The 115,343-nt window shown below is 31.6% G+C and carries 114 protein-coding genes and 1 other RNA gene (1 of these 115 running past the window's edge); 85 read left to right on the top strand and 30 right to left on the bottom strand.

Annotated elements, in window-relative coordinates; genetic code table 11:
- Window positions 1–215: the 5' end (the start) of a hypothetical protein gene (locus B4H69_RS03705; RefSeq protein ID WP_286474944.1), read on the bottom strand. Its footprint begins 307 nt before the window's first position; 215 of the gene's 522 nt are visible here — the first part of the coding sequence; it begins with the start codon at window positions 213–215; its stop codon lies off the left edge, out of view.
- A gap of 180 nt (window positions 216–395) precedes the next feature.
- On the bottom strand, window positions 396–1,589 hold the full coding sequence (gene sucC, locus B4H69_RS03700) for an ADP-forming succinate--CoA ligase subunit beta (RefSeq protein WP_180905863.1): 1,194 nt from the start codon (window positions 1,587–1,589) through the stop codon (window positions 396–398).
- Window positions 1,590–1,873: 284 nt separating this feature from the next.
- On the opposite strand from sucC, the gene B4H69_RS03695 reads away from it, so the two are divergent.
- The 3 genes from B4H69_RS03695 (at window position 1,874) to B4H69_RS03685 (ending at window position 4,025) form a co-directional block, all read left to right on the top strand.
- Window positions 1,874–2,548 carry an ABC transporter ATP-binding protein gene (locus B4H69_RS03695; RefSeq protein ID WP_180905864.1) on the top strand — a complete coding sequence of 225 codons (675 nt, stop codon included), beginning with the start codon at window positions 1,874–1,876 and terminating at the stop codon, window positions 2,546–2,548.
- Window positions 2,549–3,313: a TIGR02757 family protein gene (locus B4H69_RS03690; protein ID WP_180905865.1), complete on the top strand. Its 765-nt coding sequence runs from the start codon at window positions 2,549–2,551 to the stop codon at window positions 3,311–3,313. It abuts the gene before it with no gap.
- 61 nt (window positions 3,314–3,374) lie between these two features.
- Complete coding sequence (locus B4H69_RS03685; RefSeq protein ID WP_180905866.1) at window positions 3,375–4,025, top strand: alpha/beta hydrolase; 651 nt, start codon at window positions 3,375–3,377, stop codon at window positions 4,023–4,025.
- A gap of 43 nt (window positions 4,026–4,068) precedes the next feature.
- On the opposite strand, the gene B4H69_RS03680 is transcribed toward B4H69_RS03685, so the two are convergent.
- Window positions 4,069–4,584: a Smr/MutS family protein gene (locus tag B4H69_RS03680; RefSeq protein ID WP_114998950.1), complete on the bottom strand. Its 516-nt coding sequence runs from the start codon at window positions 4,582–4,584 to the stop codon at window positions 4,069–4,071.
- A gap of 104 nt (window positions 4,585–4,688) precedes the next feature.
- Here B4H69_RS03680 and B4H69_RS03675 point away from each other — a divergent pair, with 104 nt between their 5' ends.
- The 10 genes from B4H69_RS03675 to B4H69_RS03630 all read left to right on the top strand — a co-directional run bounded on the left by B4H69_RS03675 (window position 4,689) and on the right by B4H69_RS03630 (window position 14,594).
- Window positions 4,689–5,873 carry a glycosyltransferase gene (locus tag B4H69_RS03675; protein WP_180905867.1) on the top strand — a complete coding sequence of 395 codons (1,185 nt, stop codon included), beginning with the start codon at window positions 4,689–4,691 and terminating at the stop codon, window positions 5,871–5,873.
- Window positions 5,860–6,771 carry a glycosyltransferase family A protein gene (locus tag B4H69_RS03670; protein WP_180905868.1) on the top strand — a complete coding sequence of 304 codons (912 nt, stop codon included), beginning with the start codon at window positions 5,860–5,862 and terminating at the stop codon, window positions 6,769–6,771. The genes B4H69_RS03675 and B4H69_RS03670 overlap by 14 nt, the downstream gene beginning before the upstream one ends.
- Window positions 6,772–6,774: 3 nt before the next feature.
- Window positions 6,775–8,217 (top strand): MBOAT family O-acyltransferase, encoded by a 1,443-nt coding sequence (locus B4H69_RS03665; RefSeq protein ID WP_180905869.1) that lies wholly within the window; start codon window positions 6,775–6,777, stop codon window positions 8,215–8,217.
- Between the two features lie 722 nt (window positions 8,218–8,939).
- A complete protein-coding gene (locus B4H69_RS03660; RefSeq protein WP_291092752.1) occupies window positions 8,940–9,104 on the top strand; it encodes a hypothetical protein in 165 nt (54 codons plus the stop codon).
- 4 nt (window positions 9,105–9,108) lie between these two features.
- Window positions 9,109–10,257: a glycosyltransferase gene (locus B4H69_RS03655; protein WP_180905871.1), complete on the top strand. Its 1,149-nt coding sequence runs from the start codon at window positions 9,109–9,111 to the stop codon at window positions 10,255–10,257.
- A gap of 9 nt (window positions 10,258–10,266) precedes the next feature.
- Window positions 10,267–11,094 carry a hypothetical protein gene (locus B4H69_RS03650; protein WP_180905872.1) on the top strand — a complete coding sequence of 276 codons (828 nt, stop codon included), beginning with the start codon at window positions 10,267–10,269 and terminating at the stop codon, window positions 11,092–11,094.
- A complete protein-coding gene (locus B4H69_RS03645) occupies window positions 11,095–11,970 on the top strand; it encodes a UbiA prenyltransferase family protein (protein WP_180905873.1) in 876 nt (291 codons plus the stop codon).
- Complete coding sequence (locus tag B4H69_RS03640; protein WP_180905874.1) at window positions 11,960–13,282, top strand: FAD-binding oxidoreductase; 1,323 nt, start codon at window positions 11,960–11,962, stop codon at window positions 13,280–13,282. The genes B4H69_RS03645 and B4H69_RS03640 overlap by 11 nt, the downstream gene beginning before the upstream one ends.
- Window positions 13,279–14,004 (top strand): SDR family NAD(P)-dependent oxidoreductase, encoded by a 726-nt coding sequence (locus B4H69_RS03635; RefSeq protein ID WP_180905875.1) that lies wholly within the window; start codon window positions 13,279–13,281, stop codon window positions 14,002–14,004. The genes B4H69_RS03640 and B4H69_RS03635 overlap by 4 nt, the downstream gene beginning before the upstream one ends.
- Complete coding sequence (locus tag B4H69_RS03630) at window positions 14,004–14,594, top strand: HAD-IB family hydrolase (RefSeq protein ID WP_180905876.1); 591 nt, start codon at window positions 14,004–14,006, stop codon at window positions 14,592–14,594. Before B4H69_RS03635 ends, B4H69_RS03630 begins: the two co-directional genes overlap by 1 nt.
- Window positions 14,595–14,598: 4 nt before the next feature.
- On the opposite strand, the gene B4H69_RS03625 is transcribed toward B4H69_RS03630, so the two are convergent.
- Window positions 14,599–15,954, bottom strand: coding sequence for a hypothetical protein (locus B4H69_RS03625; RefSeq protein WP_244958003.1), 1,356 nt, complete (start codon window positions 15,952–15,954; stop codon window positions 14,599–14,601).
- Window positions 15,955–16,025: 71 nt separating this feature from the next.
- Here B4H69_RS03625 and B4H69_RS03620 point away from each other — a divergent pair, with 71 nt between their 5' ends.
- Genes B4H69_RS03620 through B4H69_RS03575 form a run of 10 tightly spaced genes read left to right on the top strand, consistent with a single transcriptional unit; the run spans window position 16,026 to window position 26,587 of the window.
- Window positions 16,026–17,162 carry a glycosyltransferase gene (locus B4H69_RS03620; RefSeq protein ID WP_180905877.1) on the top strand — a complete coding sequence of 379 codons (1,137 nt, stop codon included), beginning with the start codon at window positions 16,026–16,028 and terminating at the stop codon, window positions 17,160–17,162.
- Window positions 17,163–17,165: 3 nt separating this feature from the next.
- On the top strand, window positions 17,166–17,714 hold the full coding sequence (locus B4H69_RS03615; RefSeq protein WP_180905878.1) for a serine O-acetyltransferase: 549 nt from the start codon (window positions 17,166–17,168) through the stop codon (window positions 17,712–17,714).
- A 6-nt stretch (window positions 17,715–17,720) separates the two neighbouring features.
- On the top strand, window positions 17,721–18,785 hold the full coding sequence (locus B4H69_RS03610; protein WP_180905879.1) for a glycosyltransferase: 1,065 nt from the start codon (window positions 17,721–17,723) through the stop codon (window positions 18,783–18,785).
- On the top strand, window positions 18,785–19,774 hold the full coding sequence (locus B4H69_RS03605) for a glycosyltransferase family 2 protein (RefSeq protein ID WP_180905880.1): 990 nt from the start codon (window positions 18,785–18,787) through the stop codon (window positions 19,772–19,774). Before B4H69_RS03610 ends, B4H69_RS03605 begins: the two co-directional genes overlap by 1 nt.
- Before the next feature lie 6 nt (window positions 19,775–19,780).
- The gene (locus B4H69_RS03600; RefSeq protein WP_291092743.1) at window positions 19,781–20,899 is read left to right on the top strand and encodes an EpsG family protein; all 1,119 of its coding nucleotides are present in this window, start codon (window positions 19,781–19,783) and stop codon (window positions 20,897–20,899) included.
- On the top strand, window positions 20,890–21,636 hold the full coding sequence (locus B4H69_RS03595; RefSeq protein ID WP_244958004.1) for a glycosyltransferase family 2 protein: 747 nt from the start codon (window positions 20,890–20,892) through the stop codon (window positions 21,634–21,636). The genes B4H69_RS03600 and B4H69_RS03595 overlap by 10 nt, the downstream gene beginning before the upstream one ends.
- Window positions 21,623–22,726, top strand: a complete 1,104-nt coding sequence (locus B4H69_RS03590) for a glycosyltransferase family 4 protein (protein ID WP_180905883.1) — start codon at window positions 21,623–21,625, stop codon at window positions 22,724–22,726. The genes B4H69_RS03595 and B4H69_RS03590 overlap by 14 nt, the downstream gene beginning before the upstream one ends.
- Before the next feature lie 2 nt (window positions 22,727–22,728).
- The gene (locus tag B4H69_RS03585) at window positions 22,729–23,514 is read left to right on the top strand and encodes a polysaccharide biosynthesis/export family protein (RefSeq protein ID WP_244958005.1); all 786 of its coding nucleotides are present in this window, start codon (window positions 22,729–22,731) and stop codon (window positions 23,512–23,514) included.
- 2 nt (window positions 23,515–23,516) lie between these two features.
- The gene (locus B4H69_RS03580) at window positions 23,517–26,006 is read left to right on the top strand and encodes an exopolysaccharide transport family protein (protein WP_291092739.1); all 2,490 of its coding nucleotides are present in this window, start codon (window positions 23,517–23,519) and stop codon (window positions 26,004–26,006) included.
- A 5-nt stretch (window positions 26,007–26,011) separates the two neighbouring features.
- Window positions 26,012–26,587, top strand: coding sequence for a sugar transferase (locus B4H69_RS03575; protein WP_291092737.1), 576 nt, complete (start codon window positions 26,012–26,014; stop codon window positions 26,585–26,587).
- Window positions 26,588–26,640: 53 nt separating this feature from the next.
- Here B4H69_RS03575 and B4H69_RS03570 read toward each other — a convergent pair whose 3' ends face one another.
- From B4H69_RS03570 to glmM, 4 genes are all read right to left on the bottom strand, one after another.
- Window positions 26,641–28,269 carry an acyl-CoA carboxylase subunit beta gene (locus tag B4H69_RS03570; protein WP_286495349.1) on the bottom strand — a complete coding sequence of 543 codons (1,629 nt, stop codon included), beginning with the start codon at window positions 28,267–28,269 and terminating at the stop codon, window positions 26,641–26,643.
- 63 nt (window positions 28,270–28,332) lie between these two features.
- Complete coding sequence (locus B4H69_RS03565; protein ID WP_291092735.1) at window positions 28,333–28,926, bottom strand: ACP phosphodiesterase; 594 nt, start codon at window positions 28,924–28,926, stop codon at window positions 28,333–28,335.
- Between the two features lie 104 nt (window positions 28,927–29,030).
- A complete protein-coding gene (locus B4H69_RS03560; protein WP_291092733.1) occupies window positions 29,031–30,410 on the bottom strand; it encodes a tetratricopeptide repeat protein in 1,380 nt (459 codons plus the stop codon).
- 92 nt (window positions 30,411–30,502) lie between these two features.
- A complete protein-coding gene (gene glmM / locus B4H69_RS03555; RefSeq protein WP_280051343.1) occupies window positions 30,503–31,885 on the bottom strand; it encodes a phosphoglucosamine mutase in 1,383 nt (460 codons plus the stop codon).
- A gap of 119 nt (window positions 31,886–32,004) precedes the next feature.
- Between glmM and B4H69_RS03550 the strand changes: the two genes are divergently transcribed.
- Window positions 32,005–32,319 (top strand): GlsB/YeaQ/YmgE family stress response membrane protein, encoded by a 315-nt coding sequence (locus B4H69_RS03550; RefSeq protein WP_180905890.1) that lies wholly within the window; start codon window positions 32,005–32,007, stop codon window positions 32,317–32,319.
- Between the two features lie 66 nt (window positions 32,320–32,385).
- On the opposite strand, the gene B4H69_RS03545 is transcribed toward B4H69_RS03550, so the two are convergent.
- From B4H69_RS03545 to B4H69_RS03515, 7 genes are all read right to left on the bottom strand, one after another.
- Window positions 32,386–32,952 carry an acetate uptake transporter gene (locus B4H69_RS03545; RefSeq protein ID WP_180905891.1) on the bottom strand — a complete coding sequence of 189 codons (567 nt, stop codon included), beginning with the start codon at window positions 32,950–32,952 and terminating at the stop codon, window positions 32,386–32,388.
- A 214-nt stretch (window positions 32,953–33,166) separates the two neighbouring features.
- Window positions 33,167–35,011 carry a membrane protein insertase YidC gene (yidC, locus tag B4H69_RS03540; protein ID WP_180905892.1) on the bottom strand — a complete coding sequence of 615 codons (1,845 nt, stop codon included), beginning with the start codon at window positions 35,009–35,011 and terminating at the stop codon, window positions 33,167–33,169.
- Window positions 34,989–36,641, bottom strand: coding sequence for a CTP synthase (locus B4H69_RS03535; RefSeq protein WP_180905893.1), 1,653 nt, complete (start codon window positions 36,639–36,641; stop codon window positions 34,989–34,991). The genes yidC and B4H69_RS03535 overlap by 23 nt, the downstream gene beginning before the upstream one ends.
- A gap of 81 nt (window positions 36,642–36,722) precedes the next feature.
- Window positions 36,723–36,821: signal recognition particle sRNA small type (gene ffs, locus B4H69_RS03530), an RNA gene on the bottom strand.
- Between the two features lie 182 nt (window positions 36,822–37,003).
- Complete coding sequence (locus B4H69_RS03525; RefSeq protein WP_180905894.1) at window positions 37,004–38,317, bottom strand: T9SS type A sorting domain-containing protein; 1,314 nt, start codon at window positions 38,315–38,317, stop codon at window positions 37,004–37,006.
- An 86-nt stretch (window positions 38,318–38,403) separates the two neighbouring features.
- Window positions 38,404–39,537: a tetratricopeptide repeat protein gene (locus B4H69_RS03520; protein ID WP_180905895.1), complete on the bottom strand. Its 1,134-nt coding sequence runs from the start codon at window positions 39,535–39,537 to the stop codon at window positions 38,404–38,406.
- 1 nt (window position 39,538) lies between these two features.
- Window positions 39,539–41,008: a helix-turn-helix domain-containing protein gene (locus B4H69_RS03515; protein WP_280045542.1), complete on the bottom strand. Its 1,470-nt coding sequence runs from the start codon at window positions 41,006–41,008 to the stop codon at window positions 39,539–39,541.
- Between the two features lie 132 nt (window positions 41,009–41,140).
- Between B4H69_RS03515 and B4H69_RS03510 the strand changes: the two genes are divergently transcribed.
- From B4H69_RS03510 to B4H69_RS03495, 4 genes are read left to right on the top strand one after another with little or no spacing between them, the layout of a single operon-like run.
- On the top strand, window positions 41,141–41,674 hold the full coding sequence (locus B4H69_RS03510) for a DUF4199 family protein (RefSeq protein WP_185655198.1): 534 nt from the start codon (window positions 41,141–41,143) through the stop codon (window positions 41,672–41,674).
- 3 nt (window positions 41,675–41,677) lie between these two features.
- Complete coding sequence (locus B4H69_RS03505; RefSeq protein ID WP_180905898.1) at window positions 41,678–42,640, top strand: glycosyltransferase family 2 protein; 963 nt, start codon at window positions 41,678–41,680, stop codon at window positions 42,638–42,640.
- A gap of 17 nt (window positions 42,641–42,657) precedes the next feature.
- Window positions 42,658–43,362 (top strand): GIN domain-containing protein, encoded by a 705-nt coding sequence (locus tag B4H69_RS03500; protein WP_180905899.1) that lies wholly within the window; start codon window positions 42,658–42,660, stop codon window positions 43,360–43,362.
- Between the two features lie 9 nt (window positions 43,363–43,371).
- A complete protein-coding gene (locus B4H69_RS03495) occupies window positions 43,372–45,087 on the top strand; it encodes a phospho-sugar mutase (protein ID WP_280045543.1) in 1,716 nt (571 codons plus the stop codon).
- Between the two features lie 81 nt (window positions 45,088–45,168).
- On the opposite strand, the gene B4H69_RS03490 is transcribed toward B4H69_RS03495, so the two are convergent.
- From B4H69_RS03490 to B4H69_RS03480, 3 genes are all read right to left on the bottom strand, one after another.
- Entirely contained in the window at window positions 45,169–46,266 is a 1,098-nt protein-coding gene (locus B4H69_RS03490; RefSeq protein WP_114999000.1) for an inorganic phosphate transporter, read from the bottom strand.
- A gap of 114 nt (window positions 46,267–46,380) precedes the next feature.
- Window positions 46,381–47,487 (bottom strand): inorganic phosphate transporter, encoded by a 1,107-nt coding sequence (locus tag B4H69_RS03485; RefSeq protein WP_244958006.1) that lies wholly within the window; start codon window positions 47,485–47,487, stop codon window positions 46,381–46,383.
- Between the two features lie 22 nt (window positions 47,488–47,509).
- On the bottom strand, window positions 47,510–48,154 hold the full coding sequence (locus B4H69_RS03480; protein WP_019974212.1) for a DUF47 domain-containing protein: 645 nt from the start codon (window positions 48,152–48,154) through the stop codon (window positions 47,510–47,512).
- A gap of 438 nt (window positions 48,155–48,592) precedes the next feature.
- Between B4H69_RS03480 and B4H69_RS03475 the strand changes: the two genes are divergently transcribed.
- From B4H69_RS03475 to B4H69_RS03275, 41 genes are all read left to right on the top strand, one after another.
- The gene (locus B4H69_RS03475; RefSeq protein ID WP_291092726.1) at window positions 48,593–50,608 is read left to right on the top strand and encodes a PAS domain-containing sensor histidine kinase; all 2,016 of its coding nucleotides are present in this window, start codon (window positions 48,593–48,595) and stop codon (window positions 50,606–50,608) included.
- A 239-nt stretch (window positions 50,609–50,847) separates the two neighbouring features.
- The gene (rpsL, locus tag B4H69_RS03470; protein ID WP_019974211.1) at window positions 50,848–51,231 is read left to right on the top strand and encodes a 30S ribosomal protein S12; all 384 of its coding nucleotides are present in this window, start codon (window positions 50,848–50,850) and stop codon (window positions 51,229–51,231) included.
- Window positions 51,232–51,243: 12 nt separating this feature from the next.
- A complete protein-coding gene (rpsG, locus tag B4H69_RS03465) occupies window positions 51,244–51,720 on the top strand; it encodes a 30S ribosomal protein S7 (protein WP_019974210.1) in 477 nt (158 codons plus the stop codon).
- A gap of 6 nt (window positions 51,721–51,726) precedes the next feature.
- Window positions 51,727–53,850 carry an elongation factor G gene (gene fusA / locus B4H69_RS03460; protein ID WP_180905902.1) on the top strand — a complete coding sequence of 708 codons (2,124 nt, stop codon included), beginning with the start codon at window positions 51,727–51,729 and terminating at the stop codon, window positions 53,848–53,850.
- Between the two features lie 10 nt (window positions 53,851–53,860).
- Window positions 53,861–54,166, top strand: a complete 306-nt coding sequence (rpsJ, locus tag B4H69_RS03455) for a 30S ribosomal protein S10 (protein ID WP_019974208.1) — start codon at window positions 53,861–53,863, stop codon at window positions 54,164–54,166.
- A 713-nt stretch (window positions 54,167–54,879) separates the two neighbouring features.
- Window positions 54,880–56,442, top strand: a complete 1,563-nt coding sequence (locus tag B4H69_RS03450) for a hypothetical protein (protein ID WP_180905903.1) — start codon at window positions 54,880–54,882, stop codon at window positions 56,440–56,442.
- Between the two features lie 8 nt (window positions 56,443–56,450).
- Complete coding sequence (locus tag B4H69_RS03445) at window positions 56,451–58,649, top strand: M60 family metallopeptidase (RefSeq protein WP_180905904.1); 2,199 nt, start codon at window positions 56,451–56,453, stop codon at window positions 58,647–58,649.
- Window positions 58,650–58,843: 194 nt separating this feature from the next.
- Window positions 58,844–59,473 (top strand): 50S ribosomal protein L3, encoded by a 630-nt coding sequence (rplC, locus tag B4H69_RS03440; RefSeq protein ID WP_038335606.1) that lies wholly within the window; start codon window positions 58,844–58,846, stop codon window positions 59,471–59,473.
- Window positions 59,464–60,093, top strand: coding sequence for a 50S ribosomal protein L4 (rplD, locus tag B4H69_RS03435; RefSeq protein WP_038335460.1), 630 nt, complete (start codon window positions 59,464–59,466; stop codon window positions 60,091–60,093). Before rplC ends, rplD begins: the two co-directional genes overlap by 10 nt.
- 10 nt (window positions 60,094–60,103) lie before the next feature.
- The gene (gene rplW / locus B4H69_RS03430; RefSeq protein WP_038335466.1) at window positions 60,104–60,388 is read left to right on the top strand and encodes a 50S ribosomal protein L23; all 285 of its coding nucleotides are present in this window, start codon (window positions 60,104–60,106) and stop codon (window positions 60,386–60,388) included.
- Window positions 60,389–60,403: 15 nt separating this feature from the next.
- A complete protein-coding gene (gene rplB, locus B4H69_RS03425) occupies window positions 60,404–61,228 on the top strand; it encodes a 50S ribosomal protein L2 (RefSeq protein ID WP_038335472.1) in 825 nt (274 codons plus the stop codon).
- Between the two features lie 3 nt (window positions 61,229–61,231).
- Window positions 61,232–61,510: a 30S ribosomal protein S19 gene (gene rpsS, locus B4H69_RS03420; RefSeq protein ID WP_019974202.1), complete on the top strand. Its 279-nt coding sequence runs from the start codon at window positions 61,232–61,234 to the stop codon at window positions 61,508–61,510.
- Window positions 61,511–61,519: 9 nt separating this feature from the next.
- Window positions 61,520–61,936 carry a 50S ribosomal protein L22 gene (gene rplV, locus B4H69_RS03415; RefSeq protein WP_125349696.1) on the top strand — a complete coding sequence of 139 codons (417 nt, stop codon included), beginning with the start codon at window positions 61,520–61,522 and terminating at the stop codon, window positions 61,934–61,936.
- Window positions 61,937–61,940: 4 nt separating this feature from the next.
- Entirely contained in the window at window positions 61,941–62,663 is a 723-nt protein-coding gene (rpsC, locus tag B4H69_RS03410) for a 30S ribosomal protein S3 (protein ID WP_135835269.1), read from the top strand.
- Window positions 62,664–62,699: 36 nt separating this feature from the next.
- Window positions 62,700–63,119 carry a 50S ribosomal protein L16 gene (gene rplP, locus B4H69_RS03405; RefSeq protein ID WP_038335490.1) on the top strand — a complete coding sequence of 140 codons (420 nt, stop codon included), beginning with the start codon at window positions 62,700–62,702 and terminating at the stop codon, window positions 63,117–63,119.
- Between the two features lie 22 nt (window positions 63,120–63,141).
- Window positions 63,142–63,330 (top strand): 50S ribosomal protein L29, encoded by a 189-nt coding sequence (gene rpmC, locus B4H69_RS03400; protein ID WP_038335494.1) that lies wholly within the window; start codon window positions 63,142–63,144, stop codon window positions 63,328–63,330.
- Between the two features lie 16 nt (window positions 63,331–63,346).
- Window positions 63,347–63,601 (top strand): 30S ribosomal protein S17, encoded by a 255-nt coding sequence (rpsQ, locus tag B4H69_RS03395; RefSeq protein WP_019974197.1) that lies wholly within the window; start codon window positions 63,347–63,349, stop codon window positions 63,599–63,601.
- Between the two features lie 8 nt (window positions 63,602–63,609).
- Complete coding sequence (gene rplN, locus B4H69_RS03390) at window positions 63,610–63,978, top strand: 50S ribosomal protein L14 (protein ID WP_019974196.1); 369 nt, start codon at window positions 63,610–63,612, stop codon at window positions 63,976–63,978.
- Between the two features lie 9 nt (window positions 63,979–63,987).
- Window positions 63,988–64,302, top strand: a complete 315-nt coding sequence (gene rplX, locus B4H69_RS03385; RefSeq protein ID WP_038335509.1) for a 50S ribosomal protein L24 — start codon at window positions 63,988–63,990, stop codon at window positions 64,300–64,302.
- 1 nt (window position 64,303) lies between these two features.
- Window positions 64,304–64,867, top strand: coding sequence for a 50S ribosomal protein L5 (rplE, locus tag B4H69_RS03380; RefSeq protein ID WP_038335516.1), 564 nt, complete (start codon window positions 64,304–64,306; stop codon window positions 64,865–64,867).
- 6 nt (window positions 64,868–64,873) lie between these two features.
- Window positions 64,874–65,143 (top strand): 30S ribosomal protein S14, encoded by a 270-nt coding sequence (gene rpsN, locus B4H69_RS03375; protein ID WP_019974193.1) that lies wholly within the window; start codon window positions 64,874–64,876, stop codon window positions 65,141–65,143.
- Between the two features lie 118 nt (window positions 65,144–65,261).
- Window positions 65,262–65,858, top strand: a complete 597-nt coding sequence (locus B4H69_RS03370; RefSeq protein ID WP_280045547.1) for a hypothetical protein — start codon at window positions 65,262–65,264, stop codon at window positions 65,856–65,858.
- Window positions 65,859–66,106: 248 nt separating this feature from the next.
- A complete protein-coding gene (gene rpsH / locus B4H69_RS03365) occupies window positions 66,107–66,508 on the top strand; it encodes a 30S ribosomal protein S8 (protein ID WP_019974187.1) in 402 nt (133 codons plus the stop codon).
- Window positions 66,509–66,530: 22 nt separating this feature from the next.
- Window positions 66,531–67,076 carry a 50S ribosomal protein L6 gene (rplF, locus tag B4H69_RS03360; RefSeq protein WP_180905909.1) on the top strand — a complete coding sequence of 182 codons (546 nt, stop codon included), beginning with the start codon at window positions 66,531–66,533 and terminating at the stop codon, window positions 67,074–67,076.
- 13 nt (window positions 67,077–67,089) lie between these two features.
- A complete protein-coding gene (gene rplR / locus B4H69_RS03355) occupies window positions 67,090–67,443 on the top strand; it encodes a 50S ribosomal protein L18 (protein WP_180905910.1) in 354 nt (117 codons plus the stop codon).
- Window positions 67,444–67,459: 16 nt separating this feature from the next.
- Window positions 67,460–67,981, top strand: coding sequence for a 30S ribosomal protein S5 (rpsE, locus tag B4H69_RS03350; protein ID WP_114999014.1), 522 nt, complete (start codon window positions 67,460–67,462; stop codon window positions 67,979–67,981).
- Window positions 67,982–67,992: 11 nt separating this feature from the next.
- The gene (rpmD, locus tag B4H69_RS03345; protein WP_038335538.1) at window positions 67,993–68,172 is read left to right on the top strand and encodes a 50S ribosomal protein L30; all 180 of its coding nucleotides are present in this window, start codon (window positions 67,993–67,995) and stop codon (window positions 68,170–68,172) included.
- Between the two features lie 30 nt (window positions 68,173–68,202).
- The gene (gene rplO, locus B4H69_RS03340) at window positions 68,203–68,658 is read left to right on the top strand and encodes a 50S ribosomal protein L15 (RefSeq protein ID WP_114999016.1); all 456 of its coding nucleotides are present in this window, start codon (window positions 68,203–68,205) and stop codon (window positions 68,656–68,658) included.
- A gap of 15 nt (window positions 68,659–68,673) precedes the next feature.
- Window positions 68,674–70,044 carry a preprotein translocase subunit SecY gene (gene secY, locus B4H69_RS03335; protein ID WP_038335544.1) on the top strand — a complete coding sequence of 457 codons (1,371 nt, stop codon included), beginning with the start codon at window positions 68,674–68,676 and terminating at the stop codon, window positions 70,042–70,044.
- A gap of 22 nt (window positions 70,045–70,066) precedes the next feature.
- Complete coding sequence (gene infA, locus B4H69_RS03330) at window positions 70,067–70,282, top strand: translation initiation factor IF-1 (protein WP_019974180.1); 216 nt, start codon at window positions 70,067–70,069, stop codon at window positions 70,280–70,282.
- Window positions 70,283–70,357: 75 nt separating this feature from the next.
- Window positions 70,358–70,474 carry a type B 50S ribosomal protein L36 gene (gene ykgO / locus B4H69_RS03325; RefSeq protein ID WP_013598490.1) on the top strand — a complete coding sequence of 39 codons (117 nt, stop codon included), beginning with the start codon at window positions 70,358–70,360 and terminating at the stop codon, window positions 70,472–70,474.
- Window positions 70,475–70,486: 12 nt separating this feature from the next.
- The gene (gene rpsM / locus B4H69_RS03320; RefSeq protein WP_125349692.1) at window positions 70,487–70,864 is read left to right on the top strand and encodes a 30S ribosomal protein S13; all 378 of its coding nucleotides are present in this window, start codon (window positions 70,487–70,489) and stop codon (window positions 70,862–70,864) included.
- Between the two features lie 11 nt (window positions 70,865–70,875).
- Window positions 70,876–71,265: a 30S ribosomal protein S11 gene (rpsK, locus tag B4H69_RS03315; RefSeq protein WP_019974178.1), complete on the top strand. Its 390-nt coding sequence runs from the start codon at window positions 70,876–70,878 to the stop codon at window positions 71,263–71,265.
- A gap of 47 nt (window positions 71,266–71,312) precedes the next feature.
- Window positions 71,313–71,915, top strand: a complete 603-nt coding sequence (rpsD, locus tag B4H69_RS03310) for a 30S ribosomal protein S4 (RefSeq protein ID WP_114999018.1) — start codon at window positions 71,313–71,315, stop codon at window positions 71,913–71,915.
- A 22-nt stretch (window positions 71,916–71,937) separates the two neighbouring features.
- Window positions 71,938–72,930, top strand: a complete 993-nt coding sequence (locus tag B4H69_RS03305; protein WP_038335552.1) for a DNA-directed RNA polymerase subunit alpha — start codon at window positions 71,938–71,940, stop codon at window positions 72,928–72,930.
- Window positions 72,931–72,942: 12 nt separating this feature from the next.
- Entirely contained in the window at window positions 72,943–73,416 is a 474-nt protein-coding gene (gene rplQ / locus B4H69_RS03300; protein ID WP_038335555.1) for a 50S ribosomal protein L17, read from the top strand.
- A 229-nt stretch (window positions 73,417–73,645) separates the two neighbouring features.
- On the top strand, window positions 73,646–74,716 hold the full coding sequence (locus tag B4H69_RS03295; protein ID WP_260509516.1) for a DUF6263 family protein: 1,071 nt from the start codon (window positions 73,646–73,648) through the stop codon (window positions 74,714–74,716).
- A 1-nt stretch (window position 74,717) separates the two neighbouring features.
- Window positions 74,718–74,975 carry a hypothetical protein gene (locus B4H69_RS03290; RefSeq protein WP_125349691.1) on the top strand — a complete coding sequence of 86 codons (258 nt, stop codon included), beginning with the start codon at window positions 74,718–74,720 and terminating at the stop codon, window positions 74,973–74,975.
- A complete protein-coding gene (locus tag B4H69_RS03285) occupies window positions 74,965–77,610 on the top strand; it encodes a YfhO family protein (protein WP_291092706.1) in 2,646 nt (881 codons plus the stop codon). Before B4H69_RS03290 ends, B4H69_RS03285 begins: the two co-directional genes overlap by 11 nt.
- 7 nt (window positions 77,611–77,617) lie before the next feature.
- A complete protein-coding gene (locus tag B4H69_RS03280; protein WP_280045551.1) occupies window positions 77,618–78,913 on the top strand; it encodes a glycosyltransferase in 1,296 nt (431 codons plus the stop codon).
- Window positions 78,914–78,986: 73 nt separating this feature from the next.
- Window positions 78,987–82,331: a T9SS type B sorting domain-containing protein gene (locus B4H69_RS03275; protein ID WP_280045552.1), complete on the top strand. Its 3,345-nt coding sequence runs from the start codon at window positions 78,987–78,989 to the stop codon at window positions 82,329–82,331.
- A 97-nt stretch (window positions 82,332–82,428) separates the two neighbouring features.
- Here the strand turns inward: B4H69_RS03275 and B4H69_RS03270 are convergent, their stop codons facing one another.
- Entirely contained in the window at window positions 82,429–83,073 is a 645-nt protein-coding gene (locus tag B4H69_RS03270; protein ID WP_280045553.1) for a hypothetical protein, read from the bottom strand.
- Window positions 83,074–83,279: 206 nt separating this feature from the next.
- On the opposite strand from B4H69_RS03270, the gene B4H69_RS03265 reads away from it, so the two are divergent.
- Window positions 83,280–85,544, top strand: coding sequence for an NADP-dependent malic enzyme (locus B4H69_RS03265; protein ID WP_180905914.1), 2,265 nt, complete (start codon window positions 83,280–83,282; stop codon window positions 85,542–85,544).
- Between the two features lie 58 nt (window positions 85,545–85,602).
- Here the strand turns inward: B4H69_RS03265 and B4H69_RS03260 are convergent, their stop codons facing one another.
- A complete protein-coding gene (locus tag B4H69_RS03260) occupies window positions 85,603–86,034 on the bottom strand; it encodes a hypothetical protein (RefSeq protein WP_180905915.1) in 432 nt (143 codons plus the stop codon).
- A gap of 162 nt (window positions 86,035–86,196) precedes the next feature.
- On the opposite strand from B4H69_RS03260, the gene B4H69_RS03255 reads away from it, so the two are divergent.
- Window positions 86,197–87,120, top strand: coding sequence for a T9SS type A sorting domain-containing protein (locus tag B4H69_RS03255; protein WP_180905916.1), 924 nt, complete (start codon window positions 86,197–86,199; stop codon window positions 87,118–87,120).
- 55 nt (window positions 87,121–87,175) lie between these two features.
- Here B4H69_RS03255 and dnaK read toward each other — a convergent pair whose 3' ends face one another.
- Together dnaK and B4H69_RS03245 are read right to left on the bottom strand one after the other, a co-directional pair.
- Window positions 87,176–89,077, bottom strand: coding sequence for a molecular chaperone DnaK (gene dnaK / locus B4H69_RS03250; protein WP_038337059.1), 1,902 nt, complete (start codon window positions 89,075–89,077; stop codon window positions 87,176–87,178).
- 245 nt (window positions 89,078–89,322) lie between these two features.
- Entirely contained in the window at window positions 89,323–89,649 is a 327-nt protein-coding gene (locus B4H69_RS03245; protein ID WP_280045563.1) for a tRNA-binding protein, read from the bottom strand.
- A gap of 615 nt (window positions 89,650–90,264) precedes the next feature.
- On the opposite strand from B4H69_RS03245, the gene B4H69_RS03240 reads away from it, so the two are divergent.
- From B4H69_RS03240 to ftsY, 6 genes are all read left to right on the top strand, one after another.
- Window positions 90,265–91,908: a M1 family metallopeptidase gene (locus B4H69_RS03240; protein ID WP_280045554.1), complete on the top strand. Its 1,644-nt coding sequence runs from the start codon at window positions 90,265–90,267 to the stop codon at window positions 91,906–91,908.
- A gap of 142 nt (window positions 91,909–92,050) precedes the next feature.
- A complete protein-coding gene (lnt, locus tag B4H69_RS03235; RefSeq protein WP_038337063.1) occupies window positions 92,051–93,706 on the top strand; it encodes an apolipoprotein N-acyltransferase in 1,656 nt (551 codons plus the stop codon).
- 82 nt (window positions 93,707–93,788) lie between these two features.
- On the top strand, window positions 93,789–94,025 hold the full coding sequence (rpmB, locus tag B4H69_RS03230) for a 50S ribosomal protein L28 (protein WP_038337064.1): 237 nt from the start codon (window positions 93,789–93,791) through the stop codon (window positions 94,023–94,025).
- 11 nt (window positions 94,026–94,036) lie between these two features.
- The gene (gene rpmG, locus B4H69_RS03225) at window positions 94,037–94,219 is read left to right on the top strand and encodes a 50S ribosomal protein L33 (protein WP_038337065.1); all 183 of its coding nucleotides are present in this window, start codon (window positions 94,037–94,039) and stop codon (window positions 94,217–94,219) included.
- Between the two features lie 14 nt (window positions 94,220–94,233).
- Window positions 94,234–94,383, top strand: coding sequence for a DUF4295 domain-containing protein (locus tag B4H69_RS03220; protein ID WP_084106961.1), 150 nt, complete (start codon window positions 94,234–94,236; stop codon window positions 94,381–94,383).
- A gap of 124 nt (window positions 94,384–94,507) precedes the next feature.
- Window positions 94,508–95,470 carry a signal recognition particle-docking protein FtsY gene (ftsY, locus tag B4H69_RS03215; protein WP_038337066.1) on the top strand — a complete coding sequence of 321 codons (963 nt, stop codon included), beginning with the start codon at window positions 94,508–94,510 and terminating at the stop codon, window positions 95,468–95,470.
- Window positions 95,471–95,718: 248 nt separating this feature from the next.
- Here the strand turns inward: ftsY and B4H69_RS03210 are convergent, their stop codons facing one another.
- Entirely contained in the window at window positions 95,719–96,153 is a 435-nt protein-coding gene (locus B4H69_RS03210; protein ID WP_152606180.1) for a hypothetical protein, read from the bottom strand.
- Between the two features lie 115 nt (window positions 96,154–96,268).
- Between B4H69_RS03210 and B4H69_RS03205 the strand changes: the two genes are divergently transcribed.
- The gene (locus B4H69_RS03205) at window positions 96,269–98,359 is read left to right on the top strand and encodes an outer membrane beta-barrel protein (protein ID WP_291092695.1); all 2,091 of its coding nucleotides are present in this window, start codon (window positions 96,269–96,271) and stop codon (window positions 98,357–98,359) included.
- A gap of 123 nt (window positions 98,360–98,482) precedes the next feature.
- Here B4H69_RS03205 and B4H69_RS03200 read toward each other — a convergent pair whose 3' ends face one another.
- A complete protein-coding gene (locus B4H69_RS03200; RefSeq protein WP_038337070.1) occupies window positions 98,483–99,544 on the bottom strand; it encodes an acyl-CoA reductase in 1,062 nt (353 codons plus the stop codon).
- A gap of 62 nt (window positions 99,545–99,606) precedes the next feature.
- Between B4H69_RS03200 and B4H69_RS03195 the strand changes: the two genes are divergently transcribed.
- Window positions 99,607–99,957, top strand: a complete 351-nt coding sequence (locus tag B4H69_RS03195; protein ID WP_038337081.1) for a 4Fe-4S dicluster domain-containing protein — start codon at window positions 99,607–99,609, stop codon at window positions 99,955–99,957.
- Between the two features lie 194 nt (window positions 99,958–100,151).
- On the opposite strand, the gene gldG is transcribed toward B4H69_RS03195, so the two are convergent.
- From gldG to B4H69_RS03175, 4 genes are read right to left on the bottom strand one after another with little or no spacing between them, the layout of a single operon-like run.
- The gene (gldG, locus tag B4H69_RS03190) at window positions 100,152–101,819 is read right to left on the bottom strand and encodes a gliding motility-associated ABC transporter substrate-binding protein GldG (protein WP_038337082.1); all 1,668 of its coding nucleotides are present in this window, start codon (window positions 101,817–101,819) and stop codon (window positions 100,152–100,154) included.
- A gap of 4 nt (window positions 101,820–101,823) precedes the next feature.
- Window positions 101,824–102,552 carry an ABC transporter permease subunit gene (locus tag B4H69_RS03185; protein WP_038337071.1) on the bottom strand — a complete coding sequence of 243 codons (729 nt, stop codon included), beginning with the start codon at window positions 102,550–102,552 and terminating at the stop codon, window positions 101,824–101,826.
- Window position 102,553: 1 nt separating this feature from the next.
- Window positions 102,554–103,099, bottom strand: a complete 546-nt coding sequence (locus B4H69_RS03180; RefSeq protein ID WP_038337072.1) for a CopD family protein — start codon at window positions 103,097–103,099, stop codon at window positions 102,554–102,556.
- A gap of 40 nt (window positions 103,100–103,139) precedes the next feature.
- Window positions 103,140–103,982 carry an SAM hydrolase/SAM-dependent halogenase family protein gene (locus B4H69_RS03175; protein ID WP_038337073.1) on the bottom strand — a complete coding sequence of 281 codons (843 nt, stop codon included), beginning with the start codon at window positions 103,980–103,982 and terminating at the stop codon, window positions 103,140–103,142.
- Window positions 103,983–104,058: 76 nt separating this feature from the next.
- On the opposite strand from B4H69_RS03175, the gene B4H69_RS03170 reads away from it, so the two are divergent.
- Window positions 104,059–105,033, top strand: coding sequence for a PhoH family protein (locus B4H69_RS03170; RefSeq protein ID WP_038337083.1), 975 nt, complete (start codon window positions 104,059–104,061; stop codon window positions 105,031–105,033).
- Between the two features lie 67 nt (window positions 105,034–105,100).
- Here the strand turns inward: B4H69_RS03170 and B4H69_RS03165 are convergent, their stop codons facing one another.
- Window positions 105,101–105,274 (bottom strand): hypothetical protein, encoded by a 174-nt coding sequence (locus B4H69_RS03165; protein WP_160279611.1) that lies wholly within the window; start codon window positions 105,272–105,274, stop codon window positions 105,101–105,103.
- A 461-nt stretch (window positions 105,275–105,735) separates the two neighbouring features.
- On the opposite strand from B4H69_RS03165, the gene B4H69_RS03160 reads away from it, so the two are divergent.
- Window positions 105,736–108,648 carry a VIT domain-containing protein gene (locus tag B4H69_RS03160; protein WP_052218008.1) on the top strand — a complete coding sequence of 971 codons (2,913 nt, stop codon included), beginning with the start codon at window positions 105,736–105,738 and terminating at the stop codon, window positions 108,646–108,648.
- Between the two features lie 88 nt (window positions 108,649–108,736).
- Here B4H69_RS03160 and B4H69_RS03155 read toward each other — a convergent pair whose 3' ends face one another.
- The gene (locus B4H69_RS03155; protein ID WP_038337074.1) at window positions 108,737–110,263 is read right to left on the bottom strand and encodes a YifB family Mg chelatase-like AAA ATPase; all 1,527 of its coding nucleotides are present in this window, start codon (window positions 110,261–110,263) and stop codon (window positions 108,737–108,739) included.
- A 107-nt stretch (window positions 110,264–110,370) separates the two neighbouring features.
- Here B4H69_RS03155 and B4H69_RS03150 point away from each other — a divergent pair, with 107 nt between their 5' ends.
- The 4 genes from B4H69_RS03150 to B4H69_RS03135 all read left to right on the top strand — a co-directional run bounded on the left by B4H69_RS03150 (window position 110,371) and on the right by B4H69_RS03135 (window position 114,560).
- Window positions 110,371–110,844 (top strand): cytidine deaminase, encoded by a 474-nt coding sequence (locus tag B4H69_RS03150; RefSeq protein WP_038337075.1) that lies wholly within the window; start codon window positions 110,371–110,373, stop codon window positions 110,842–110,844.
- Window positions 110,845–110,900: 56 nt separating this feature from the next.
- A complete protein-coding gene (pdhA, locus tag B4H69_RS03145; RefSeq protein WP_125349669.1) occupies window positions 110,901–111,905 on the top strand; it encodes a pyruvate dehydrogenase (acetyl-transferring) E1 component subunit alpha in 1,005 nt (334 codons plus the stop codon).
- A 5-nt stretch (window positions 111,906–111,910) separates the two neighbouring features.
- Window positions 111,911–113,515 carry a pyruvate dehydrogenase complex dihydrolipoamide acetyltransferase gene (locus B4H69_RS03140; protein WP_291092681.1) on the top strand — a complete coding sequence of 535 codons (1,605 nt, stop codon included), beginning with the start codon at window positions 111,911–111,913 and terminating at the stop codon, window positions 113,513–113,515.
- A 103-nt stretch (window positions 113,516–113,618) separates the two neighbouring features.
- Window positions 113,619–114,560, top strand: a complete 942-nt coding sequence (locus B4H69_RS03135) for a YihY/virulence factor BrkB family protein (protein ID WP_291061908.1) — start codon at window positions 113,619–113,621, stop codon at window positions 114,558–114,560.
- Window positions 114,561–115,343: the final 783 nt, after the last annotated feature.

Below are 115,343 nucleotides of genomic sequence, written 5' to 3'. Positions count from 1 at the left end.
ATTTTTGAATTATATTTTTTGATTTTAGTCTGAATAGAATCATTGATAAATAATTCAAAAGAATCAACTAATTTGTCTTCATTTTTATCAATTAAACGTGAATTAATTTTAAGATTAGAAAATTCAGAATTTGCATTTGGTAAAACTGAACTCGATTTACAATTGAATGATATAGTAATTATTAATAATTGTAGAGTGGCATATATGTATTTCATTTTTGAATATGTTAATTGCTTCAAAAATAATCAATATTAGTAAAATTATTTAATTACAAAATGTCGAGCTGAATTTAATCTTGTGGGATTCTGAAATAAGTTTAGAATGACAATAAATCACAAAAAAAACTCTCAAAGAAATCCTTTGAGAGGTTTGATATATTGTAAATAAGTTAAATCTTAACCTACTAATTCTTCTACTTTATCAGCAGCATCTTTTAATGTGATAGCAGAGTGAACAGCGAAACCTGATTCATCAATCATTTTCTTAGCGATTTCTGCATTTGTTCCTTGTAAACGAACAATAATTGGCACATTAATTTCGTCACCCATATTGTTGTAAGCATCTAAGATACCTTGAGCAACACGATCACAACGTACAATACCACCAAAAATGTTGATTAAGATAGCTTTTACGTTTTTATCTTTTAAGATAATACGGAAACCTTTTTCTACACGTTCAGCATCAGCAGTACCACCAACGTCTAAGAAGTTTGCAGGATTACCACCAGATAATTTGATGATATCCATAGTTGCCATTGCCAAACCAGCTCCGTTAACCATACATCCTACGTTTCCGTCTAATTTTACGAAGTTTAATCCAGCTTCACCAGCTTCAACTTCTGTTGGATCTTCTTCTCTTGTATCACGTAAAGCAGCGATATCTGCATGACGGAATAATGAGTTATCATCGATAGATACTTTAGCATCTACAGCGATAATTTGATCGTCAGATGTTTTAAGAACTGGGTTAATCTCGAACATAGAAGCGTCAATCGCAACGTATGCATTATATAAAGCAGTGATAAATTTAACACCATCTTTGAAAGCGTTTCCTGATAAACCTAAGTTGAAAGCAACTTTACGCGCTTGGAAACCTTGGATTCCTACAGCTGGATCAATTTCTTCTGTAAAGATTTTGTCTGGCGTGTGCTCAGCAACTTCCTCGATATCCATTCCACCTTCAGTAGAATACATAATCATGTTTTTACCAGTAGCACGATCTAATAATACAGAAACATAGTATTCTTCAGTTTCAGATTCACCTGGATAATAAACATCCTCAGCAATTAAAACTTGATGAACTTTTTTACCTTCAGCCGAAGTTTGAGGTGTTACTAACTGCATTCCGATGATTTCGTTTGCTTTCTCTTTAACTTCGTCCAAGTTTTTAGCAAGCTTTACTCCACCACCTTTTCCACGACCACCTGCGTGTACTTGTGCTTTTACGACATGCCAACCTGTACCAGTTTGTTCTGTTAATTGTTTAGCAGCTTCTACAGCTTCTTCTGGTGTAGTAGCAACGATACCACGTTGTACTTTTACACCATATTTACTAAGAATTTCTTTTCCTTGATATTCGTGAAGATTCATTTTTTTTGATTTTTCAATTACAAAAATAAAAATATTGTTGATGTATTCTAAATTTTGCCATATTAATTTTATCAGCTTATGCTAAAAAAGTGGTTAATATTGTTTATTTAGAGGTTACAAGATACGAATATTAATGATTTAAAAAGTCAAAACAATTGTTATATAATTTTTAAATCGTACCAAGTACACTAAAAACTAGTTTAATTTAGATGTCTTTATTTTGAATTAAAAAAAACTTATTACTTATGATTTAAGACTTAGTACTTAATTTATATCTTTACCTCATGATAAAAGCAGAAAATATTGTTAAGAAATTTGGTGAATTAGAAGTGCTAAAAAATGTTTCTTTATCGATTGCAGAAAAAGAAATCGTTTCTATTGTTGGTGCTTCTGGAGCAGGAAAAACAACTTTGCTTCAAATTTTAGGAACATTAGAAAAAAGTTCTGAACCAAAGAAATATAATACTTCTATACAGATTGCGGGACAAGATATCACGAAATTAAACGATCGCGATTTATCTAAATTTCGTAACGAAAACATTGGATTCATTTTTCAGTTTCATCAATTGTTGCCAGAATTTAATGCAATAGAAAATATTTGTATTCCAGCTTTTATCAAGAAAACAAAAAAAGCAGAAGCCGAAAAGCGTGCAAAAGAGTTAATGTCTTATTTAGGACTTTCGCAGCGTTTGACGCATAAACCGAATCAACTTTCTGGAGGAGAACAACAACGTGTAGCAGTTGCTCGTGCACTAATCAATCAACCAAAAGTTGTTTTTGCTGATGAACCTTCTGGTAATTTAGATTCTAAAAATGCTGAAGAATTACACGAATTATTTTTCAATCTTCGAAACGAATTTGGGCAAACTTTTGTTATTGTGACGCATAATGAAGAATTAGCAAACATGACCGATCGAAAATTGGTGATGGCTGATGGAGTTTTTCAAACAGAAATGTAAATGAATCAAAAAGAGTTAAAGGATTTTTTAGACGAAAAAGTTCTTCAATATAATACATTAGACTTTATCGATTCTGATCCAGTACAGATTCCGCATAGATTTTCTGCGAAAGAAGATATTGAAATTGCAGGGTTTTTAGCAGCAACAATTGCGTGGGGAAATCGTAAAATGATTATCAATAATGCGAATAAAATGATGCAGTTAATGGGAAATTCACCTTACGATTTTGTGATGAATTTCTCTGAAAATCATTTAGAGAATTTGGATGGATTTGTTCACAGAACATTCAATAGTGAAGATTTGAAATTTTTCATGCAATCGCTTCGTAACATTTATCAAAATCATGGAGGGTTGGAACAAGTTTTTGCAAAACATCAAACTTCAAATTCGATGCAAGCATCAATTTCGAATTTCAAACAAACTTTTTTCGAGATAGAGCATCCAACTCGAACAACTAAACATATTTCAGATCCGCTGAATAATTCAGCTGCAAAGCGTATCAATATGTACTTACGTTGGATGATTCGTGATGACAAACAAGGCGTAGATTTAGGAATTTGGAAATCCATACCAACTTCTATTCTTTCGTGTCCTTTGGATGTACATTCGGGAAATGTTGCACGAAAATTAAATATTCTGACTCGAAAACAAAATGATGCAAAAGCATTAAAAGAACTGGATACAAAATTGCGAGAAATGGATGCAAATGATCCTGTGAAATATGATTTTGCTTTATTTGGTTTGGGTGTTTTCGAAGGGTTTTAACTGAACTGAAAATAATTTTATTTAGAAAAATTAGAATTAAATTCGCTAAAAATAAGTTTGTATGAAAGATTTGAATGGAATAAAATATATCGAACGTTTACCTGTTGTTTCGACTGAAAAAACGCCTCTTTTTGTGCTGATACATGGTTATGGAAGCAACGAAGAAGATTTGTTTTCGTTTGCACAAGATTTGCCGCAGAATGCGCATATTGTAAGTGTGCGTGCGTTGCATGATATTGTGTATGGCGGATATGCGTGGTATGATATCAATTTTGTGAACAATGAAAAATGGATGGATGAAATGCAAGCAATAGAATCTCGTAATAAATTGGTTGAATTTATTGATGCAATTGTTCAGCAAGAGAATTTAGATGCAGCAAATGTAACATTGATGGGCTTTAGTCAAGGTGCAATTTTGAGTTATGCGATTTCGCTAAATAATCCTGAAAAGATTAAAAACGTGGCTATTTTAAGTGGTTATCCAGAAGCTAAAATTATTGGAGATTTTGATCAATCGAAAGATTTTTCGAATTTAAATTTCTTTGTTTCGCATGGAACAGAAGATGTTGTATTACCAATTGAATTAGGACGAATGGGTGACGAGTTTTTAAAATCCTTGAATATTAATTTTGAATACCACGAATACAGAAGTGGACACGGAATTGTTCCTCAAAATTACTATGATTTGATGGATTGGATCAAAATATTTTAACATAAAGCTGAATTTAATTCAGCTTCTCATCATTATAAGATATTTAAATAAATTTAACTTCTATGGCGTCGCCGTGATATTCCTTGAACGAGGCGTCATAGAATTCGATATTCGTATAACGAAATAATAATTCGGTAATTTCTTTTTTCAGAATTCCTTTTCCGTAACCGTGAATTAAAATCAATCGAATTTGACTTTCGAACATGGCACGTTCCACCTCATTTCGAGCAACATCTAATTGCGTTTGTATAATTTGCGCATTATCCAAATCACGCCAATTATCAACCAGATTTTCGATATGCAAATCAATTTCTCGCGTTAAATACGGATGACGATGAGATTTGCGAAAAGTCTTAAACTTTGGTTTCGAAAATTCTTTGATTTCCTCATCTCGATATTCTTCATAGTCAATCTCAATATCTTTGATGATTTCGTCTTGATGATACTCATATTCAAAACCAAACTCATCATTAAAGTAAACAAAATCACCTTTCAATTTGGTAATTGTTCCCGAAATATTATCATCTATCACTTTAACTTTTGTTCCAATTTTGAACATTTTCTACTTTTTCTGCAAAATTAAGAATTATTTTATGAGTTTTTAGATTGTTGTATTATTCAATTCAAACTCAATGTTGTATTTTTGTTTATTAAACTAACCAAATGTCAAATCAACCTAGAAAAATAAAAGTACTTTTTAGGCTTCGTTCATTAGAAATGGGTGGAGTTCCAAGAGTAGTTTTAGATTTGTTGCGAAACTTACCAAAAGATAAATTCGACTTTACTTTGATGCTTAACTTGTATCAAGGCGAATTGATTAAAGAAATTCCTACTGATGTAAAATTAATTGTTGTAGAAAAAGGAAAAGAACAGATGAGTTCTAATGGTTTTATACAGAAATTACAATTAGTTTGGCGACGATTGAAGTTAGAAGTTTATGATAAATTTCCGTCAATTTTATACAAAATAAAAGTTCCAGAAAAATATGATATCGAAGTTTCCCCTGGTTATGCGGAATTTGATATGGTGTTAAATTCTCCTGATAAAAAATCAAGAAAAATAGGCTGGTTTCATACTGATGTTGGCTATGATAAAGATCAACAGAGAGTTTTGAGTAGAATTGAAAAGATGAAACGTTTTGATTTTATGATTTTTGGTTCGAAACAAACACGTCAAGTAATCGAGGATTTGTATCAAGTTACCTATCCAAAATCGACTATTATTTATAATGTGATAAAAGTGGATGAGGTTTTGAAAAAAGCCGAGCTTTTTGAGTATTCTTATGAAACAGATTTACCGGTTTTTTCGTCTATAGGACGATTACATCATCGCAAAGGTTATCATACCTTGATGAAGGTGCATAAACGATTATTAGATGATGGTTTTGCTCATAAAATTGCGGTAATTGGAGGAGGAAACGAAATGGAAAATTTGATCAATCAACGTAAACAACTAAATGTTGAAGATTCTTTTTTATTGTTAGATTCTCAAACCAACCCTTATCCTTATATCAAAGCGTCAGATTATTTTATTTTGCCAACACAATCTGAGTCATATCCATTGGTTATAGGTGAAGTAATGTGCATGCGTAAACCAATTATTTCGACAAATGTTGGTGGTATTGCAGAAATGATTGATGATGGAGTAGATGGAATTTTAATTCAATATAATGAAGATGAAATGTACGAATCGATGAAATCTTTTATGACGAATCATGATTTGGTGCAAAAAATTATTGAAGGAACTCAAAATGCGTACAATAAATTTGATGAAAAAGAGATTTATCGTCAAGTTTCTGAAGTTTTCGAACAACAATATCAAATCAAATTAGAAAATGAGCGAGGCTAAAATTACCATTGTCACGCCTTCATATAATCGCGCGCATACGTTGACGCGTGTGTATGATTCGTTAAAAAATCAGTCGTTCGAAGATTTTAAATGGATTATTATGGATGATGGTTCTACTGATAATACTAGAGAAATTGTTGAAAAATTTCAATCAGAAGGTTTAATTGATATTGAATATTTTTGGAATGAAAATCAACATAAACTCATTACTGTTTTTGAAGGAATAAAAAAAGTGACTTCTAAATATTTTATGATTGTTGATTCGGACGATTCTTATCCTGAGAATGCTTTACAAATATTATTTGATGAGGTAGAGAAAATCAAAAACCAAGACGAATATATTTCTGTAATGGGATTGTCGCAATATACAGATGGAAAAATTGTTGGAAATCAATATCCAAATAATGGATTTGATGGGTCAATCTTCGATATGCGTTACAAGTATAAAGTGCGTGGAGATAAGTTTGGAATTTTTATAACAAAGACTTATCAACAATTGTTGAAAAACTTTGATTATTCACCTTATAAAAGCAAAGGTTACATTCCACAATCGGTGTTTTTTAATACCTATGATGCTGATGGAGTGAAGACTAGATTTGTGAATAAAGTTGTTCGTAACTATCATTTGGATGAAGAAGATGCTAATTCTGTTTCCAATACACGTTGGACGGGAAAAAATACTTTTGGTTTGATGGAGGGTTATCGTTCTTTTCTAAATTCTTATGGAACAAAACTTTTTGGATATCCAAAAGCTTTAGTTCGTAATTTGGTTGGATATCAAGTTTATTCGATAATCAACCATCGAAATTTGTCAGAAATAAACAAAGGATTGAAGTACTTCAAATTGTTGTCGATATTGCTTTATCCGTTGTCGTATTTATATTTAAAATTGAAGTAAAGTATGTTATTTAATTCTATTTCTTTTGCGATTTTTTTACCAATCGTATTTACTCTTTATTGGTTATTGAGAAAGAATCTGAAGTTTCAAAATATTTTACTTCTTGTAGCAAGTTATTATTTCTACGGATGTTGGGATTGGCGTTTCATGTTTTTGTTAGGTTTTTCAACTTTCTTAGATTATTATTCTGGAATCAAGATAGAAGAAGCAACTTCTCAAAATCTTAAAAAAATCTGGTTAACAATTAGTATTGGAATTAATCTTGGTTTTTTAGGATTCTTTAAATATTACAATTTCTTTGCAGATTCTTTTGCAGAAATGCTAAATGGCTTTGGTTTAGAAGTTCATCCTTGGACATTGCATATTATTTTACCAGTGGGAATTTCGTTTTATACTTTTCATGGCTTATCTTATATCATTGATATTTATTACGGAAGAATAAAAGCAGAACGAAATGTTGTAGATTATTCAGTTTTCGTAAGTTTCTTTCCATTGTTAGTTGCAGGACCTATAGAAAGAGCAACTCATCTTTTACCTCAAATCAAAAAGAAGAGAGTTTTTGATTATTCTCAAGCAGTGGACGGAATGCGTCAAATACTTTGGGGTTTATTTAAGAAAATGGTAATTGCAGATAATTGTGCAATTTATGCGAATGAAATTTTTTCGAATCCTGAATCGCAATCTGGATCTAATTTAGTTTTAGGAGCTATTTTCTTTACATTTCAGATATATGGAGATTTTTCTGGATATTCGGATATCGCCCTCGGCGTAGCTCGTTTGTTTGGGATTAATTTATTAAAAAACTTTAATTATCCATATTTCTCTCGTGATATAGCAGAATTCTGGCGACGTTGGCACATATCGTTATCAACGTGGTTTCGCGATTATTTGTATATTCCGTTAGGAGGAAGTAAAGGCGGAAATTGGATGCGTGTTCGCAATACATTTATCATTTTTATTGTAAGTGGTTTTTGGCACGGAGCCAATTGGACTTTTATTTTTTGGGGGTTTTTGAATGCTTTATTTATAATGCCATCAATTCTGTTGAAAACAAATCGAAATAATTTAGAAATTATTGCGCAAGATAGGATGTTGCCAAATTTTAGAGAATTATTTAATATGATTTTGACGTTTAGTTTAACCGTTTTCGCCTGGATATTTTTCCGTGCAAATTCAGTTACTCATGCTTTCGAATATATTGGAGGAATTTTTAGTCAATCACTTTTCTCATTTCCAACTTTACGTAAAAGTGCTTTAGCTACGTTAATTTTAGTTGCATTTTTATTGGTGATTGAATGGATTGGAAGAAGAAATAATTATGGAATAGAGAAGTTCTTAATTTCTAAACCAAGATGGGTAAGATGGTGTTTTTATGCTTTTGTTGTGATGTTAATCGGTTTGTTTTTACAAACAGAAGAAAGTCCATTTATTTATTTTCAATTTTAAAAGATGAAGAAATTTTTAATTAACATAGGTCTATTCTCATTATTTGCAATTGTATTTTATATTGTTATAATGCCAATTTGGAGTTCAGCTTTACCATTCTATATGTCTAAAAATGTAAGAAGTTGTATGGGATGTTATGGACATACATTTACACGAATGCAAGATGCACAGAAGACTAAAAATGTAGATGTTTTGATTGTAGGTTCTTCTCACGCGTATAGAGGAATTGATCCTAGAATTTTAGAAAGAGATGGAATTACAGCTTTCAACTTAGGTTCAAGTGCTCAAACTCCAATCAATACAAAAGTTTTATTACATCAATATTTAGAACAAATTAATCCAAAATTGGTCGTTTATGAAGCTTATGCAGGAACAATGAATATTGATGGAGTGGAATCTTCTTTGGATATTTTGAGTAATAATAAAATTGATATCAATTCAATTGAAATGGCAAATGAAGTGCATAATTTATTAGCGTATAATACTTTAATTTTTTCTGGATTTCGTCAAACTTTTGGTTTGAATAAAAGATTTAAAGAAGAAATTCATCAAGGAGAAGATACTTATATTTCGCTAACAGGATTTGTCGAAACTGATTTTAGAAAAAATATATTTAATGATGAAANNATATAGAGTTTATAAAAAGTAAAGGAATTGATGTTTATATTGTTCAAGCACCTATTACAAAAACGCTTTATAAATCAATTAATAATAATAAAGATGTGGATCGTTTTTTAAGTAATTTAGGTAATTATAAAAATTATCAAAACTTAATTGAATTGAAAGATTCTACAGATTTTTTTGACAATAACCATTTGAATCAAATTGGAGTTGAAAAATTCAATACAGTTTTGAGTAAAGATTTAAAGAATATTTTAAAGAAGTAGTAATATGACCAACCAACCAAAAAAAATACTATTTGTTTATTACAAGCTTTTCAAGGCTGGGGGAGTCGCACGCGTATTAGTTTCCTTGGCGAACGAATTAGTGGAGAAAGGTTATGATGTTTCAATTGTGATTATGATCAATGAAAAAAGTAGCTTTTTTGAATTAGACCATCGAGTTAAGATTATTGTAATTGATACTTTTTCGCATTGGGGATTTCAAAAAATTAATGTTAACTTGAATAAGTATTTTCCAAAATTGCCCTATAAAAATAACATCAAAAATTATGTGTATGATTTCGGTCAATGGGAAATGTTACATAAATGGATGAACAAGAATGGTCAAAATTATGATGTAATTATCTCAAGTTGGTATAAATTATCTGCTCAATTAGCATTGAATAAAAAAGTAAGAGGAAAGACAATTGCTTGGGAACATGCAAATTTTGAAGTAGGAGGAAAATTATGGAAAGATACTTTACGAAAACATTACAAAAATTTGAAAGGTGTTGTTTGTATTAACTCCAATTCTTTAGAACATTATAAAAATATTCATAAAAATGTTCACTTGATTCCTAATTTAATAGGAGAACCTTTTGAATCTTTTGATGAAAGTTTGATTGATCAAAAAGAAAATACGTTAATTTATGTTGGTCGATTAGATGCGGATAAAAATGTTGGTGAATTGATTGATATAGTTAATGAAATCAATTTAAAAGATTTTAAATTTAAGATTATTGGAGATGGACCATCTAAAAATGAGTTAGAAAACAAAGTGAAATCTATTGAGATTTTAAATGATAAAATTCTATTTTTAGGAAGTCAAACTATTTCAGAAATTTTTCAAGAACTTTCGAAAAGTAAAATTTTTCTTTTTACAAGTAAAACCGAATGTTTACCAACGGTTTTGATTGAAGCGAATTTAACAGCTAACGCATTAATTTCTTATAACTGCAAGTATGGACCTTCTGATATTGTGAATGAGAAAAATGGTTTTTTAATTCCTATGAATGATAAACAACTTTTTAAAGAAAAATTACAATACTTAATTGATTATGAAGAGGATTTAGAGTTACTCAATAAATTAAGTGGAGAAAATTCTGAAAAGTGGAGAAAAGATCTAATTATTAATCAATGGAATTCATTAATTGAATAATAATTTTGTATGATTAGTAAACAATTAAAAAATAAATTACGACGTTATAAATATCTGCTAAAATGGTATCTACAATATCATTTTCAAAAAGTCGAATCATATAAAAATAGAAAACCATTTGATGTATCTGAATCCCAAAATTTAGTGTTGGTTCCTCATGCCGATGACGAATGGATAGGTAATAGTCAGCTGTTATTGAAAAAAAATACAATCGTTTATTATTTTCAATTCTTAGGAAATAATTATAATGAAACAAATAAAACTGTAAGAAGAAATGAATTGATTGAATTAAAGAATAAAATTGGTTTTGAATTGGTTGTATCTAACAGTTATGAAGATTACTCAGATTTAAAAGAATTATTAAATAATAAAAGTATTTCTAATATATTTATTCCCTTTCCGATTGATTGGCATAAAGAACACATAAAAGTAAATACAATATTTCATCATATTTTATCAGGTTTACAAATTAAACCTAATTTGTTTTTTTATCATATTTCGGTTCCTTTGCCTATAGATTTTGAAATAAATTATATGCAAATGGATAAATCTGATTTACATTTTAAACAAACTATTTTTGCTGATATATATAAATCCCAGTATAATACACCAATAAAACGTCTAAATTATCAGCTAAGATTAAATGCTAAAGGTTCGGAATGTTATGCTACAGAAAACTTTGTGGAATTATCTTTTGAAGAGTGGACAGATTTATTAAATTTTGTGAACGATAATTACGACACTAAAATAAAGGAACTTATTTATTATATTGATGATTTAGGAAAAATTAGAGAAAAATCAAATCAGATTTATAGAGATTGGAAAAATAATAATTAAATGCTAAACTATTTAAAACTTATACGTGTTAACCAATGGGTAAAAAATTTATTTGTTTTTTTACCAATATTTTTTTCGGGAAATTTATTGAATATCGATTTGTTTATTGAGTCGTTTTATGGCTTTTTAATTTTTTCTTTTGTCGCGAGTAGTATTTATATTATCAATGATTACGTTGATATTGAAAAAGATAAAAAACATCCCGAAAAGAAAAATAGACCACTCGCAAGTGGTAAAATATCGAAGCAAAATGCTTTAATTCTATTTGTTATTTTAGTCATTGTAACATCAATTTTGATTTATTTTTTTGGAAATAAATATGTCGCAATTCTTGTTGGAATTTACTTTTTTATGAATTTGGCTTATTCATTCAAGTTAAAACAAATTGCAATTCTTGATGTGATGATTATTGCGTTTGGATTCTTACTAAGAGTTTTTGTTGGTGGTTATATGACCGGAATTTTAGTGACAGATTGGACGATTTTATTGGTTTTTGATTTGGCTCTTATTTTAGCTTTAGGAAAACGAAGAGGTGAATTAATTAACGCCGATTTACAAGGAATTACAAGAAAATCGTTGGATGGATATAATCTCAATTTTCTTAATTCTGCCTTAGCTATAACTTGTACTGTCGCTGTAATTTGTTACATGATGTTTATTCTTTCCCCAGAAACACAATCCAAATTTCATCATTATATTATTTATACTTTTGTCTTTGTTTTTGCGGCAGTTTTACGTTATTTACAACAGACATTTGTTTTTTCGAAAACAGAATCTCCTACAAAACTAATTTTTAAAGATCATTTTTTACAAATTCTAATTATAATGTGGGGAATTTGTTATGTATTATTGATTTATTTTAATCATGGAAAATAAAAAATTATCTCCAGTAGCAAATTGGGGACTTTATCCATCTATAAAAGCGAATGTTGTATCGCCAACTACAATTTTAGAATTTCAGGAAGCAATTCTTTCAAATGAAGAAGTTATTGCGAGAGGAAATGGTCGTTGTTATGGAGATGCATCATTACAAAATACAATTATTTCAACATCGAAATGGAATAAATTTATCGATTTTGATCGCGAACATGGCATTATAGAAGTTGAATCTGGAGTTTTATTATCAGATATTTTAGAAGTTTCAATTCCGGCAGGATATTTCATTTCAGTCACTCCTGGAACCAAATTTATTACAGTTGGCGGAGCAATTGCATCAGATGTTCATGGAAAAAATCATCACATCGATGGTTGTTTTTCTGATCATTTAATTCATTTCGATTTAATGATTGAAAATGGAGATATTTTACATTGTTCAAGAAATGAAAACACAGATTTATTTTGGGCAACAATAGGAGGAATGGGATTGACAGGAATTGTTATTTCTGCTAAATTTATGTTGAAAAAAATTGAGTCAGCATATATTCGAAATGAAGCAATTCAGGCGAAGAATTTAGATGAGATTTTTGATTTGTTCGAATCTTCTGAATCTTGGACATATAATGTTGCGTGGTTAGATTGTTTACAAAAAGGTACTTCCTTAGGAAAATCGATTATGTTGCGTGGCGAACATGCGATTTTAGACGAGTTACCTCAAAAATTCAAAAAGAATCCTTTAAAAATTAAGAAGAAATTAAACTTAAATATTCCATTTTTCTTTCCAAATTTTGCGTTAAATCCTTTATCAATTAAGATTTTCAATTGGTTATATTTTAATAAACAAGGTAAAAAGCATTTGAAAAATTATGTGGATTACGAAACATTTTTTTATCCGTTAGATGCTGTTCATAATTGGAATCGTATTTATGGGAAAAATGGATTTATTCAATATCAATTTGTGATTCCAAAGGAGACGGGAAAAGAAGGAATGCGAAAGATTTTGGAAACAATTGCTGCTAGTGGAAATGGTTCTTTTTTAGTAGTATTGAAATTGTTTGGTGATAATAATCCAAAAGCTTATAATTCGTTTCCAATGAAAGGATACACACTGGCTTTAGACTTTAAAGTAAACAATAAATTAGAGAAATTAATTGCAAGTTTAGATAAAATTGTGATGGATTATGGAGGACATATTTACCGAACAAAAGACGCGATGTCCAATCCAGCCTTGACAGATTATTTACAACATATCGATTCTCCAAAATTCGAGTCGATGCAAAACGAACGTATCAATAGATTTAAGCAAAAATGATAGTAATAGGATCAAATTCTGATGTAGCAATAGCTTTTGTAGAAAAGGTTTTGAAAGAAGGTAAACGTTTTCCGATGGTTTATTTATTTACATCAAACATCGAAAAAACAAAGAAATTAGCACTACATTTTTATGCAAAATATGAGCAAAAATGCGAGATTGTTCATTTCGATTTAACAAAAGAAAACGATTATTCTTTAATTTCTCATATCGATTCTGAATTATTGTTTTGTGCAGCTGGATATTTAGGAAAAAATTCGGAAGAAGGTTTATATGATGATTGGAACACGAAACAAATAGTAGAAGTTAATTACTCAAAATTAATTGTCTTAATTAATCATTTTGCGCAGAAATTCGAAGCAAAAGGTTCGGGAACTATCATTGGATTGTCGTCTGTAGCTGGTGAACGTGGTCGTCAAAGCAATTTTATTTATGGATCTGCAAAAGCTGGTTTCACAGCTTATTTAGCTGGTTTGAGAAATTATTTATTCCATAAAAAAGTTCATGTAATGACAGTTATTCCAGGATTTATGGATACGCAAATGACAGCTGATATTGAAACACCAAAACCATTAACTGCTCAACCAGATCAAGCGGCTAATATTATTTATAAAGCTTATGTCAAAAAGAAAAATATTGTTTATGTAACATTTTTGTGGTGGGGAATTATGATGATAATTCGTAATGTTCCTGAATTTATTTTCAAAAAAATGAAAATGTAATGAATCGCAATTTATACCTTTTTGATTTTGATGGAACATTAACTTGTAAAGATACCTTATTCGATTTTTTAAAATTCTCTTTTCCTAAAGTTTACTTTATTAATTATCTGATATTTATTCCATTATTTATCGTTTCAAAATTGAAGATAATTGATGCTGGTTTTGTAAAAGAAATGTTTATTTCTAAATTTTTGAAAGGAAAATCTTATGTTGAAATTAATCAATTAGCTCAAAATTATTTTGAACAAAATCATCAAGAATTAATTTATTCAAAAGCTGATGAATATATTAAATCGTTAAGTAATTATAATGATAAATTTATCGTTTCGGCTTCAGTCGATTTTTGGATTCAACCTTTTGCTGATTATTATGAAATGGGACTAATTTGTACCAAAGCAAAATATGATGAACAAGGCTTTTTTACAGGGAAATTTGCTTCACCAAATTGTAATTACCAAGAAAAAAAGAATAGAATCGAGAAAGAAATTGATTTGTCTTTATATGATAAAATCATAGCTTTTGGTGACACAAAAGGTGATGAAGCAATGTTTTCGATTGCTACAAAATCTAATTTTAGATATTTTAATTAATCATTTACCAAAAATAATCTCCTATTAATTGCATTACGAATGTTTGTAAAAGAGCAATATAAGCTATGTTTTTTAAAACGTTTACTTCCTTTACATTGATTAATAGTAAAAGTATATAAGGGTAAAGATAAAGGCAAGCTCTTGCTGTTTCTCCTGTTCCATAGGCACCTGTCAAAAACATTAGCATTAAAGAGAGGAACGCTATTATTGGCAAATAAAAATTAATTTCATTCTTTTTAAGATTAAATACTTTTGGGGTAAATAGGTAGGCGAAAAAACCAAAAGACAAGAAAAGTAATATTTCACTAATGTTCTCTAAACGTGTAAAAAGATAAACAATTGGTTGATGAAATCCTCTAAAACCATTAGGGTTTTCAAGTTTTGAAGCATTGAAAAAAGCTTCAATATGGTTATAATCAAGTATTAATTGAAGTAATAAAATATAGAAAAGAAATAAGATTCCTACAATTATAAAGTTAATGATTGTGTATTTATTTTTTTCAATGATTAATTGATATATTGACAATATTGCTGCAACACAGGCAAAAAAAGTTCCACTAAATGATATACTATTTGCTAAAGAAAATCCTATAAATGCTAATAATATTCCTTTAATATTTATAGAATTCGATCTTGATATGATTAACATTCCATATAAAAAAATTAAACTAAAAAATAGAAACACAGCATCTATTGATACAATACTATAAATGTTTACAGCAGGAATAAGTGCAAAAATTAAGAGAAGAATATTTCTTTTAGAGTTTTCTATTTTGAAAAAATCAATAATTTTTATCAAAGGAAAAAATGAACAAAATGAAAGAATAGACATTCCGATAGCTAAACCAAGTACTGATTCGTTAAAAATTTTGTAAATAATATATTGTATCCAAACAGCAAAAGGAGGATGTGTTTTGGCATGCATTGTTAAAGTATCTTGTATCTCATTATAACTTGAAATGAATGTATAGCCATTTTTAATTTTAACTACATCATGAAAGTATTGAAAATCAGTATCAAGAAATGATCTTAAAAAAGTTTGATGGATTGAACCTTGAGCTAGGTTTCCAAATATTATTAACAAGATGTAAGCAATAAATAATTTTAAAATACTTAGATGATGATAATTTTTTAATGCGAATAAACCTGTTAATAAAAAAAATATTGAAAATAAGACACCTTGAAAAGTGATAGTAGAAAAATATACGACACTTATTGGAAAAGTAATTCTGGAACCAGTAAAAAAATGGTTTTCGTTTAAAAAATAATTCAATCCAACCATCACAATCCATCCTATAATTAATAATCCTATAATTTTGAATGGGCTTGTTTTTAGAACTGATTTAAAATTTTCTAACATAGTTTTAGGTTATTTTAAGTAATTTATTTTTAAGGTTTCACAAAATTATTAATTTTGCACAAACCTAAACTATGAAAAAGAAAATATTAATACGTATTGGCTCACTTCGTCATGGAGGTGCTGAAAAAGTATTGGTAACTTTTCTCAAAAATCTTTCACCAGAAAAATACGAAATTGATTTGTTGTTAAATCTTTATTCGGGTAAATATCTCAAAGATGTGCCGTCTTGGATTAATATCTATTATTTGAATAAAGGTGAAATGATTACGACAAATCGTCCGCAGGATATTCCGAAAAAAGCTTTTCGAGTGATTTATCAAAAGATTTTGTCATCGTTTCCAAAGTTGCTTTACAAATTTATTTTACCGAATAAAAAATACGATATAGAGTTTGCGGCAATTCATGGAATGGCAGATGAAATCTTGAATTCTCCGATTAAATCTTCTAAAAAAATAGTTTGGATTCACAATGATTTGTCGAATATTCCTGAATATACAACAGTGCGATTGAAAAACTTTTTCAAGTTTGATCAAATTCTAGTGATTTCAGAAAAGATTAATCAATTATTTTTAGGTTTAGCAAATTCAGATGAACAAAAACAAAAAGTGGTTCGTATTTATAATCCTATTGATGTCAATGAAATTAAAAAGTCAGCTTTAGAAGCTTGTGAGATTCAGAAAAAAAATGATCAACCAACATTTGTTTCGATTGGAACAGTTTTTCCACAAAAAGGATTTGATCGTCTACTGAGAGCGCATCGCAAATTGTTAGACGAAGGTTTTCAACATCAAGTTTGGATTGTTGGTGACGGTTACGATTTTCCGAATATTAAAAAATTGGTTGAAGAATTAAAAGTTGAAGAAACTGCACATTTGATTGGTTTCAAAGAAAATCCTTATCCATATTTTGTTCAAGCCGATTATTATATTTTATCCTCTCGTTACGAAGGTTATCCAACAGTTTTGTTTGAAGCGATGGTTTTAGAAAAGCCAATTATAGCAACAGATGTTTCGGGAGTTAGAGAAATGTTGAATGATGGTGAATTAGGTTATATTATCGATAATGAAGAAGAAGCAATTTATGATGGGATGAAATATTTTATTCAAAATCCTGAAATTGCTCATAAATATCAACAAATCATTGAAGGAAAAACATTACCTTTTGAGTTGGGTAATGCAGTAAATTCAATTGAAAAATATTTAAACTAAATTATGAAAACAATTATTCAGAAAGATTTTTATCGAAACTTTGGATATTGGACAAATTCTCCTTTCTTGAAAGGTTTTATGAGCCCAGGTTTTCGTTTTATTTATTGTTTAAGAAAAGCTCAACAATATTCTGCAAAACATCCTTTAGGTTTAGTTTATCGTTTGTTGTTGCGTCGTTATTCGATTAAATATGGTTATCAAATTTCTGCAAAAACAGAAATTGGAGCAGGGTTAAATTTAGGGCATTGGGGAACTGTCGTTGTTAATCCTAAATGTAGAATTGGGAAAAATTGTAACATTGCGCATGGCGTAACCTTAGGTCAGACAAATAGAGGAAAATCGAAAGGGTTTCCAATTTTGAAAGACGATGTATGGGTTGGTACAAATGCTGTAATTGTTGGTGGAATTACAATCGGAAATAACGTATTGATTGCGCCAAACAGTTATGTAACGCAAGATGTGCCAGATAATTCGATTGTGAGAGGAAATCCAATGCAAATTATTTCGAACGAAAAAGCTACGGAAGGTTATATTAATAATAGAATTGAATAAAATTTTTTGAAAACAATACTTTTCATATTGCCAGCTCTTAATCAAGGTGGTGCGGAGCGAGTAATTACAACGCTTTGTAATGAATTGGATCGAAAGAAATTCTGTCCAAAATTGGTGCTGTTCAAAAAAGAAGGTTATTATTTAAATCATTTGAAAGATGATGTTGAAATTATTGAATTAAACGTTTCTCGTATTCGTTATTCGATTTTCAAAATTATTCCGTTGATTAAAAAGTTGAAACCAGAAATTGTTTTTACAGGTTGGGGAGAAATTTCCGCTTTTTTATCACCAATCATTTCTTTGTTTCCTAAAACGAAGTTTATCACAAGAGAAACAAATGTGGTTTCTGAACATGTAAAACGAAAAGAGATTCTATTCTTTTATCGATTTTATAACAATTTTCATCAAATTATTGCGCAAAGCGATGATATGAAAAATGATTTGATTGAGAATTTTAGAATTTCGGAAAATAAAATTATAAAAATTAATAATCCAGTTGATTTTGATTTGATTAATCGATTAAAAATAGAAAGTATTACTATCGATTTTGACACGAGCTATAAAAAAATTGTGGCAATAGGAAATCTTTCTCCACGAAAAGGTTTTGATCTTTTATTGAATGTGATGAATGAATTGAAAGGAGAAAATATACATTTAACGATTCTTGGAGATGGAGCTTTTAAAGAAGAATTAACTCAACAAAAAGATGAATTAGGTTTAAATAATGTAACATTTAAAGGAAAAGTTTCAAATCCATTTATTTACCTAAAAAATGCAGATTTGTTTGTACTTTCTTCTCGTTACGAAGGTTTTCCGAATGTTTTGCTGGAAGCTGGAGCTTGTGGAACTTATAGTTTGGCAAATAATTGTCCAGGAGGAATCAATGAAATTGTACAAAAAGGAATTAATGCAGAAATTTTTCCAATTTCAGATTCAAAAGGTTTTGCAGAAAAAATAAAAGAGGCTTTGCAAGAAAATCATTTAGAAGAACAAATAATTTCGAGTATTTATTCTCGATTTAGTAAAGAAAAAATAATTCAACAATACGAATCAATTTTTGATAAAATATAATGTCAATTCAGTCTAAAATATCAGTCATTGTGCCAGTTTATAACACCGAAAAATATCTTTCGAAATGTTTAAATTCGATATTGAATCAAACGTTGAAAGAAATTGAAGTGATTGTTGTAAATGATGGTTCTAAGGATGATTCTCAAGAAATTATTGATGAATTTGTTTCTAAAGATTCGCGCATAATTTCTATTCAGAAAGAAAATGGAGGATTAAGTGATGCGAGAAATGCTGGTATTGATAAAGCAAAAGGAGAATTTATTGCTTTTATTGATTCTGATGATTATATTGATTTAACGATGTTGGAGAAAATGTATGAATTGGCGAAAAGAGATGAATCTGAAATTGTTTTGTGTGATTTGGTAAAAGTTGATGAAAATGGTAAAGAATTTCGTGATTTACCGCAATCGCCTCAATTGCCAGAAAAAATGATTTTAGCAGAAGATTTTACCATTTTTGGTGAAATGAGTTGCTTTGCTTGTAATAAAATCTTCAAAAAATCGTTGTTTGAGAATCATCAATTTAGAAAAGGAATTCATTTTGAGGATATAGAATTGATTCCGAAATTGGTTTTAGATTCTAGTATTATCTCTAAAATAAATGAACCTTTTTATAAGTATTTCGAACGACAAGATTCTATTACAAAAACACATACGGAGAAAGGTTTGGATATGTTTGTTGCTGTAAATGAGGTGACAAATTATTTTTATCAGAGTAAATACAATACATTTGCAACTGAGTTAAAGCGTTTTCAAATTATACAAGGTTATTATTCGTATTTAGCTTATTTGGCTTATGTGAAAGATAAAAAATTGAAGCGTAAAATGTTAAATGTTTTGAATGACTTTTTAAAGGCAAATAACTTAACAAAAAAAGAACTTAAAAACTACAAGCGTTTTGATAAAAACTATTTAAATTCATTACCATTGAAAAAAAGATTTTTTTACCATTTAGCCATGATTTATCCTCAACTATTACTTAAATTTTAATCGGTAGTGAGTTTTATTTATTTATTCATATTTGCATTTCTACTTGTTGCATCTTTTTTAGAGTTTTCTAATAAAAAGGTTAGTAAACAATCATATGTATTAATTGTTGTGATAATGTGTTTAACTGCTGGATTGGGATATGCATTGAGTCCTGATTGGGTAGCATATTTTGATACTTTTAATGCATTGGCTTATGTAAATTGGTCAGAGTTTGGTCGTTTTGCCTATATGGCAGGTATGGAGAAAGGATATTTAGGCCTGAATAAAATACTTGTTGATTATGGTTTTGATTTTGGGATGCTTACTTTAATAGTTGCAACAACTTCTCTTATTCTAAAGACAACAACTTTCTATAAATACGGAGGATTTCCTTTTTTAGTATTATTTATTTATGCGATGCCGAATTTTATGTTCGAAGAGCATGTACATATTAGGCAAGGATTAGCAAATGCAATTGCACTTTATTCTATACGTTATGTAATCGATCGTAACCTAATAAAGTTTTTGATTTGTATTACAATTGGATTTCAATTTCATGAAACTATAATTGTTTTTTTACTTGCTTATTGGATTGCCCCAATGAAGTTTGATGAAAAATTTATAGGCTGGTTAGTTGTGTTTTCAATTATAGGGTTTTATACAGGTTTAAATTCAATTATAGAAATCATTATGGATTTTATGCCAATTGGTCAAGATAAATTTGAGAGTTATCAAAGTCAGTTATATGATCAAGGTAATGGTGTAGCAGTAGGTGATTTCGTGAAGATTATTTCAATTCTTTCAATTATTATTTATAATAAATATGCTGTAGAAGATAAATTATATTGTTATTTCCGTAATCTTTTTGTTTTTGGAGTTTTATTATACTTTTTTTTAGGAAAAGGAATTTTTGGTGTTAGATTACCTGGATTTTATTTAGTTTTCTTAGGGCTTGCAGTTGGTAGATTAGTATATGTATTTGATGGGGATAAATTTAAAAGAAATTTTATTTATTTGAGTTTTGTGTCTTATACTGTATTATTGATTTTTTGGTTTCAAATAAAGCAAGCACATAAATCAAATTTCTCAAATTATAGAACAGTTTTTAATAAAGAAGCGGTTTACGGGCTATGGAAATGGAATTAATATCTATAATAACGCCTTGTTATAATTCAGAAAAGTATATTTCAGAAACATATGATTCAATAAAATCTCAAAATTATAAGAACTGGGAGTGGATTATTGTAGATGATTGTTCATCAGATAAATCTGTCGAAATAATTCAATCATTTAATGATGAACGAATAAAATTAGTTATTCAATCTAAAAACCAAGGTGCTGCCTATGCTAGAAATTTAGCATTAAATAAAGCACAAGGTAGATTTATAACATTTCTCGATAGTGACGATTTATGGCTTCCTAATTTTTTAGAAACTACAATTAATTATTTAATAGAGAATAATGAAGAGTTAGTTTATTCAAGTTATAAACGGGTTGATGAAAATTTAAAACCATTGTTAGCAGATTTTATTGCTGTAGACAAAGTAGATCGAAATCGAATTTTATATAATTGTCCTATTCCGATGTTAACATCTGTATATGATTCAAAACGAATTGGAAAAATACCGGTTCCAGATGTAGAACTTCGGGAAGATCATGCAATGTGGATAGATTTGTTAGGTAAAATAAAATATGCAAGAGCAATCAATGAATCTTTAGCTATTTATAGAATTAGAAACAACTCAGTTTCTCGAAATAAATTACGAATTGTAAAAAAACAATATAATGTTTATAGATATTATTTAAAAATGAATTTTTTTAAATCGTCTTATTACACTTTTTTTTGGGCAATTAATGGAATAAAAAAATATGGAAAATTTTAAATTATTAGAGTATTTATATACATTAAATATCTCTCCCTTATATGTCAATATATTTGGAGCATTTTTTTCTGCTTTATTTATTACATTAATATCCATTCCGAAAATTATACGAATATCATATAAAAAACAATTGATGGATGTGCCTGGAGAGAGAAGTTCTCATGAAAATAAAGTACCAACTTTAGGAGGTGTGGCTTTGTTTTTTGGAATTGTTGTGTCTACTTCAATATTTGCAACCGAATTAGGTGTTAACTATTCTTTCTTTTTATCCGCAATTACAATATTATTTTTTATTGGATTAATGGATGATTTGTTAGTTGTAGCTCCTGATAAAAAATTATATGGTCAGATTATAAGTACAATATTAATTATTTTTGGTTCTGGTATAATGATTAAGTCATTTTCAGGGTTATTTGAGATCTATGAAATTCCTTACTTTATTGGAGTTATTTTAACCATTTTTGTATTTATAGTACTAATAAATGCGTTTAATTTAATTGACGGAATTGATGGTTTAGCTTCAGGAATTGGTATAGTAATTAGTTTGTGTTTTGTTTATATATTCTACAGAATATTTGATTACGGGATAGGAATATTAGCTGTTAGTACATTAGCTGTTTTACTAGGTTTTGGAAGGTATAATTTGTCTAAAAAGTTTAAAATATTCATGGGAGATACCGGTTCTATGGTTATAGGATTTATTTTAACCTTTATGGCAATTCGTTTTTTATACATTAGTGAAACGTCAAGTTTAGGATTAAAAACTGGTCCTGTTTTACTTCTTTTTATTTTTGTAATTCCAATAGTAGATACATTATCTGTTTTTACAATTCGAATTCTTAGAAAAAGAAGTCCTTTTTCGGCTGACAAAAACCATCTTCATCACCAGTTTTTAAAATTAGGGTTAACTCATATTCAAACTTCAATAATATTAGTACTTATTAACATTTTTTTTATATTCATTGGGTATTATTTTAGAAATATTGAAATTAATAAACTATTTTTGATCTTTATTGTTTTATCAATTAGTTTTGTTGTCTCTTTACGATATGCTGTAATATTAAAAAAGAATAAAAAAATATCATTATAAAAATGCTTAACTTAAAATCAACTTTAACCAAAACTTTTATTTTGTTGATAATCATGAATTTGTTTTCATGTATATCTTTAAAAGATGTTCAACTAATTCAGCCAGATCCTAATTTAAAATTAGATGCAAATGGTAAGATTTCTTTTGAAAAACCTGAATATCATATTCAAAAAAATGATCAAATTTTAATTAATATTTCGTCTGCTGCAGGAGCTTCTATGGGAATTCTTAGTGATTTTATTACTTCAGGTAATAATACTCAAGGAGGAAATGGAGTGTATGTAAGACAAGACGGAGCAATTGAGTTACCTCGTATTGGGAAAATAAAATTAGAAGGTCTTACTATTGAACAAGCTCGAAAGAAAATTCAAGATGAGTTCTATAAAATCTACGATGAAAAGGGAACTTTTATCGATGTTAATTTAGCGGGAATAGAATATACTATTGTAGGAGAAGCAAGTCAAGGAGTTTTTAGAGCGCCTAAAAAGAATATAACGTTACTAGATGCTTTTGCCCAATCAGGAACGAATAATATCTATGCTGATTTAAAAAATGTACGAATTATTAGAACAGATTTAGATGGGACAAAGCAGGTATATGTCGATTTAACAAAAGAATCTATTATGAATTCTGAGTATTATTGGATTCAGAATAATGATATTATTGTTGTTAATCCTCGTAAAGAAAAAGTATGGGGTGTAGGACTAAATCCTCTTACTGTTGTTACTACTGTAATGGGAGCAATTGCAACAATTTTAGGAGTTTATTTATTCTTTGATAAAATATAATAATGGCAGATACAACAATTAATCAAAAAGTTAAGAAAAAACAATCTGACTTTATTGATGTAGAAAGGCTTATACCAAGATTATTGAATGCTTGGCCATTATATATAATTTCGATGCTAATTGCGTTGGCGGTAGCATATTATCTTAATAATTGGAAGCTGAACAAAATTTATACAGCAAATACAACATTTAAAATTAAAGATAATAGTTCTGCTAATAATTCATTAGCCTCTAATTCTATTAACTTTATTTGGGGAGGAAATGCAAATAAAATTGATGGGTTAACGTATACATTAACTTCTCGTATTCATAATGAGAAAGTTGTAAAAAGAGCAGAATCTTATATATTCTATACAGAAGAAGGACGTTTAAAAAAATCTAATATATATAAATTAGATGCTCCTTTTCATGTTCATATTGATACATTACATCAACAAGTTGCATATGTTGATGTAAAAGTAAAACCTAAAGATCATAACTCTTTTTATTTTGAAGTTGAGAACAAAAATGGTTCTTTATATCAGTTTACTAAAGATAGTATTATAAAGTCTGACGAGTTGAATTTACCTAAGATTGGTTATTATAATCAATGGATGGTTGGTAAAAACTATAAAATCATGTTGACTCGTTCAAATGTACCATTTTCTGAAAGTTCAATATCATTTAAATTAGTCACAATCAAAGATGCAACTGGGAGAGCAGTACAGAATTTTAGTGTTACAAATCCATCTAAAATTTCAAGTATAATAGCTGTATCAAAAAATGCTGAAAGTTTGAATGAAGCGGTTGATTTGTTAAATAACTCTATTCAAGTTTTAATTGAGAACGAATTAGCAGAAAGAAATCTATCTGCTTTTCAAACTCGAAAATATTTACAAGAACGAATCGCAGCTGTTAAACTTAAATTAGATAGTGCGACAGATAATTTACAAGAGTTACAGAAGAAAACAGGAGTTTATAATTTCGATTCAAAAAAAGGTGAGCTTTTAGGTAAACTTACTGAATTAGATAAAGAACGTGTAACTGTAGAAGAGAAAATCAATGCATTACATCGTTTAATGCCTAAAAAATCGAGTAGTGTTGATAATTTAATCGCTCTTAATATTGCCGGTCTTGATGTGTCTTATTACATGACGAATGTAGATCAATTAGAAGGTCTTGAGAATCAGCGCGAGCAAATGTTAAAAGTTTATAAAGAGAACACTGATGAAATTAGAGAAATTGATCGTCGATTAGCTAAAACAAGAAATAATATTTCGAATGTAGTTAATGCACATTTACAAAAGCTGAATACAGATCTATCAATGATTAACGCTAAGTTAACGGAATCCGAATTCAAAGCAAAAGATTTACCATACGAAGAAATTGAATTTGTTGAAGCAAATCGTGGATTTGAATTAAATAGTACATTATATTCAACTTTAATTAATCAATTAAATACAACTGATTTATCTTTAGCATCTATCGTATCTGATATCACGATTATTGATCCAGCTAAAAATCAAGGTCAAGGTTCCATTTATCCAAATCCAAAACGTAATTATTTAATAGCTTTGGGAATAGGTTTGTTGATTCCTTTGATTTATGTAGTGATTAAAGAATTATTAGATTTCAAAGTTCGTGTACTAAAAGATATTACAAGTCGTACAAATATTCCAATTATTGGTTTAGTTGGTCCTTTGGGAGATAATTCACCTTTAGTTGTAATCAACAATCCAAAATCAGGAATTTCTGAATCGTTTAGATCAATTCGTTCTAATCTGAAATATTTATACAAGAATCCAGGACTTGAAGATCATAACAAAACGATTTTGGTAACCTCATTTATTGGAGGCGAAGGAAAAACTTTCAACGCGATGAATATTGCGAGTTCAATCGGTTCTATGGATAAGAAAACGGTTCTGATTGGATTAGATTTACGTAAACCAAAAATATTTGATGATTTTAATATTAATAATAAATTAGGCGTAACGGATTATGTTGCGGGTGATTTAGACTTAAATCAAATTACGCAACGTACAATTTTACCAAATTTAGATATCATTACAGCAGGTCCAATTCCTCCAAATCCTTCAGAATTGATTTTAAGTAAACGAATGGATCAATTATTTACTGAATTGAAAGAGAAATATGAATTTGTAATTATAGATTCACCACCGATTGGTTTGGTAACAGATTCGTACGATTTGATGCGTTATGCAGACTGTACATTGTATGTAACACGTTACAATTATTCGGAGAAAAACTTTATCAATGCGATTTCTAATAAATATGATGAAGGTGAGGTTTCGAATGTAGGAATTATATTCAACGATTTCCAAATTAAAACTGGTTACGGATATGGTTATGGATATGGTTACGGATATGGTTACGGATATGGTTATGGATATGGCTACGGTTACGGATATTTTGCTGGAGATGAAAACTTTGATAATTCATCATTCGGAAAAATAAAACGTTTAGCTTCTCGAATTAAAGGTAAATTCTTTTAATTGAAATGATCTTAAAGAACATATTTGATTATATACTTGCATTAATCCTACTAATATTTTTAGTGGGATTAATTGTTTTGTTAATTATCATAAGTTCTATTGATACCAACCAATTTGGTGTTTTTACACAAAAAAGAGTTGGGAAAGACGGAAGATTTTTCAATATTTATAAAATCAGAACGATGAAAGGGGTTTCTAAATCGACAATAACAACCGATCAACATCAAATTACCAAAATTGGAAAGATTCTTCGAGATTATAAATTAGATGAATTACCTCAATTATTCAATATTCTAATAGGGGAAATGAGTTTTGTTGGACCTCGTCCTGATGTCGCTGGTTATGCAGATAAATTGGTTGGAGAGGATAGATTGGTGTTGAAAGTTAAACCTGGAATTACTGGTCCTGCTCAATTGAAATATTGTAAAGAAGAAGAAATTTTATCCAATGTAAATGATCCAATCAAATATAATGATGAAATTCTTTGGCCAGATAAAGTTAAGATCAATGTAGAATATGTAAAGAATTGGAGTTTTCGACAAGATTTGATTTACATGTTTCAAACAATATTCAAAAAATAAAAAGAGAATCCTAAATTGGATTCTCTTCTATTTTTAAAAATATTTTCGTTTTTCTAAACTTGGATAACACCTAAATTAAATTGTTTTTCAATCGGAGCATGATTCGCAGCTTCAATTCCCATCGAAATCCATTTACGCGTATCCAAAGGATCAATAATTCCATCTGTCCACAAACGTGCCGCAGCATAATAAGGACTTGTTTCATCATTGTATTTTGCTGTAATTTCGTTCAAAAGTTCTTGCTTTTTCACTTCATCAACTTCTACACCTTGCGCTTTCAAAGTCGCTTCTTTTATTTGTAGCAAAACTTTCGCCGCTTGCTCACCTCCCATAACTGCCAATTGAGCCGAAGGCCAAGCCGCAATTAATCTAGGATCATAAGCTTTTCCACACATAGCATAGTTTCCTGCACCATAAGAATTACCAACTATAATCGTGAATTTTGGAACAACAGAATTCGAAACTGCATTTACCATTTTCGCACCATCTTTGATAATACCACCATGTTCAGATTTAGATCCAACCATAAAACCAGTCACATCTTGTAAGAAAACTAACGGAATTTTCTTTTGGTTACAATTCGCAATAAAACGAGTCGCTTTATCCGCAGAATCTGAATAAATCACACCACCGAACTGCATTCCGTCTTTTTTAGACTTCACGATTTTACGTTGATTAGCTACAATTCCAACCGCCCAACCATCAATTCGAGCATAAGTACAAATAATTGATTTTCCATAATCAGGCTTATATTCGTCCAATTCTGAGTTATCAACAATTCTGTTAATAATGTCATACATATCGTACTGCTCAGCACGAGATTCAGGTAAAATACCATAGATTTCTTGCTCATCTAAAGCAGGCTTTGCTGCTTCAATTCGATTAAATCCAGCTTTTTCATAATCACCAATTTTACCAACAATAGATTTTATTCTATCCAACGCATCTTTATCATCTTTTGCTTTATAATCAGTCACGCCAGAGATTTCGCAATGTGTTGTTGCTCCACCTAAAGTTTCGTTGTCAATATCTTCTCCAATTGCCGCTTTTACCAAATAACTTCCTGCCAAGAAAATAGAACCTGTTTTGTCTACAATCATTGCTTCGTCGCTCATAATTGGTAAATATGCTCCACCAGCAACACAACTTCCCATCACAGCAGAAATTTGAGTAATTCCCATTGATGACATGATTGCATTATTGCGGAAAATTCGACCAAACATTTCTTTATCAGGAAAAATCTCATCTTGCATTGGTAAATAAACACCTGCGCTGTCCACCAAATAAATAATTGGCAATTTATTTTCCATCGCAATTTCTTGCGCACGCAAATTCTTTTTACCTGTAATTGGAAACCAAGCACCAGCTTTTACTGTCGCGTCATTCGCAACAACAATACATTGTTTGCCAGAAATGTAACCAATTTTCACAACAACACCTCCCGAAGGACATCCGCCGTGTTCTTTGTACATTTCATCGCCTGTTAAAGCTCCAATCTCAATATTCGGTTTTTTTTCGTCCAAAAGATAATCAATACGTTCCCTTGCAGACATTTTTCCTTTGCTATGCAACGCATCAATTCTTTTTTGACCTCCGCCAAGGTAAACTTGTTTCAGTTTTTGACGTAGTTTAGAAAGTAATAATTTGTTATGATCCTCTCTTTTATTAAAAGTTAAATCCATTGTGGTTTTCTGTTTGTTTACAGCCCTAAACTAATGAATTTTATCGAATTCTTAAAATGAAATTTAGACTTGAGAATCAACGAATACAAAGTTCTTGCAATGCGTTTGGATTTGAGGAAAAAATGACAGAAAATCAATTTCTAGATTGGCATAATTTTTTTCAAATTCGGGAATGATTTGATGTAAATTATTCTGAAATTTAGCCCGACTTCCAATTCCTTTCAGTGTTTTTTGAACACCTTCTATGGTCGAATAATTTTCGAACCAATCATATTTTAGCAAATAAAAAATGGTTTCTTGTAGTTTTTTTGGAAGCGAATTGTATTCATCCTTAAATAATTGATAACAATCTGTTTTAAATTTTTCGAAAGGAGTTTCAGAATAATTATTCCAATATTTAATCAAAAAATAATCATAAATCACATCAATAATAATTGGTGAAAATTTGTGTTGTGTTTCGTGAAAATAACTTGAACTTTTCTTCACCGTTTCGTGAGAATCTGTAAATGTATCAATCGAACGATGCAATAAAATGCCTTTCTGAATATCTTCTGGAAAATCTAAATATTGTTTTCCCTTTACAGTTTCACCAAGCAAATTCCCAATTTGAAGCGATTGATTTCCGAAAGATAAATATTGATGTGCGATAAAGTTCATAAGGCTTGTTTAGTTTCATAAAGTTAAGTTTTTTTGTATAAACCTGTGTTATTTTACTGTGAAGAAAAAAGCCATCTAAAAAAGATGGCTTAAGAATTATATTTTTATTCGTTATTTCCAGAAATTTGATTGATTTTTTCTTCTAAAATCGGATAGTATTCAATCATTGAATCTTTTAAATTTCGATCCAAACTTAATGCATTTTGCAACGCTTCATTTCCTAATTGATCTTGCTCTGTAATATAATAAACATTGCTTAATTGATAGAAAAATTCGGCACGATTAAAATTCTTCAAAGCGCCTGTTAATAAGGCTGCAATCGCTTGTTCGTATTCGCCAACAGCAATTAAAGTTTCGACGTAAGCAAACCAAGTATTGAAAACCAAAGGTTTTAATTGAACCAATTTCGAAAGGTTTTTTATAGCTTCCTCAAACTTCATTTGTTTCAGAAAATAGTAAGTTGAATCTGTATAATATTCGTAACTATCACCATTCAATTCTATTGCACGCTGAATGTAATATTCGGCTTCTTCAATATTTTCTAATTTGTTGTAAAGCGAAGCTGCTTTTGCCCAAACTTTATCCAATTGTGGATCTTCTTTTATCGCAATATGATAAGCTTTTAATGCTTTTTGTGGTTTCTCTAACTTTTCGTACAATTCACCAATTTTCATATGCGTAACAGCTGGCGAATCATCAAATTCTAATGTTTCTTCTAGTGTTTCTATTGCTTTATTGTATTCTCCTAATTCTTCCAATGAAACTGCTTTGTTAGCATGACCAACAATAGAGTTAGGATTAATCGCGAGCACGTAATCCAACGCATTTATAGCTTCGTCATACATTTTTTTGTGATTGTACAACAGACCAAGTTGCAACCAAGAAACTTCCGAATATGGATTATCGTCAATAAAATCTTTCAGAAATTCGATGCATTCATCAGGATTATGAATTTCCTCGTAACATTGAATGATAGAATAGAAAGTATAATCGTTTTCTGGATTGAATTTCAATGCTTTTCTGAAAGCAATCAACGCAGAATGAACTTCATCTAAATTCAAATATTCATTTCCGATACAATTACAAATAAAATCAGTTTCTTCGTCGTCTATTTGCAAAGCTTCTTCATAAAAACTTATCGCTTTTCGAGGCATATTTTTCATTCCCCAAAAACGCGCTTGTACCAAAAGATAATCTAACTCGTTTGCAGCTAAATCCTTTAAATCTTTGATGAGTTTTGCAGCTTTTTTTAAATCCTCAATTGTAAGAAAATATTCAATTCTCTTGATTTTGATATCTATATTCTCGGGATGCATTTTTTCTGCAAAATCCAACGCACGTTTCGCATATTCGCTATCATTTACTTCAATATAGAATTCAAGAATTTCGACCAAATCCTCTGAATCGTAATATCTATATTCACGATTATCAAGCATTTGCTCAAAACCTTCAATTAGCTCGTTATTAAAAAAATCTTCGTCCATAGTGATAGACTAATTTACAAAATAAAATGTGCAAAAATCATAACGAATTGTTAGAGTTTTGCACATTTGTTAAACAATTAAAATAGATTGTTTTAGATAATATTTTTGATGCTTTCGATCATTTTATCAGCTAATTTATTTGCATTTTCTTCTGAAGTACTTTCAGTATAAATACGAATAATTGGCTCTGTATTTGACTTTCTTAAATGAACCCATTCTGTAGGGAAGTCGATTTTAACTCCATCAACCGTATTGATTTCTTCGTTTTTGTAAACTTCTTGAATTTTCACTAACAATTCGTCAACATTGATTTCTGGTGTTAATTCGATTTTCTTTTTCGCCATAAAATATGCTGGATAAGAAGCTCTAATTTCAGAAACTGATTTATCTTGTTCAGCTAAATATGTCAAGAATAAAGCAATTCCTACTAAAGAATCGCGTCCGTAGTGTAATTCTGGATAAATAATTCCACCGTTTCCTTCTCCACCAATTTTAGCATCAACGTTTTTCATTTCAACTACAACATTCACTTCTCCAACTGCTGATGGCGAATATTTTTGACCATATTTTTCAGAAATATCGCGTAAAGCACGAGAAGATGATAAGTTAGAAACTGTTGCTGAAGGCGTTTTTGATAATACATAATCTGCGACTGCAACTAATGTGTATTCTTCTCCAAACATTTCACCTTTTTCGTCGATAATTGCTAAACGGTCAACATCTGGATCAACTACAATCCCGAAATCAGCTTGTTCGTCGATTACTTTTTTGCAGATATCACCTAAATGTTCTTTTAAAGGCTCTGGATTATGTGGAAAATTCCCGTTTGGTTCGCAATACATATCGTAATGAATCACACCTAAACGTTGTAACAACTTAGGAATTGCAATTCCTCCAGTTGAATTTACCGCATCAATCGCAACTTTGAAATTTTTCTCTTGAATCGCTTTTGCATTCACTAATGGCAAAGCCAAAATTTTCTCGATATGTAAATCAATTGCATCATCAAAAGTTTCATAAGAACCTAAATCATCAACTTCAGCAAATGTATAATCATCTTTATCTGCGAAAGCTAAAATTTGTGCGCCATCTGCAGCAGAAACAAATTCTCCTTTTGCATTCAATAATTTCAATGCATTCCATTCTTTTGGATTGTGAGAAGCAGTTAAAATAATTCCTCCATCTGCATGCAAATGTGTCACCATAACTTCTACAGTTGGCGTTGTAGATAAACCTAAATCGACAACATTAATTCCTAATCCTTGTAAAGTTGAACAAACTAATTGAGAAACCATTTGTCCAGAAATACGAGCGTCGCGCCCTACAATTACTTTATATTCTGATTGATTTGATTGATTCTTAAGCCAAGTTCCGTAAGCAGCTGCGAATTTTACAGCGTCTATAGGAGTTAAATTATCTCCCGGTTTTCCTCCGATTGTTCCACGAAAACCTGAAATAGATTTGATTAGAGACATAAATTTTATTTTATAGTGTTACAAATTTACAAATTACAAAAACTTTTCTTATCTTTTTGGAACGATTTTAGTTAAGATTTACTTAACAATTTTTAAAACCATAAAAAATAGTATTAATTATGATGACAACTTCATTTATTATGTTAGGTATTACCGGAGTTTGGAGCTTTTTGGTATACTTAGTGTTCGGTTTAATTTGTGCTGGAATTGCTAAAGCAATAATGCCAGGTAAAGATCCGGGAGGATTTTGGGTAACTGCACTTATAGGTATTGTTGGTGCGTATTTAGGAGCTTATATGCGTACAATTTTAGGAATTTCTCATGATGGAGAAGTAAGTTTTTTCAGTCCATTGGATTGGATTTTTTCAATCTTAGGATCATTAATTTTATTATTTATCTGGAAAAAATTATTAGCTCCAATGTTTAATAAATAATTCATTACAATTATAAAAAAAATCCTTTATCAGTCTCTGATAAAGGATTTTTTTTATTCATACTATTTATAAAGGAAGAATGTTTTTTTCGTATTTCTGATTAATCATAATTGCAGAAGCTTCGTAAAACGCAATAAATCCGCAGATGATTCCTGTCCAACCAGCAAAATGTAAAATGCTTTGACTACCTGTAAAGTTACCTGCTGACAATAAAAAGAATAATAAGGTTAATGAACCAAATAATAATTTTCCTACTAAATTGCCTTTTAAGGTTTGTAAAAAGTTGATTAATGTAAATATTCCCCACATTCCTAAATAACATCCCATCGCATTTCCGTCTGGTTTTTCTACACCAAACATCGGTGCTAACCATGTAAATACAAGTGTTAACCAAAAAGCGCCATAAGACATGAATGCAATACTACCAAAGTTGTTTCCTTTTTTCCATTCCATAACGCCAGCTACAAATTGTGCTCCACCTCCAAAGAAAACACCCATTCCCATAATCATACTATTAACAGGGAAAAAACCTGCATTGTGTATGTTTAATAAAACAGTTGTCATTGCAAAACCAAATAATCCTAAAGGTCCAGGATTTGCTGTTTGATCTTTAATTGAGTAAATATTGTTCATGTTATTTATTATTTTGAGACAATAATAATCTGAAAATAATAAATAAAAAAGAATTTATTCATAAAAAGTGTATAACGTACACTATAAAAGTATTTTTAAGTGAATAAAATATTGGTATGTAATAAATTGAATACTTAAATTTTTTATTGTCTTAAATGAATAAAAAATCCGTTAATTATCATTAACGGATTTTTGAATTTGAAATATAATGTGATTATTTCTTTTTGTTCTTTTTTTGTTGCTCTTGCATTTCTTGTGCTTGTTGCATCATTTCTTGCATTTTCGAAGCAAACTTACCTGTCTTTTTAGGTTTTGTTTTATTTGTTTCGATGATTTGATGAATCTTCGCTTCGTGAATCATATATTTCTTAATATATAACACGATGAAAATATTAATCGCATTGGATACTAAATAATACCAAGATAGACCAGAAGCATAATTGTTAAGGAATACAAAGAAGAAAACTGGCATTACATACATCATGTATTTCATGAATTGCATGTTTGGCATTCCTTCTTGTTGTGGCATTTGGAAATTATCCATAGATCCAGAAACTTTAAAATAAATCATCATTGCAACAATGTATAATAAAGCGAATACACTTAAGTGACCATTAAGGAATGGAACCCATTCTGGTAATTTGATTAAATCATCGAATGCTGTTAAATCGTCTACGAACCAGAAAGGAACACCTCTCAAGTCGATTAAGTTCGGGAAGAAACGGAATAACGCATAGAAAATAGGAATTTGTAATAATGCTGGTAAACATCCTGCTAATGGATTGATTCCTGCATTACGATAAATTGCCATTGTTTCTTGTTGCTTCTTCATCGCATCTTTCGGATCCTTGTATTTTTCGTTGATTTCATTCAACTCTGGACGAACAACTTTCATCAATGCAGATTGACGGTATTGTTTGTACATAATAGGAGATAAAATCAATTTTACAACGATTGTCATCAAGAAGATTACCCATCCGTAAGTGATTCCTACAGAAGCTAACCATTTGAAAACGTTCAAGAAGAAATATTTATTCAACCAACCAAATAATCCCCAACCAAAGTCAATTAAGTTTTGGAATCCTTTGTCGTTGTAATCTTTCAACATTTTATAATCCAATGGAATAAAATCCCATGTGAATTTAGAATTGATTTCACTATTTTTCAACTCTAATTTAGAGTTTAAGTGATAGTGTTTACTATAAGTTAAATCTTCTTTATCAGAGTTTTTAGAACCACCTTTTGTTGTTTTAAACCCTTCATCATTTGATAAAACTGTTGCGAAGAATTGTTGTTTGTTGGCTACCCAAGAAATAGCTTCCTCTTCTTCCCATTCGTCAGAACCAAATAATTCGTATTCGATGTCTTTGTTTCCTTTGAACTGAAAATAAGTGTGTGACCAATATTTTTCTTGATCTTTCCCTTTCTCAGTACTGAAACCATCCATTGTCCACGCTAAATCTACATTTTTTTCAGAAGTGATGTTAGATAAACCTTGCGTTTTAACTTCGAAATCGATACCATAAGAATCTCCTAATGTATAGATGTATTGAATTTGACTATTTTGAGCATTCGCTGTAAACGTCACAATTGTATTGTTCGCATTTTTCTGTACTTGAGGCACAAATACTAAATCCGAAACATTAAGAACAGCTCCTTGTTTTGTTTTGAATGATAAGTTGAACTTACTTGATCCATCTTTTATCAAATGTAAAGGATCTTTGTGTCCATCTTTTTTGTCATTGTAAGCTGTATATCCAACGATTTGTACGTCAGAAATTTGAGCTCCTTTTGGCGAAAAAGTAACTTTTAATTTATCATTACTAACTTCAACATCTTTTGCTAATGTAGGGTCTACAGTTTGAAAAGCTTGTGTTGTAGCTGTTTTATTTAATTGTTCCTGTTTTTTCGCTTGCTCTTGCTTTTGAACTAATTCTTTTTTCTGTGCTTCGACCTCCGCTTCCGAAGGTTTGTTTAGAAAATAGAATACGCCAAAAAGAATTGCAATTAAAATAAAACCAATCGTTTGGTTAAAATCAAATTTTTTCTCTTGTTGCATTTAATAAATCATTTTGTTTATTCAATAAAGAAGCTTCGATAAAACTTATAAATAAAGGATGTGGCGAAGCAACTGTACTTTTATATTCCGGATGGAATTGTACACCTATATAATATGGGTGTTGATTATGTTCTAAAATTTCTACTAATTCTGTTTCAGGATTTTTACCAACTGGAATAAAATTGTTTTCAACAAATTCATCATAAAAATCATTATTGAATTCATATCTATGACGATGACGTTCTAAGATTTCGGTTGTGTTGTAAATTTTCTCAATTTTTGAATTTGGAGTTAATTCACATTTCCAATTTCCTAAACGCATTGTTCCTCCTTTGTCCGAAACATCTTTTTGATCTTCCATCAAACTGATAACAGGATAAGGCGTTGTTAAATCCATTTCTGCTGAATCTGCTTTCTCGTAACCTAAAACATTACGCGCAAATTCGATTGCCATAATTTGCATTCCTAAACAAATTCCTAATGTTGGAATATTATTTCTTCGTGCATAATTTGTAGCAATTATTTTACCTAAAATACCACGATCTCCAAAACCTGGCGCGATCAAAATTCCCGAAACTCCTTTCAATTGCTCTCCAACATTGTCTTCTGTAATATCGCCAGAATATACCCAACGAACTTTTACATTCGTTTCGCAAGTTGCAGCAGCATGTGTAAATGCTTCTGTAATTGATTTATAAGAATCGTGTAACGAAACGTATTTACCAACTAAAGCAATCTCGATTTCGTTTTTAGGATTTTTATGATTTGATAAGAATTTGTTCCAAACTGTAAAATCTGGTTCTTGATCAGTTGGCAAATCTAAGCCTTTTAAAACAACTTCGTCAAAATTTTGTTCATGTAATAAGAATGGAACCTCATAAATTGTGTCTGCATCCATACTTTCGATTACATTTTCTTTGCGAACATTACAGAATAAAGCCAATTTAGCTTTTACATCTTTTGGTAAATGACGCTCTGTACGTGTAACTAAAACATTGGCATGAATACCATTTTCCATTAATGTACGAACAGAATGTTGAGTAGGTTTTGTTTTTAATTCACCCGCAGCAGCTAAATAAGGGACTAATGTTAAGTGAATAACAGAAGAATTATGTTCTCCTAATTCCCAAGTTAACTGACGGATAGATTCGATATAAGGTAAAGACTCAATATCTCCAACCGTACCTCCAATTTCAGTAATGATGATATCATAATCACCTGTATTACCTAATAATTTGATACGACGTTTGATTTCGTTTGTGATATGAGGAACAACCTGAACTGTTTTTCCTAAATAATCTCCACGACGTTCTTTTTCTATAACTGTTTGATAAATACGACCTGTAGTAACTGAGTTAGCACGAGATGTTGCGCGGTTCAAGAAACGCTCATAATGTCCTAAATCTAAATCGGTCTCTGCACCGTCTTCCGTAACGTAACATTCTCCATGTTCGTAAGGATTAAGTGTTCCTGGGTCTACATTTATATAGGGATCCAATTTCTGAATTGTTACTCTATATCCTCTTGCTTCTAGTAGCATTCCTAATGATGATGCTACGATTCCTTTTCCTAACGACGATGTTACTCCTCCGGTAACGAAAATGTACTTTGGTGCTTTGTTTGTTTCCATTGAATCTTTAAATCAATGGTTGCAAATTTACGAATAAATAATGGGGTAAAAAAAAGTGGGAGTGAAATTTAGAGAAATAAAAATAGGCAAGCGATCTACATCACACCGCTACGACCGTATACCTTTGCTACGTTCCCGTCCTGGAGGATTCAACAGGAGCTGGTTGTGTAGGACTTGCCTGATGCAAAGGTAAGAAAGTTTTGTAAAAATAAAAGGGTTTAGGGAAAAAAATAAATAATTTTATCAAAAATGTAAATAATGAATTGATTTACAACAAAAAAGTGGAACTATAAAAGTTCCACCCACATTGAAAAAAATTAATTTACTTTAATAAAAGTAATTGATAAAATGAATTTACTTTATTATTGTTTAATAAATTTTACAGATTTGGTAGTATGATTTGAATTGATTGTAATAATGTAAATTCCTTTTGATAATGATGATACTTCAATCTTTTCTTTTATATTATTGAGATTTGATTTTTTAACTACTTTCCCGTCAATAGTTGTAATTGTATATTGATTGATAATATAATCAGATGAAATGTTAAGAGTTGATGAAACTAAAGTAGGATATACATTTATATTGTTTGTAGATTTGATATTTTCGTCTGTGTTTAATAGTTTTTCATCTAGCTTGACAACCCATCCTCTTCCAAAGTTAAAAGCAGAATTATCATAACCACCAATATATTTTCCGTTATTAGAGATTGTTAAAGCTGTTCCCATCATACCATCATAAGTATCAATAGAGAAACCAGCTTTTTTAACATAATCGCTTAAAAGTTGTACTTGATCGCCAAAAGATTCGTGCCAAATTACAGCCTCTCTAACTAGTTGATTAGCACTATTTATAGTGGTCATATATCCTACAGCAATTCCATTATCAGAAATATCTTCAAAAGCTCCTGCATAAAAACCATCATAGATTTTTATAGATTTTCTTTCACCTGTTTTATGATTATAGACCATAGGAAGTCCTTCCCATTCTCCTGCCATTAGCCCATTTACATTAATTTTCATGATATCTGAAACTGCGGATTTTGGAAGAGTTTCATCTATGTATGTAATCTTTAAATCTTGATCGATTAAACAAGGAATTCGTCTTGTTCCTCCATTATTTCCTTCATCATCAACCCATCCAGCCATTAACCCTTCGTCATTAATAGTGTAAACAGCTAATGCTAAATATTTTTCATTAAATATAGGTCTTAGTTCGCCTGTTTCTGTATAATAGATAAAAGATCCATATATATCTTTATCATTAATTCTTTTTGACATTTGGCCAACGATATACTTTCCATTTTCGGAATAATCAAAAACAGTAAAGGTACTTTTGCCGAAAACAAAATCTTGAAAAACGCCAATTTGTTTCCAATCATTAGTTTTTGTTTTAAAAGCAGGTACTTTATTACTTGTTCCAGAAATTTTCATTTCTCCAGTAATATCACCATTGTCATTTATTGTATTTAATTGACTTATTCCTAAAGCTGTTTCAGCAATGGTGTAAACTTTGGTGTTGTAATCGAAATATTTTACAGCAGATAAACCTAATCCGTTGTTATTAATACTCCTAATTGATGTACCTAAAGCTTGAGAAAAATAAGCTTCTGTTTGTGCATTTATTTGTAAACTACATAAAGTAACAAATAGGGATAAAAAGTAATGTTTTTTCATATAAATATTAATTTCTTGAATTCAAAATTAATATTCATTTTCAGAAATCACTTCTGTTTACTATTTGAAATTCGTGAATTATTAATTCATTGTTCTTTATTTAAGATAGCCGTTAATTCTTGGTGTAAAATTATGTTTTTTGAAGTTATTTTTTTCTTTTTTCTAAAATATAAAACACTGATTGTTAATACAATAAAACTTGATGTTATGACTATGAAAATAGTAGTGAAAAAAGAGTTTTTTAGATTGTAATTTTCTTCATCTTCAACAGCTTGAATAGCTTTATATACAGATTTTGTTTCTGATGATACGACATGCTTATTATAAATTGCTGATAAGCTATCTGCTTTTTCAAAAAGTCGCCAATTTTGTTTTGCAATTGCATTTAGGCTAATTAAATTATAGATATTTCTTTTTAATGTAGAGTCTTCTGTTTTGTTTAATGATTGTAATGATTTATTAAGATAATCAAGAGAGGTTTCATAATTATTTGTTTTAAAATAATATTCACCAAGCCCTTTTAGTGAATAGGCAATCAATATATTGGTTCCAGATTTTTTGGCTAACTCATACGATTTATGATAAGCGTCTTCAGAAGCTTTCGGATCAGACTTAAAATAACAAAAACCTAAGTTGTAATAAATAACACTTTTGTTAGATGAAGCAATAAACTTATTGTTTATTTTATCATAATTTTTTATAGCCTTATTAAAATAATCAATGGCAGTTTCACAATTGTTTAAATCTTTGAAAATTAATCCTCTTACTGTGTAGTTGTAACTAATTGTTTCAAATTTTTTATCCTCGTCTTTTATTTGGTTGATTATCTTTTCAGCTTCATTTAAATAAGTTAAAGATTTATCATATAATTTTAAATTCTGATAAATAGCTGCAATACGATGAATAACATCTATTTTTTGAGAATCATTTTTTAAGTTCTTAACAATATCATATGTCTTATTTAAATAAAATAATGCTTTTTCGTTGTCTCTTAAGTTAGCAAATGCATTGGCTTTTATAAAATAACTATCAACCAATATTTTTATGTTGCCATTGCTATTTTTTATTAAAATATCAGCTTGATTTATAGCTTTTTTAGGGTTGTTATATATGTTCTCTTTTGCAGTTTGGTATATGTTTTTTAGTTTAGTAGAGTCGCTTTGTCCAAAACACATCACACCGCTTAGAATAAAAATCGTAAAATAAATATTATACTTCATATTATTTTTGAGTCAGATTAATGGTTTTTATAAAAATAGTTGGAGTCGTTCCTGTATACGATTTGAAAGCAGAAACAAAACTGCTATGAGAAGAAAAGCCACTTTCTTCAGCTAAATAAGAAATTTTGTAATTTAAATAATTGGAATCAGAAGTTAGCTTATTTAATATATACTTTATCCGAAGTTCATTTATATAGGTATTGAAATTTTTTTCTTTGTGTCTGTTAATGATATCAGATAAATATTTTGTGTTCGTATCCAATTGAGAAGCAATTAATCCAAGCGAAACATTTTTTGATAAAAATTTATTAGTTTGTTCAAAAGAGTTTAATTTTTGTAGAATAGCCATTTCTTTTTCTTTAGAGATTAAATCTGTTTTGATTTGATTTTTTACTTCATCTTTAGAATATTGATTTTCTTTCTGCGATTCTTTTAGTGAATTAATAATAGCTTTTACAACACGAGTATTTTCCTTTTTTTTGTTTAGTAAAATTGTATAAACAAGTAAGATTAATATTAATAAAGCAATAGAAATTCCAGAAATAATGTGATAGATTTTTTCTTTTTTTAATTGTTTGGTTTCAATAATTTTTGATTGATGATGAAAAATAGAATTATTTATTTTTTGACTAATTTGAAGGTTTAGGGTAGAAATAGAATCGAACTTTTCATTATAAAAATTAAATTCATTCACATTGTGATTAGCTAAATATAAACTAGCCAAATTATAATATGCATCTTTTATTAGGTCAGAATGGTTAATTTTTTTAGCATAAACTAATCCTTTCTGATAATATGAAACAGCTTCTGTATTAGATCTTTTATCAAAATAATACTCGCCTAACAATAGATTTATTCTCGCTTTGAAATAATTGCCTATTTCCTTTTTTTCTTCTAATTGAGATAATAATTGAAATGCTTTGTTATACTGATGACTTTTTAAATATAATTTAGATAGGGTTAATTCTTCTTCTGTGTTTAGAGATTTTTTCTCTAATAGTGTTTTTAATGCATTAGAATAATCACCTTTATAAAAATATTGATTTGCTTGTAAAATTGAATTTTCGTCAGATGAATTGTTTAGTAAATATTTTTCTGAAAAATCGAGTAAGTGATAACGTTGATAAATTCTATTTAAAACAAGTTCTGATTCATGTATTAACTCTGTATTATTGTCCAAAATAGCTTCAGTATTTGCCTTTGCAGCATTGTCAAGAGCTTCATCATATTTTCCTCCAAAATAATTTGCATTGGCTAGTAAAATATAAGATTCTATTAATTCTGTTTTATCATTAGAATTTCGGATAAGATATTCTGCAATGGTTTTTGTTTCTTCAGGATTATTATATAAGATAGAATTATAATCTTTCAAATATTTTTGTAATATTAATCCTTGCGCATTTGTAACTTGGCATACAAAGCATAAAAAAACTAAGGCGAATGGGTAAAATCGATTAAAAAATAAATTCATTTCCTAACAAAAATAAATTTTTTATCAATACAAATTCCTTTTTAAATCATATAAAATAATGTATCATAGAATAAAGGATATAATTATCTTTGCAGAATGGTTAGTTTTAATAAAATTTTCAAAAACTCTTTGGTGCTTACGGCAATTACATTAGCATTGTTTTTCGCACTTTACTTTTATTTTTCGTTAAATGGAACAGTTTCTGTAAAAGATTATTACACTTACAGCTTCATGATTTGCTGTTTTATTGTATTACCTTTATATGCATTATATTGTTTCTTAACAATTTTCAATTTATCGAAAAATAAAGCAAAAAATCATCAAACTTCAGAAGAATTAATGACTTTCAAAGAAGGTTTCAAAGTTGGTTTCTACACAATTTTCTTCGCAGGAATCATGAGTTTGATTGTTATTTTTGTATTCTTCAATACTTATGGAGAATGGGCACAAGATAGTTTGAAACAAGGATTGTTAGACACTTTTACGTCTAATATGTCTGATCCAAAAGTCGCAAAAGATATCGAAACATTCAGAAATTCGGATGATTATAAAACACTTAATTTATTTACTGTGAAAAACTTCTTCGGATTATTCTCAATTTTCTTATCTTTCTACATCGCAATTGCAGCGATGTTTTCACAATTCTTAAAAAAACGTGTTTTTTAACATATGGATATTTCAGTTGTTGTTCCTTTATTGAATGAACAAGATTCCTTAGAGGAATTATTCTACAGAATCAAAAAAGTCTGTGAACAGAATGATTTTACATTCGAAGTTATTTTCGTTGATGACGGAAGTACAGATGATTCGTGGCAAATTATCGAATATATTGCCAACTTCAATACAGAAGTGAAAGGAATTAAATTCCGTAAAAATTATGGTAAATCTCCAGCACTTAGCGCTGCTTTTAAAGAAGTAAAAGGTGATGTTGTGATTACTATGGATGCAGATTTACAAGATTTTCCTGAGGAAATTCCGTCGTTATACAAAATGCTGAAAAACCAAAAAGCAGATATTGTTTCGGGTTGGAAAGAAAATCGTCAAGATAATAAGTTGACAAAAAATCTTCCTTCCAAATTATTCAATGGTGTTGCACGTAAAACGTCTGGTGTAAAATTGCACGATTTTAATTGTGGTTTGAAAGCTTATCGTTGGGAAGTGACGCAAAATATTGAATTGTATGGAGATATGCACCGCTATATTCCTGTTTTAGCGAAAAATGCTGGATATTCGAGAATTATTGAGAAAAAAGTAAAACATCAAGCGCGTAAATATGGTGTGTCAAAATTTGGAGCAAATCGTTTTGTAAATGGTTTCTTGGATTTGATTACACTTTTCTTTGCATCAAGATTCGGGAATAAACCAATGCATATTTTCGGTTTATTGGGAACATTGATGTTTATTTTAGGATTTTTCGCTTCATTTTATTTAGGTATTGAGAAATTATACAAAGTTTATATTTCGCATACACCAGCCAGATTAATTACAGATAGTCCTTATTTTTATATCTCGTTAGTTTTTATGATTTTGGGAACGCAATTATTTTTGGCGGGATTTTTGGGCGAGTTAATTGTTCGTAATAATCGCGATAAACAATTGTATTTAGTTCAAAAAGAATTGAATTTAAACTAATTAAATAACCAACTACTATGAAAAAAATAATTTTATTAGGATTTTTAGGTTTAGTTGCAACTTCGTGTTCATCATCAATTGATGGAGAAGGTGCTGCAACGGCTCAAAAAGAATATACTGCTGACAATATCAAAGATTTGAGCGTTTCGTGTAATTGTAATGTTATTTTGGTTCCGGGAAATAAATCTGGAGTTAAAGTAGAATCGCATCAAAATATTATTGACAATTTAGAAGTTGAAGCAAAAAATAATGCGGTTACAATCAAAGAAAAATCAAATGTAGACCATTATAGTGCCTATGATTTGTATGTTTATGTGACGCGTGATTTAGAAAAAATCGATGTGAATAAACAAACTTCTTTGACAACTTCTGGAACATTGAATGTCGATAAATTGACAATGAATGCGAAGGATCAAGCAAGAATTAATCAAACTTTTTTGATTACAAACAACTTTGATTTAAAAGCGGAAGATCAATCTAATATCATGTTAGAAGGAACTGCTGGAACTATGAAAGTGAAAGCTTATGGCGAAGCACAATTGAATTTGTTCAAATACGAAGTCAACGAAGCTAATTTCACAACTGATGATAATGCTTTGTTAGATATCAATGCGCGCCAAACGCTTTATGGTTCTGCAAAAGGAAACTCAATCGTTAATTTTATGGGCGATCCAAATAAGGATACAAAAATTGCCGACCGTGCCCAAGTATTAAAAAAATAAAAAATAAGAATGACTTCAAGTTTAGATAATGCTAAATTATGGCTTTCTGACGCTTATGATGCGGAAACAAGAAAGGCTGTTCAAGATTTAATTGATAATAATCCAACCGAATTAGACGATTCTTTTTATAAAAACCTTGAGTTTGGAACAGGAGGAATGCGTGGTATAATGGGAGTTGGAACAAATCGTTTAAACAAATATACACTTGGTGCAGCGACGCAAGGTTTAGCAAATTATATCAATCAACAATTTCCGAATAAAGAGAAAAAAGTTGCGATTGCTTACGATGTTCGCCATAATTCGGATACGTTCGCAAAAATGGTTGCAGATGTTTTGACTGCGAATGGAATCAATGTTTATTTGTTCGAATCTTTTCGTCCAACGCCAGAATTGTCTTTCACAGTTCGTCATTTAGGTTGTGATGCTGGAATTGTGTTGACAGCTTCTCATAATCCTCCAATTTACAATGGTTACAAGGTTTATTGGAATGATGGAGCGCAAATTGTTCCGCCACAAGATGGAGAAATTATCAACGAAGTAAATAATGTAAAAGTTGAAGAAATCAAATTTCAAGGGAACGATGCATTGTTGACATATATCGGAAAAGAAATTGATGAAGCTTTTATTGATGCTTGTGTAGCAAATGGAAGTTTTACGCAAGAAGGTAAAGAAGATATAAAAATTGTTTTCACTTCTATTCACGGAACTGCAGTTGCAATTACGCCAAAAGCTTTTGAAAAAGCTGGTTTTACTCAAGTTCATCAAGTTGCTGAGCAAGCAATTCCAAGTGGAGATTTCCCGACAGTAAAATCGCCAAATCCAGAAGAACCAGAAGCATTAACTATGGCAGTTGCTTTAGCAAATGAAATTGATGCTGATGTTGTGATTGGAACAGATCCTGATGCGGATCGTGTAGGTGTTGCAACGCGTAACAATGAAGGTGAAATTGTTTTATTAAATGGTAACCAAATGAACACTGTGTTGGCTTACTATTTATTAGAAAAATGGCAAGAAGCAGGTAAATTAGTTGGAAAAGAATTTATCGGTTCGACAATTGTAACGTCTGATATTTTCTATGATATTGCTGCTAAATTCAATGTTGATTGTAAAGTTGGATTAACAGGTTTTAAATGGATTGCTGATATGATTCGCAAATTCGAAGGCAAAGAAAGTTTTGTTGGAGGAGGAGAAGAATCGTTCGGATTTATGGTTGGAGATTTTATCCGCGATAAAGATTCTGTTACAACAGCTTTATTAGTTTCTGAAATTGCTGCTGTACAAAAAGCGAAAGGAAGTTCATTGTACAATAAATTAATGGAAATCTATCTTGAAATCGGAAAAGCATATCAAGAAGATTTAATTAGTATTGTAAAACCTGGAAAAGAAGGTGCAGAGTTAATTGCTAAAATGATGGTGGAATTTAGATCAAATCCTCCAAAAGAATTAGCAGGTTCTAAAGTTGTTCGTGTAAAAGATTTTCAATCTTCTATCGACAAAGATTTGACTTCTGGTGAAGAAAAAGCGATTGAAATACCTAAGTCAAATGTATTGATTTTCTATACAGAGGATGGAAGTAAAGTAGCTTGTCGACCTTCTGGAACAGAACCAAAGATTAAATATTATTTCTCTGTAAATGCTCCACTTTCTAACAAAGAAGATTATCCAGCTGTTCAAAAAGCGTTGTTAGCGAAAATCGATTTGTTGAAAGAAGATTTTAGCAAATAATTATTTAGAATAAATATTAATATAAATAGAAAATGGCTGTCAATTTTGACAGCCATTTTTTTATATGATTAAATTTTAATGTTAGAAAAACATTGAAAATAGATAATAAAATCCTGTTGCAATAAGTGCAGAAACTGGAATTGTCAAAATCCAAGCCCATAATAAACTAATTGTAACTCCCCAACGAACAGCAGAAACTCTTTTTACCATTCCAACACCAATAATAGAACCCGTAATCACGTGAGTTGTAGAAACTGGCATTTTGATATGTTCAGTAAAAAATAATGTAATAGCTGAAGCTGTTTGCGCTGTGAAACCTTCGATAGGAGTAATTTTTGTAATTTTATTTCCCATCGTTTTTAAGATTTTCATTCCGCCACCTAAAGTTCCTAAAGCAATTGCCGAGAAACACATAATCGGAACCCAATCATGAATATCAGTACTACTTGTTGTGATGAACCAATGTTTCCAATTGAAAACATCATTCAAAATCCAATCATTCATATCAGTATTAACAATCGCAGTTTGATTGGCAAGTAAAGCAAATGTGATTACTCCCATTACTTTTTGAGAATCATTCAAACCATGACCAATACTCAACATGGCAGATGAAACCAATTGCAATTTCTTGAACCAAGCATCTGCTTTATGCGGTTTTGCATTTCGACAAAGATTCAGCGTGATGATGTAAATAACATTACCAGCGACTAAACCAATAATTGGCGCGACCAAAATGAAAGCGATAATCGTTAAGATAATTGTACTATTAATCGCAGAAAAATCATAACCTGTCGCAGCTAATGCACCTCCAGCTAATCCTCCAATCAATGTGTGAGATGAGGAAGAAGGGATTCCTAATTTCCAAGTTAAAATATTCCAAGTAATAGCGGCAGAAAGTGCTGCCATAACAACTACAGATGGATTAGAGCCAAATGCGACAACAACATCTTCTTTGATAATTTTAGCGATTGTGTCTGCAACTCCGAATTCTCCAATGATAAATTTGGCAATGAAAAAAGCAACAAAATTGAAAAATGCAGCCCAAATAACAGCCTGAATTGGAGTTAAAACCTTTGTAGTAACAACGGTTGCAATAGAGTTTGCGGCATCGTGAAAACCATTTAAGAAATCAAATAAAATGGCTAAACCGATAATGATAAATAATACAGTTAATTGCATGGCGCAAATTTAAAACTTTCTTAAACTTATCATTTATCAATTTCGAAAATTATTTCAAAAATAAAAAAGGAGCTTATAAAAGCTCCTAAATATTAATGATATTGATTGTTATTTTTAAACAAATAATGTTACGATGTAGTAAATCAATGCAGCTAATAATGCTGAGACTGGAATGGTAAGAACCCAAGCCCAAAGTAAACTAATTGTTACTCCCCAACGAACTGCAGATACACGTTTCGTTAAACCTACACCAATAATAGAACCTGTAATTGTATGCGTTGTAGAAACTGGAATTCCGAAATGCTCAGAAATATAAAGCGTCATTGCTCCTGAAGTTTCAGCTACTACACCTTCTAATGGTGTTACTTTTGTAATTTTAGACCCCATTGTTTTGATGATTTTCCATCCACCACCCATTGTACCTAATGCGATAACAACAAACGATGTAATAGGAACCCACATCCAATGCGCTACGAAATATTGGAATTTATCTTCTGCTTGTACATAAGCTGGGTCAAAATCGACATTCATGTGATAGAAGATAACCGCTGCTCCAATAATACCCATTACCTTTTGCGCATCATTCATACCGTGTCCTAAAGAGAAAAGGGCAGAAGAAACCAATTGCAATTTCTTGAACCACCATTCTGCTTTTGCAGGTTTGGCTCTTTTACAAATATGAAGCGTGATTATGGTTAATATTGAGGCGATAATCATACCAATTAATGGTGCTAATACAATAAAGCATACAATAGGAATTACTTTTTTGTAAACAATTACATCTTCTCCACCAGCAGAAAAACCACCAGCATGAGCTAATGCAGCTCCAATAAAACCACCAATTAATGTATGAGAAGAAGAAGAAGGAATACCAAACTTCCATGTTAATAAGTTCCAAGAAATGGCAGCGATAATTCCAGCTAAAATAACTTCTAGTGTAATAAAATGCTCGTTAACCGATTTTGCAATCGTATTACCAATCTTAAATTCTCCAATCCAATAGACCGAAATAAAATAAGCTGCAAAGTTGAATGCTGCTGCCCAAAGTACAGCCTGAAAAGGTGTTAAAACCTTAGTAGCGACAATGGTAGCAATAGAATTTGCTGCGTCGTGAAAACCATTTATATAATCAAAAACAAAAGCTAAGACGATAATAGTAATCAATAACATTCCTGGCGTTGACGTAAGCATGCTCGAAAACGCTGAAAAAAATTCTGTCATAATCTTTTAGATTAAGTTATGGTTATGAGTGTTTTACCGCTACTGCTTCCAATACATTTGCAACACTTTTACACTTATCTGTTGCAGATTCTAATGAAGATAAAACTTCCTTGTATTTGATGATGTTTTTGGCATCAGTTTCGTTCTCAAAAATTTCTTGAACCGCTTTATCAAAAATACGATCCGATTTATTTTCTAATTTATTGATTCGTTCACATATTTCGTAAATACGATTTACGTTTCTCAAATCTTTCAATTGCTCAATTCCTTCACCGATTAATTGACAAGCCTCTAAGTTAACAGCTGTAATTTTGCGGATAGATTTTGTAATTTTATCTACTTGATAAATATTGATACGATTCGCTGCACCATTTAAATTATCTGCAACATAATCGATAGATTTTACTAATTGATAAATATCTTCTCTGTCAAAAGGCGTGATAAAGTTTTTACTTAACTCTAAATTTGTTTTTTGAGTAAGATATTCAATTTTACTTTCGATTTTAGAAATTTGTGCGATGTAATCTTCGCGTTCCTCAACTGGAGCGTTTACACATTCGTGTAACAATTCAGCTAATTTGATTAAACTTTTTGAAGCCTCCTCGAACAAAGGATAGAAAACTTTATCCTTTGGAGTAAATAATTTAAAAAATGAGTTTACCGACATTTAATAATGTTTTGAAGTGCAAAATTAATTTTTCTAATGTAAAATTAACATTAAATAAATGTTTACACGAAATAAACTTGATAATCTTTTCAATTTTAATTGCTTAAAATTAATTAAAATTGAAAAATGATTTAGTAACTAGTTTTTTAACTTTTATTCATTATAAATTGATAAATTTATGATAGACAAAAAACGAATACTTTAAAATTAATGTAATACTATAAAATGAAACCTCTACAATCTGAAAATCATCATCAATTTTTATCAACGCATTTTCTTGATCAAAACCCTCTTGGGTTTGCTTACTTCTCTGGTAACGAATTGTTGTTGTCTTATGCTAATTCCAATTTTTATAAATTTTAAGGTTTACAAAATAGTGTTATTGGAAACGTTGCAAAATCAATTTTTGAAAAGACTCAGCTTCTCGAAATTTATTCGATGATTACGAAAGTTTATCATTGCAATAATAGTTCGAAAGAAATGAAAGTTGTTGGTTTAAAAAATGAAGATAAAGGACAAACTGATTTTTTAGAGATAATTGTTTCATCTGTTATTAGTCCAGATAATAATTCTGTAGAAGGGGTTTCTGTTGTTATAAAGGAGATTGTTGAGCAAGATTACAATGAAAACACTTTAGAAAATTCTATCACTAATTTTGATTACATAGTTTCAAATTCATTGGCTTCTACAATTGTTCTAACTGGAATTGATCCAATAATTGAAGTAGCTAATCAAAAAATGGTTGAATTTTTAGGGAAAGGAAATTCACTTTCTGGTAATAGACTTTTTACTGTTTTTCCTGAATTAGAAACAGAAAATTTCCTGAAATTATACAAGAAAGTATATGTTGATAAAGTAGAGCAGGAGGAAAAGGAGTTTAAAGTAGATTACTTTTATAATAATATTCTTTGTAGTAAGTTTTTGCATTTGTTACTACGACCAAAATTAAATAATAATCGAGAAGTAGTCGCCATCATCATCTCGTTAATTGATATTACTGATTTAATCGAAACACGTGAAAAGCTTAGAAAAAATGAGAATCTGTTAAAAGCTTTTTTAGAACATGTTCCAGTTTCAATAAATGTTTTAGAAGGAGAAAATTTTGAGTATAAATTATCTAATAGTCTAACAGATCAGATTTGGGGGCATCATGTCGAAATAGGTTCTACTGTAAAAGATACAGTTTCATATATAAAAGATCGACCTATTTATAAAGATTTGCAATCGGTTTTTAAGACAGGTGAGCAAATCGAAAGAAAAGAACATCAGTTTTTAGATAATAATGGAAATATAAAATATGTCAATTATATTTTGCAGCCAATCAAAGATGAAGAAAATAAGGTTGAATATATTTTGACTTTAGGTTATGATGTGTCGAATGAAATTGAATATAAAAACAAATTAGAAGCTAACGAGAAGCGATTTAAAATTTTAGCAGATTTTATGCCTCAATTTGTTTGGACTTCAGACAAAGATGGTGTTGTGACTTATTTTAATAGAAATTGGTACGAAATATTTGGATTGGATGATAATATTGATCTGGATAAGAATTTTTGGAGTTTATTACATCCAGAATCTCTTGATAAAGTGCGAAATAGTTGGATGGATGCAGTCCGTCAAAATTCTACTTATGAAGTAGAATATCAATTAGTGAATCCAATTACCAATATCAGCAAATGGTATTTAGCACGTGGAAAAAGAGTTTGTAATGATAATGACGAAATTGAACTTTGGATTGGTACTTGTACAGATATTGATGATTTCAAACAATTACAGAAACAAAAAGACGATTTTATTGGAATAGCTAGTCATGAACTGAAAACGCCTTTGACAAGTTTAAAATTGTATGCACAATCTGTAGAAATAAATCTTCGAAAACAAGGAGATGAAAAAAATGCTGAAGTTGTTAAGAAAATGGAAACACAAATCAATAAACTGAATAAGTTGATTTCAGATTTGTTAGATGTTACCAAAATCCAAAGTGGACGAATGGTTTTACAAGATTCTATTTTTTTGATGGAAGATTTGGTTGCTGAAATTGTAGAAGAGCAGCAGATGTCTACAAAAACACACACAATTATTTTGAATAAAGAAAGTGTTGGATATATACGTGGTGATAGAGATAGAATAGGGCAAGTTTTGAGTAATCTTATTAACAATGCAGTGAAATATTCGCCAAATGCAAAAGAAGTAGAAGTAAATTTAGAGTTGATTGATGGTTTTGCAAAAGTTTCAATAAAAGATAACGGTTTTGGAATTCCTCAAAATAAAATTCACCAAGTTTTTGATCAATATTTCAGAGTAGGTAGCGAATATGAACAAGGAATTAATGGTTTGGGATTAGGATTGTTTATTTGTGCTGAAATCATAAATAAAAGTAGTGGTCAAATCTATGTCAAATCAGAATTACATAAAGGTTCTACTTTCTGTTTTGAGTTGCCAATTCTCAAATAATTTTTTCAATTATTCGCGATTATTATCATTTTTGAAATAAAAGATTTTACTATTATTGATTTTCTTGGTGAAATCTTTCTTCCACGTTAAAATACTGTAAAAAAATACTTAGCGAATTATAAAATTTTATAAATCAATGCAAAATAAATGTCTAAATATTTTTTTTTGCTAGAATATTTTGTAGTTTTGCATGCCCAAAAAATGGGTTTAATCCAAATTTAAAAGGAAATTTAATTAGTATGCCAACAATTCAACAATTAGTTAGAAAAGGTAGAAAAAAACTAACCAAGAAGAGTAAATCGGCTGCATTGGAATCATGTCCACAACGCCGCGGTGTTTGTACACGTGTTTACACTACAACTCCTAAGAAACCTAACTCAGCAATGCGTAAAGTTGCTCGTGTTAGATTAACAAACGGGAAAGAAGTTAACGCGTACATCGGTGGTGAAGGTCATAATCTTCAAGAGCACTCGATAGTATTGGTTAGAGGAGGTAGAGTTAAAGATTTACCAGGTGTGCGTTACCACATTGTACGTGGAGCGTTAGATACTGCGGGAGTAAACGGACGTACTCAACGTAGAAGTAAGTATGGAGCGAAACGTCCTAAAGATGCTAAAAAATAAATTTAAGGTAAGATGAGAAAGACAAGAGCTAAAAAAAGACCTTTACTTCCAGATCCTAAATTTAATGATCAGTTAGTAACTCGTTTCGTAAACAACTTAATGTACGACGGAAAAAAATCTGTAGCATTCAAAATTTTCTATGATGCGTTAGAAATCGTAGATTCTCGTAAAGAAGATGCAGAAAAAACTTCATTAGACATTTGGAAAGAAGCATTATCTAATGTAATGCCTCACGTAGAAGTACGTTCTCGCCGTGTTGGTGGAGCTACATTCCAAATTCCAATGGAAATTCGTCCAGACCGTAAAATTTCAACAGCAATGAAATGGTTAATCAAATATTCTCGTAACAGAAACGAGAAATCGATGGCTCAAAAATTAGCTGGAGAAATTATTGCAGCTGCTAAAGAAGAAGGATCTGCCGTTAAAAAACGTCAAGATACTCACAAAATGGCAGAAGCTAACAAAGCATTCTCTCACTTTAGATTCTAATACACGATGGCAAGAGATTTAAAATACACAAGAAACATTGGTATTGCTGCTCACATCGATGCAGGAAAAACTACAACGACAGAGCGTATCTTATTCTATTCAGGTAAGAATCATAAAATTGGAGAAACTCACGAAGGATCAGCTACAACTGACTGGATGGAGCAAGAGGCTGAAAGAGGTATTACAATTACTTCTGCAGCTGTAACAGTAGATTGGACATTCCCAACAGAACAAGGTAAACCATTACCAGACGCTAAAGGATACCACTTTAATATTATCGACACTCCTGGTCACGTTGACTTTACAGTAGAGGTAAACCGTTCTTTACGTGTTTTAGATGGTTTAGTTTTCTTATTCTCAGCAGTAGATGGAGTTGAACCTCAGTCTGAAACAAACTGGCGTTTAGCAGACAACTATAAAGTTCCTCGTTTAGGTTTCGTTAACAAAATGGACCGTCAAGGAGCTGACTTCTTAAATGTATGTCGTCAAGTACGTGAAATGTTAGGATCAAACGCTGTTCCTATCGTATTACCAATCGGTGACGAAGCAGACTTTAAAGGAGTTGTAGATTTAATTAAAAACCGTGCAATTGTATGGCATGATGAGAATCATGGTTCTACATTTGATGTTGTTGAAATCCCAGCTGATATGGTTGACGATGTAAGACAATTCCGTGGTCAATTAATTGAAGAAGTAGCTGCGTACGACGAGAACTTATTAGAGAAGTACATGGAGGACGAAAACTCTATTACTGAAGAAGAAGTTCACGCTGCATTACGTGCTGCAACATTAGATATGTCTATCATCCCAATGACTTGTGGATCTTCGTTCAAAAACAAAGGTGTACAATTCATGTTAGATGCTGTATGTCGTTACTTACCATCACCAAGTGATAAAGAAGCGATCCCAGGAACTGACCCAAAAACTGATGAGCCTATCACAAGAAAGCCTTCAGTTGATGAGCCATTCGCAGCATTAGCATTCAAAATTGCTACTGACCCATTCGTAGGTCGTTTAGCATTCTTCCGTGCTTATTCAGGTGGATTAGACGCTGGATCTTACGTGTTAAATACTCGTTCTGGTAACAAAGAACGTATTTCTCGTATCTTCCAAATGCACGCGAACAAACAAGAACCTATCGAGAGAATCGAAGCAGGTGATATTGGAGCTGCAGTAGGTTTCAAAGATATCAAAACAGGAGATACTTTATGTGACGAAAAAGCACCTATCGTATTAGAGTCTATGGACTTCCCAGATCCAGTAATTGGTATCGCAGTTGAGCCTAAAACGAAAGCTGACGTTGATAAATTAGGTATGGCTTTAGCTAAATTAGCTGAAGAAGATCCAACATTCCAAGTAAAAACTGATGAGGCTTCTGGTCAAACAGTTATTTCTGGTATGGGTGAGTTACACTTAGATATCATCGTTGACCGTTTAAAACGTGAATTTAAAGTAGAGGTTAACCAAGGAGAGCCTCAAGTAGAGTACAAAGAATCATTCTCTCGTCCAGCTAATCACCGTGAGGTTTACAAAAAACAATCAGGTGGTCGTGGTAAATTTGCTGATATCGTTTTCGAAATGGGACCAGCAGATGAAGGAAAAGTAGGTTTAGAATTCGTTTCTGAAATTAAAGGTGGTAACGTTCCAAAAGAATTTATCCCTTCTATTGAGAAAGGTTTCAAAGCTGCAATGAAGAATGGACCTTTAGCAGGATTCGAAATGGATTCGTTAAAAGTTACTTTAAAAGATGGATCTTTCCACCCTGTGGATTCTGACCAATTATCTTTCGAGTTAGCTGCTCAAATGGGTTATAAAGCCGCTGCAAAAGCTGCTGGTGCTCAAATCTTAGAGCCTATCATGAAGTTAGAGGTTTTAACTCCAGAAGAAAACATGGGTGACATTGTAGGTGACTTAAACCGTCGTCGTGGTCAAGTATCAGGAATGGATGATAGAAATAACGCTAAAGTTATTAAAGCTATGGTTCCATTAGCAGAAATGTTCGGATATGTAACTTCATTACGTACATTATCTTCTGGTCGTGCTACATCTACAATGGAATTCGATCACTACGCTCCAGCACCAACAAACGTGTCTGAAGCTGTAATCGCTAAAGCAAAAGGTAACGCTTAATTCAAGAAAAATGAGTCAAAAAATTAGAATAAAATTAAAATCTTACGATTATTCTTTAGTTGATAAATCAGCTGAAAAAATCGTAAAAACTGTAAAAGCTACAGGAGCTGTTGTTAATGGACCAATTCCATTACCAACTCACAAAAGAATCTTTACAGTTTTAAGATCTCCACACGTTAACAAAAAATCTCGTGAGCAATTTCAATTATCAGCTCACAAAAGATTATTAGACATTTATTCTTCTTCATCTAAAACAGTTGATGCTTTAATGAAGTTAGAATTACCTAGTGGTGTTGAAGTAGAAATTAAAGTATAGTTAGCTGTATTTTAAATAAATATAAACCCTGAGACGTGCACATCTCAGGGTTTTTTTTATTAATAGATATTGAAATAAGATAAAAGTTAAATGAATTTTAATAATTTCTTATCTATTATTAGTTGTGCTAAGAACTAAGTTAAATTTTATTTAGTAATAGTTTTATAGCTCATAATTTGACCTCTCAAGGACTTTTGAAAAAGAAGTTCGTGTTTATAGTTTATCTTCGATCACTTCAATACAAGAAAAAGTACGTTCATAATTTATCTTTTGTGTATAGGTTTAAAGTTTTTTTTCTAGTATCATATCGCATGATTACTTAAATAGTATTTAAACCTTTATTTACTTTCTCTTTTTCTCATAATTTAGATAATAATAATTCAAAATTATCCAAATTTGACATTTGCTATAGTAATAAAATCCTAATTTCTTCTGTAGAATCATTAGATAACATTTGTTATTGACGACTCTTTTATAAAAAAAATTATTGCTTCCTAAATAATATTTTCTCTTTCCTGTGTCGAAGTCTAAGTTGTTTTTAATAAAAATCTTATTTAATTAATAAGCATTTATAAACAAGTTTTAATGAGTTGTATTTCATAAGAATTGAATAATTAACTCGCTGAATAAATTGATATTCAATAAATTATGTTGTGAAATATTTTGAAAAATCCTTTTTTCATTTTTTCTTTGCGTTAACTAATTTTAAAACTATGAAGAAAAATTTATTCAGTTTTGTCTTAGTCGTAATGTTATCTTCAATTTCTTACGGACAAATAGGCATAAACACAGATAAACCTACATCAACATTGGATGTTTCTACTAAAAAAAATGGCTCGATTCTAGAACCACAACCTTATGGAATTCAAGCTCCACGTCTAACAAAACAAGAGTTGTCAAATTTACCTGCGAATACATATGGTACCAATCAAGAAGGGGTAATTATATATATAAATAATGTGACAGGAAACAACTTTGTCGACTCAACTAAAAAAATCACAAAAGAAGGTTATTATTATTACAATGGTAAAGAATGGATAACAATGGAAGGAAGTTCTTCTGCTTTTGGAGGTTGGAATATTGTAGGGACAGAAGCTAACGGTACTACTAGTTCACAAAATATTTATCAAATGGGAAGAGTAGGAATCAATACTGACAATCCAATTCATCAGTTAGATGTCAACGGAACAATGAAAATTAAGAATCTTACAAATGGAGATGCTTCAGTAGTTAATGATGATTTCGGCTTATATAATCAAAATGCTAACTCTTGGATGAGATTTGCTGTAAAAGGAAGTGATAACAATGAAAATGGTAAATCTGCAATAGCTTTCTATACAACAGCTACAGAGGCTAAACCAAATGGAGGTTCGGGAACAGCAGCTATGATGATAGCTGGAGGGCGTGTAGGTATAGGAACAAATAATCCCGATACTAATTATAAACTTAATGTTATAGGGAATTCACGCTTTAATGATAAAATAGTAACTGGTAAAAATTTATCGATTGAGGGAGATACAGGAGTAGACAGTAAATATCTTTTAAGTTTACAAGTAGCTAAATCTGGAACAACTTACGGAAGAATGGATACAGATAGAGGAATGAGATTTCATGAAAATGGCAATAACGTAGCGGAAATCACAGCAGGTTTGGTAGGTGCTTCAAATTTAAATATACCTAATGATGATTCGAACAGATACCTATCATTTAAAGTGAGGAATACAGATAATATTAATTCATCTACAATGATTATTAGAAGTTATGGTGATAAATCTCAAGACAGTAGAGTTGGAGTGGGAACGGTTAATCCAGGAAACAAATTGGAAGTAACAAGTGGGACAGAGGGTAATTCTGGATTACGCTTAACAAATATTAAAAACGCAGAAAGTTTAGCAACGAATGAAAATGGTGATATTGTAGCGATATCTTCTAATAAAATGAATGTTACTCTAGCCGCAAATCAATCAACAAATTCAATTAACTTAAAATCAGGAGGAGAGTCAAGTGCGGTCGTTAGAATATTAGATAGTTGTGGTCAAAGAATTTCTTTCAAACTTTTTGTAACAGGAGAAGGAAGCAATTGGGGCTTTGACTATGATAGTGGTACAGTGGCGTCGAAAGGTACTGCAATTACAACTATTACTTCTCAAAAAATATCTAATAAAGAGATGAAAATAACAACAACAGGGTTGTTATGTAGCTCAGGAGGATATAATGGAACAGTTAATTTTACCGCTAAAGTAGAAGATGGTAAATTAGTAATAACAAATAGTTAATGTTAAATATGAAAATATATCTAAAGTTTATAACATTAATTAATTGTTTGTTCTTTATAAATTTTTCTTACGCAAAAATAACTGAAGTAAACAAAAATAAAGAATTGGCTAATGTCATTACAGATCCTGTAATTGTGGAAGTAAAACAATTATTGAGTACATGGACTGATCGCGAAAGATTAGGAACTCAATTTCCTCAAGCTGATTTTACAATATCAGGAATATATTTACCCGCAGGAAATTCGTTGACTGTAAAAGTTGAAACTCTGATCAATCCAACTGATGGTGCGAAACCTATGATTGTATTAGGAACGCCAGGAAGAGATGGCGAAGAATGGAATCTCCCTAAATTTACGTTAAACGAAGGTGTGAATACGATCAAGCCACAGCTAACAGGGAAGATGGTTTATATAAGATACGTTTCAGAAAATAAAACTCCGAGTGGTAAAGTAAGAATTAGTTTCGAAAATACAACAGAATATATCAAACATCCTTTATATATACAAGGAACAACTACGGTAAACGATTTTATTAATCAGATGAAAGAAGCACCAGCAGAAGTTGATGCTATAATGACAGATAATAAATATTCTATACTTGTTTTTCCTTCGGTATCTATTTTGAAATTTCTTTTACCTGGAGATAAACAATACAGTCCTAATAATATTGATTTTTTATTAAAATTATACGAACGAATAATGAAAATATCTTGGGATGGAATGGGGCTTAGCGATAGTGACCCTAATCCATTGCATCATCTTCCAAGTACTGACAATAGGCTTTTTGTAACAGAGAGTAGAGTATCTTTAGGAGATGCTGTAATGAATGCGGTAAATTATCGCATAATGGTATCTAATTCAGATTCTCAGATAATAAAAATGCTGAGTCCTACAGAATTGTATGGGAACCCTTGGGGTGTTGCTCACGAATATGGACACTTAATGCAACAAAACAATGTGAAACCAAATAGTATGGGGGAGGTTAGTGTAAATTATTATGTAGTTAATGTAAAAGAAGTTTTTGATAAAGAATTAGGTTTACCACCATTTATTAGAAAGAATAAATCTTACTGGGATAATATGATAGATAAACTTTCTCATCCAAAAGAAGAACCTAATTATTGGAGAAGTAGTGGTGATGATATGTTTTCTTTTTTTGATCAACTGAGAGTTATTTTTGGAAATGATATTTTTAGAGTACTTTCTAGAATTGTTAGAGAACAAGGAAATCAAAGTTTAGATTTAAGCGATGACGATGAAAAAAAATATAATTTATTGAGTAAACTAATAGAAATAACTGGATACGATTTAAGATATACTTTTGAAAAATGGGGAATGTTAAAAAGCTTAAATCCATATTATAAAGAAAGTATTAATAGATTAATTGAAGAAAGAAATATTCAACCATCTTCATATGACGAAGTTTTTTATCTTGTTACTCCATATAGCACTCCTAATCCATTACCTGTACTACCTCTACCTTTGCAAGGTATAAAAACATATACAAACACTGATTTGCAACCAACAAATGAGTTAGATTCAAAAAACAAATATTGTAATTACGAAAGTAAAACAGGGGATTTTAAAGATACAAGAGATGGAAAAATCTATCCGTACAAAACATATGGAAACAAAGATTGGTTTATGACAAATTTGAACTACGCAGATTCAGAATCAATAGCCGTTCCTACAGATCTTACAGGGCAAGTTTATGGCAAATATTATTTTATTGCTTCGAGTAAAAATGTATGTCCTTCTGGATGGAGTTTGTCTTCTTATTCTGATTGGCAAGATTTAATTTTTTTTGTAAAACAAAATTATGAACTGAACGATTCTCAAACAATAGCTTCATTAAAATGTGGAGGAGATAGAGATAAAGTTACAGACGGTTTGTGGGGAAAAGGGCCGGGAAGCTATTCAGAACAAGAATTAATAAACAAAGTAGGTTTTAATATGTTGCCAGCAGGATTGTACGATTCCAACATAGCTGGTTACGAAACAAAAAAAGATGAACTTGGGTCTGGAGCCCGATTTAAGACAGAAAATTGGTTTGTCCAGAATTTTGATAAATATACTGATGTGACAAGTAGAAATAATCGAAATAGTAGACATTCTAGCTCTGTAAGATGTGTAAGAACATCTGTAAATGCAAACAATGTTCAGTCAAAAGCAAATTTCGAAATTGAAATAATAAATGAGAATAATTAGAATATGAAATTTATTTATTCAAAAATTTTAATTAAAATGAAGTTGAAATAACTTGATATAAAAATAATTAGAACTAATTTTGTTGTTTACAAATTAATTCATACATTTGCATGCTAATTTTAGAGAAGATCTCTAGTGGTCGAAAGTCCACATTCTCTGAAATATTAAACAAATTATTAACATATTTTAATCAAATGTCAGGTATCATTGGTAAAAAAATCGCGATGACTAGCTTATTTGATGAGAACGGGAAAAATATTCCTGTGACAATCGTAGAGGCTGGGCCATGTGTGGTTACTCAAGTCAGAACCGTAGAGAAAGATGGGTACGTTGCTGCTCAACTTGGTTTCGATGACGCAAAAGAAAAAAACACGACTAATGCTTTAAAAGGTCACTTTAAAAAAGCAGGAACGACTCCAAAGAGAAAGTTAGTTGAGTTTTACGGTGAAGAATTCGTGAACTCTTTAACTCTAGGAGGAGAAGTTAACGTTGAATTATTCAACGAAGGAGAATTTGTAAGTATTACAGGTACTTCAAAAGGAAAAGGTTTCCAAGGTGTTGTTAAACGTCATGGTTTCGGTGGGGTAGGTCAAGCTACACACGGTCAACATAACCGTTTAAGAGCTCCAGGTTCTATCGGTGCTGGTTCAGATCCATCTCGTGTATTCAAAGGAATGCGTATGGCTGGAAGAATGGGTGGTAAACAAGTTACTGTTCAGAACTTAAAAGTACTTAAAGTGGATACTGAGAAAAATCTTTTAATTGTTAAAGGTGCTATCCCAGGTCCTAAAAATTCATACGTAATCGTTAGAAGATGGAAGTAGTAGTATTAAACATCAAAGGTCAAGAAACTGGAAGAACAGTATCTTTAGACGAGGCAGTTTTCGGAATTGAGCCTTCTACACACACAGTGTACTTAGAAGTTAAACAATATTTAGCAGCTCAACGCCAAGGAACGCACAAAGCAAAAGAAAGAGCTGAGATTGCGGGATCAACTCGTAAAATCAAAAAGCAAAAAGGAACAGGTACAGCTCGTGCTGGTTCTATCAAATCTCCAGTGTTTAGAGGAGGAGGTAGAGTTTTCGGACCACGTCCAAGAAACTACTCTTTCAAATTAAACAAAGCACAAAAGAGATTAGCTAAAAAATCAGTTTTATCACAAAAGTTAGCTGAGAATGAAATCAAAGTTGTTGAAAACTTTTCTTTCGAAGCACCAAGAACTAAAGAGTTCAAAACTGTTTTAACTGATTTAGGATTAGAGAACACAAAATCATTATTCGTATTAGGTGAATCTAATAGCAATGTATATTTATCTTCTCGTAACTTACAAAAAGTTAAAGTTGTTACAACTGAGGAATTAAATGTATTTGATTTAATCAATGCTTCTCAAATCGTATTTTTAGAAGGTTCTTTAGCAACAGTTCAAGAAAATTTAACAAAATAAGACGAAGAAAATGGGAATCATAATTAAACCAGTAATTTCAGAAAAAGCAACTAATAACAGTGAGTTGTTAGGGCAATATTCGTTTTATGTAGACACAAAAGCTAACAAAATTCAAATTAAAGAAGCTGTAGAAAAAACTTACGGTGTATCTGTAGTTTCTGTTAGCACTTTAGTATCTGCTCCAAAAGTAAAAACTCGTTACACAAAAACAGGTTTTCAAACTGGAAAAACAAATAAGTTGAAAAAAGCGATCGTTAGCTTAGCTGAAGGTCAAGAAATAGAGTTGTTCGGATAATTTAAGAATTAAAAAATGTCAGTAAGAAAATTAAAACCTATCACCCCGGGACAACGTTTTAGAGTGGTTAATGAATTTGCGGCAGTAGATAAAAATGCTAAGCCAGAGAAGACATTAGTTGAAGGAAAATCTAAATCGGGTGGACGTAACAACACTGGTAAAATGACAATGCGTTATATCGGTGGTGGACACAAACAAAAATATCGTATCATCGACTTCAAACGTGATAAAGAAGGTGCTGCAACTGTAGAATCTGTACAATATGATCCAAACAGAACTGCATTCATCGCTTTATTATCTTACGAAGATGGTGAAAAACGTTACATTATTGCTCAAAATGGTTTGAAAGCTGGACAAGTAATTGTTTCAGGTGAAAACGTAGAACCAGAAGTAGGTAATGCTATGAAGCTTAAAAACATGCCATTAGGTACAGTAATCTCTTGTATTGAGTTACGTCCAGGGCAAGGAGCGGTTATGGCAAGAAGTGCAGGTACTTATGCTCAATTAGTTGCGCGTGATGGTAAATATGCTATCGTTAAGTTACCAAGTGGTGAATCAAGAATGATTTTAGTGGAGTGTAAAGCAACAGTAGGTGTTGTTTCTAACACAGACCATCAGTTAGAAGTTTCTGGTAAAGCTGGTCGTTCTAGATGGCAAGGTCGTCGTCCAAGAACTCGTCCAATGGTTATGAACCCTGTAGATCACCCAATGGGTGGTGGTGAAGGTCGTGCGACAGGAGGTATCCCTCGTTCTCGTAACGGTATTCCAGCGAAAGGTTACAAAACTCGTGACAAGAAGAAAGCGTCTAACAAATATATTGTTGAAAGAAGAAAAAAATAATTTATGGCACGTTCATTAAAAAAAGGACCATTCATCCACTATAAATTAGAAAAGAAAGTTCTTGCTAACGTAGAAAGCGGTAGCAAAAACGTGATCAAAACATGGTCAAGAGCATCAATGATTTCTCCTGATTTTGTTGGTCAAACAATCGCAGTACACAACGGAAAGCAATTTATTCCTGTTTATGTTACTGAGAACATGGTAGGTCATAAATTAGGTGAGTTCGCTCCTACACGTACTTTTAGAGGTCATGCCGGAGCTAAAAACAAAGGAAAAAAATAGTAAAGGGCCATGGGATCTAGAAAAAGATTAAGTAACGAAAGAATCAAAGAAGCTAACAAGCAGATAGCTTTTGCGAAATTAAATAATGTTCCTACTTCTCCTCGTAAGATGAGATTAGTAGTAGATATTATCCGTGGAGTTGAAATTCAAAAAGCTTTAGGTATTTTAAAATATACTAAAAACCACGCTTCAATCCGTTTAGAAAAATTGTTATTAAGCGCTATCGCTAACTGGCAAATCAAAAATGAAGGAGCTGATGTTGAAGAAGCTGGATTATATGTAAAAGAAATCTCTGTTGATAGTGCACGTCAATTAAAAAGAATTCGTACTGCACCTCAAGGAAGAGCACATAGAATCAGAAAACGTTCAAACCATGTAACTTTGGTTTTAGGAACTAAAGAAGATAAACAAAAAGTACAAGATTAAGAATATGGGACAAAAAACTAATCCAATCGGAAATCGTTTAGGAATCATCAGAGGATGGGATTCTAACTGGTACGGTGGAAATGATTACGGTGATAAAATTGCAGAAGATGCAAAAATTCGTACTTATTTAAGAGCACGTTTGTCTAAAGCCGGAGTTTCTCGTATTTACATCGATCGTACTTTAAAATTGGTTACAGTTACTGTAACTACTGCTCGTCCAGGTATCATTATTGGTAAAGGTGGACAAGAAGTTGACAAATTAAAAGAAGAGTTAAAGAAAATCACTGGTAAAGAGGTTCAAATTAACATCTTCGAAATTAAGAGACCAGAATTAGATGCAATCTTAGTAGGGGATAGTATCGCTCGTCAAATTGAGAATCGTATTTCTTACCGTCGTGCTATTAAAATGGCAATTCAATCAGCAATGAGAATGAACGCAGAAGGAATCAAAGTTCAAATCTCTGGTCGTTTAAACGGTGCAGAGATGGCACGTTCTGAAACTTATAAAGAAGGACGTATTCCTTTGTCTACATTCCGTGCAGACATTGATTACCACATTTCAGAAGCTCATACAACTTACGGTCGTTTAGGGATCAAAGTATGGATCATGAAAGGTGAGGTATATGGTAAGAGAGAATTATCTCCATTAGTTGGATTACAGAAAAAACAGAAAAAATCTGAAAACAACAGAAAAGGAGGTGAAAGATCTAATAATAGAAAGCGATAATTTAGTTTAACAACTAACATAAAGAATTAAGTAGATATGTTATCACCGAGAAGAGTAAAGTTTAGAAAAACCCAAAAAGGTAAGATGAAAGGTGTTTCTCACAGAGGAACTCAATTAGCTTACGGGACTTTCGGGATCAAATCTTTAGACGAAGCGTTTATTACAGCACGTCAAATCGAGGCAGCTCGTATTGCTGCAACTCGTTTCATGAAGAGAGAGGGTCAATTATGGATTAAAATATTTCCAGATAAACCAATTACTAAGAAACCAGCAGAGGTACGTATGGGTAAAGGTAAAGGTGCACCAGAATATTGGGTAGCTCCTGTACAACCAGGTCGTATCTTATTCGAAGTAGGAGGTGTGCCAGTAGAGGTTGCAACTGAAGCATTGCGTTTAGCAGCTCAGAAGTTACCTGTTAAGACTAAGTTTATCGTTGCACGTGATTTCCAAAATTAATAATTTCAAAAATTAAGAAAAAATGAAAGCAGCAGATATTAGAAATCTAAGTGTTGAGGAGTTACAAGCTAAAATAGCTGAAGAACAAGCGAACTACGATCAATTAAAATTGACAAACGCTGTTTCTCCTGTAGCAAATCCAATCGGTATTAGAGACTTACGTAGAACAATTGCTCGTTTGAATACCGTGTTAAACGAAAAACAATCATAACAGTAATCTGTAACTGATGGAAAGAAAATTAAGAAAAGAAAGAGTAGGTTTAGTTACATCAAACAAAATGGAAAAAACCATTGTTGTAGCTGAAACTAAGAAGCAAAAGCACCCATTCTATGGGAAATTCGTTTTAAAAACGAAGAAATATACAGCGCACGACGAAAATAACGAGTGTAACGAAGGTGACACAGTGCGTATCATGGAGACTCGTCCTTTGTCTAAAAACAAAAGATGGAGATTAGTAGAAATCATTGAAAGAGCTAAATAAGATAAGTTATGTTACAACAAGAATCTAGATTAAAAGTTGCAGATAACACAGGAGCTCGTGAAGCATTAGTAATCCGCGTTTTAGGTGGTACTAAAAGAAGATACGCATCAGTAGGTGACAAAATCGTAGTTGCGATCAAAGAAGCTACACCTTCAGGAAACGTTAAAAAAGGTGCTGTATCAAAAGCTGTTGTAGTTAGAACTAAAAAAGAAGTTCGTAGAAAAGACGGTTCATATATCCGTTTCGACGATAATGCATGTGTATTATTGAACACTCAAGGAGAAATGCGTGGTACTCGTGTATTCGGTCCAGTTGCTCGTGAGTTACGTGATAAAGAATATATGAAAATTGTATCATTAGCCCCAGAGGTATTATAATAGAACAACATGGCAAAGTTAAAAATTAAAAAAGGAGACAAAGTAGTCGTTTTATCAGGATCTAACAAAGGTCAAACTGGTACTGTGTTACGCGTATTCCCTGACAAAGCTAAAGCTATCGTTGAAGGGGTTAATATTGCAAAAAAACGTGTAAAGCCAAGCGCACAAAATCCACAAGGTGGAGTTGTTGAAAAAGAAGCTCAAATCTATTTATGTAAATTGGCTTTAGTAGATCCAGAAACTGGGAAAGCAACGAAAGTAGCGATCAAAGAAGAAGGAGGGAAAAAAGTAAGAATTGCTAAAAAATCAGGAAAAGCTATCTAAGATGAGTACAACAACATACACACCTCGTCCGCAGGTTAAATATAAAGAAGAGATTGTAGCTGCTCTTAAAGAAGAGTTCGGATACAAATCTATTATGCAAGTTCCTAAATTAGAGAAAATTGTTTTATCTCAAGGTTTAGGTGCGGCTACAGCTGACAAAAAAATCGTTGATTACGCTATCGAAGAGTTAGAATTAATCACTGGTCAAAAAGCAGTAGGAACAATTTCTAAGAAAGATGAAGCAGCTTTCAAATTACGTAAAGGAATGCCAATTGGGGCTAAAGTAACTTTACGTGGTGAGAAAATGTACGAATTCTTAGACCGTTTAGTATCTGCAGCTTTACCACGTGTACGTGATTTTAGCGGTATTTCTTCTACAGGTTTCGACGGTAGAGGTAACTATAACTTAGGTATCAAAGAGCAAATTATCTTCCCAGAAATTAATATTGATAAAATCAAGAAAATTCAAGGTTTAGATATTACCTTTGTAACTTCAGCGAACACAGATAAAGAAGCAAAAGCTTTATTATCTAAATTCGGATTACCATTTACTAAAGAAAAATAAGAAGTCATGGCTAAAGAATCAATGAAAGCGCGTGAGCGCAAAAGAGAAGCATTAGTTGCTAAATATGCTGCGAAACGTCAAGCTTTATTAGAAGCTGGTGACTACGAAGCATTACAAAAATTACCTAAAAACGCTTCTCCTGTACGTTTACACAACCGTTGTAAATTAACAGGTCGTCCAAGAGGATACATGAGAACTTTCGGGATCTCTCGTGTAACTTTCCGCGAAATGGCGAATGAAGGGTTAATCCCAGGTGTTAAAAAAGCGTCTTGGTAATTTACCAATAGCTTTAGAAATATTAAATCCTTACTCTTTATTGAGTAAGGATTTTTTTTGTGTATTAATGCATGCTTTAGCTATATTTACACAACATATTATCAGACAAAATATATTTATGGGACCTCTATTTGTTATCCTATTTCATTTGATTTTCATCTTTATTGTAGCAAGTATTTTAGCTTTTGTATTTACAACATTTAGTGCATTCTCTAAGAATCGTAAGAAACGAAAAATTGTATTTGCTCTTTTATCGCCTTTTGTATTTTGTTACAGTTTTTATTTTTTTGCACTTATTGGTAGCGGAATTGTTTCGTCAATCAAAGATGTTGATATGGGAATTGGAGATTATTGGTATGTTCCGCTGAATGACAATGTAAAATTAAGTTTTATAGATTCTTCTGACAATTGTTTCTTAGAAACTGATCAGGAACAATTACCAAATGTTAAAGAAATTCAGCAAATCAAAAATGACTATTATATCAAAACAAGCGATAATAGTTATTTACTCAAAAATGATTCGGATGATTTTATTGAAACAATTATTCCCTCAGAAGTTAAACTATTGGATAGTTGGGATTTCTATTTTAAAAAGAAGTTTGAAGTTGCCGGAAGCTTATTAATATTCTTTGGAATCATTTCCTTGGCTTTATCTTGTTTTGTCATCTATTTATTAAAAATGATTGTGATTGGACGTAACGTTTCCAAATCATAATTTTAGATGATTATTTCTAAATTGATTTTAAAAATGAGTTTTGAATAAATTTTTTATCAAATGAATTTCAATAATAACTCATCAAACAAGCTTTTTGACTACGGCTTAGCGCTTTAAAAATAAATTATTTAGATTAATAGTTTGTAATTAAAAAATATGCAATATATTTGCAACCCAAATGCATAGTGCATTTTGGTAAAAGTTTAATTTTAAAAGTAGTGCTTACGCGCTATACTATAGAATTATTTATGTATACAGATCCAATTTCAGATTTTCTAACTCGTGTTAGAAATGCAATGATGGCAGGACACAAAGTAGTGGAAATCCCTGCATCTAAAATTAAAAAAGAGATCACTAAGATCTTATTTGAACAAGGTTACATCTTGAACTACAAATTCGAAGGACAAGATCAACCTCAAGGAACAATCAAAATCGCTTTAAAGTACGACAAAGTTACTAAAGAGCCAGCTATCCGTAAAATCAAGAGAGCTTCAACTCCAGGTTTACGTCAATACGCAGGATCTAAAGAATTACCTCGTGTATTAAACGGTTTAGGTGTTGCTATCATCTCAACTTCTAAAGGTGTGATGACAGACAAACAAGCTCGTCAAGAGAATGTAGGTGGTGAAGTTTTATGTTTTGTTTATTAATCTTTTAAAAAATTAAGAAATTATGTCAAGAATAGGACACGCACATATCAACATCCCTGCTGCAGCAACTGTTGAATTTAAAGATAACGTAGTTACTGTAAAAGGTAGCAACATTACAATGACAAGAGAGTTAAAAGAAGGATTTGATGTAACAATCGAAGACGGAGTTTTAACTGTAGTTCGTCCAAACGATTCTAAAGATAACAAAGCTTTACATGGTTTATACCGTTCATTAATCAATAACATGATTACTGGTGTAACAGAAGGTTTCAAAAAACAATTAGAATTAGTTGGTGTTGGTTATAGAGCATCTAACAACGGACAAAAATTAGATTTGTCATTAGGTTTCTCTCACAATATCGTTATTGAATTACCTACAGAAATTAAAGTTGAAACTTTAACAGAAAAAGGTAAAAACCCTATTATTACATTATCATCTCATGATAATCAATTATTAGGAATGATCGTAGCGAAAATTCGTTCTTACCGTAAGCCAGAGCCTTACAAAGGAAAAGGAATTAAATACGTAGGAGAAATTATTAGAAGAAAAGCAGGTAAATCTGCATAAAAATCATTGAAAAATGGCATTATCTAAAGTAGAAAAAAGACAAAAAATAAAAAGACGCGTGCGTCGAAATATTTTTGGAACAGAAACTAAACCTCGTTTATCAGTTTACCGTTCTAACAAAGAAATTTACGCTCAAATTATTGACGATAACAATGGAGTAACTTTAGCTTCTGCATCATCTCGTGAAAAAGGTGTTGCTGTAGAAGGTACAAAATCTGAAGTTTCTGCATCAGTTGGTAAAGCATTAGCTGCTAAAGCTGTTGCAAAAGGAATTGAAACTGTAGTTTTTGATCGTAACGGTTTCGTGTATCATGGTAGAATCAAAGCTTTAGCTGAAGGAGCTAGAGAAGGTGGATTAAAATTCTAAAAAAGAGAAAGAAATTATGTTAGGATTTAAAAACGTAGAAAGAGTAAAACCAACAGGTTTAGATTTAAAAGATCGTTTAGTTGGAGTACAACGTGTTACTAAAGTAACAAAAGGAGGTAGAGCATTTGGTTTCTCTGCAATCGTAGTAGTAGGTGACGGAAACGGAGTAGTAGGTTACGGATTAGGGAAATCTAAAGACGTAGCTTCTGCAATCGCTAAAGCTATCGAAGATGCTAAGAAAAACTTAGTACGTATCCCATTATTTAACAACACAATTCCTCACGAACAAGAAGCTCGTTTCGGTGGTGCGCAAGTATTCATCCGTCCAGCATCTAAAGGTACAGGGGTAATTGCAGGTGGTACAGTACGTGCGGTATTAGAATCAGTTGGTGTACATGATGTATTATCAAAATCAAAAGGTTCTTCTAACCCTCACAACGCAGTAAAAGCTACATTCCGTGCTTTATTAAGCTTACGTTCTGTAGAAACTATTGCTCGTCAAAGAGGTATTTCTGTAACTAAAGTATTCAACGGTTAAAAAAAAGTAAAATGAGCAAAGTAAGAGTAAAACAAACACGTAGTGCAATCAACCGTGATAAATCTCAAAAAGCTACATTAGTTGCTTTAGGTTTGAAAAAGTTGAATCAAGTTGTTGAGCACGAATCAACTCCTCAAATTGAAGGAATGATCCGTAAAATCTCACACTTAGTAGTAGTAGAAAGAGCTTAATCGCTTTTAACCTTTTAAAAATTATTAAAAATGAATTTAAGTAATTTAAAACCAGCTGCTGGTTCAGTACAAAATAAATTCCGTAAAGGTAGAGGTGAAGGTAGTGGAAACGGTTTGACAGCAGGTCGTGGACACAAAGGTGCTAAATCTCGTTCTGGTTATTCAAGAAAAATCGGTTTCGAAGGTGGACAAATGCCTTTACAAAGACGTTTACCTAAATTTGGTTTCAAAAACATCAACAGAGTTGAGTACACTGGAATCAATTTAGATACAATTCAACAATTAGTTGATAACAACAAAATTACAGATACTTTAAACAAAGAAACATTAGTTCAGTTAGGATTAGCTCACAAAAATGACTTAGTGAAAATTTTAGGTCGTGGAGAGTTAAAAGCAACTGTTAATGTTACTGCTGATAAATTCACTCAAACAGCTCAAGAAGCTATTGTGAATGCAGGAGGTAAAGTAGAATTAGTTAACGCTTAAGAATATATTTTATAGATGAAAGGGTTTATACAGACCATAAAAAATATCTGGAGCATAAAAGAATTGAAGGATAAGTTACTTGTAACTATCCTTCTATTGTTGGTTTATAGATTCGGTTCTCATATTCCACTTCCAGGTGTCGATATTAACGAGGTTAATCGTTTTGTTGCAGACCAAGAAAATGCAAATTCAGGAATTTTAGGATTATTAAACTCTTTTACCGGAGGTTCTTTTAAGAGAGCTTCCGTATTTGCGTTAGGAATTATGCCTTATATCTCTGCTTCGATTGTTATACAATTGATGGGATTAGCAGTACCTTACATCCAAAAACTACAAAAAGAAGGAGAAAGCGGACGTAACAAAGTAAATCAAATTACGAGATGGTTGACAATCGGGATTTGTTTAGTGCAAGCACCAGCATACCTTACATTGGTAACTTCTCAAATTTTACCTTACGATCCAACTTCATCATATGCTATCTATGTAATTCCTCCAACCAACTTTTGGTTCTGGTTCCCTTCAACAATCATTTTGATTACAGGGACAATCTTTGCCATGTGGATGGGAGAAAAAATTACTGACAAAGGTATAGGTAACGGTATTTCAATCTTAATTATGGTTGGTATCCTAGCCGACTTACCAAAAGCAATATTTAATGCATTTGAAGTAGACCCTTCAAACGGTATTTTCTTCTTGATAGAAATGTTAGGGTTAATCCTAGTTATTGCAATGTGTATTATGATTGTTGCAGCGGTGCGTAAAGTACCAGTACAATATGTAAGAAGAGCGCAAACTTCAAGTAGCTCATATATGAGATCAGTTACAGACTCTGTACGTTCATATATTCCACTTAAAGTAAATGCAGCAGGTGTAATGCCTATTATCTTCGCACAAGCAATTATGTTTTTACCAGGAACATTGGCAAACTATTTCTTAGACGAAGGAAGTCCAGTAAAAGCATTCTTCGCGAAAATGGCAGATCCATTTACGTGGGAATACAATTTGATCTTCGGATTACTAATTATTATCTTCACATATTTCTATACTGCAATCACAATCCCAGTAAACCAAATGGCAGAAGATCTTAAACGTAACGGAGGAATCATCCCTGGAATCCGTCCTGGAAAAGAAACTGCAAATTTTTTAGACGAAATTTTATCAAAAATTACGTTACCTGGAGCAATTTTACTAACTTTGCTTGCTGTTTTGCCAGCGATTGTAAAATTATTAGGTGTAGAACAGAGCTTAGCAATGTTCTTTGGAGGTACATCAATGTTAATTATGGTGGGAGTTATCTTAGATACTGTACAACAAATTAATACATATTTATTAAATCACCGTTACGATGGTTTAATGTCTTCAGGTAGAACTTCAAGAGATATCTAATAAGATTTTATTAAAAAGATTTATGGCTAAACAAAAACATATTGAACAAGACGGTACGATTACAGAAGCATTATCAAATGCAATGTTCCGTGTCGAATTAGAAAATGGACATGTTGTAACATGTAACATATCTGGTAAAATGCGTATGCACTATATCAAATTATTACCAGGTGATAGAGTTAAAATAGAGATGTCTCCTTACGATTTAACGAAAGGTAGAATATCTTACAGATACTAAAAGAAATAATAACGACTGGTGGTAGAGTTAATGTAGATACGTTAACTCTATCGGATTATAAATAAATTTACAAAGATGAAAATTAGAGCATCCATTAAAAAGAGAAGTGCTGACTGTAAAATTGTGCGTCGTAAAGGACGTTTGTATGTGATCAACAAAAAGAATCCTAAGTTTAAACAAAGACAAGGTTAATTATTTAGAATTATGGCAAGAATTTCAGGTGTAGATTTACCTAAAAACAAAAGAGGGGTAATCGGACTTACATACATTTACGGGATCGGAAGAAGCAGTGCTTCTAAAATCTTATCTGAAAATAACATTTCAGAAGATACAAAAGTTAGCGAATGGACTGATGAAGAAATCAACGCAATCCGTGCATCGATCAATGAAACTTTCAAAGTAGAAGGTGAATTAAGATCAGAAATCCAATTAAACATCAAACGTTTAATGGATATCGGATGTCAAAGAGGTATTCGTCACAGATTAGGTTTACCATTACGTGGTCAAAGAACAAAAAATAACTCACGTACAAGAAAAGGTAAAAAGAAAACAGTTGCTAACAAGAAAAAAGCCACTAAATAATAAATAGGATCATGGCAAAAAATCAGAAAGTAGTAAAGAAAAGAAAAGTAGTTATTGAAGCTACTGGACAAGCTCATATTCAAGCATCGTTTAACAACGTTATCGTTACTTTAACAAACAAAAACGGTGAAGTTATCTCTTGGTCTTCAGCAGGTAAAATGGGATTCCGTGGATCTAAAAAGAACACTCCTTACGCTGCTCAAGTAGCTGCTCAAGATGCAACAACAGTTGCATACGAAGCAGGATTAAGAAGAGTAAAAGTATTCGTGAAAGGACCAGGTCAAGGTCGTGAATCTGCTATTAGAACAATTCATAACGGTGGTATCGAGGTTTCTGAAATCGTTGATGTTACTCCATTACCACACAATGGATGTCGTCCACCTAAAAAGAGAAGAGTATAATCATTTTTCTCAATTTAATTATTTAATATATTTAATAGTAACAAATCATGGCAAGATATACAGGACCAAAAACTAAAATTGCAAGAAAATTTGGACAACCAATTTTCGGTGACGATAAATCTTTTGAGAAAAAGAAATATCCTCCAGGGCAACACGGACCTAACAAAAGAAGAGCTAAAAAATCAGAATACGCTATTCAGTTAACTGAAAAACAAAAAGCAAAATATACTTACGGTATTTTAGAGCGTCAATTTGCTAACTTATACAAAAAAGCAAATGCTTCTAAAGGAATTACAGGTGAAGTATTATTACAATTATGTGAATCTCGTTTAGATAACGTAGTTTACCGTTTAGGTATCGCAAACTCACGTAGTGCTGCACGTCAATTAGTATCTCACAAACACGTAACTGTAAACGGAGAAATCGTGAACATCCCTTCTTACCAATTAAAAGCTGGTGATGTAATCGCTGTTAGAGAAAAATCTAAATCTTTAACTGCAATCACAAACTCTTTACACGCACGTAGCGAGTACGATTGGTTAATTTGGAACGACGAACAAAAATCAGGAACTTTCACAAAAGCTCCAGAAAGAGTTCAAATTCCAGAAGATATTAAAGAGCAATTAATCGTCGAGTTATATTCTAAATAAACCTTAAAATCAGACTAATAAAATGACTATTTTAAATTTCATCAAACCTGACAAAGTAATCTTAGTAGAGTCTGACTCTAAATTCGGACAATTCGAGTTCCGTCCATTAGAGCCAGGATACGGGATTACAGTTGGAAATGCTCTACGTAGAGTGTTACTTTCTTCATTAGAAGGATATGCGATCACTTCAATCAAAATTGAAGGAGTTGAGCACGAATTTTCAACTATTCCAGGAGTAGTGGAAGATGTTACAGAGATCATTTTAAATCTGAAAAAGGTTCGTTTTAAGAAACAAATTGATGAATCAGATGCTGAAACTGTAACTGCTACTATCTCAGGGCAAGATCAATTAACAGCAGGTGATTTAGGGAAATTTATTTCTGGATTCCAAGTTTTAAACCCTGAATTAGTTATCGCTAACTTAGACGCTAAAGTAAACGTAACAATTACATTTACAATCGAAAAAGGTAGAGGATACGTACCAGCTGATGAGAATAAAAAGGCTTCTGCGCCAATCGGTACTATAGCAATTGACTCAATTTACACTCCAATTAAGAATGTAAAATACGCAATTGAAAACTATCGTGTAGAACAAAAAACTGACTACGAAAAATTAGTTTTTGAAATTACAACAGATGGTTCTATAACACCTCAAGATGCTTTAACTGAAGCAGCTAAAATCTTAATTCACCACTTTATGTTATTCTCAGATGAGAGAATTACATTAGAAGCGGAAGAAGTTGCATCTGGTGAAACTTATGATGAAGAAGCATTACATATGCGCCAATTATTGAAAACAAAATTGGTAGATATGGATTTATCAGTAAGAGCATTAAATTGTTTAAAAGCAGCTGAAGTTGAAACATTAGGCGAATTAGTTTCTTTCGCTAAGTCTGACTTAATGAAATTCAGAAACTTTGGTAAGAAATCTCTTACAGAGTTAGAAGAATTGGTGGACAGCAAAGGTCTTAACTTTGGAATGGACATCGTAAAATATAAGTTAGACGTAGAATAATTTTATTAAAAAATGAGACACGGAAAAAAATTTAACCATTTAGGTAGAACTGCCTCTCATAGAAGAGCTTTATTATCTAATTTAGCTATAGCGTTGATTACTCACAAGAGAATTAACACAACAGTAGCAAAGGCTAAAGCATTACAAACATATGTTGAGCCTTTATTGACAAAGTCTAAAACAGACGATACTAACAACCGTCGCGTTGTATTTTCATACTTACAAGATAAAGAAGCTGTAACTGAATTATTCAGAACTGTAGCTCCTAAAATTGCAAATCGCCCAGGAGGATACACTCGTATCATCAAAACTGGATTCCGTTTAGGTGACGGTGCTGATACTGCAATGATCGAGTTAGTAGATTTCAATGATATCTACACTAACGCGAAAGTAGAGAAAAAAGCAACTACACGTCGTAGTAAAAAAAGTACTAAAACAGAAGAAGCTGCACCAGCTGCTGAAACTGAAAGTACAGAAGAAGCATAATCTATTCGATTATATAGTAAAAGCCTCCCAATTTGGGAGGCTTTTTTTGTATTTATTAATTATGACAATTTGTAATACTTTATAATTTTCTAGATTGACAATAAATTCTTTTCAATCATCTAATTTTCTAGATATGATTGTTTTAAAATCTTAATGTTAAAAAATCAACTAAAATCCTTATTTTTGGATTGATTTTGGCAATAAACCAACTATCAAACATAAAATTGATATGAAAAAATTACTATTCATGATGGCTGTCGCAATGGCAGTTGTTTCATGTAAAAAAGATGATAAAGTCGTAGGAAAAGATAAAGACGGAAAAGAATTAATTGTGAATGAAAAAGGTGATACAGTTGCCAAAACGGAAACAACAGATTCTTTGAATGTTGCTGAAACGCTTGCTGAACCAGAAGTTGTAGCAATAACAAAAGGTGCAGATGACAAATATGCTTACAAATACAATTTGGAGATAGGAAAGACTTATCCAATGACGTTGGGAATCAAAACAACTCACACGGCTTCGGATGGGAAACAATCTCAAAAAATGTCAAGCGAAAGTAAAAAACAAATTGATTATACGGTAAAAGATTTCAAAGATGGTGTGTATACATTAGAAGTGAAATCTAAACAATATAGCGAGAAAATGACAGATCCTTCGGGAAAATCAATTTCGTATGACACAAATGCTGCGAAACCAGCGAACAAAGATATTGCGGTTTCTTGGTCGATTTACAAAGCGATGACAGGAAAAACGTATACAATGAAAGTTGATCAGAAAGGAAAAGTTGTAAGCGTTGATGGATTAGATGAAATTAAAAAATCAATTTTAAATTCTGTAAAAACTCAAGTAAGTGCAGAAGAATTTAAATTCTTTACACAGATTATCGATAATTCATTAAACAAACAAGCAATTTCTTCTCAATTTGAAGAAACGATGAATATTTTTCCTAACAAAACTTTAGCGCTTAAAGAATCTTGGAGCGATAGTCAAAAAATTGATCAAGGTCCAATGAAAGGAAATATTTCGATGAAGAGAACTTTAGCAAGTGTTGAGCCTGCAAATACGACAATTACTGTAAATGGAACGCAAAGTTTGAAAGGTAATGAGTCGCAGCAAGGTGTTACAATGTCTGCGAATAGTAGTGCGAATGTAGATGGAAAAATTTTGTTGGATACAAAATCTGGTTGGATCAACAAAGTTAATTTAACGAAAAAGGAAACATTAAAACGTACAGTAGAAGCGCAAGGTCAAAAACAAACGATGACTGAGTCGGTTACAACTGTCACAACAGTTAACTAAAATGAAAACAATTATTTGGATTATAATTTTAAGTATTATTTTCTTAACGATTTTTAGATTTTTAAGAAAAGTATTTGCAGTGAAAAAGGTTTTTCAAGAAGCAATTAATCAGCAAAGAAATGCTTATAATCAGAGCCAAAACTCAAATGATTCGTACAACGAATCGAAACCAAACACATCTTTCGACAAACCGAAATATAATATAGACGCCGAAACGGTGGATTACGAAATAATCGAAGAAAAAAAGGATGAAAAATAAAAAGAATTTACTCTACGTTCTTATCTCATTGCTGCTTTTTGCAGTGATTGCATTGGTGTATTGTTCACCAGTTTTATCGGGAAAATCTGTTATTCAGCCTGATATTATCAACTACAAGGGTAGTGCGCAAGAAATGTTGACGTATCAAGACAAAACAGGAGAAAATGTCTATTGGTCTGATGCGATGTTTGGTGGAATGCCAACCTATCAAACTGGTGCGAAATATAGTTTTGATATCATCAAAACCATTGATGGCGCATTCAGATTTTTACCGCGTCCAGCAGATTACATTTTCTTGTTGTTTACAGGATTTTTTATTCTTGGCTTAACGCTTTTCAAAAAGTGGCAATATGCTTTAGTCGGTGCAATTTTCTTTGCATTTGGTTCGTATTATTTCGAATTAATTGCAGCCGGACATAACGGAAAGCTACATACAATTGGGTATTTCGCGCCTTTGGTTGCTGGAATTCTTCTATTGTATCGCAAAAAATACATTGCAGGTTTTGTACTCACAACCTTGTTTATGGGATTGCAATTACAAGCCAATCACATTCAAATGACGTTCTATTTGTTTTTAGCGTTGTTGGTTTTTGCAATTGTTCAATTTATTGATAGTTTAAAGAAAAAAGAATTACCAGATTTCTTAAAATCATCTGCATTAGTAGTTGTCGCTGTAATTATTGCAGCAGGATTGAATGCAAATCGATTATTGTCAACTTACGAATATAGTAAAGAAACGACTCGTGGGAAATCTGAGATGACCTTGTTGAAAAAGAATTCGAACGGATTAGATCACGATTATATCACACAATGGAGTTATGGAAAATTAGAAACATTAAATCTTTTTATTCCAAATTTGATGGGGGGTGGTTCGCAAACGAATCCAGAAGATTTAAAGAATTATACATCAGAATTACAAAATACTCAATATAGTCTTGGTGAAGACGAGTTCAATCAGCAAGTTTTTCAAGCTGTGGCAAGTCAACCGAGAAGTGCATATTGGGGAGATCAGCCAGGAACTTCTGGTCCAGCTTATCAGGGAGCTGTAGTCGTTTTCTTGTTTATTATCGGAATGTTTATGGTACGTGGAAAATACGCGACCTATAAAAAATGGTTAGTTGGAGCAACGATTCTAAGTTTCATTTTGGCATGGGGTAAAAATTTACCATTCGTTACGAACTTATTTATTGATTATTTCCCGATGTATGATAAGTTTCGCGCTGTATCATCAATCTTGGTAATTGCCGAATTTACAATGCCTTTCTTAGCAATTTTGACTTTATATTATTTCTTTAATTCTGATGAATCAGATGAATTCAAAAAGAAAGTACTTTATATAGCTGGTGGTTCTACAGTCGGAATTTTAATTATATTTTTCTTATTTGGAGGAATGATTTTTCCATTTACATCAGAGAATGAAAAATTAATGACCGAACAATTGATTGGACAAATTCAGCAAGCAAATCCAAATGCAATCGGACTTTGGGATGGATTAATTAAACGATTAGATGAAGCATTAATTCAAGATAGAATTGCAATGTTTAAAGCAGATACAGTTCGCACATTGATTTTTGTTTTATTCACAATGGCTTTTTTGCTGGCATATTTATTCAAGTTTATCAAGAAACCAATTATCGTTATTTTAGCGATTGGTGCGTTGGCTTTTATTGATGGATTTACAGTGAATAAAAGATATTTGAACGAAGATAATTTTGTGTCTAAATACATTGTTGACAATCCTTTCCCAACAGAAATGTCACCGCGTTTGCAAACCGAAGCAGAAAACAACAATAATGTAGCGCAAATTGCTTACAAAGTTCCGTTGAATAATTTATTATTAAATATTTCAAAACAAGATAAATCGCATTTCCGTGTATATAACACAGTTTTGAGTACGTTTAACGAAGCTGGAACTTCTTATTTTGTTCCTTCGATTGGTGGTTATCATGCAGCGAAATTAGGAAAATACCAAGATGTTGTGGATATCTATTTTTCGCAAGATCCGCAATTGAAAAAATACGGAATCAAAGATGAAACAGGTTTGATTAATGTATTGAATATGATGAATACGAAATACATTATTCATGGAAGTCCAACTGAGCCACAAGTACAGCAAAATCCTACAGCTTTGGGAAGTGCGTGGTTAGCTTCAAATATTAAATGGACAGAAAATGCAAATGATGAAATTTTAGCGATAAATTCTACACCAGTTGATCATACGGTTATTTTACGTAAAGATTTGGTTGAGAATAAAAACTTGAATGTTTCGGCAGATGCTAATGCAAAGATTGAATTGGTTGATTATTCACCGATGAAAATGACGTACAAATCTTCTTCTAACACAGATCAAATTGCTGTTTTCTCAGAAGTTTATTATCCACACGGATGGACTGCAACGGTTGATGGAAAAGAAGTTCCGATCGAAAAAGCGAATTATGTTTTGCGTGCAGTTCCTGTACAAAAAGGAAATCACACAATCGTGATGGAATTTAAATCACAAGTTATTTCTACTGGAAATATGATTGTGATTGTTTCGAATATTTTACTTTTAATCGTTGTGGCTGGAGGTATTTATTTGGGATATAAAAAATGTTCTACAAAAGAGAATTTAAACTTAGCCACTGAAAAGGCTTAATTTTAGAATGAAAAAAATATTAATCATCACCTATTACTGGCCTCCTGCGGGAGGTCCTGGTGTTCAAAGATGGTTGAAATTCACAAAATATCTTCCTGAATTTGGATATGAAACCTATGTTTATATTCCAGAAAACCCTTCTTATCCAATTCTCGACGAAACCTTAACTAAGGATATTAATCCAAAAGTTAAAATCGTCAAGAATAAAATTTGGGAACCTTATCAGTTGGCAGAAAAACTGAATCCAAAAAATAAAGCTTACAAAGGAGGACATTTCGAGAAGAAAGAAAATCAATCTTTCATGTCGAGATTGTCTGTTTTTGTGCGAGGAAATTTCTTTATTCCAGATGCGCGCAAGTTTTGGGTAAATCCTTCTACGGAATATTTGAAAGACTTTTTACAGAAAGAAAATATTGATACGATTGTAACTTCTGGTCCGCCTCATAGTTTACATTTAATTGGGTTGAAGTTGAAAAAACAAATGCCAAATCTTAAATGGTTGGCAGATTTTCGTGATCCTTGGACGCAAATTAGCTATCACAAAGAATTGAAATTAACTTCTTGGGCAGCTAAAAAACACGAAGATTTGGAGCGTGAAGTGATGCAAAAAGCAGATGTTATTTTAGCAACTAGTTACGCTGATGGAGAAAATTTCAAGAAGATTGGTGCAAAACATGTAGAAGTAATTACAAATGGTTTTGAAGAAGTGAAACAACAAATAGAGAAAGATAAAAATCACTTTCATTTGACGTATTCTGGAGGTTTAGAAATGCTTCGAAATCCAATCGCTTTGTGGAAAGCTTTAGCTGAAATTAGCAACGAAAATCAATCGTTTCGAGAAGATTTTAAACTTAATTTTTATGGTTCTTTGGCGGATGATGTCAAACAAACAATTCTTGAACAAGGATTACAAAATAACCTAATTGTTCACGGATATGTTTCGCATCAAGAGTCGTTAAATGCTATTAATTCTGCAAATATTCTGTTGTTAACAAATTTTGATAATGTTGCTTCGAAAGGAATTATTCCAGGGAAATTATTTGAATATATGGCAACTGGAAATCCTATTTTAGCGGTTGGTCCAGCAGATGCTGATGTTGAAAAAATACTTCAAAAAACAAAAGCGGGCGATTATTTTTCTCATCAACAAGTGAATGAAATTAAAATGTATATTCTTTCGATTTACAATCAATGGTTAAAAAATCCAAATCAAAAATTTGAAACCAACGAAGCCGAAGTTCAACTATTCAACCGTAAAAATTTAACGAAGAAATTGGTTGAAGTGGTAAGAGGATTATCATAATAAAATGTTATGTTCTAACAATATATAGTAAATATTTCTGTTTAAGGATTATATAATTATTAAATGATAATCAATGAAGAGATATTTACTTATTATATTTTTATTTTTTAACATAATCCAATCTTTTGCACAACTTGATACAAAACATTGGTTTGCTCCAATGGTTGATAGAACTGGAAATCCATATCCAAGTCAAAGAATATATTTATCTACGAATAGAACAACGCCTTTTGAGGTTAAAATCTATAACAATAATTTGGTTGTAGGTAATGTAACAATAAGTAAAGGAAATCCTGGTTATTTTGTAATCCCACGAAACTTGATAATTACTTCAGATGTGGCTGATTTATATAAACCCGTTAAGATGGGATTGTATTTAGAAGCAGATTACGCTTATTTTGCGAATCTTAGATTTTCTGTTGCCAATCATGCAGAAATTATTACTTCTAAAGGTAGAGCTGGAATAGGAGATTTGTTTTATACAGTTATGGCTCCTATAACAACGTACAATGATATTTTGAACTTTATGACAAGTGTTTTAGCTACAGAGGATAACACTGTTGTGAAAATTTCAAATTTCAATCCTAATATTATTTTTAGTGATGGAGTAAAAAGGAGCGAGTTCAATATTACTTTGAATAAAGGTGAATCCTATATTATTGAAGGTGGCGGAAATTATCAAGTGAATTATGAAGGTTTTATTGGTGCTAAAATTGAATCAGACAAACCTATATCTGTAACAAATGGTAATTTTAATGGACAATATGCTGGTTATTATCCAAATGCATCAGATATATTAATGGATCAAAATGTTCCAGTTCAACAATTGGGAAAAGATTTCGTATTAGTAAAAGGAAATGGAGCTGTTGGACAAAATATGGAAGGAGCAATAGTGGTCGCGACTAAAGATAATACAGAGATTTATGTCAATAATGAATCAGTTCCATTAGTTACTATAAATGAAGGTGAGTATTTTGTAGTTAAAGATTACAAATATATTAATCAAGGGAAAGATCATTATAATTTATTTATTCAAACAACTGAGAAAGCCTATGTTTATCAATTATTAGCTGGATCAGAAAATGCATCAACAGAAGCAACAGGCGGAATGAATTTTATTCCAGCACTTAATTGTTTTCTACCAAAATCAATTGATGAAATAGGTTTGATCGATGAAAATCCAATTCTTTACACGAATAATAATCAAGGAGGAATAACTAAAATACCCACAAAACTTAATTTGATTACTGAAAAAGGAGCTGTAGTTACTGTAAATGGTTCAGTTCCCAATTCAAATTATGGTCCTTTTAATTTGACAGGTACTACAGATTGGGTGACATATGGAATACCTGATGTTAAAGGAAATATTACGATCAAATCAGATAAAGCAATTACAGGAGGAATTACAGCTGGAAGTGATGCTGCTGGATATGGGGGTTTTTTTGCAGGATTACCAACAAAACCAAAAATTGTAGCAGAAGGATGTTTTCCTGATGTAACGCTCACAGTCACTCCAGATATATACGAAACATATCAATGGTTTGAAGATGGGATTGCTATTCCAGGAGCAACCGAGGTAACTTTTAAACCAACAAGATTAGGAAATTATTCGGTAGAAGTTACAATAGGTACTTGTCCGCCATTAAAAGATGAGTATAAATTAAGAACTTGTCCAGATGAATCAGAATTAGAATTTGAAACATGTGGAGTTGCCCCAATTCATATTACTCCAAAATTTACAAAATCTGCCCAAACGATTAATTTCAATGAAACCAAGATAGTAGAAAATCCTTCAAAAGGAGTAGTTGCAATTAACACTGTAAAAGGTATTATTACTTATACGCCAAATAAAGGGCAAAAAGGTTATGATGAATTTAAATATATAATTTACGGATCTGATAAATTTGAGGATAGTGAGATTGTAACCGTTAAAATTTTGATTAATGAACTTTTTGTTAATGATGCTACGGTATTTGCATGTAATGTAAACGGTAAAGGTATTTTTGATTTATCTGATGCGAATGTCACTTCTCATCCAGATGTTACAAAAAATTATTATCCTACAAAAGAAGATGCAGAAAATGAAGTGAATGAAATAATAGATTTTGAGCATTATGAATCTACAAATAAGAAAGTTTATGTAGCTGTTAAAAATAAAACAGGATGTAAAGAAATTGCAGAAATACAATTAGAGTTTTTTCCTTTTCCACAGATTGATTTAACTAAATATCAAACTACATATTGTGGAAGCAAAATGAATATTAATCTTGATGAAACTATCCGACAAATTTTTTCTAACCGAGAATTATTTACAGTAAAATATTATTTAAATGATCAAGATGCTTTAGACGGGAATACGAATACAATTTCATCTCAAAATATATTTACAGCTGATACAAAAGTGTACGTAAGGATTGAAACATTGAAAGGTTGTCAACCAGAAATTATTACATTAGAATTTAAATTCGGTGAAAAAGTAAAACTTAATCAAGAAGTTTTAGATGTAGATGTTTGTGATAACGATTTTGATGGAGTTTATACATTCAATTTGAATGATTATGTTTTAGTAAATTTTGTTAATGATTATAATTACGATTATAAGTTTTTTGAAACCTTCGATGACGCTGAGAATAACATAAATCCAATTAACCCTAATCAAGTTGTAAATAGAAATAAAACTTTTTATGTGAGATTTGAAAAGGAAGGTTTATGTTTTTCTATTGCTGTTATTAATACTTTTGTATCTGTTCCAGAATACTCGGCAATGCTAAAAGATGTGAAAATATGTCCTAATACCAAAGCTATTTTAGATGCAGGAAATAATTATTTAGATTATAAATGGAGTACAGGTGAAACAACACAGACAATTGAGGTTGGATTGGGAGATTATTGGGTAGAACTTCTTTCAAAAGAAGGATGTCCATATGTTCACAATGTTAATGTTTCTCATTTTCAATTACCAAATATCATGATGATAAAAACAGTCAATGGACGTGCAGAAATCATTGTAGAAGGAGGAGCACCACCATATAAATACTCGTTAAATGGTGTAGATTGGCAAAGTTCGAATGTTTTTGAATCTTTAAAAAATGGAAATTATACTGTTTATGTAATTTCGGCAGATAATTGTACTCCAGTAACAAAAGATTTTTTAGTAAACTTAATTCCTAATTTTATTTCGCCTAATAATGATGGTTATAATGATAGTTGGAGAGCACAATTTTTAGGTTATAAAAATGCAATTGTTCAAATCTTTAATCGATATGGAGCAATTATAAAAGATGAGGTTGTGAATGACGAATATATTTGGGATGGTAAAAAGAATGGTTTTACAGTTCCTTCTGATAGTTATTGGTACAGAATAAAATTGAATGATAAAGAAATTATTACAGGTTATATAACCGTTAAAAATAAATAGATTATTTGAAGTAAAATCCCACTTTCTACATTCTGAAAAAGTGGGATTTATTATTTATAAATTAATAATTTAAGTTATGTTTCCAATAACATCACTTTTAGCTCTTTTCACCCCAAATCATAATATCAGATAAATTATCTATTTCAAATTTATGAGACAAGTTGTTTAGCTTATTAGAATAAGCTTTTAAATCATTTAGTAAGACTAAAAATGCTTTTTTTGTTTGATTATAATCTATTCTTATTTCTTTACTTGTATTGATTGGTATAAAAGATTCATTTTCATCATCACAAATTATAACAATATCACTTTTAGATTTTGTTATTAAAGGACTTGGATGGCATTCTGTTAGATAAAAGTTAGAAAAATTTTCGTTTAAAATATTTTTCCAAAGCTGAATTTCTTCTAATAATCCACAACATTGCGGGAATAATTCAATTTTATTATTAATTGAAATTGCATATCCACCAAAAAGTGAAATGGAATCTACTATTTTAGTATCAGCAAGATGTAGATTTATAATTTTCTCCATATTTGCTAATGATATTTCCAAAAGATTGTATTGGTAAATTCCAGACTGAATGTGTTCAGGAAAGTTAGTATAAATTTTATCAATTTGATTTTTTTGATAACTATCCCATTCGATAGAATTGTTGAATGAACTTTCTTGCAGAATTTTTCCATTTTGATTGTCTTTCAAAATAGGAGGTTCTATTAAAGGAATAAATTTGATTTCATCCATTTATGAAAATTTTGTAAAAATATCGTTTAATACTTATATACAATATACATAATTCTTATAAAAAATAAAAATATCACAATATAAATTCGCTAAATAGTATAAGTTGATAAAAATTTTTCTAAAATTTTAAAAATCTAACATCTGTCATAAGTGGGTTGAATATATTTTGCCTAAATTTATTTTGAAAAAATATAAACCACAGAGAAATGAATGACAATCGTAAGAAAGATGCATTGAATTACCATTCGATGGGTCAACCAGGAAAGATTGCAGTAGTGCCTACAAAACCTACGAATACGCAACGTGATTTATCGCTTGCTTATTCGCCAGGTGTTGCGGAGCCTTGTTTAGAGATTGAAAAAGATCCAGAAAATGCTTATAAGTATACAGCAAAAGGAAATTTGGTTGCTGTAATTAGTAACGGTACAGCCGTTTTAGGTTTGGGAGATATAGGTGCAGTAGCTTCGAAACCTGTGATGGAAGGTAAAGGTCTTCTATTCAAAATTTTTGCTGATATTGATGTTTTCGATATCGAATTGGATACAAAAAATGTTGATGAATTTATCAATACGGTAAAAGCTTTAGAGCCGACTTTTGGTGGAATCAATTTAGAGGATATCAAAGCGCCTGAATGTTTCGAAATTGAGAAACGTTTGAAAGCTGAAATGAATATTCCAGTTATGCACGACGATCAACACGGAACAGCTATTATTTCTGGTGCTGCGTTGATTAATGCATGTGAATTACAAGGAAAAGATATTTCTAAAGTCAAAATTGTAGTGAACGGAGCTGGTGCTGCGGCAATTTCGTGTACAGGAATGTATATTTCTGTAGGAGCAACGAAAGAGAATATCGTGATGTTGGATAGTAAAGGTGTTATTCGTTCGGACAGAGATAATCTTGATCCTTCTAAAGCAGAATGGGCAACAGATCGTGATATTTCGACATTGACAGATGCTGTGAAAGATGCGGATGTTTTTATCGGTTTATCAGCGGCAGATGTTTTGTCAGCAGATATGTTGAATACAATGGCAGAAAATCCAATTGTGTTGGCAATGGCAAATCCAAATCCAGAGATAGCATACGATTTAGCAGTTGCGATGCGTCAAGATATTATTATGGGAACTGGGCGTTCTGATTATCCAAATCAGGTGAACAATGTACTTGGGTTTCCGTATATTTTTAGAGGAGCGTTAGATGTTCGTTCGACGACAATTAATGAAGAAATGAAAATTGCTGCTGTTCGTGCAATTGCAGAATTGGCGAAAGAACCAGTTCCAGAAGTGGTAACGCAAGCTTACAATAATCATTCAATCAAATTCGGGAAAGATTATATTATTCCAAAACCTAACGATCCACGTTTGTTACCAGAGGTTTCGGCTGCAGTAGCAAAAGCAGCAATCGAAACAGGAGTTGCAAAAAATGTGATTACAGATTTCGAAGCATATAAATTGTCTTTGATTAAGCGAATCGGAAAAGAAAGTACGATTATGCGTAATTTGACACAAACGGCGAAATCAAATCCAAAACGTGTTGTTTTTGCTGAAGGAGATCGTTTCGAAATTCTTCGTGCAGCGCAAATTGTAAAGGAAGAAAAAATCGCTATTCCAATTATTTTAGGAAAGAAAAATAAAATTCAACAAATGATTAAAGATTATATGTTGGATTTGGAAGATGTTGAAATTGTTGATACAAACGCCGAAGAAGATTCGGATAGATACAATCAATTCGTTGATTTTATTTATTCGAAACGTCAACGAAAAGGAATCTCGAAGTCTGATGCGAAAAAGTTATTGAGAGATCGTAATTATTTTGGATCATGTATGGTTGAGTTTGGTTATGCAGATGCAATGATTTCGGGAATGACGAAAAATTATTCGCAAGCGATTCGTCCAGCTTTAGAATTAATCGGAGCGGAACAAGGTCAAAAAGTTGCGAGTATGTATATGATGTTGACAGAAAAAGGACCAGTTTTCTTAGGTGATACAACGGTTAATTTAGATCCGACTTCAGAGGATTTGGTCAACATTACATTGCAATTTAACGAAACGATAAAGAAGTTTAAAATTGAACCAAAGATTGCGTTGTTGTCTTATTCAAACTTCGGATCAAATAAAGGAGAAACGGTTTCTAAAGTTCAGAATGCGGTAAATTATTTACATAAAAATCATCCAGAAATTATTGTTGATGGTGATATTCAGGCAAATTTCGCAGTGAATAAAGAGAAATTACAAAGTAATTTTCCGTTTTCTAAATTAGCAGGAACGCATGCGAATACGTTAGTTTTTCCAAATCTTGAATCAGCGAATATTTCGTACAAATTATTACAAGAATTAGGAAATATAGAAGCGGTTGGACCAATTTTGATCGGAATGAAAAAACCAATCCATTTGTTACAATTGGATAGTACTGTTCGCGAAATTGTGAATATGGTTACTATTGCTGTAATTGATGCACAACAACATCAGTAAAATATAACGTTTAGAATACAAAAAATCCACTTAAATTATTTAAGTGGATTTTTTTATTTTATTCAACGACTATTTGATAAATTCCGTTTTGAGAATGAGCTTCAATATCTTCAAATGAAACATTATCTATTTTATTTCCTCCACATTTTCCGGATAATTTAGAAGCATTAACAGTAAAATTAAAGAATTTAATTTCTTTTGTTAATACTAAAGCTTCATAGGTTGTAGAACCTACTATCCATCCAGGTTTATTTAAAATAACTCTACTTTCATGATTAATTTCAAAAGAAGTTCCGATTTTAGTATCGCCCGCAATTTGTAAGAAATGAAAATGTTCTTTTGTTAATGTTCCATTTTGTATTAAATTTTCTCCTTTTGAATTTACAAATTCCATTACAATAGGCTCTGGAGGTGTAAAACAATCGCTATCATCGTTACAAGAAAATAGTATAAATGAAAAGACGAAAGTTAAAAAAAGTAATTTTTTCATAGTAGATTAATTTTTAAAAAGATGAATAAAAATAAAATAGGTTGCGTAATGATAAATAATATTTACGAATAATTATAACATCTGTAAAATGTATTTATTGTAATGAGGATTAAAACTCAATTAAGAATTATTTTAATATATTGTAAACTTAATTGAATTAATATGAAGAAGATTTACATTTTATTACTTACTGCAAGTACATTATCATTTGCGCAGAAGAACACATCTTTTGAAGCCAAAGAAGGATTTATATTAGGAAATATCCATACTCAAAATGGTTGGGATGTTGCGGAGGGAAACGGAAAAATTTTAAATAATCAACTTGTTTCTGATGAACAAGCAAGTGAAGGAGTTTATTCTTTCAAGAATGGAGATCAGATTGATTTTGGTGATCAATGGTTTCCAGTAATGGGCGTTACCAAAATGTTTGATAAACCGGTTGATTATAAAAATTTTACAATTTCATTTGATGCTTTTGTAACAAAACGAAATGGAGCCGATTTTGAATTTACGTTATTTACAGTTAATTCGGCTACAGATGAGTTTTATCCAGTTGCTGGTCTTGGAATGGAGAATAGGGGATATTTGTATATTACAAAAAATATTGATTATGGTTTCGATTATGCTGATGCAGCAGAAGGTTGGCTAATTAATAAATGGAATAATTTTAAAATTGAAGTTACAGAGAATCAGATTAAGTATTATCTAAATGATAAATTAGTTTACACAGGTGATAATTTTACGAAATTAGATGTTCATGGTTTTACAATGCTTCATAATAATTATGGCGGAGATGCTTATTATGATAATTTTAAATTCAGTACAGATGATTTAGCAGTGAATCAAGTTAATCAGAAAGAATTCAAAGTTTATCCAAATCCTGTGCAAGATGTTTTAACATTCGATACGAATTTTTATGATCAGATTTCAGCAGTTGAGGTTTCTAATACTGTTGGTCAAATTGTTTTGAAAACTGATAAATCTTTAAAAGAAATGAATACATCATCTTTAAAATCGGGAATATATTTTGTGAAAATCTATATGAAAGATGGAAAAACAATGACAAGAAAAATTATTAAAAAATAAACACAAAAAAAGCCTCGCAATGCGAGGCTTTCCTTATTTGATAAATGAAATTCTATTATTTAACTTCTTCGAAGTCTACGTCTTCAACACCATCATTATTTGCTTGACCTTGATCAGCACCTGGTTGAGCTTGCGCACCACCTTGTTGACCTTCGTTCATTGCAGCATAAATTTCTTGTGAAGCAGCATTCCAAGCTGTGTTTAATTTTTCCATAGAAGCATCAATTGCAGCAACGTCTTGAGCAGCGTGAGCAGATTTAACCTCAGCTAAAGCTTCTTCAATTGGTTGTTTTTTGTCAGCAGGAATTTTATCTCCGTACTCAGTCAATTGTTTTTCCGTTTGGAAAATTAACGCGTCAGCAGCATTTACTTTTTCAATTTTTTGTTTTGCTTCTTCGTCTTTTGCAGCATTTTCTTGTGCTTCTTTTTTCATTCTTTCGATATCAGCATCAGATAATCCAGATGAAGCTTCAATTTTGATTGATTGCTCTTTTCCAGTTCCTTTATCTTTTGCAGATACACTCAAGATACCATTCGCATCAATATCAAATGTTACTTCGATTTGAGGAACACCTCTTTGTGCTGGTGGAATATCTACTAAGTCAAAACGTCCGATTTCTTTGTTATCGTTGAATAATGGACGCTCTCCTTGACCAATTCTTAATGTTACTGCTGGTTGATTGTCAACTGCAGTTGAGAAAACCTCAGATTTTTTAGTTGGAATTGTTGTATTCGCTTCGATTAATTTTGTGAATACTCCTCCTAAAGTTTCGATACCTAAAGATAATGGTGTAACGTCTAATAATAATACGTCTTTTACATCACCTGTTAATACACCTCCTTGGATAGCTGCACCAATTGCAACAACCTCGTCTGGATTAACTCCTTTAGATGGTTTTTTACCGAAGAATTTTTCTACTTCTTCTTGGATTTTTGGCATACGTGTAGATCCACCAACTAAGATAACTTCGTCGATATCGTTGATTGATAAACCTGCATCAGATAACGCTTTTTTACAAGGCTCCATAGAACGACGTACTAAATCTTCTGTTAACTGATCAAATTTAGAACGAGTTAAAGTTTCTACTAAGTGTTTTGGTCCTGTTTCGTTAGCTGTAACGTATGGTAAATTAATTTCTGTTTGAGCAGAAGAAGATAATTCGATTTTAGCTTTTTCAGCAGCTTCACGTAAACGTTGTAAAGCCATTGCGTCTTTTTTCAAATCTACACCTTCTTTCGCTTGGAATTCAGAAGCTAACCAATTGATGATTGCATCATCAAAATCATCACCTCCTAAGTGAGTATCACCGTTTGTAGATAATACTTCGAATACACCGTCACCTAATTCTAGGATAGATACGTCAAAAGTACCACCACCTAAATCGTAAACAACGATTTTTTTATCTGAATTTGCTTTGTCTAATCCGTAAGCTAATGCAGCAGCAGTAGGCTCGTTGATAATACGTTCTACTTTAAGACCTGCAATTTCACCAGCTTCTTTAGTTGCTTGACGTTGCGCATCGTTAAAATAAGCTGGTACAGTAATTACCGCTCTTGATACTTCTTGTCCTAAATAATCTTCAGCAGTTTTTTTCATTTTTTGTAAAATCATTGCTGAGATTTCTTGTGGAGTATAGTTACGTCCATCAATATCAACTGCTGGCGTATCATTGTTTCCTTTTACAACTGAATAAGGAACACGACCGATTTCATCTGCATCATTATTAAATTTAGTTCCCATGAAACGTTTAATAGAATAAATCGTTTTCTTTGGGTTTGTTACAGCTTGACGTTTTGCTGAATCACCAACTTTAATTTCTCCTCCTTCTACGAATGCTACGATAGATGGAGTAGTTCTTTTACCTTCTGCATTTGGAATTACAACTGGCTCGCTACCTTCCATTACAGAAACACAAGAGTTCGTTGTACCTAAGTCGATTCCGATTATTTTGCTCATATTGTTTAGTTATTTTTTATATTATTAATGATTTATTTTAAACTTTTACACATCATCAAAAATGATGCTACAACAGAATAGTCAATCTTTGTGCCAACGTAGAAAATGGTGACATCTCAATTTTTAAAATGTCATGTTGTCAGATTATGATGAATGATTTGATTATTTATCGATAAAAAAGTCAGTTTATTGATTGATAAAATGTCAGCGTTAAATTATATTTAAACTTTATCTTAATCTCAGTCTTACCCAATCTTACTTCCGTTTTCTACTTTTCGTTCGGGATTCAAAAGAATAACATCGTTATTATTTCCATAAACACCCATTACGAGACATTCGCTCATAAAAGTGGCAATTTGTTTTTTCGGGAAGTTAACTACAGCCATTATTTGTTTTCCAATCAATTCTTCTTTGCTATAAAGCGACGTAATTTGCGCCGAACTTTTCTTGATTCCTAACGGACCAAAATCAATTTCTAATTGATAAGCAGGATTTCTTGCTTTCGGAAAATCATTTGCACTGATAATTGTTCCAATTCTCATATCAACTTTTTCGAAATCTTGCCAAGAAATTGTTTCAGTATTATTTTCAGGTTTTGGTTCTTCTTTTGGTTTATTTTCTTTGTCGTAAATTGTTTGTAGAATTTTTTCTAAATCCGTTTTTTCATCTGCATATTTCGTTTTCAAGTCATCAGGCATTCGGTTGTAATACGTCAAAGCTTTTTCGCCAAACTGCTTGATATAAAAATCGGTCAATGGTGGAACATTTGGAAATCGTCTATGAAAAATCATTTCTGTATATGCTTGCCATTCGCGTTCTTCTCGCAATTCGATTTGATTTTCGCCCGAACGTTGAAAAACATGTACCATTTCGTGCATCAAAACGTTAGAAAGTAATACCAAATCAAAATCCAGAATGTTACGTGGAACCCGAATAGTAATTCCAGTTTTTTCTTCGCCTTCTGCAGTCAATAAAAAACCTTTTGGATCGACTTCTTCTCGAAACGTAAAACCTGTAAAAGCACTATGTTTTAATTTTAATTCATCTAAAATTTCGTACAATGCTTCAACGATTAAGTGATTATTTTTTAAATAATTTATTCTTTCTTTAAATTTTTCTGTAATCATAGCTTTTTGGCTTATTTATCAAATATATAATCTTATTTTTGATATGTTTTAAAAATGACTATGAAGAAATTAGTACTATTACTTGGCTTGATCTCGATAACAACAAATGCACAAGTACTTAATAATAAACAAGAGTTTACGCGACAAGATTCGCTTCGCGGAACGAATAATGAATTCCGAAATTGGTGGGATGTCAAAAAATATAAAGTAAGTGTAGAGCCAGATTATCAGTCAAAATCGATAAAAGGAAAAACGACAATTACCTTTGATAAAACTGCTCCTCAACAATCAGATTTATTGCAGATAGATTTACAAGATCCGATGATGGTTTCGGCTGTAAAATTGAATGGAAAGAAAATTTCTGATTTCAAACGTGATGGGAATGTTTATTTTATTAATGTCGGAAAAAATATCAAGAATACTTCAAATCAATTAGAATTAGAATATAATGGAAATCCTCGTGTTGCAGTGAGAGCACCTTGGGACGGCGGTTGGATTTTTGCAAAAGATGAAAAAGGTCGCGATTGGATGTCTGTTGCGGTACAAGGTCTGGGTGCAAGTGCTTGGTTTCCGAACAAAGATTATTTAGGTGATGAACCAGATAATGGAATGGAATTGGAAATTATAGCTCCAAAAGATTTGGTTGGAGTTGGTAATGGACGATTAGTTTCTAAGAAAGAGAAAAATGGTAAAACAATTTCTAAATGGAAAGTTGTCAATCCGATCAATAATTATAACATTATTCCATATATCGGACATTATGTCAATTTTAAAGATACTTTTGAAGGTGAAAAAGGTAAATTGGATTTAGATTATTATGTGTTAGATTATAATATAGATAAAGCAAAATCGCAATTTGAACAAGCAAAATTAATGTTGAAAAGTTTCGAACATTGGTTTGGACCTTATCCTTTCTACGAAGATTCTTTCAAGATTGTAGAGGCGCCGCATTTGGGAATGGAACATCAATCTGGTATTGCGTACGGAAATAAATTTGCAAATGGTTATTTGGGTCGAGATTTATCAGGTTCTGGTTGGGGATTGAAATGGGATTTTATCATCGTTCACGAAGCTGGTCACGAATGGTTTGGGAATAATATTACCGAAAAAGATGTGGCAGATATGTGGATTCACGAAGCGTTTACGGCTTATTCGGAAACGTTGTTCACAGAAACTTATCATGGAAAAGATGCGGCAAGCGAATATGTGCGTGGAACGAGAAAGGCAATCCAAAATGATATTCCAATTATCGGCGTGTATGGCGTAAACCAAGAAGGTAGTGGTGATATGTACTATAAAGGTGCAAATATGATTCACACGTTGAGAACTTGGATGAATAATGATGAAAAATTTAGACAAATGTTACGTGGATTAAATAAAGAATTTTATCATCAAACTGTAACTACAGAGCAAATTGAAAATTATATTGCGAAGTTTTCTGGATTAAATTTGAATACTTTTTTCAATCAATATTTAAGAACAATTAAAGTACCGACTTTAGAACTTAAACAAAGTGGAAATAAAGTTGAATATCGTTATACAAATGTTGTGGATGGATTTGCAATGCCTTTGCGATTGAAAGATTCTGAAGTAACAATCAATCCAACGACTAATTGGCAAACGATTAATAACTCAACGATTACAAGAGCGATTGATGTAACAATTAATCCAAATTATTATATTGACACACATATTATATATTAAAACTGAATGAGATATTGAAATGAGTTCAATATGACAAAGAAAGTCTACCTGAACTTGTTTCAGGTTCTCATCCAAAATGATTTATAAAATATTCCAAACAAATATCATCGGTTATTGAATGATGAAATTATAAATTTGTGACATGAAAAAATATATTGCATACGCAATCTTATCGGGATTATTATTAACAGCAGGTTGGCCATCGCACGGCTTTCCATTGTTATTATTTATAGGATTTGTACCCTTGATGTTGGCAGAACATCAAATCACGCAACGCGCAGAATTCAAGAAAAAAGGACGCAAAATTTTCGGACTTTCGTTTTTAGCTTTCTTTATTTGGAATGCGATTGTAATTTGGTGGTTGCATTATGCACAAGAAACGGACGCGAATGGAGATTTGCACAATTCGTGGAGCGCTTATTTGATTCCAGTTGTGGCGAATTCCTTGTTTATGTCAATTGTTTTTCAGTTGTATCATTTCGTTAAAACCAAAGCTGGTAATCTATATGGATTGGTTTTTCTTCCTGCGATTTGGATGAGTTTTGACAAACTAACCTTGAATTGGGAACTAACTTGGCCTTGGTTTAACCTTGGAAATGGTTTTGCAAAATATTACGAATGGGTGCAATGGTACGAGTACACAGGAACTTTTGGAGGAGCACTTTGGATTTGGTTAGTTAATATTACAGTATTCTATTATTTGACGGCTTATATTAATAAGAAAGAAATGAGATATCTAAACAAATTAGGTATTTACGCTGGATTATTAATCGCTGTTCCAATTGGTATTTCTTACATTATTTATGCGAATTACGAAGAAAAAGGAAAAGCGCTTGATGTGTTAGTTCTTCAGCCAGATCTTGATCCTTACAACGAAAAGTATATGAAAGATGGTTTGCAGATTTATGACGAATTGAAACAATTGGCATTGAAAAATATTCAACCAAAAACTCAATTTGTTGTTGCACCAGAAACTGCCGTACCTGGATCATCTGCCTTGATTTTTGATAATATGTATGATGATTTAATTATACAAGACATTCAGCAATGGACAAAAACCAAAAAAGATTTACATTTTGTAACAGGAGCATCTATCATGCGAATTTATCCAATGCAATCTTTAGCATCGGAAACAGCATCTGTTATGAGAGATGGAATTACGTGGTACGACGCTTATAACTCGGCTTTGCAGATAAGTGGAAACGATTCAATAGAAGTTTATCATAAGAGTAAATTAGTACCTGGAGTAGAAATTTTTCCATATCGAAACATTTTAATGCCAATTATTGGAGAATTTATGCTTAACTTTGGCGGCACAACAAAAACGTTGGGGATTCAACCTCATCGTTCTGTTTTCAAGAATAAAACAAACAACGCTACTGTTGCTCCGGTTATATGTTACGAATCTATTTACGGAGACTATACGACAGAATATGTGAGAGAAGGCGCAAATGTTATATTCACAATGACCAACGATTCTTGGTGGGGCTCTACCGATGGTCATCGTCAATTACTATTATATGGTAATTTGAGAGCTATTGAAAATAGACGCGCTATCGTTAGATCTGCAAATTCAGGTATTTCGGCTTTCGTTAATCAGCGAGGAGATATAATGAAGTCTTTACCATATGGAGAGCAGGGTGCCTTAAATGGTACAATTTTAATGAATAGTGAATTAACGTTTTATACAAAATATGGCGATGTAATCGCGAGGATAGCGCTGTTGGTAATGGGAATTATCTTGGCTTATACTCTTGCGCAGAAGTTGTTATATAAACAAAATAAGAAAAAAATATAAAATTAATAACCTAAAGAGTTGTATAAGTAATATATAATTTGTTACTTTGCACTCCGTTTAAAATAGGACAATACAAAATAAGATGTCAAAAATTTGTCAAATTACAGGTAAGAAGAGATTAGTGGGAAACAATGTTTCTCATGCTAATAATAAAACAAAACGCACTTTTGAAGTGAATTTGTTCAAAAAGAGATTTTTTATGCCAGAAACTGGTGAGTGGATTACATTAAGAGTTTCTGCACACGGTTTAAAAACAATCAACAAATTAGGAGTTGATGAGGCTGTTAAACGTGCACGTAAAGAAGGTTTAATCAAATAATTTAAGACACCATGGCAAAAAAAGGAAACAGAGTACAGGTTATTTTAGAATGTACAGAGCATAAAGAAAGTGGTATGCCAGGAATGTCTCGTTATATCACAACTAAAAACAAAAAAAATACTCCAGATCGTATTGAGTTGAAAAAATACAACGCAGTATTGAAAAAGTATACAATTCACAAGGAGATTAAATAATAAAATTTTAGACGATGGCAAAGAAAACGGTAGCAACCCTACAAACTGGGTCTAAAAAAATGACCAAAGTTATCAAAATGGTAAAATCTCCAAAATCTGGAGCTTACGTATTTGTTGAAAAAGTAGTTAACGCTGATGAAGCAGATTCTTTCTTCACGAAATAATCAAATCATCTCCTTAACAAAAAATATTTAAGGTTAATTGAGCTGCCTCGTTTTCAGGGCGGCTTTTTTATTTCCTTATATTTTATGTATCTTCGTACAAAATTTTAAGAAATTTAGCTTATTAATGAGTTGGTTCAAAAAGATATTAGGTAAAGAAAGCAAAGAAAAATTAGATGAAGGATTAGAAAAATCTAAAACTTCTCTATTTGATAAAATCAGTCGTGCTGTAGTAGGTAAATCTAAAGTGGACGATGAGGTTTTAGATGATTTAGAAGAAGTATTGATTTCTTCTGATGTCGGTGTTGAAACAACGATCAAAATTATTCGTCGAATAGAAGAACGTGTAGAACGTGATAAATATGTTTCGACTTCTGAGTTAGATTTAATTCTTCGCGAAGAAATTGCAGGCTTACTTTCCGAAAACAATATAGAAGATACAAACGGTTTTTCGATTCCGAAGAAAGATGTACCATACGTTATTATGGTGGTTGGAGTAAATGGAGTTGGAAAAACAACGACGATAGGTAAATTGGCTTCTCAGTTCAAATCGCAAGGACTTAAAGTGGTTCTTGGAGCAGCAGATACGTTTCGTGCGGCGGCTGTAGATCAATTAGTAATTTGGTCGGAGCGTGCAGGTGTGCCAATTGTAAAACAAGCAATGGGTTCTGATCCTGCTTCGGTTGCATTTGATACCATTCAGTCGGCAGTTGCGCAAAATGCAGATGTTGTTTTGATTGATACAGCAGGACGTTTGCACAACAAAATTAACTTGATGAACGAGTTAACAAAAATAAAACGTGTAATGCAAAAGGTAATTCCAGATGCGCCTCACGAAGTTTTATTAGTGTTAGATGGTTCTACAGGTCAAAATGCTTTTGAGCAAGCAAAACAATTTACACAAGCAACAGAAGTATCTTCTTTAGCAGTTACAAAATTAGATGGAACAGCAAAAGGAGGAGTGGTAATTGGAATTTCAGATCAATTTAAGATTCCAGTAAAATACATTGGTGTTGGTGAAGGAATCAATGATTTACAAGCTTTCAATAAAATGGAGTTTGTCGATTCTTTCTTCAAACGTAATAATTAAGAAATTCAATTTCAATAAAATATAAATCCTTCAAGAAAAACTTGAAGGATTTTTTTATTTAACTAATTTTATATTATTGATATATAGTTTTAAAAAAAATAAAATTAGATATATAATAATTTTCATCAAAGATGAAAAACTATGAGTGAACTATTGATTTCTATATAAAATATTCATCTATATTCTATGTATCTATGTGGTGATTTATTCAAAAGTTTAAACAAGTTAAGTGTAACACATAATTTAGCTTAATAAACCACCTTAATATATTCTTTATAAAACTTTTTGTTTTTATTTTCTTTCTTCGAAATAGTTTTTAGAAACTCGTTTAAATATTCTCTAAAAGGAGAATCTTTCGCTAAAGCATCTTGTTTTTTACTCGTCAAAACCTGAACAGTTCCGTACATTTCTTCATCATTTTCTACGCTCGATGCAATCAAAGTAAAAGTTTCATTGGCTTCATTAATGATGTTTTTATTCGACCAAACTAACAACGGTTGATTGTTTTCGTTGTACAAAACATTGTCCCATTTTCCTAACCAATCGTATAGCATTTTTTTAGCAACCAAAGGCGTTTGAAAACTTTCGACACGATATTCTGTCAACGAACGTTCGGCTTGTTCTTGCGCATATAATAAATTGAAACTTGTGAAAAGTGCGATAAAAAGAAATAATTTTTTCAAACTCAAAAATCTTGTTTAGCGTAAAGTTATCAAAAATAATTGCAATTCTTATGTAACTTATTTGTTCTTCATGCGTCATTTAAATATACACTAACTCTTAATAGAAGAATTAACCATGAAGAAATTTTTTGTACTTGCTGTTACATTGTCAGGAATTTTTGCTTTTGGACAAGACGAAAAGCAAGATTCAACGGACTATAATCCAATTGAAATAGAAGAAGTTTTAGTTCAATCGCAACGCAAAAAAATGTTTGCGGACAAAGCAGTTTATACGTTTGATAAAGAAGCGTTGGAAAAGGCGCGTTACGCAAAAGATTTGTTGAATACGTTACCAGAATTACAAGTTGATCCAATTTCGAATACAATACAGAGTACAAAAGGTGGAACGACTTTGTTGTTGATTAATGGAATTGAAGCAACAGATAATCAAATTCGTGCCTTGAAACCGCAAGATGTAGTGCGTGTAGAGTATTTTGATATTCCACCAGCGCGTTATGCAAATCGTGCAGATCAGGTGGTGAATTTGATTACACGAAAACCAGAAAATGGTTATGTGTACGGAGCTGATCTCACTTCGGCGTTTACAACAGGTTTTATAAATGGTTCTGCTTATGCGAATTTTACGAAAGGAAAAAATAACTTTGGATTAGAGTATAACATCTATCTAAGAGATTATAAAGATCGTACTTCGATGAATATTTATGATTATAACTTAAATAATATTCATTATAGAACAGAAAATCAGCGCAACGAATATTTTGGATATACGGATCAAACAATTGCATTGCGATATACCAATTCGGATTCGGATAAATATGCTTTTCAAGCAAAGTTGGATATGAATATCAGTTCGAGTTTTGCTTATGCAAATGGAAAAAGTTTGTTCTATCAAAATAGTTTATTAGAGAATCATTCGACTTACAAACATTCTAATTCTAATTATTCAAAACCAACATTAGATCTTTATTATTCGAGAAAATTAGGAAAGAAAGATGACCTAAGTTTAAATGTAGTAGGATCAATGTATACAACCAAATCGATTGACGAAACTCGCGAATGGGAAACTTTATCAGGTGCGGAACAATATAATTATCTGACAAATTTAGAAGCTGATCAAAAAGGAATTGTAGGAGAAATAGCGCATACGCATAGTTTCGAGAAAGGAAAATTAAATTCTGGTTATCGAATTTCAAATAATTCAATTGATAATAAATTAGAAAACTTAAATGGACCTTCGAATAATAAAGTAAATTATTTAGAACAATATATCTATTCGGAATATTCAGGAAAAGCGAAAAAGCTGTCGTATCGTTTAGGTGTTGGATTAACGAATGTTCATAATAAGAATGAAGATACAAACACAGATACGCGGACGTTTACGCCAAAATTAGTATTGGGTTACGAATTAGCGAAGAATCAAAATTTACGTTTTTCGAGTTCGTATAAACCAACAAGTCCTTGGAATTCGGCATTGAGTAAAAACGTGATTCAGGTTGTGGAAAATATTACACAAGAAGGAAATCCGTATTTAACCATTCAGAAATCTTTTGGAAATAATTTAATTTATTCCTTCAATTCAAAATATTTTGATTTAAATACAAATGCATTTTATCATTATACAAAAGATCCGATCAATCAATTGTATTTGCAAAATATCATCAATGGAAATGTAGAAGGTTATAAATTAACGTACGAAAATGCTCAAAATTCGCAACGTTACGGTGTTCAAATTACAGGTTCTATCAAACCTTTCGGAACAGATATTTTAACGGTAAAAGTAAATGTAGCGCCAGCAACAGAGCGTTTCAAAACGAAAGATGGTAGAATTTTGAAGAATGATTATATCGGAAATTATTTTGCATTATCATCTGTTTACAAAAACTTTCGTGTAGATTATCAATTTAATATTCCGTATTACACGTTGGGCGGAGCTTTGTTGTACACACAAGAAAACATGAACCATGCTTTTGCGAGTTATAAGTACAATAATTGGACTTTTTCTACTGGAATGTATTGGATTGGAATGCCATCGACTTACAAGCAAAAAACGATGGATAAACAATATGTGGATTATTCTCGTGTAGGAAAAATTTGGGACAACAAATCGATGTTTGTCGTTGGTTTGAGTTTTGATTTTGCTACAGGTAAAAAAACAAATATCAACCGAAAATTGGAAAATGAAACTGCAGGAGCAGCAACGTTTTAATAAATAAAAAGAGAATCCTTAGGATTCTCTTTTTGTTTATTATAATTTGGATGCGATGTTGAAACGAGTTCAACAAGACATATTAATTGTTTTTAATAAGTATAAATTTTAGCTTTCTAATATCTACAACTCCGCCAAAAATTTCAGCGTATCAATATTATCGGCGTAATCAGTTAATTTTGGGAATTGAGTTTGCCCAAATTCAACATAATTCAGATTATCTTTCATATCATTTCCAACCACACATTGTATTTGATCTTCATTTTCGATCAAATAATTTTTTACATCATTTATATCTTTATAAACTTCAAAATTTACAACTGCAATAGGAGAATGTAAAGCTGTGTCTTTTTTCATTAGAACAAAATTATTGTCTAAAAATTCATCTTTTCCTAACAAAAATATAGCACGATTGTAATCGTAATTATTTGCATATTTAGGATGATTAATCACATTACCATAAGAAAAAATAGCTTCGAATATTTTTGGTAATTGTGCTTCATCTTTTACATAAAGTTTGGTTACATTTCGGCAACCTAATCCAAAATAAATGAATAAGTCGTTACCCAATTTTTTCAATTCTTCATCAGTTTCCGAACCATTTAATACAGCAACCGAAGTTCTGTTTTTACGAATAATGTTAGGAACTTTACCAAAATATTGTTCAAAATAACGTGCCGTGTTATTGCTTCCAGTTGCAATAACTGCATCATAATTTTCTAATCGTTCAACAGTTTGAATAATCAATTTGAAATTTTCATCAATCGAATACAAATATTTTATAGCTAATTTGATTAATTTATCATCTTTTGATGAAGTTTTAATCAAGGCATTATTTCCAGAAATAACAACAGAAAGCAAATCATGAAAACCAACCAAAGGTAAATTTCCTGCCATTATAATTCCGACATTTTTTGGCGTTTCAGCAAATGGATAATCTTTCGTCCAAGCCAATAAATTTTCTTCCGTTAAAGCTTCCGCCCAACTTTTCAAGGCTAACGTAATATTTTCTTTTGTAAACCAATTGTTGTAGGCTTCTGCATCGCTCACCGCATATTCAGCTTCTTCTTTCCAATTCTCGAATTTTTCTGTCAGTTCGGCGTCTTTAATTGAATCATTATTTATAATAAAATTAAAAAACTGCCCCAATTCGTTAAATGCTGAAATCCTTTGTTCAAATGTCATTTTTTCTGAAAATTAAATGTAATTTTGTAGTTGCAAATGTAGGAAATAAAAAAACAGATACAATGGCTATAATTATTACAGATGAATGTATAAATTGTGGAGCTTGTGAGCCAGAATGTCCAAATAACGCGATTTATGAAGCTGCGGTAGATTGGAAATATTCTGATGGAACTTCTCTTAGCGGGACAATTGTAAACGTAGACGGCGCAACTTATGACGCTGATGCGGTGCAAGATCCTGTGAGTGATGAGGTTTATTACATTGTTCCCGATAAATGTACTGAATGTAAAGGTTTCCACGAAGAACCACAATGTGCGGCAGTTTGTCCAGTGGATTGTTGTGTGCCTGATGATAACCACGTAGAAAGCGAGGAGCGCCTTTTGAGCAAAAAAGCGTTTATGCACTTAGAGTAAAATCGTCACAACTTTACATATAAAAACCTCTCAAATTGAGAGGTTTTTTGTTTTTGGGTAATCCCTTCGGGCGGGCTTTTCGTTCCAATCTTTTTCTCAAACTTCGACTTTGCTCAGTTATCAAAAAGGATTTCGACTTCAATCCCTATTGCATTTTATTAATTTTCGAAACTCGAGCTTCGAAATTCGTTTTTTTAAGAATATCTTTTCTTTCTAATCCAAAATCCAATTCCAGCGAACAAGCCAATAATAGCAGTTGGAACAAGTAAATTAATCATTTGCCAAGTCGATTTTTCTTGTAAAACAGTCGTTTCACTTAACAACGGAATTTCTAATTTACGATTACGTAAAGCCAAGAAATCAGAATCGCCTAATAAATAATCCATCGCATTCATTACAAATGTTTGGTTGGCGTATGTTTTTGGTTTTCCATCTGGATTATCTGGACGAACCGAAAATTTATTTTCTCCTAATTGCATTGGAACTCCTCTCCACAAAGCATTTTTCAAAACATCTCCGTCCGAAATGACTATCATTTTTCCATCGGTAGTTTTCGGTTTGAAATTTGGAAATTCTTTACGTTCGTAACGCGAAGCATAAGCCGAATTGAAATTACCTTCTAACAAAACTGCCATCGGAATTTTACCCATTTTATATTCTTCAGGATTCTCGATTTCTACTTCGTTTAATTGAATATAATTTAAAGCAGGTTTCAAACTTGATTGTTCAGAAGAACTCAATAAAACCGTTTGCTTAATATTTGGATTTTTTAGTAATTCGATTGGATTTGCAAATTGGAATAAAACAGGATCGATTGAACTTGTAATTGGGTTTTCTTCTCCTTTAATTCCTAACTCAAAATAAGGCCAATTGTAATAATTGTAACTTGTATTTCCTGCCGTTTCACCATCAGCCAAAACAATTTGCGCCCCATTCATATCCTTTATAACAGCCGGATGAATGCGAACACCATAATTGAATAAGAAATCATTTAACTTCAAATCTCTTGGAAAAGCAACGATTTTTCCACTTCGGAAAATAGAATCCATTTCAGCATCGACAGTTTCCACAGCCATCATCATTTTTCCACCATTCATGATATATTGATCCAAAACCAATTTATCCATATCAGAAAAAGGTAATGTAGGTTTTGCGATAATTAACGCATCAAAACGTTTCAAACTATCCAAATCAGAAGTTTGTAAAGTAAACGATTTGTTTGCAATTGGATTAAGGTAGATCTCAACATCATATTTTTCTGACAAAGCAGAACCTAATCCTTGAATATTAGCTTCTGGTAATTCATCATGATGAACGATAAAACCAACTCGTTTGCGCTCAAAATTGGTTGCTTTCTGAATTTTTTCGGCAAATAAATATTCTAATTTTTCTGTTGAAGCCAATGCTAACTTTTCAAATGGAGTAGAAGGATCATTGACCAAAACCTCCATATAAGTCGATTTGTCGCCGTAAGTTAATTTTGCATACGGATAAACATTCAAAATTCCTTTGTCGGTTTTAATCGGAACTGGAGCCAATTTATTTTGCTCTAATTCGGCTTGTCCTAAATCGACAGGATCAACAAAAGAATACGAAATGTTGCTATTTTTTTCGCGAAGTTCGTCTAATAAAAACTGAATTTCGTTCTTCAAAATTCTGTAATCGCCCGTTAAATCTCCACCCAAAAGAATTTCAATTTTAAGCGGTTGTTTTACATTTTCTACCAATTTTTCGGTTGTAGAAGTTAACGTAAAACGTTTGTCTTTCGTCATGTCAATTCGCGTATAAACAAATTGAGCGATGATAAAAAGCGCGATAAATGCGATGAAAGTAATTAGATGTTTTTTGTTTAATTTTTTCATGGCACTATTTTTTATTTTCAAGATTAACAATTGAAATTTGATTCAGAATTCCAATCAAAATCAAAAAGTAAAGTAAATCTCGTGTGTCAATAATTCCTTTCAAAAACTGGTTGTAATGTGTAAAACTTCCAATTTTTTGAACATAGAAATCCATCGAACCAAGTAAATTATAAGACGCTAAACTTTCGAATCCATAAAAAATAATGAAGCAAAAGAAAACCGCCAAAACATAAGCCATTACTTGATTTTTGGTGATAGATGAAGTAAATAAACCAATTGCTGCGAATAAACTTCCTAAAAAGAAAAGTCCTAAATAGCCAGAAAAAATTGTTCCGTAATCTAGTTCTTGTTCAGGCATCAAAAATTCTTGCAACGTAATTGTGAACAAGAAAGTTGAAAGCAGACAAAAAACGACAACTGAAACGACTGCTAAATATTTGCCCCAAATAATTTGGTTATTTTTTATAGGTAGTGTGAATAACCACAATAATGTGCCATTTGCTTGCTCTTCCGCGATTAATTTCATGGTTAAAGCAGGAATCATGAATAGAAAAATCCAAGGTCCGACAAAGAAAAAACTATTTAAAGTTGCATTTCCTGTATTGAAAACATTGAATTCGTTATCAAAAAACCAAAGGAACAAAACCGAAACGATAACAAATGTCGCGGTTGCTAAATAGGCGGTGAAGCCTAAATAAAAATTGGAAAACTCTTTTTTGAAGATCGTCCACATGTTATTTTTTATTATTACGATTAATTAAACGCACAATAAGCATAAGTAGTATACCACAACCAAAGAAACTGACAATTGACCAATACCAATCTCGACCAAAATCTGTTTTTTGAATTACAGCAAACACGATAACAAATAATAAAATTGTTGCCAATTCATTCATCATTCGCAGTTGAACAGAAGTGTATTTGAAAACTTTATTTTGGATTTGTTTCAACGTTCGCCAACACCAAAAATGATAAATTAATAAAACACTTATCATCCCCAATTTACTTTTCATCCAAGGCATATGCAACAAACCTTGATTTTTGTAAAGCATATTCAATCCCATTGTGATCAAAATAACCAAAGCAGGAGCGGTAATTACATTCCATAATTTTTTCTCCATGTAGGTATATTGATCCTGCAAAATTGATTTTTTTGGTTCTTCCATTTGTTGTGTTTCTGTATGATAAATCATCAAACGAACAATGTAAAATAAACCAGCAAAGTAACTTACCACGAAGATAACGTGTATTGCTTTGTATATTAAATAATTATAAGTCATATAGTTATTGTAAACTCTCTAATACTAAATTTTCTCAGCGTTAATTTTCAAATTCAATTGTAATTGTATCGTTTTTCTTCAATCCCATTAACTGATTTGCACCTCCTGATATCGTTGGATTACTTTTGTAAAGCGTAACTTCTAAAAATCCTGCCGAATTAAACAAACACAATGTTCGCCCAAAAGCTTGCACTTCTTTGTTAAAATCTTGCACAACTTCGTTGTAATGCTCATAAATAACAGTAATATCGGTCATCGAGAAATCTTTCTGACGAAGCAAAATTTTATATTTTCTGTCTTGTGCAATTTCATCGAAAAAATCTTTCGAAATATTACTCACAACATTCCCAAAATGATCAATATAAATCACATTTCCTATGATAAATTTATCATCGCGATAAATTGGTTTCAACTCATTCAATTGCTTCATTTCGGTACGTTTGTTCCCTAAAAGAGCAGGAACTCCGCCGCGCGCCAAGTGACATGCAACTGGCACAAAACAATTTTTCATTGGAAATAGACTGTCTACTCCTTCTGGATAAGCGGTGATTTCGTAAATTTCTTCTGGTTGATTTTTTTGACAAATCAAGGATAAAATTCCATTATCTGCACAAATAAAATAATGATGATTGATTAATGCACAAATCGGCTTCTGATAAGGCGTGCTTAAGGCATTAATACCAATAATATGTATAGTTCCGTCGGGAAATTCCTCGTAAGAATTACGAATGATATAGGCAGCTTCAGATAAATCATAAGGATTAACATGATGCGAAATATCTACAATCGTAACATCGGCCAATTCCTTTAGAATTGCGCCTTTAACGCTAGAAACAAAGTAATCTTTGACTCCAAAATCCGATGTTAATGTAATAATTGCCACTATTCTCTAATAATTAGCAAATATATTGTTTATTATTCTTTATTTTTGTGTAAGTGAACCAAAAAAACAATCTCATTTGACAGAAATTAATATTGAATTAGCCGAAATTAATGCTCAAGATTTTTATGGTGCTAATAATGAACATCTAAAAAGAATCAAAGAATATTATCCAAAATTAAAGATTGTTGCTCGCGGAAGAGAGTTGACAGTATTTGGAAATGAAGATGTTCTGAAAGTATTTGACCAAAAAATGCAACGAGTAATTCAGCATATTCACAAATACAATCGACTATCTGATCGCGAACTAGAAATCATTATGACCGAAGATAATAATGAAATGCTTCAAATGAAAAAAGAAGATGAAATTATTGTACACGGTGTAAATGGTAAAATCATCAAACCTCAAACGCCTAATCAACAAAAGCTGGTACAAACTGTTTACAACAAAGACATGGTGTTTGCAATTGGACCTGCTGGTACGGGAAAAACCTATACGGCTGTTGCGTTGGCGGTACAAGCGTTGAAGAACAAAGAAGTTCGCCGAATTATTATGACGCGTCCTGCTGTAGAAGCTGGAGAAAATTTAGGTTTTTTACCAGGTGATATGAAAGATAAATTAGATCCATATTTACAACCTTTGTACGATGCGTTGAAAGATATGATTCCGTTCGAGAAACTTTCGTCTTATACCGAAAAAGGAGTAATAGAAGTTGCGCCTTTAGCATTTATGCGTGGTCGAACGTTGGACGGAGCTTTTGTAATTCTTGATGAAGCACAAAATACAACCTATGCTCAGATGAAAATGTTTTTGACGCGTATGGGAAAAAATTCTAAATTTATTATCACTGGAGATCCTGGTCAGGTCGATTTACCACCAAAACAAAAATCTGGTTTACGTGAAGCGATTAATATATTGAAAGATGTAAAAGATATCGGATTTATTTATTTGGATGATAAAGATGTTGTTCGACACAAAATTGTTCGCGAAGTCTTGAAAGCTTACAAAGTGAGTGAAGATAAAGAGCGAGAGAAAATAGATATAAAAAAATAAATCAAAAAGCCAATTGTTTCTAAGAGCAATTGGCTTTTCGATTTAATATTTATGGCAGAATATTAAATTATTCTTTTAGTGGATTAGTTTTTAAAGTAAAACCTAAAATGTTAAATGCTAATCCTATTGGCAAAATCATTCCTGGAATTAAGCTCATTCTATTAGAATCAGAAAATTCTAAGATTAATAAAATTGAAGTTAATATTAAAACTAATCCCGTTATATATAATATGTTTTTCATTTTATTATAAATTGTAATTCAATCAAATATAATGATTTATTTCTAATTTTTGTAAAAAATATTCGATTCTAAAATCAAGTTAAGAAAGATAATTTTGATAATGCGAATCAAGTAAATGTCATTCCGATAAAGGAGGAATCTAAATTTAATGCGAAGCTGAACTGAATTCCGCTTGACAGGCTTGTTAAGTCATCCTGAACTCGTTTCAGGATCACATTATTTTATGATAAATTAAAGATAGATTCTTCACTTCGGTATCGCTTCGTTCTGAATGACAAAACCTAAAAAAAATATCTCCTTGAGGAGATTATAGAGGTGTTTTTTTTAATGACAATTGAGTTTGCATCATTTTATAAGAGGAATCAAAAATAAATTTACCACTCAAAACTCAATACTTAAAACTTTTTTCCATCAACCAACCTTTTTGTAATTTGTTGCATCTAACTTACAAATCAAACAATATGAAAAAGTTATTTTCTTTTTTCTTCGTTTTTGTTGGAATGTTTTTTTCTACAAAAATAAATGCGCAACATATCCGAATTGGATTTCCGCGTATCGAAATAGGTGAACGTCCAGACGAAAATTCTGTGAGTTTGCAATCGATGGATGTACAAGTTGAGATTTTTGGAAATTTAGCCAAAACGACAACAACTTTAGTTTTTACGAATTCGTCAAGTCGAAATCTCGAAGGGAATTTAGTTTTCCCTTTGCCCGAAAACACGACTGTTAGTGGATATGCAATTGATATTAATGGAAAATTGCGAAATGCAGTTCCCGTTACAAAAGCGCGTGCGGTTGAGGTTTTCGAAAGTATTCAGAAGCAAAATATCGATCCCGGAATCATCGAAAAAGTAGAAGGAAATAATTTCCGAACTCGTATTTCTCCGATTCCAGCAAAAGGTTCGCGTACGATTCAGTTGTCGTATTACCAAGAATTAAAATTGGATAAATCTTCATATCAATATCATTTGCCTTTAGATTCTTCGAAGAAGATTGCGAAGTTTAATTTGACAACAAAAGTGTTCAATGCTGCTGGAAAACCACAATTGGTAGAAACGCCAGATGGTTCGTTCAATTTTTCTGAAAATAGTAATATATATGAAGCAAATTTGTCGAAAACAGATTTTACACCTAAAAAATCATTAATTATTAATCTTCCAAAATCTCCGAATAATGTAGAATCTTTTGTTCAGAAAAATGTAGATGGTTCGGTTTATTTTTATGCGAATTTATTGGTTGATGCAAAATCTCAACCTAAAGTTTGGTCGAAAAATATCGGAATAATTTGGGATAATTCGTTAAGTGGTTTGAAACGAAATCATCAAAAAGAATTAGAATTTTTAGATAAAATTATTTCTCAACAAAAAAATCTAAATATTGAAGTTTCGTTGTTGAATATTTCTTTGGAAAAATCGAGATTGTTTCAAATTAAAAATGGTGATTGGTCTGAATTGAAAAAATATTTGGAAAATGTGACATATGATGGAGGAACAAATTATGCAAAAATTCTTCCAACAAATCTGAAAGCAGACGAATATCTATTGTTTTCGGACGGGATTTCGTCTTTTGGCTCGAATATTTTTAACATAGATAAACCTTTTTATACGATTGCGTCTTCGCCGACTTCTAATTATGGTGTTTTGAAAATGATTGCGCAAAAAGCTGGTGGAAAATTCATCAATCTTAATGAAAATTCTGTAGAAAATGCGTTCAAACAAATCAATGAAAGTTCGGTTCAATTCTTAGGAATTATCAACAATACAGCAGGAGAAGTTTACCCAATTTCGACAAATTATGTGAGTAATGGAATTTCGATTGCGGGAATTTCTCAGTATCCAAATGCAAAATTAACGATGATGTTTGGACGAAATGGAAAAGTGGAATTCAACAAAGAATTGGATTTGAGTAAATCAACTCAAAATCTTGAAATTAGTAAAATTTGGGCGCAAAGTAAAGTGAATTATTTGGAATTGAATCCAGAGCAAAATAAAACAGAGATAGAAGAAATTGGGAAACAATTTTCGATTGTAACATCGAATACAAGTTTAATTGTTTTGGAAAATGTTTCGGATTATGTAAAGTATAAAATCAATCCACCAGCGGAATTGCAAAGTGAATTTAATAAATTATCGAAACAAGGTTTTGAACAAAAAGAAACTCGAAAAGCTGATTTGTTGAAAAATGCAATTGCGAAAGCAAAGGAATTGAAAGAGTGGTGGAAGAAAGATTTTAAATATGTAAAACCGAAATATCCAAAACCTGTTGCGGATTCTACAACTTATTTAGAAGAGACTGCGCAAGTGAATATGGTAATGCCAGAACCAAGAGCTATGGCTGCAATGGAAGTTAGAACTGAAGGAAGTCCAACTACAACATCTAATATGAGAATTAGAGGAGCGTCAAGTTTGAGTAATTCTGTTGATAAAAAAATGAAGGATGAATCATCTGCTTCGGTTCCAGAAATTAAAATAGTCAATGTAAAATCGGATAAAGGATACATGAAGTTGATAGAAGCGTCTAAAAATCCATATCAAACTTATTTAGATTTGAGAAAAGATTATGCCGAAACGCCTGCGTATTATTTTGATGTGGCAACATTTTTCTTTCAGAAAAAAGAAAGAGAAACTGGTCTTAAAATTTTAAGCTCGATTGCAGATTTAGGATTGGAAGATGCCGAGTTGTATAAAATGTTAGCATACAAATTGAAAGAAATTGAGGAATATCAAACCGAATTATTTATCACGAAAAAAGTCTTAGATTGGCGACCTTTTGATGCGCAAAGTTATCGAGATTATGCGTTGGCGTTGCAAGATAATGAGCAATATCAATCGGCTTTAGAGTATTTATATAAAGTATTAACGAATGATTATTCAGTAGAAATTGCCAATCGGGATCGCGATATTACAGAGATTATTGTTCCTGAAATTAATAATTTGATTTCGCTTCATCGCAAAGAATTAAACTTATCAAAAATTAATAAAGATATCATTGCAGAACTTCCAGTTGATATTCGTGTGGTGATGAATTGGAACAAAGATATGACGGATATTGATTTGTGGGTGACCGATCCAAATGGCGAAAAATGTTTCTACGGACATCGTACAACTGCGATTGGAGGGCGAATGAGCGAAGATGTAACGCAAGGCTTCGGACCAGAACAATTTATGTTAAAAAAAGCGATCAAAGGAAAATATAAAATAGAAACGAATTTTTTCGGAGAAAGACAGATGAGTATTTCGGGACCGACAACTATTTCGGCAGAGATTTACTTGATGTATAGCTCAGGAAAACAAGTGAAGAAAATGATTACTTTCCAAAATAATAAGCCAAATTCTGGTGGCGAAGGAATTTTGGTTGGTGAATTTGAATTTTAGTAAATGGAAAAGGAATCTTGAAAGAGATTCCTTTTTTTTGCATAACGCATAACGCATAACGGGGTATACATTCTACATTTTACAACAATCACATCCACTGATTTCGATCCAAACTTCTGTACTGAATCGCTTCGCTAATATGTTTCGAAAGAATAGTTTCAGAATTATCTAAATCCGCAATTGTTCGTCCAACTCTAATAATTCGGTCATATGCACGAGCAGAAAGATTTAATTTTTCCATAACAATTTTGATTAAATTCTTCGAATGATCATCTAAATCACAAAAAGCATCCAATTCTTTTGGTCCCATTTGTGAGTTATAGTGAACTTTTGTGTTTTCAAATCGTTTGGTCTGAATATTTCTTGCATTAATCACACGTTCACGAATCACAGCACTTTTTTCGCCACGACGTTCTTGCGACAAATCATCAAACGGAACAGGATTCACTTCTATATGCAAATCAATTCGGTCTAAAAGTGGTCCAGAAATTTTATTCATATAACGTTGCATTTCCGCTAAAGAGGAAGTGTTGTTCGGATCATCCATAAAATAACCGCTCGGACTTGGATTCATGGAAGCAACTAACATAAAACTCGCAGGGTAATTCACCGTGAATTTTGCCCTCGAAATTGTGACTTCTCGATCTTCCAAAGGTTGACGCATAACTTCTAAAACAGTTCGTTTAAATTCGGGTAATTCATCCAAAAACAAAACACCATTATGCGCCAAAGAAATTTCGCCAGGTTGTGGATAAGAACCGCCGCCGACTAAGGCCACGTCAGAAATAGAATGATGCGGACTAGAATAAGGACGACTCACAATGAGTGATTTGTTAGATAATTTTCCAGCAACGCTATGAATTTTTGTCGTTTCGAGCGCTTCTTGAATAGTCATTTTAGGAAGAATAGAAGCAATTCGTTTGGCTAACATTGTTTTTCCACTTCCTGGAGGACCAATCAAAATAATGTTATGACCACCTGCAGCAGCGATTTCCATCGCGCGTTTTACATTTTCTTGACCTTTTACATCCGCAAAATCGAAAGGATAATTATTCATTTCACTAAAAAAATAATCATCTAAATTGACTTGATGAGGTTGCAAAATAATTTCTCCGTTAAAATAATCAACAACTTCTCTGATGTTATCAACCGCAAAAACATCGATTCCTTCTACAACTGCTGCTTCGTCTGCATTTTGTTTGGGTAAAATAATTCCTTCGAAACCTTCTTCTTTTGCTTGTATTGCAATCGGTAAGGCTCCTTTTATAGGTCGAAGAGAACCATCGAGCGATAATTCGCCCATCATTATATATTTGTTCAGTTGTTCAGAATTTACTTGCTCAGAAGCTGCTAAAATTCCAATTGCGATGGGTAAATCATAGGCAGAACCTTCTTTTTGTAAATCTGCTGGCGCCATATTAATCGTGATTTTTTTACCAGGTAATTTCAAATTAGAATTTTTTAGTGCAGCATTTATCCTAAAATTACTTTCTTTTATTGCGCTATCGGGCAAACCAACCAAATGATAACCGACACCTTGATCAATATTAGCTTCCACAATAATGGTTTGTGCGGAAACTCCGAAAATAGCACTTGCAAAAATTTTCACTAACATAAAATATTTTTTTATAAATTTACTTCCTTTTTCTATTGAATAAAATAGCTGAGAGGATTTAAGTATTTAATAATTAATTAAATAATACACTTTGGTGTAAATTCTATATGAAAAAAGAAAAATATTCTTTTGAATTTGAACGATTCGAGAGTAAATCTGAGCTTGCAGCAGAACAAAAAAAAGTAGTAGAAGAGGCTTATGATATTTCGTTGAATGCATATGCGCCTTATTCTAATTTCAATGTTGGTGCATCTGTTCAATTAGAAAATGGAGAAATTTTTTCGAGTTCAAATCAAGAAAATGCTTCGTATCCAGTCGGGACTTGTGCCGAAAGAGGTTTATTGGCTTATGTAAATGCAAACTTCCCAAATATTAAGATTGAAAAATTGGCTGTTTCTACGCCAAATGTCAATTATCCATTGCCTCCATGCGGGATGTGTCGTCAATATATTTTAGAGATTGAAAAGAAACAATCGCAACCAATCGAAATTATTTTATCTGGAAAAGAAGGTGATGTTTTGGTGATAAATTCTGCTAAAGATTTGCTTCCATTGCATTTTACTGATGAATTTTTAGGGTAGCAATTTTGTACACTAAATAGATTAGTTTAAATTTGTTCCAACGGAATTGTGCAATTATGGAAAAATTAACGCAAGAAACGTACCTACAATGGTATCGTGATATGACTTTTTGGCGTCGCTTCGAAGATAAGTGTCGTTCATTATATTTAAAGCAAAAAATTAGAGGTTTCTTACATTTATACAATGGACAAGAAGCTTTACCAGCTGGTTTTATTCATGCAATGAAACCTGGTGTAGATCATGTGATTACTGCTTATCGTTGTCACGTTTGGCCTATGGCTTTGGGTGTAGATCCAAAACGTATTTTGGCTGAATTATGTGGTAAAGAAACAGGAACTTCTCATGGTTTAGGAGGATCTATGCACGTTTTCAGTAAAGAACATAATTTTTATGGTGGACACGGAATCGTTGGTGGACAAATTCCATTAGGAGCAGGAATTGCTTTTGGTGATAAATTCTTCAACCGCGATGGTGTTACAATCTGTTTAATGGGAGATGGCGCAACTCGTCAAGGGACATTACATGAAACATTTAATATGGCGATGAACTGGAAATTACCAGTTGTTTTTGTTTGCGAAAACAATCAATACGCTATGGGAACTTCTGTTTCTCGTACTGCTAACCACGAAGATATTTGGAAATTAGGTTTAGGATACGAAATGCCTTGTATGCCTGTAGATGGTATGGATCCTGTAAAAGTTGCAGAAGCAGCTTACGAAGCTATTGAAAGAGCGCGTCGTGGAGATGGACCAACTTTCTTAGATGTACGTACATATCGTTATAGAGGTCACTCTATGTCTGATGCTGAGCCTTATCGTACAAAAGAAGAGGTGGAAGAGTACAAACAAGAAGATCCAATCTTGAATGTTGAGAATCATATCTTAGTAAACAATTGGGCAACTAAAGAACAATTAGATGCAATTATTGATGAAGTAAAAGTGATGGTAGAAGAATGTGCAGAATTTGCAGAAAACTCTAACTATCCAGAAGAACACGTAATGTATGATTATATCTATTCAGAAGAAAATTATCCATTCTTAGATAAAATCGAAAACAACTAAAAACCATGGCAGAAATTATTACAATGCCTCGCTTAAGCGATACAATGGAAGAAGGAACTGTTGTAAAATGGCACAAAAATGTAGGAGATAAAGTTGCTGAGGGTGATATCTTAGCAGAAATCGAAACAGATAAAGCAATCCAAGAATTCGAATCAGAATTTGACGGAGTATTATTATATCAAGGTGTTGCAGAAGGTGTATCAACAAATGTTGATGAGATTTTAGCAATCATCGGAAATGAAGGAGAAGATATTTCAGGTTTAATTGGAGGTGGAGCAAAAGCAACTACTGAAGTGAAAGAAGAAAAATCAACTCCCAGCGAAACAAAAACAGAAGAAGCAAAACCTGTTGCAGAAATTCCTGCAAATGTGGAAGTAATTACAATGCCTCGTCTTTCTGATACAATGGAAGAAGGAACTGTAGTTGTTTGGCACAAAAATGTTGGAGATCAAGTTGCGGAAGGTGATATTTTAGCAGAAATTGAAACAGATAAAGCAGTGCAAGAATTCGAATCAGAATTTGATGGTATTTTATTATATCAAGGAGCTAAAGTGAACGAGCCTGCACCAGTAGATTCTGTTTTAGCAATTATTGGTGAAGCTGGTACTGACGTTTCTGCAATTGTAGCAAACGGAGGTAAAGTTGCTGCACCAGCAGTTTCTACAGATGTTGTTGATGACGAAAAACCAGTAGTTGTACAATTAGATGTAAATAATAAGGTTGAAGAAACTTCTTCTTCTGATCGTATTTTTGCATCGCCATTAGCAAAAACAATTGCAAAAGATAAAGGAATTAATTTAGCAGAGGTGAAAGGTTCTGGTGATAATGGACGTATCGTGAAAAAAGATATCGAAAATTATCAACCATCTGCTCAACCAAAAGCGGAATCAAAATCTGAATCAGTTAAACCAGCTCAAACTTTTGTTTCTGGAGAAGATAAAGTGATTCCAAATTCTCAAATGAGAAAAGTTATCGCTAAACGTTTGGCTGAATCTAAATTTACAGCTCCTCATTATTACTTAAATGTAGAGTTGGATATGGATAATGCGATTGCTGCGCGCAAACAATTAAACTCGGTGCCTGATACGAAAATTTCATTCAACGATATGATTGTGAAAGCATGTGCAATGGCTTTACGCAAACATCCAGCTGTTAATTCTACTTGGACAGATACAGAAATTATTCAACATGGAGATATCAATATCGGTGTGGCAGTTGCTGTAGAAGATGGTTTATTGGTTCCTGTTGTTAAAAATACAGATCAAAAATCATTTGCTCAAATTTCTGCTGAGGTCAAAGATTATGCAGGTCGTGCAAGAGATCGCAAATTAAAAGCAGATGAAATGGAAAAATCAACATTCTCTGTTTCAAACTTAGGTATGTTTGGAATCGAATCATTCACATCGATTATCAATCAACCAAACTCTTGTATCCTATCAGTTGGTTCAATTATTCAAAAACCAGTTGTAAAAGACGGACAAGTTGTAGTTGGTAACACAATGAAATTATCTTTAGCTTGTGATCACAGAACAGTAGACGGATCAACAGGTGCACAATTCTTACAAACATTAAGAATGTACATCGAAAATCCTGTTACAATGTTAGTGTAAGCTAAGATTTAATATATTTTTTTAAAGACCATTCATCGAATGGTCTTTTTTTTGTTATAGATTTTATGAATTTGTATCTTTAATCTCTAAAGTAATTAATTTAATGAAGCAACTAAAATTCTACTTTAATATTTTAAAACAGACAATTGTTGAATTTGGTGAGGACCGAATTATGAAATTGAGTGCTTCGTTAACTTATTACGCATTGTTTTCACTTTCACCATTAATTCTGATTGTAATTTCCAGTGCAAGTTTATTCTTTAAGAAAGATGCTATCGAAAACCGAATGTTTTATGAGCTTAAAAATATTGTTGGTCCAGATGTCGCTTTAGCTGTACAAAATTTTGTTACAAATTCTACCATTTCAGGAGATAGTTCGCTTGCTTTATATATAGGTATCGGAATTTTGATTTTTGGTTCTACAACAATGTTCACCGATATGCAAGATAGTCTCAATCTTATTTGGCGTGTCGAAGCAGTTCCTCGTAGAGCTTGGTTGAAATTTGTAATAAATAGAGGGCTTTCATTTTTGATTATCCTTTCATTAGGAATAGTTTTAATAGCAACAGTAATATTAAATAGTATATTAATGAGTTTTGGAGAAGAAATTTTCAGTCTTTTCGAACTCGATACCATTATGACGAAGACCACAGTTATTCTTCTTAATAATACATTGAGTATTTCAATCTCGATTTTGATATTTTATATTCTCTTCAAGATTCTTCCCGATGCACGTATCAAAGCAAAACAAGCTTTTGTAGGAGCGTTTTTTACGGCGATTCTATTCTTTATTGCAAAATATTTAATTGGTATTTATATCGCAAACTCCAAATATTCTACCATTTTTGGATCGGCAGGTTCGTTGGTTATTCTTTTGTTGTGGATTTATTATGTTGCAACAATTCTATATTTCGGCGCAAAATTCACAAAAGTATTTGCCGAAGCCAAAGGTTACCCTATTATTCCAAAACGAAATGCGAAGCTCAGAAAAGTATCTTTTATTGATCATATTGCAGAAAAACACGATTACGAAAGTATCGATTAATAATAGATGAATGATTTTTCTTGAATAAACAATTGTCGCGAAGCGACAATTTCACCCGAGTCGATAACCACAAAGTATCCGCTGTTGCTTTGCTTAAATCAGCAAACCATCATCGTCTAATCATCCTTTGCAGTAAAAACTAAAGTTTATTCTGTAGTACTGAATTTGTTTCAGTATTACATTCTATTAATAATTAAAGAAGAGTTATCTTAATTTAACGAAATTTAAAACGACCATTCAATAAAAAGGCGTTCATAAATGAAAAGTTCGAAGCGAAGAAAAAGATTTAGCCGATAGGTTTTTAAATCTTTTCGCGCAGAATGCTTCATTTTAGCCTTTTTGTTGAGGTCTTGATTTTAATACCCAAAATCATCTCATGATTTTTCCTCTTAATCTCAAATGTTTTTTTATCAAGAAAAAAATGAAAGTAAATATTAATTTTTTACATAAATCTCTCTATTTCGTCTGCCGTTTAGCGTAATCCGTCAAACATTTCAAAAAATATTTTCCATTGTACCAATAACTTAAGGAAAGAATGTAAAATAAAAGTAAAGTATGTTTGGAAAAACGAATAATCCAGCCGTATATTTGCAATCCCAATACGAAAGACGAGTAGTATTGTAGTTGACATAAGGACTTATATAGCGACAAAAATTATTTAAAAATAAATTTGCGAGTTTAGAAATAAGCATTACCTTTGCAATCCGATTCCGAAAGGGGGGGGTGGGAGTAAAAGTAAGAATTGACTTATTGAAATAAAAGCTTTAAAATTTATCAAAATAA

This window comes from Empedobacter sp. UBA6745 (assembly GCF_002453775.1).
GTDB lineage: Bacteria > Bacteroidota > Bacteroidia > Flavobacteriales > Weeksellaceae > Empedobacter > Empedobacter falsenii_C.
Note: the sequence above shows the minus strand (reverse complement) of the source record. Positions and strands in the feature narration are given on the sequence as shown.

What these genes read in the sequence shown, in the direction of transcription:
- fusA (WP_180905902.1), top strand. Translation starts at nt 51,727, where the DNA reads ATGGCAAGAGATTTAAAATACACAAGAAACATTGGTATTGCTGCTCAC.
- ykgO (WP_013598490.1), top strand. Translation starts at nt 70,358, where the DNA reads ATGAAAATTAGAGCATCCATTAAAAAGAGAAGTGCTGACTGTAAAATT.
- lnt (WP_038337063.1), top strand. Translation starts at nt 92,051, where the DNA reads ATGAAAAAATATATTGCATACGCAATCTTATCGGGATTATTATTAACA.
- B4H69_RS03635 (WP_180905875.1), top strand. Translation starts at nt 13,279, where the DNA reads ATGATAGTAATAGGATCAAATTCTGATGTAGCAATAGCTTTTGTAGAA.
- B4H69_RS03630 (WP_180905876.1), top strand. Translation starts at nt 14,004, where the DNA reads ATGAATCGCAATTTATACCTTTTTGATTTTGATGGAACATTAACTTGT.
- rpsQ (WP_019974197.1), top strand. Translation starts at nt 63,347, where the DNA reads ATGGAAAGAAAATTAAGAAAAGAAAGAGTAGGTTTAGTTACATCAAAC.
- B4H69_RS03140 (WP_291092681.1), top strand. Translation starts at nt 111,911, where the DNA reads ATGGCAGAAATTATTACAATGCCTCGCTTAAGCGATACAATGGAAGAA.
- infA (WP_019974180.1), top strand. Translation starts at nt 70,067, where the DNA reads ATGGCTAAACAAAAACATATTGAACAAGACGGTACGATTACAGAAGCA.
- B4H69_RS03185 (WP_038337071.1), bottom strand. Translation starts at nt 102,552, where the DNA reads ATGTGGACGATCTTCAAAAAAGAGTTTTCCAATTTTTATTTAGGCTTC.
- B4H69_RS03370 (WP_280045547.1), top strand. Translation starts at nt 65,262, where the DNA reads ATGGGACCTCTATTTGTTATCCTATTTCATTTGATTTTCATCTTTATT.
- B4H69_RS03520 (WP_180905895.1), bottom strand. Translation starts at nt 39,537, where the DNA reads ATGAAGTATAATATTTATTTTACGATTTTTATTCTAAGCGGTGTGATG.
- B4H69_RS03580 (WP_291092739.1), top strand. Translation starts at nt 23,517, where the DNA reads ATGGCAGATACAACAATTAATCAAAAAGTTAAGAAAAAACAATCTGAC.
- dnaK (WP_038337059.1), bottom strand. Translation starts at nt 89,077, where the DNA reads ATGAGCAAAATAATCGGAATCGACTTAGGTACAACGAACTCTTGTGTT.
- B4H69_RS03690 (WP_180905865.1), top strand. Translation starts at nt 2,549, where the DNA reads ATGAATCAAAAAGAGTTAAAGGATTTTTTAGACGAAAAAGTTCTTCAA.
- B4H69_RS03265 (WP_180905914.1), top strand. Translation starts at nt 83,280, where the DNA reads ATGAATGACAATCGTAAGAAAGATGCATTGAATTACCATTCGATGGGT.
- B4H69_RS03585 (WP_244958005.1), top strand. Translation starts at nt 22,729, where the DNA reads ATGCTTAACTTAAAATCAACTTTAACCAAAACTTTTATTTTGTTGATA.
- B4H69_RS03650 (WP_180905872.1), top strand. Translation starts at nt 10,267, where the DNA reads ATGATTAGTAAACAATTAAAAAATAAATTACGACGTTATAAATATCTG.
- B4H69_RS03220 (WP_084106961.1), top strand. Translation starts at nt 94,234, where the DNA reads ATGGCAAAGAAAACGGTAGCAACCCTACAAACTGGGTCTAAAAAAATG.
- B4H69_RS03305 (WP_038335552.1), top strand. Translation starts at nt 71,938, where the DNA reads ATGACTATTTTAAATTTCATCAAACCTGACAAAGTAATCTTAGTAGAG.
- B4H69_RS03490 (WP_114999000.1), bottom strand. Translation starts at nt 46,266, where the DNA reads ATGCAATTAACTGTATTATTTATCATTATCGGTTTAGCCATTTTATTT.
- pdhA (WP_125349669.1), top strand. Translation starts at nt 110,901, where the DNA reads ATGGAAAAATTAACGCAAGAAACGTACCTACAATGGTATCGTGATATG.
- rpsS (WP_019974202.1), top strand. Translation starts at nt 61,232, where the DNA reads ATGGCACGTTCATTAAAAAAAGGACCATTCATCCACTATAAATTAGAA.
- B4H69_RS03480 (WP_019974212.1), bottom strand. Translation starts at nt 48,154, where the DNA reads ATGTCGGTAAACTCATTTTTTAAATTATTTACTCCAAAGGATAAAGTT.
- rplF (WP_180905909.1), top strand. Translation starts at nt 66,531, where the DNA reads ATGTCAAGAATAGGACACGCACATATCAACATCCCTGCTGCAGCAACT.
- B4H69_RS03255 (WP_180905916.1), top strand. Translation starts at nt 86,197, where the DNA reads ATGAAGAAGATTTACATTTTATTACTTACTGCAAGTACATTATCATTT.
- B4H69_RS03675 (WP_180905867.1), top strand. Translation starts at nt 4,689, where the DNA reads ATGTCAAATCAACCTAGAAAAATAAAAGTACTTTTTAGGCTTCGTTCA.
- B4H69_RS03680 (WP_114998950.1), bottom strand. Translation starts at nt 4,584, where the DNA reads ATGTTCAAAATTGGAACAAAAGTTAAAGTGATAGATGATAATATTTCG.
- B4H69_RS03570 (WP_286495349.1), bottom strand. Translation starts at nt 28,269, where the DNA reads ATGGATTTAACTTTTAATAAAAGAGAGGATCATAACAAATTATTACTT.
- B4H69_RS03525 (WP_180905894.1), bottom strand. Translation starts at nt 38,317, where the DNA reads ATGAAAAAACATTACTTTTTATCCCTATTTGTTACTTTATGTAGTTTA.
- glmM (WP_280051343.1), bottom strand. Translation starts at nt 31,885, where the DNA reads ATGTCTCTAATCAAATCTATTTCAGGTTTTCGTGGAACAATCGGAGGA.
- rplQ (WP_038335555.1), top strand. Translation starts at nt 72,943, where the DNA reads ATGAGACACGGAAAAAAATTTAACCATTTAGGTAGAACTGCCTCTCAT.
- B4H69_RS03475 (WP_291092726.1), top strand. Translation starts at nt 48,593, where the DNA reads ATGATTACGAAAGTTTATCATTGCAATAATAGTTCGAAAGAAATGAAA.
- B4H69_RS03615 (WP_180905878.1), top strand. Translation starts at nt 17,166, where the DNA reads ATGAAAACAATTATTCAGAAAGATTTTTATCGAAACTTTGGATATTGG.
- B4H69_RS03200 (WP_038337070.1), bottom strand. Translation starts at nt 99,544, where the DNA reads ATGACATTTGAACAAAGGATTTCAGCATTTAACGAATTGGGGCAGTTT.
- rplX (WP_038335509.1), top strand. Translation starts at nt 63,988, where the DNA reads ATGGCAAAGTTAAAAATTAAAAAAGGAGACAAAGTAGTCGTTTTATCA.
- rpmC (WP_038335494.1), top strand. Translation starts at nt 63,142, where the DNA reads ATGAAAGCAGCAGATATTAGAAATCTAAGTGTTGAGGAGTTACAAGCT.
- B4H69_RS03545 (WP_180905891.1), bottom strand. Translation starts at nt 32,952, where the DNA reads ATGAACAATATTTACTCAATTAAAGATCAAACAGCAAATCCTGGACCT.
- B4H69_RS03295 (WP_260509516.1), top strand. Translation starts at nt 73,646, where the DNA reads ATGAAAAAATTACTATTCATGATGGCTGTCGCAATGGCAGTTGTTTCA.
- rplP (WP_038335490.1), top strand. Translation starts at nt 62,700, where the DNA reads ATGTTATCACCGAGAAGAGTAAAGTTTAGAAAAACCCAAAAAGGTAAG.
- B4H69_RS03290 (WP_125349691.1), top strand. Translation starts at nt 74,718, where the DNA reads ATGAAAACAATTATTTGGATTATAATTTTAAGTATTATTTTCTTAACG.
- B4H69_RS03240 (WP_280045554.1), top strand. Translation starts at nt 90,265, where the DNA reads ATGAAGAAATTAGTACTATTACTTGGCTTGATCTCGATAACAACAAAT.
- rpmG (WP_038337065.1), top strand. Translation starts at nt 94,037, where the DNA reads ATGGCAAAAAAAGGAAACAGAGTACAGGTTATTTTAGAATGTACAGAG.
- rpsN (WP_019974193.1), top strand. Translation starts at nt 64,874, where the DNA reads ATGGCTAAAGAATCAATGAAAGCGCGTGAGCGCAAAAGAGAAGCATTA.
- B4H69_RS03655 (WP_180905871.1), top strand. Translation starts at nt 9,109, where the DNA reads ATGACCAACCAACCAAAAAAAATACTATTTGTTTATTACAAGCTTTTC.
- B4H69_RS03620 (WP_180905877.1), top strand. Translation starts at nt 16,026, where the DNA reads ATGAAAAAGAAAATATTAATACGTATTGGCTCACTTCGTCATGGAGGT.
- B4H69_RS03515 (WP_280045542.1), bottom strand. Translation starts at nt 41,008, where the DNA reads ATGAATTTATTTTTTAATCGATTTTACCCATTCGCCTTAGTTTTTTTA.
- B4H69_RS03640 (WP_180905874.1), top strand. Translation starts at nt 11,960, where the DNA reads ATGGAAAATAAAAAATTATCTCCAGTAGCAAATTGGGGACTTTATCCA.
- rpsE (WP_114999014.1), top strand. Translation starts at nt 67,460, where the DNA reads ATGTTAGGATTTAAAAACGTAGAAAGAGTAAAACCAACAGGTTTAGAT.
- B4H69_RS03595 (WP_244958004.1), top strand. Translation starts at nt 20,890, where the DNA reads ATGGAATTAATATCTATAATAACGCCTTGTTATAATTCAGAAAAGTAT.
- B4H69_RS03500 (WP_180905899.1), top strand. Translation starts at nt 42,658, where the DNA reads ATGAAAAAAATAATTTTATTAGGATTTTTAGGTTTAGTTGCAACTTCG.
- B4H69_RS03645 (WP_180905873.1), top strand. Translation starts at nt 11,095, where the DNA reads ATGCTAAACTATTTAAAACTTATACGTGTTAACCAATGGGTAAAAAAT.
- rpsC (WP_135835269.1), top strand. Translation starts at nt 61,941, where the DNA reads ATGGGACAAAAAACTAATCCAATCGGAAATCGTTTAGGAATCATCAGA.
- B4H69_RS03155 (WP_038337074.1), bottom strand. Translation starts at nt 110,263, where the DNA reads ATGTTAGTGAAAATTTTTGCAAGTGCTATTTTCGGAGTTTCCGCACAA.
- B4H69_RS03270 (WP_280045553.1), bottom strand. Translation starts at nt 83,073, where the DNA reads ATGGATGAAATCAAATTTATTCCTTTAATAGAACCTCCTATTTTGAAA.
- B4H69_RS03205 (WP_291092695.1), top strand. Translation starts at nt 96,269, where the DNA reads ATGAAGAAATTTTTTGTACTTGCTGTTACATTGTCAGGAATTTTTGCT.
- B4H69_RS03285 (WP_291092706.1), top strand. Translation starts at nt 74,965, where the DNA reads ATGAAAAATAAAAAGAATTTACTCTACGTTCTTATCTCATTGCTGCTT.
- B4H69_RS03565 (WP_291092735.1), bottom strand. Translation starts at nt 28,926, where the DNA reads ATGAACTTTATCGCACATCAATATTTATCTTTCGGAAATCAATCGCTT.
- B4H69_RS03150 (WP_038337075.1), top strand. Translation starts at nt 110,371, where the DNA reads ATGAAAAAAGAAAAATATTCTTTTGAATTTGAACGATTCGAGAGTAAA.
- rpmD (WP_038335538.1), top strand. Translation starts at nt 67,993, where the DNA reads ATGAGCAAAGTAAGAGTAAAACAAACACGTAGTGCAATCAACCGTGAT.
- B4H69_RS03670 (WP_180905868.1), top strand. Translation starts at nt 5,860, where the DNA reads ATGAGCGAGGCTAAAATTACCATTGTCACGCCTTCATATAATCGCGCG.
- B4H69_RS03165 (WP_160279611.1), bottom strand. Translation starts at nt 105,274, where the DNA reads ATGAAAAACATATTATATATAACGGGATTAGTTTTAATATTAACTTCA.
- B4H69_RS03280 (WP_280045551.1), top strand. Translation starts at nt 77,618, where the DNA reads ATGAAAAAAATATTAATCATCACCTATTACTGGCCTCCTGCGGGAGGT.
- secY (WP_038335544.1), top strand. Translation starts at nt 68,674, where the DNA reads ATGAAAGGGTTTATACAGACCATAAAAAATATCTGGAGCATAAAAGAA.
- rpsH (WP_019974187.1), top strand. Translation starts at nt 66,107, where the DNA reads ATGTATACAGATCCAATTTCAGATTTTCTAACTCGTGTTAGAAATGCA.
- rpsD (WP_114999018.1), top strand. Translation starts at nt 71,313, where the DNA reads ATGGCAAGATATACAGGACCAAAAACTAAAATTGCAAGAAAATTTGGA.
- B4H69_RS03495 (WP_280045543.1), top strand. Translation starts at nt 43,372, where the DNA reads ATGACTTCAAGTTTAGATAATGCTAAATTATGGCTTTCTGACGCTTAT.
- B4H69_RS03485 (WP_244958006.1), bottom strand. Translation starts at nt 47,487, where the DNA reads ATGACAGAATTTTTTTCAGCGTTTTCGAGCATGCTTACGTCAACGCCA.
- rplB (WP_038335472.1), top strand. Translation starts at nt 60,404, where the DNA reads ATGTCAGTAAGAAAATTAAAACCTATCACCCCGGGACAACGTTTTAGA.
- ftsY (WP_038337066.1), top strand. Translation starts at nt 94,508, where the DNA reads ATGAGTTGGTTCAAAAAGATATTAGGTAAAGAAAGCAAAGAAAAATTA.
- yidC (WP_180905892.1), bottom strand. Translation starts at nt 35,011, where the DNA reads ATGCAACAAGAGAAAAAATTTGATTTTAACCAAACGATTGGTTTTATT.
- B4H69_RS03560 (WP_291092733.1), bottom strand. Translation starts at nt 30,410, where the DNA reads ATGGACGAAGATTTTTTTAATAACGAGCTAATTGAAGGTTTTGAGCAA.
- rplE (WP_038335516.1), top strand. Translation starts at nt 64,304, where the DNA reads ATGAGTACAACAACATACACACCTCGTCCGCAGGTTAAATATAAAGAA.
- rpsK (WP_019974178.1), top strand. Translation starts at nt 70,876, where the DNA reads ATGGCAAAAAATCAGAAAGTAGTAAAGAAAAGAAAAGTAGTTATTGAA.
- B4H69_RS03550 (WP_180905890.1), top strand. Translation starts at nt 32,005, where the DNA reads ATGATGACAACTTCATTTATTATGTTAGGTATTACCGGAGTTTGGAGC.
- B4H69_RS03625 (WP_244958003.1), bottom strand. Translation starts at nt 15,954, where the DNA reads ATGTTAGAAAATTTTAAATCAGTTCTAAAAACAAGCCCATTCAAAATT.
- B4H69_RS03260 (WP_180905915.1), bottom strand. Translation starts at nt 86,034, where the DNA reads ATGAAAAAATTACTTTTTTTAACTTTCGTCTTTTCATTTATACTATTT.
- rpsG (WP_019974210.1), top strand. Translation starts at nt 51,244, where the DNA reads ATGAGAAAGACAAGAGCTAAAAAAAGACCTTTACTTCCAGATCCTAAA.
- rplW (WP_038335466.1), top strand. Translation starts at nt 60,104, where the DNA reads ATGGGAATCATAATTAAACCAGTAATTTCAGAAAAAGCAACTAATAAC.
- B4H69_RS03575 (WP_291092737.1), top strand. Translation starts at nt 26,012, where the DNA reads ATGATCTTAAAGAACATATTTGATTATATACTTGCATTAATCCTACTA.
- rplD (WP_038335460.1), top strand. Translation starts at nt 59,464, where the DNA reads ATGGAAGTAGTAGTATTAAACATCAAAGGTCAAGAAACTGGAAGAACA.
- rplC (WP_038335606.1), top strand. Translation starts at nt 58,844, where the DNA reads ATGTCAGGTATCATTGGTAAAAAAATCGCGATGACTAGCTTATTTGAT.
- B4H69_RS03195 (WP_038337081.1), top strand. Translation starts at nt 99,607, where the DNA reads ATGGCTATAATTATTACAGATGAATGTATAAATTGTGGAGCTTGTGAG.
- rpmB (WP_038337064.1), top strand. Translation starts at nt 93,789, where the DNA reads ATGTCAAAAATTTGTCAAATTACAGGTAAGAAGAGATTAGTGGGAAAC.
- B4H69_RS03135 (WP_291061908.1), top strand. Translation starts at nt 113,619, where the DNA reads ATGAAGCAACTAAAATTCTACTTTAATATTTTAAAACAGACAATTGTT.
- B4H69_RS03275 (WP_280045552.1), top strand. Translation starts at nt 78,987, where the DNA reads ATGAAGAGATATTTACTTATTATATTTTTATTTTTTAACATAATCCAA.
- rplN (WP_019974196.1), top strand. Translation starts at nt 63,610, where the DNA reads ATGTTACAACAAGAATCTAGATTAAAAGTTGCAGATAACACAGGAGCT.
- rplO (WP_114999016.1), top strand. Translation starts at nt 68,203, where the DNA reads ATGAATTTAAGTAATTTAAAACCAGCTGCTGGTTCAGTACAAAATAAA.
- gldG (WP_038337082.1), bottom strand. Translation starts at nt 101,819, where the DNA reads ATGAAAAAATTAAACAAAAAACATCTAATTACTTTCATCGCATTTATC.
- rpsJ (WP_019974208.1), top strand. Translation starts at nt 53,861, where the DNA reads ATGAGTCAAAAAATTAGAATAAAATTAAAATCTTACGATTATTCTTTA.
- rplV (WP_125349696.1), top strand. Translation starts at nt 61,520, where the DNA reads ATGGGATCTAGAAAAAGATTAAGTAACGAAAGAATCAAAGAAGCTAAC.
- B4H69_RS03180 (WP_038337072.1), bottom strand. Translation starts at nt 103,099, where the DNA reads ATGACTTATAATTATTTAATATACAAAGCAATACACGTTATCTTCGTG.
- rpsL (WP_019974211.1), top strand. Translation starts at nt 50,848, where the DNA reads ATGCCAACAATTCAACAATTAGTTAGAAAAGGTAGAAAAAAACTAACC.
- B4H69_RS03685 (WP_180905866.1), top strand. Translation starts at nt 3,375, where the DNA reads ATGAAAGATTTGAATGGAATAAAATATATCGAACGTTTACCTGTTGTT.
- B4H69_RS03160 (WP_052218008.1), top strand. Translation starts at nt 105,736, where the DNA reads ATGAAAAAGTTATTTTCTTTTTTCTTCGTTTTTGTTGGAATGTTTTTT.
- B4H69_RS03445 (WP_180905904.1), top strand. Translation starts at nt 56,451, where the DNA reads ATGAAAATATATCTAAAGTTTATAACATTAATTAATTGTTTGTTCTTT.
- B4H69_RS03665 (WP_180905869.1), top strand. Translation starts at nt 6,775, where the DNA reads ATGTTATTTAATTCTATTTCTTTTGCGATTTTTTTACCAATCGTATTT.
- B4H69_RS03605 (WP_180905880.1), top strand. Translation starts at nt 18,785, where the DNA reads ATGTCAATTCAGTCTAAAATATCAGTCATTGTGCCAGTTTATAACACC.
- B4H69_RS03590 (WP_180905883.1), top strand. Translation starts at nt 21,623, where the DNA reads ATGGAAAATTTTAAATTATTAGAGTATTTATATACATTAAATATCTCT.
- B4H69_RS03450 (WP_180905903.1), top strand. Translation starts at nt 54,880, where the DNA reads ATGAAGAAAAATTTATTCAGTTTTGTCTTAGTCGTAATGTTATCTTCA.
- B4H69_RS03505 (WP_180905898.1), top strand. Translation starts at nt 41,678, where the DNA reads ATGGATATTTCAGTTGTTGTTCCTTTATTGAATGAACAAGATTCCTTA.
- B4H69_RS03535 (WP_180905893.1), bottom strand. Translation starts at nt 36,641, where the DNA reads ATGGAAACAAACAAAGCACCAAAGTACATTTTCGTTACCGGAGGAGTA.
- rpsM (WP_125349692.1), top strand. Translation starts at nt 70,487, where the DNA reads ATGGCAAGAATTTCAGGTGTAGATTTACCTAAAAACAAAAGAGGGGTA.
- sucC (WP_180905863.1), bottom strand. Translation starts at nt 1,589, where the DNA reads ATGAATCTTCACGAATATCAAGGAAAAGAAATTCTTAGTAAATATGGT.
- B4H69_RS03695 (WP_180905864.1), top strand. Translation starts at nt 1,874, where the DNA reads ATGATAAAAGCAGAAAATATTGTTAAGAAATTTGGTGAATTAGAAGTG.
- rplR (WP_180905910.1), top strand. Translation starts at nt 67,090, where the DNA reads ATGGCATTATCTAAAGTAGAAAAAAGACAAAAAATAAAAAGACGCGTG.